Annotated in this window: 107 protein-coding genes (1 of these 107 only partly in view); 51 read left to right on the forward strand and 56 right to left on the reverse strand. The window is 62.6% G+C overall.

Annotation, left to right across the window (positions count from 1 at the left end):
- Positions 1 to 581 (reverse strand): type VI secretion system Vgr family protein (locus tag BTW07_RS06450; RefSeq protein WP_144076852.1); only part of this gene is annotated, 581 nt, incomplete at its 3' end.
- 293 nt (positions 582 to 874) lie between these two features.
- Positions 875 to 1357 (reverse strand): ureidoglycolate lyase, encoded by a 483-nt coding sequence (locus BTW07_RS06455; RefSeq protein WP_075569355.1) that lies wholly within the window; start codon positions 1355 to 1357, stop codon positions 875 to 877.
- Positions 1358 to 1556: 199 nt separating this feature from the next.
- Between BTW07_RS06455 and BTW07_RS06460 the strand changes: the two genes are divergently transcribed.
- From BTW07_RS06460 to BTW07_RS06485, 6 genes are all read left to right on the forward strand, one after another.
- Positions 1557 to 2117, forward strand: a complete 561-nt coding sequence (locus BTW07_RS06460) for a hypothetical protein (RefSeq protein WP_075569470.1) — start codon at positions 1557 to 1559, stop codon at positions 2115 to 2117.
- 496 nt (positions 2118 to 2613) lie between these two features.
- Positions 2614 to 4041, forward strand: a complete 1428-nt coding sequence (locus tag BTW07_RS06465) for an NCS1 family nucleobase:cation symporter-1 (protein WP_075569356.1) — start codon at positions 2614 to 2616, stop codon at positions 4039 to 4041.
- A gap of 249 nt (positions 4042 to 4290) precedes the next feature.
- Positions 4291 to 5247: a 4-hydroxyproline epimerase gene (locus tag BTW07_RS06470; protein WP_075569357.1), complete on the forward strand. Its 957-nt coding sequence runs from the start codon at positions 4291 to 4293 to the stop codon at positions 5245 to 5247.
- A 92-nt stretch (positions 5248 to 5339) separates the two neighbouring features.
- Positions 5340 to 6287: a dihydrodipicolinate synthase family protein gene (locus tag BTW07_RS06475; RefSeq protein WP_075569358.1), complete on the forward strand. Its 948-nt coding sequence runs from the start codon at positions 5340 to 5342 to the stop codon at positions 6285 to 6287.
- Positions 6288 to 6434: 147 nt separating this feature from the next.
- Positions 6435 to 7097, forward strand: coding sequence for a GntR family transcriptional regulator (locus BTW07_RS06480; RefSeq protein ID WP_075569359.1), 663 nt, complete (start codon positions 6435 to 6437; stop codon positions 7095 to 7097).
- Between the two features lie 40 nt (positions 7098 to 7137).
- Complete coding sequence (locus BTW07_RS06485; protein ID WP_075569360.1) at positions 7138 to 8451, forward strand: NAD(P)/FAD-dependent oxidoreductase; 1314 nt, start codon at positions 7138 to 7140, stop codon at positions 8449 to 8451.
- Between the two features lie 16 nt (positions 8452 to 8467).
- Here BTW07_RS06485 and BTW07_RS06490 read toward each other — a convergent pair whose 3' ends face one another.
- From BTW07_RS06490 to puuE, 7 genes are all read right to left on the reverse strand, one after another.
- Entirely contained in the window at positions 8468 to 9316 is an 849-nt protein-coding gene (locus tag BTW07_RS06490) for a bifunctional allantoicase/(S)-ureidoglycine aminohydrolase (RefSeq protein WP_075569361.1), read from the reverse strand.
- A gap of 80 nt (positions 9317 to 9396) precedes the next feature.
- Entirely contained in the window at positions 9397 to 10254 is an 858-nt protein-coding gene (locus tag BTW07_RS06495) for a MurR/RpiR family transcriptional regulator (protein ID WP_244158318.1), read from the reverse strand.
- A gap of 13 nt (positions 10255 to 10267) precedes the next feature.
- The gene (locus BTW07_RS06500) at positions 10268 to 10996 is read right to left on the reverse strand and encodes an amino acid ABC transporter ATP-binding protein (protein WP_075569363.1); all 729 of its coding nucleotides are present in this window, start codon (positions 10994 to 10996) and stop codon (positions 10268 to 10270) included.
- Positions 10977 to 11633, reverse strand: a complete 657-nt coding sequence (locus BTW07_RS06505) for an amino acid ABC transporter permease (RefSeq protein WP_075569364.1) — start codon at positions 11631 to 11633, stop codon at positions 10977 to 10979. The genes BTW07_RS06500 and BTW07_RS06505 overlap by 20 nt, the downstream gene beginning before the upstream one ends.
- Complete coding sequence (locus BTW07_RS06510) at positions 11630 to 12313, reverse strand: amino acid ABC transporter permease (RefSeq protein ID WP_075569365.1); 684 nt, start codon at positions 12311 to 12313, stop codon at positions 11630 to 11632. The genes BTW07_RS06505 and BTW07_RS06510 overlap by 4 nt, the downstream gene beginning before the upstream one ends.
- A 14-nt stretch (positions 12314 to 12327) precedes the next feature.
- Entirely contained in the window at positions 12328 to 13143 is an 816-nt protein-coding gene (locus BTW07_RS06515; protein WP_075569366.1) for a transporter substrate-binding domain-containing protein, read from the reverse strand.
- 303 nt (positions 13144 to 13446) lie between these two features.
- Positions 13447 to 14370, reverse strand: a complete 924-nt coding sequence (gene puuE, locus BTW07_RS06520; protein ID WP_075569471.1) for an allantoinase PuuE — start codon at positions 14368 to 14370, stop codon at positions 13447 to 13449.
- A gap of 180 nt (positions 14371 to 14550) precedes the next feature.
- On the opposite strand from puuE, the gene BTW07_RS06525 reads away from it, so the two are divergent.
- The gene (locus tag BTW07_RS06525; RefSeq protein ID WP_075569367.1) at positions 14551 to 15282 is read left to right on the forward strand and encodes an aspartate/glutamate racemase family protein; all 732 of its coding nucleotides are present in this window, start codon (positions 14551 to 14553) and stop codon (positions 15280 to 15282) included.
- 18 nt (positions 15283 to 15300) lie between these two features.
- Here BTW07_RS06525 and BTW07_RS06530 read toward each other — a convergent pair whose 3' ends face one another.
- The 3 genes from BTW07_RS06530 to uraH form a co-directional block, all read right to left on the reverse strand.
- The gene (locus tag BTW07_RS06530) at positions 15301 to 16020 is read right to left on the reverse strand and encodes a GntR family transcriptional regulator (protein WP_075569368.1); all 720 of its coding nucleotides are present in this window, start codon (positions 16018 to 16020) and stop codon (positions 15301 to 15303) included.
- A gap of 128 nt (positions 16021 to 16148) precedes the next feature.
- Positions 16149 to 17516, reverse strand: coding sequence for an 8-oxoguanine deaminase (locus BTW07_RS06535; RefSeq protein WP_075569369.1), 1368 nt, complete (start codon positions 17514 to 17516; stop codon positions 16149 to 16151).
- Positions 17516 to 17902 (reverse strand): hydroxyisourate hydrolase, encoded by a 387-nt coding sequence (gene uraH, locus BTW07_RS06540; protein WP_075569472.1) that lies wholly within the window; start codon positions 17900 to 17902, stop codon positions 17516 to 17518. The genes BTW07_RS06535 and uraH overlap by 1 nt, the downstream gene beginning before the upstream one ends.
- 113 nt (positions 17903 to 18015) lie before the next feature.
- Between uraH and uraD the strand changes: the two genes are divergently transcribed.
- Positions 18016 to 18555 carry a 2-oxo-4-hydroxy-4-carboxy-5-ureidoimidazoline decarboxylase gene (gene uraD, locus BTW07_RS06545; protein ID WP_075569370.1) on the forward strand — a complete coding sequence of 180 codons (540 nt, stop codon included), beginning with the start codon at positions 18016 to 18018 and terminating at the stop codon, positions 18553 to 18555.
- 69 nt (positions 18556 to 18624) lie between these two features.
- Entirely contained in the window at positions 18625 to 19506 is an 882-nt protein-coding gene (locus BTW07_RS06550) for an IclR family transcriptional regulator (protein ID WP_075569371.1), read from the forward strand.
- Positions 19507 to 19557: 51 nt separating this feature from the next.
- On the opposite strand, the gene BTW07_RS06555 is transcribed toward BTW07_RS06550, so the two are convergent.
- On the reverse strand, positions 19558 to 20412 hold the full coding sequence (locus BTW07_RS06555; RefSeq protein ID WP_075569372.1) for an SDR family oxidoreductase: 855 nt from the start codon (positions 20410 to 20412) through the stop codon (positions 19558 to 19560).
- 399 nt (positions 20413 to 20811) lie between these two features.
- On the opposite strand from BTW07_RS06555, the gene pyrB reads away from it, so the two are divergent.
- Positions 20812 to 21843 carry an aspartate carbamoyltransferase gene (gene pyrB / locus BTW07_RS06560; protein ID WP_075569373.1) on the forward strand — a complete coding sequence of 344 codons (1032 nt, stop codon included), beginning with the start codon at positions 20812 to 20814 and terminating at the stop codon, positions 21841 to 21843.
- 144 nt (positions 21844 to 21987) lie between these two features.
- Here the strand turns inward: pyrB and BTW07_RS06565 are convergent, their stop codons facing one another.
- Positions 21988 to 22809: a helix-turn-helix transcriptional regulator gene (locus BTW07_RS06565; protein WP_208605376.1), complete on the reverse strand. Its 822-nt coding sequence runs from the start codon at positions 22807 to 22809 to the stop codon at positions 21988 to 21990.
- Between the two features lie 155 nt (positions 22810 to 22964).
- Here BTW07_RS06565 and BTW07_RS06570 point away from each other — a divergent pair, with 155 nt between their 5' ends.
- Both BTW07_RS06570 and BTW07_RS06575 read left to right on the forward strand, forming a co-directional pair.
- Positions 22965 to 23777: a carbon-nitrogen hydrolase family protein gene (locus BTW07_RS06570; protein WP_075569374.1), complete on the forward strand. Its 813-nt coding sequence runs from the start codon at positions 22965 to 22967 to the stop codon at positions 23775 to 23777.
- Between the two features lie 89 nt (positions 23778 to 23866).
- On the forward strand, positions 23867 to 25186 hold the full coding sequence (locus BTW07_RS06575) for an APC family permease (protein WP_075569375.1): 1320 nt from the start codon (positions 23867 to 23869) through the stop codon (positions 25184 to 25186).
- A 24-nt stretch (positions 25187 to 25210) separates the two neighbouring features.
- On the opposite strand, the gene ruvX is transcribed toward BTW07_RS06575, so the two are convergent.
- From ruvX to gshB, 3 genes are all read right to left on the reverse strand, one after another.
- Positions 25211 to 25654, reverse strand: coding sequence for a Holliday junction resolvase RuvX (ruvX, locus tag BTW07_RS06580; protein WP_075569376.1), 444 nt, complete (start codon positions 25652 to 25654; stop codon positions 25211 to 25213).
- Positions 25654 to 26211 (reverse strand): YqgE/AlgH family protein, encoded by a 558-nt coding sequence (locus tag BTW07_RS06585; protein WP_075569474.1) that lies wholly within the window; start codon positions 26209 to 26211, stop codon positions 25654 to 25656. The genes ruvX and BTW07_RS06585 overlap by 1 nt, the downstream gene beginning before the upstream one ends.
- Positions 26212 to 26363: 152 nt before the next feature.
- Positions 26364 to 27359: a glutathione synthase gene (gene gshB, locus BTW07_RS06590; protein ID WP_075569377.1), complete on the reverse strand. Its 996-nt coding sequence runs from the start codon at positions 27357 to 27359 to the stop codon at positions 26364 to 26366.
- A 423-nt stretch (positions 27360 to 27782) separates the two neighbouring features.
- On the opposite strand from gshB, the gene BTW07_RS06595 reads away from it, so the two are divergent.
- The 4 genes from BTW07_RS06595 (at position 27783) to BTW07_RS06610 (ending at position 31765) form a co-directional block, all read left to right on the forward strand.
- A complete protein-coding gene (locus tag BTW07_RS06595) occupies positions 27783 to 28790 on the forward strand; it encodes a TRAP transporter substrate-binding protein (protein WP_075569378.1) in 1008 nt (335 codons plus the stop codon).
- 197 nt (positions 28791 to 28987) lie between these two features.
- Complete coding sequence (locus tag BTW07_RS06600) at positions 28988 to 29539, forward strand: TRAP transporter small permease (RefSeq protein ID WP_158025865.1); 552 nt, start codon at positions 28988 to 28990, stop codon at positions 29537 to 29539.
- Positions 29536 to 30816 carry a TRAP transporter large permease subunit gene (locus BTW07_RS06605; protein WP_075569379.1) on the forward strand — a complete coding sequence of 427 codons (1281 nt, stop codon included), beginning with the start codon at positions 29536 to 29538 and terminating at the stop codon, positions 30814 to 30816. Before BTW07_RS06600 ends, BTW07_RS06605 begins: the two co-directional genes overlap by 4 nt.
- Positions 30817 to 30826: 10 nt before the next feature.
- On the forward strand, positions 30827 to 31765 hold the full coding sequence (locus BTW07_RS06610) for an amidohydrolase family protein (protein ID WP_075569380.1): 939 nt from the start codon (positions 30827 to 30829) through the stop codon (positions 31763 to 31765).
- A 33-nt stretch (positions 31766 to 31798) separates the two neighbouring features.
- Here the strand turns inward: BTW07_RS06610 and BTW07_RS06615 are convergent, their stop codons facing one another.
- Complete coding sequence (locus BTW07_RS06615) at positions 31799 to 34054, reverse strand: prolyl oligopeptidase family serine peptidase (RefSeq protein ID WP_083941600.1); 2256 nt, start codon at positions 34052 to 34054, stop codon at positions 31799 to 31801.
- Between the two features lie 195 nt (positions 34055 to 34249).
- Here BTW07_RS06615 and BTW07_RS06620 point away from each other — a divergent pair, with 195 nt between their 5' ends.
- From BTW07_RS06620 to BTW07_RS06630, 3 genes are all read left to right on the forward strand, one after another.
- Positions 34250 to 35629 carry a GntP family permease gene (locus BTW07_RS06620; protein WP_075569381.1) on the forward strand — a complete coding sequence of 460 codons (1380 nt, stop codon included), beginning with the start codon at positions 34250 to 34252 and terminating at the stop codon, positions 35627 to 35629.
- Between the two features lie 25 nt (positions 35630 to 35654).
- The gene (locus tag BTW07_RS06625) at positions 35655 to 36422 is read left to right on the forward strand and encodes a glucose 1-dehydrogenase (protein WP_075569382.1); all 768 of its coding nucleotides are present in this window, start codon (positions 35655 to 35657) and stop codon (positions 36420 to 36422) included.
- Between the two features lie 212 nt (positions 36423 to 36634).
- Positions 36635 to 37768, forward strand: a complete 1134-nt coding sequence (locus BTW07_RS06630) for an alkene reductase (RefSeq protein WP_075569383.1) — start codon at positions 36635 to 36637, stop codon at positions 37766 to 37768.
- A gap of 108 nt (positions 37769 to 37876) precedes the next feature.
- Here the strand turns inward: BTW07_RS06630 and BTW07_RS06635 are convergent, their stop codons facing one another.
- Positions 37877 to 38293, reverse strand: a complete 417-nt coding sequence (locus BTW07_RS06635; protein ID WP_075569384.1) for a RidA family protein — start codon at positions 38291 to 38293, stop codon at positions 37877 to 37879.
- A 181-nt stretch (positions 38294 to 38474) separates the two neighbouring features.
- Between BTW07_RS06635 and BTW07_RS06640 the strand changes: the two genes are divergently transcribed.
- Entirely contained in the window at positions 38475 to 39068 is a 594-nt protein-coding gene (locus BTW07_RS06640) for a TetR/AcrR family transcriptional regulator (protein WP_075569385.1), read from the forward strand.
- 15 nt (positions 39069 to 39083) lie between these two features.
- On the opposite strand, the gene rph is transcribed toward BTW07_RS06640, so the two are convergent.
- Positions 39084 to 39806 carry a ribonuclease PH gene (gene rph, locus BTW07_RS06645; RefSeq protein ID WP_075569386.1) on the reverse strand — a complete coding sequence of 241 codons (723 nt, stop codon included), beginning with the start codon at positions 39804 to 39806 and terminating at the stop codon, positions 39084 to 39086.
- Between the two features lie 174 nt (positions 39807 to 39980).
- On the opposite strand from rph, the gene BTW07_RS06650 reads away from it, so the two are divergent.
- Together BTW07_RS06650 and BTW07_RS06655 are read left to right on the forward strand one after the other, a co-directional pair.
- Positions 39981 to 40844 (forward strand): YicC/YloC family endoribonuclease, encoded by an 864-nt coding sequence (locus BTW07_RS06650; protein ID WP_075569387.1) that lies wholly within the window; start codon positions 39981 to 39983, stop codon positions 40842 to 40844.
- Positions 40845 to 40984: 140 nt separating this feature from the next.
- Entirely contained in the window at positions 40985 to 41668 is a 684-nt protein-coding gene (locus BTW07_RS06655; RefSeq protein WP_075569388.1) for a GntR family transcriptional regulator, read from the forward strand.
- Between the two features lie 56 nt (positions 41669 to 41724).
- Here the strand turns inward: BTW07_RS06655 and BTW07_RS06660 are convergent, their stop codons facing one another.
- The 3 genes from BTW07_RS06660 to BTW07_RS06670 all read right to left on the reverse strand — a co-directional run bounded on the left by BTW07_RS06660 (position 41725) and on the right by BTW07_RS06670 (position 44758).
- Entirely contained in the window at positions 41725 to 43266 is a 1542-nt protein-coding gene (locus BTW07_RS06660; protein WP_075569389.1) for a tripartite tricarboxylate transporter permease, read from the reverse strand.
- A 3-nt stretch (positions 43267 to 43269) separates the two neighbouring features.
- Complete coding sequence (locus BTW07_RS06665) at positions 43270 to 43734, reverse strand: tripartite tricarboxylate transporter TctB family protein (protein WP_158025867.1); 465 nt, start codon at positions 43732 to 43734, stop codon at positions 43270 to 43272.
- Positions 43735 to 43798: 64 nt separating this feature from the next.
- Positions 43799 to 44758, reverse strand: a complete 960-nt coding sequence (locus BTW07_RS06670) for a tripartite tricarboxylate transporter substrate binding protein (protein ID WP_075569391.1) — start codon at positions 44756 to 44758, stop codon at positions 43799 to 43801.
- Between the two features lie 372 nt (positions 44759 to 45130).
- On the opposite strand from BTW07_RS06670, the gene BTW07_RS06675 reads away from it, so the two are divergent.
- The 4 genes from BTW07_RS06675 to BTW07_RS06690 all read left to right on the forward strand — a co-directional run bounded on the left by BTW07_RS06675 (position 45131) and on the right by BTW07_RS06690 (position 49661).
- A complete protein-coding gene (locus BTW07_RS06675; RefSeq protein ID WP_075569392.1) occupies positions 45131 to 45769 on the forward strand; it encodes a 4-carboxy-4-hydroxy-2-oxoadipate aldolase/oxaloacetate decarboxylase in 639 nt (212 codons plus the stop codon).
- 103 nt (positions 45770 to 45872) lie between these two features.
- A complete protein-coding gene (locus BTW07_RS06680; RefSeq protein WP_110661647.1) occupies positions 45873 to 47204 on the forward strand; it encodes an alpha-hydroxy acid oxidase in 1332 nt (443 codons plus the stop codon).
- Entirely contained in the window at positions 47201 to 48307 is a 1107-nt protein-coding gene (locus BTW07_RS06685) for a hydroxyacid dehydrogenase (RefSeq protein ID WP_244158319.1), read from the forward strand. Before BTW07_RS06680 ends, BTW07_RS06685 begins: the two co-directional genes overlap by 4 nt.
- A 448-nt stretch (positions 48308 to 48755) precedes the next feature.
- The gene (locus tag BTW07_RS06690; RefSeq protein ID WP_075569395.1) at positions 48756 to 49661 is read left to right on the forward strand and encodes a LysR family transcriptional regulator; all 906 of its coding nucleotides are present in this window, start codon (positions 48756 to 48758) and stop codon (positions 49659 to 49661) included.
- A 23-nt stretch (positions 49662 to 49684) separates the two neighbouring features.
- Here BTW07_RS06690 and BTW07_RS06695 read toward each other — a convergent pair whose 3' ends face one another.
- The 5 genes from BTW07_RS06695 to BTW07_RS06715 all read right to left on the reverse strand — a co-directional run bounded on the left by BTW07_RS06695 (position 49685) and on the right by BTW07_RS06715 (position 55201).
- Positions 49685 to 50938 carry a dicarboxylate/amino acid:cation symporter gene (locus BTW07_RS06695; protein WP_075569396.1) on the reverse strand — a complete coding sequence of 418 codons (1254 nt, stop codon included), beginning with the start codon at positions 50936 to 50938 and terminating at the stop codon, positions 49685 to 49687.
- Between the two features lie 60 nt (positions 50939 to 50998).
- Positions 50999 to 52204, reverse strand: coding sequence for a pyridoxal phosphate-dependent aminotransferase (locus BTW07_RS06700; RefSeq protein WP_075569397.1), 1206 nt, complete (start codon positions 52202 to 52204; stop codon positions 50999 to 51001).
- Positions 52201 to 52884 (reverse strand): RraA family protein, encoded by a 684-nt coding sequence (locus tag BTW07_RS06705; protein WP_075569398.1) that lies wholly within the window; start codon positions 52882 to 52884, stop codon positions 52201 to 52203. Before BTW07_RS06705 ends, BTW07_RS06700 begins: the two co-directional genes overlap by 4 nt.
- Before the next feature lie 112 nt (positions 52885 to 52996).
- Complete coding sequence (gltS, locus tag BTW07_RS06710) at positions 52997 to 54178, reverse strand: sodium/glutamate symporter (RefSeq protein ID WP_075569399.1); 1182 nt, start codon at positions 54176 to 54178, stop codon at positions 52997 to 52999.
- Between the two features lie 621 nt (positions 54179 to 54799).
- Complete coding sequence (locus tag BTW07_RS06715; protein ID WP_075569400.1) at positions 54800 to 55201, reverse strand: (R)-mandelonitrile lyase; 402 nt, start codon at positions 55199 to 55201, stop codon at positions 54800 to 54802.
- 110 nt (positions 55202 to 55311) lie between these two features.
- Here BTW07_RS06715 and BTW07_RS06720 point away from each other — a divergent pair, with 110 nt between their 5' ends.
- The 4 genes from BTW07_RS06720 to BTW07_RS06735 all read left to right on the forward strand — a co-directional run bounded on the left by BTW07_RS06720 (position 55312) and on the right by BTW07_RS06735 (position 58262).
- Complete coding sequence (locus BTW07_RS06720; protein WP_075569401.1) at positions 55312 to 56202, forward strand: LysR family transcriptional regulator; 891 nt, start codon at positions 55312 to 55314, stop codon at positions 56200 to 56202.
- Between the two features lie 272 nt (positions 56203 to 56474).
- Positions 56475 to 56942, forward strand: a complete 468-nt coding sequence (locus BTW07_RS06725) for a (R)-mandelonitrile lyase (protein ID WP_075569402.1) — start codon at positions 56475 to 56477, stop codon at positions 56940 to 56942.
- A gap of 100 nt (positions 56943 to 57042) precedes the next feature.
- Positions 57043 to 57837, forward strand: coding sequence for a carboxymuconolactone decarboxylase family protein (locus BTW07_RS06730; RefSeq protein WP_075569403.1), 795 nt, complete (start codon positions 57043 to 57045; stop codon positions 57835 to 57837).
- 104 nt (positions 57838 to 57941) lie between these two features.
- Positions 57942 to 58262 carry a hypothetical protein gene (locus BTW07_RS06735; RefSeq protein ID WP_075569404.1) on the forward strand — a complete coding sequence of 107 codons (321 nt, stop codon included), beginning with the start codon at positions 57942 to 57944 and terminating at the stop codon, positions 58260 to 58262.
- Between the two features lie 328 nt (positions 58263 to 58590).
- On the opposite strand, the gene BTW07_RS06740 is transcribed toward BTW07_RS06735, so the two are convergent.
- The 5 genes from BTW07_RS06740 to BTW07_RS19595 all read right to left on the reverse strand — a co-directional run bounded on the left by BTW07_RS06740 (position 58591) and on the right by BTW07_RS19595 (position 63831).
- Entirely contained in the window at positions 58591 to 59337 is a 747-nt protein-coding gene (locus BTW07_RS06740) for an SDR family oxidoreductase (protein WP_075569405.1), read from the reverse strand.
- A 465-nt stretch (positions 59338 to 59802) separates the two neighbouring features.
- Positions 59803 to 60963, reverse strand: a complete 1161-nt coding sequence (locus BTW07_RS06745) for an MFS transporter (protein ID WP_075569406.1) — start codon at positions 60961 to 60963, stop codon at positions 59803 to 59805.
- 190 nt (positions 60964 to 61153) lie between these two features.
- Complete coding sequence (locus tag BTW07_RS06750; protein ID WP_208605378.1) at positions 61154 to 61675, reverse strand: cyclophilin-like fold protein; 522 nt, start codon at positions 61673 to 61675, stop codon at positions 61154 to 61156.
- 137 nt (positions 61676 to 61812) lie between these two features.
- The gene (locus tag BTW07_RS19590) at positions 61813 to 62577 is read right to left on the reverse strand and encodes a glucose 1-dehydrogenase (protein WP_075569407.1); all 765 of its coding nucleotides are present in this window, start codon (positions 62575 to 62577) and stop codon (positions 61813 to 61815) included.
- Between the two features lie 132 nt (positions 62578 to 62709).
- Positions 62710 to 63831, reverse strand: a complete 1122-nt coding sequence (locus BTW07_RS19595; RefSeq protein WP_208605379.1) for an MFS transporter — start codon at positions 63829 to 63831, stop codon at positions 62710 to 62712.
- A 415-nt stretch (positions 63832 to 64246) separates the two neighbouring features.
- Here BTW07_RS19595 and BTW07_RS06765 point away from each other — a divergent pair, with 415 nt between their 5' ends.
- A complete protein-coding gene (locus BTW07_RS06765; RefSeq protein ID WP_244158320.1) occupies positions 64247 to 65149 on the forward strand; it encodes a LysR family transcriptional regulator in 903 nt (300 codons plus the stop codon).
- Between the two features lie 73 nt (positions 65150 to 65222).
- Here BTW07_RS06765 and paoC read toward each other — a convergent pair whose 3' ends face one another.
- From paoC to BTW07_RS06810, 9 genes are all read right to left on the reverse strand, one after another.
- Positions 65223 to 67403 carry an aldehyde oxidoreductase molybdenum-binding subunit PaoC gene (paoC, locus tag BTW07_RS06770; protein WP_075569410.1) on the reverse strand — a complete coding sequence of 727 codons (2181 nt, stop codon included), beginning with the start codon at positions 67401 to 67403 and terminating at the stop codon, positions 65223 to 65225.
- 3 nt (positions 67404 to 67406) lie between these two features.
- Positions 67407 to 68357: an FAD binding domain-containing protein gene (locus BTW07_RS06775; protein WP_075569411.1), complete on the reverse strand. Its 951-nt coding sequence runs from the start codon at positions 68355 to 68357 to the stop codon at positions 67407 to 67409.
- Positions 68354 to 68989, reverse strand: coding sequence for an aldehyde dehydrogenase iron-sulfur subunit PaoA (paoA, locus tag BTW07_RS06780; protein ID WP_075569412.1), 636 nt, complete (start codon positions 68987 to 68989; stop codon positions 68354 to 68356). Before paoA ends, BTW07_RS06775 begins: the two co-directional genes overlap by 4 nt.
- 743 nt (positions 68990 to 69732) lie before the next feature.
- On the reverse strand, positions 69733 to 70863 hold the full coding sequence (locus BTW07_RS06785) for an ABC transporter ATP-binding protein (RefSeq protein ID WP_075569413.1): 1131 nt from the start codon (positions 70861 to 70863) through the stop codon (positions 69733 to 69735).
- A 41-nt stretch (positions 70864 to 70904) separates the two neighbouring features.
- Positions 70905 to 71669, reverse strand: a complete 765-nt coding sequence (locus BTW07_RS06790; protein WP_075569414.1) for an SDR family oxidoreductase — start codon at positions 71667 to 71669, stop codon at positions 70905 to 70907.
- Between the two features lie 46 nt (positions 71670 to 71715).
- Positions 71716 to 72546, reverse strand: coding sequence for a carbohydrate ABC transporter permease (locus BTW07_RS06795; RefSeq protein ID WP_075569415.1), 831 nt, complete (start codon positions 72544 to 72546; stop codon positions 71716 to 71718).
- Positions 72543 to 73439, reverse strand: a complete 897-nt coding sequence (locus tag BTW07_RS06800; protein WP_244158321.1) for a carbohydrate ABC transporter permease — start codon at positions 73437 to 73439, stop codon at positions 72543 to 72545. Before BTW07_RS06800 ends, BTW07_RS06795 begins: the two co-directional genes overlap by 4 nt.
- A 3-nt stretch (positions 73440 to 73442) precedes the next feature.
- Positions 73443 to 74876: an ABC transporter substrate-binding protein gene (locus tag BTW07_RS06805; protein ID WP_075569416.1), complete on the reverse strand. Its 1434-nt coding sequence runs from the start codon at positions 74874 to 74876 to the stop codon at positions 73443 to 73445.
- Between the two features lie 54 nt (positions 74877 to 74930).
- Positions 74931 to 75977: an NAD(P)-dependent alcohol dehydrogenase gene (locus tag BTW07_RS06810; RefSeq protein WP_075569417.1), complete on the reverse strand. Its 1047-nt coding sequence runs from the start codon at positions 75975 to 75977 to the stop codon at positions 74931 to 74933.
- A gap of 339 nt (positions 75978 to 76316) precedes the next feature.
- On the opposite strand from BTW07_RS06810, the gene BTW07_RS06815 reads away from it, so the two are divergent.
- Positions 76317 to 77240, forward strand: coding sequence for a helix-turn-helix domain-containing protein (locus BTW07_RS06815; RefSeq protein WP_075569418.1), 924 nt, complete (start codon positions 76317 to 76319; stop codon positions 77238 to 77240).
- A 193-nt stretch (positions 77241 to 77433) separates the two neighbouring features.
- Positions 77434 to 78690: a CynX/NimT family MFS transporter gene (locus BTW07_RS06820; RefSeq protein ID WP_075569419.1), complete on the forward strand. Its 1257-nt coding sequence runs from the start codon at positions 77434 to 77436 to the stop codon at positions 78688 to 78690.
- Positions 78691 to 78696: 6 nt separating this feature from the next.
- Here BTW07_RS06820 and BTW07_RS06825 read toward each other — a convergent pair whose 3' ends face one another.
- Genes BTW07_RS06825 through BTW07_RS06845 form a run of 5 tightly spaced genes read right to left on the reverse strand, consistent with a single transcriptional unit; the run spans position 78697 to position 84119 of the window.
- On the reverse strand, positions 78697 to 79695 hold the full coding sequence (locus tag BTW07_RS06825) for a Csu type fimbrial protein (protein ID WP_075569420.1): 999 nt from the start codon (positions 79693 to 79695) through the stop codon (positions 78697 to 78699).
- On the reverse strand, positions 79692 to 82202 hold the full coding sequence (locus tag BTW07_RS06830; protein ID WP_075569421.1) for a fimbria/pilus outer membrane usher protein: 2511 nt from the start codon (positions 82200 to 82202) through the stop codon (positions 79692 to 79694). The genes BTW07_RS06825 and BTW07_RS06830 overlap by 4 nt, the downstream gene beginning before the upstream one ends.
- 17 nt (positions 82203 to 82219) lie before the next feature.
- Positions 82220 to 83044 (reverse strand): fimbrial biogenesis chaperone, encoded by an 825-nt coding sequence (locus tag BTW07_RS06835; protein WP_075569422.1) that lies wholly within the window; start codon positions 83042 to 83044, stop codon positions 82220 to 82222.
- Between the two features lie 2 nt (positions 83045 to 83046).
- A complete protein-coding gene (locus tag BTW07_RS06840; RefSeq protein WP_075569423.1) occupies positions 83047 to 83574 on the reverse strand; it encodes a Csu type fimbrial protein in 528 nt (175 codons plus the stop codon).
- Complete coding sequence (locus BTW07_RS06845; RefSeq protein WP_075569424.1) at positions 83574 to 84119, reverse strand: Csu type fimbrial protein; 546 nt, start codon at positions 84117 to 84119, stop codon at positions 83574 to 83576. Before BTW07_RS06845 ends, BTW07_RS06840 begins: the two co-directional genes overlap by 1 nt.
- A 599-nt stretch (positions 84120 to 84718) precedes the next feature.
- Between BTW07_RS06845 and BTW07_RS06850 the strand changes: the two genes are divergently transcribed.
- Positions 84719 to 85558: an inositol monophosphatase family protein gene (locus BTW07_RS06850; protein WP_075569425.1), complete on the forward strand. Its 840-nt coding sequence runs from the start codon at positions 84719 to 84721 to the stop codon at positions 85556 to 85558.
- Between the two features lie 232 nt (positions 85559 to 85790).
- Here BTW07_RS06850 and BTW07_RS06855 read toward each other — a convergent pair whose 3' ends face one another.
- Positions 85791 to 86864 (reverse strand): SDR family oxidoreductase, encoded by a 1074-nt coding sequence (locus BTW07_RS06855; RefSeq protein ID WP_075569426.1) that lies wholly within the window; start codon positions 86862 to 86864, stop codon positions 85791 to 85793.
- A gap of 186 nt (positions 86865 to 87050) precedes the next feature.
- Here BTW07_RS06855 and BTW07_RS06860 point away from each other — a divergent pair, with 186 nt between their 5' ends.
- The 7 genes from BTW07_RS06860 to BTW07_RS06890 all read left to right on the forward strand — a co-directional run bounded on the left by BTW07_RS06860 (position 87051) and on the right by BTW07_RS06890 (position 94628).
- Positions 87051 to 88013, forward strand: a complete 963-nt coding sequence (locus BTW07_RS06860) for a LysR family transcriptional regulator (RefSeq protein WP_075569479.1) — start codon at positions 87051 to 87053, stop codon at positions 88011 to 88013.
- A gap of 36 nt (positions 88014 to 88049) precedes the next feature.
- Positions 88050 to 88499, forward strand: coding sequence for a MarR family winged helix-turn-helix transcriptional regulator (locus BTW07_RS06865; RefSeq protein WP_075569427.1), 450 nt, complete (start codon positions 88050 to 88052; stop codon positions 88497 to 88499).
- 104 nt (positions 88500 to 88603) lie between these two features.
- Entirely contained in the window at positions 88604 to 89032 is a 429-nt protein-coding gene (locus BTW07_RS06870) for an organic hydroperoxide resistance protein (protein ID WP_075569428.1), read from the forward strand.
- A gap of 257 nt (positions 89033 to 89289) precedes the next feature.
- On the forward strand, positions 89290 to 90681 hold the full coding sequence (dcuC, locus tag BTW07_RS06875) for a C4-dicarboxylate transporter DcuC (protein WP_075569429.1): 1392 nt from the start codon (positions 89290 to 89292) through the stop codon (positions 90679 to 90681).
- 76 nt (positions 90682 to 90757) lie between these two features.
- Positions 90758 to 92140 carry a lyase family protein gene (locus BTW07_RS06880; RefSeq protein ID WP_075569430.1) on the forward strand — a complete coding sequence of 461 codons (1383 nt, stop codon included), beginning with the start codon at positions 90758 to 90760 and terminating at the stop codon, positions 92138 to 92140.
- Positions 92131 to 93111 carry an alpha/beta hydrolase family protein gene (locus BTW07_RS06885; RefSeq protein WP_144076856.1) on the forward strand — a complete coding sequence of 327 codons (981 nt, stop codon included), beginning with the start codon at positions 92131 to 92133 and terminating at the stop codon, positions 93109 to 93111. Before BTW07_RS06880 ends, BTW07_RS06885 begins: the two co-directional genes overlap by 10 nt.
- A 305-nt stretch (positions 93112 to 93416) precedes the next feature.
- Positions 93417 to 94628 carry an OprD family porin gene (locus BTW07_RS06890; protein WP_208605380.1) on the forward strand — a complete coding sequence of 404 codons (1212 nt, stop codon included), beginning with the start codon at positions 93417 to 93419 and terminating at the stop codon, positions 94626 to 94628.
- A 22-nt stretch (positions 94629 to 94650) separates the two neighbouring features.
- Here the strand turns inward: BTW07_RS06890 and BTW07_RS06895 are convergent, their stop codons facing one another.
- Both BTW07_RS06895 and BTW07_RS06900 read right to left on the reverse strand, forming a co-directional pair.
- Complete coding sequence (locus BTW07_RS06895) at positions 94651 to 95598, reverse strand: LysR family transcriptional regulator (RefSeq protein WP_075569431.1); 948 nt, start codon at positions 95596 to 95598, stop codon at positions 94651 to 94653.
- Positions 95599 to 95753: 155 nt separating this feature from the next.
- A complete protein-coding gene (locus tag BTW07_RS06900) occupies positions 95754 to 96137 on the reverse strand; it encodes an RcnB family protein (RefSeq protein ID WP_075569432.1) in 384 nt (127 codons plus the stop codon).
- Between the two features lie 242 nt (positions 96138 to 96379).
- Here BTW07_RS06900 and BTW07_RS06905 point away from each other — a divergent pair, with 242 nt between their 5' ends.
- The 3 genes from BTW07_RS06905 to BTW07_RS06915 all read left to right on the forward strand — a co-directional run bounded on the left by BTW07_RS06905 (position 96380) and on the right by BTW07_RS06915 (position 98543).
- Positions 96380 to 97609, forward strand: coding sequence for an MFS transporter (locus BTW07_RS06905; RefSeq protein ID WP_144076858.1), 1230 nt, complete (start codon positions 96380 to 96382; stop codon positions 97607 to 97609).
- 5 nt (positions 97610 to 97614) lie between these two features.
- On the forward strand, positions 97615 to 98169 hold the full coding sequence (locus BTW07_RS06910; protein ID WP_075569483.1) for a DUF924 family protein: 555 nt from the start codon (positions 97615 to 97617) through the stop codon (positions 98167 to 98169).
- A gap of 80 nt (positions 98170 to 98249) precedes the next feature.
- Positions 98250 to 98543, forward strand: coding sequence for a nitroreductase family protein (locus BTW07_RS06915; protein ID WP_075569433.1), 294 nt, complete (start codon positions 98250 to 98252; stop codon positions 98541 to 98543).
- 13 nt (positions 98544 to 98556) lie between these two features.
- Here BTW07_RS06915 and BTW07_RS06920 read toward each other — a convergent pair whose 3' ends face one another.
- Both BTW07_RS06920 and BTW07_RS06925 read right to left on the reverse strand, forming a co-directional pair.
- Positions 98557 to 99156 (reverse strand): LysE family translocator, encoded by a 600-nt coding sequence (locus BTW07_RS06920; protein WP_075569434.1) that lies wholly within the window; start codon positions 99154 to 99156, stop codon positions 98557 to 98559.
- The gene (locus BTW07_RS06925) at positions 99156 to 99932 is read right to left on the reverse strand and encodes an alanyl-tRNA editing protein (RefSeq protein ID WP_075569435.1); all 777 of its coding nucleotides are present in this window, start codon (positions 99930 to 99932) and stop codon (positions 99156 to 99158) included. The genes BTW07_RS06920 and BTW07_RS06925 overlap by 1 nt, the downstream gene beginning before the upstream one ends.
- 145 nt (positions 99933 to 100077) lie before the next feature.
- Between BTW07_RS06925 and BTW07_RS06930 the strand changes: the two genes are divergently transcribed.
- On the forward strand, positions 100078 to 101475 hold the full coding sequence (locus BTW07_RS06930) for an aminotransferase-like domain-containing protein (protein WP_075569436.1): 1398 nt from the start codon (positions 100078 to 100080) through the stop codon (positions 101473 to 101475).
- A 1-nt stretch (position 101476) separates the two neighbouring features.
- On the opposite strand, the gene BTW07_RS06935 is transcribed toward BTW07_RS06930, so the two are convergent.
- Positions 101477 to 102466, reverse strand: a complete 990-nt coding sequence (locus BTW07_RS06935) for a D-2-hydroxyacid dehydrogenase (protein ID WP_075569437.1) — start codon at positions 102464 to 102466, stop codon at positions 101477 to 101479.
- A 172-nt stretch (positions 102467 to 102638) separates the two neighbouring features.
- Here BTW07_RS06935 and BTW07_RS06940 point away from each other — a divergent pair, with 172 nt between their 5' ends.
- The 3 genes from BTW07_RS06940 (at position 102639) to BTW07_RS06950 (ending at position 106662) form a co-directional block, all read left to right on the forward strand.
- The gene (locus BTW07_RS06940) at positions 102639 to 103208 is read left to right on the forward strand and encodes a histidine phosphatase family protein (protein ID WP_075569438.1); all 570 of its coding nucleotides are present in this window, start codon (positions 102639 to 102641) and stop codon (positions 103206 to 103208) included.
- 197 nt (positions 103209 to 103405) lie between these two features.
- On the forward strand, positions 103406 to 104494 hold the full coding sequence (locus BTW07_RS06945) for an ABC transporter substrate-binding protein (protein WP_075569439.1): 1089 nt from the start codon (positions 103406 to 103408) through the stop codon (positions 104492 to 104494).
- A 74-nt stretch (positions 104495 to 104568) separates the two neighbouring features.
- Positions 104569 to 106662, forward strand: a complete 2094-nt coding sequence (locus BTW07_RS06950; protein ID WP_075569440.1) for a TonB-dependent siderophore receptor — start codon at positions 104569 to 104571, stop codon at positions 106660 to 106662.
- On the opposite strand, the gene BTW07_RS06955 is transcribed toward BTW07_RS06950, so the two are convergent.
- The 3 genes from BTW07_RS06955 to BTW07_RS06965 all read right to left on the reverse strand — a co-directional run bounded on the left by BTW07_RS06955 (position 106659) and on the right by BTW07_RS06965 (position 109739).
- Positions 106659 to 107414 carry a carbon-nitrogen hydrolase family protein gene (locus BTW07_RS06955; RefSeq protein WP_075569441.1) on the reverse strand — a complete coding sequence of 252 codons (756 nt, stop codon included), beginning with the start codon at positions 107412 to 107414 and terminating at the stop codon, positions 106659 to 106661. The genes BTW07_RS06950 and BTW07_RS06955 overlap by 4 nt on opposite strands.
- On the reverse strand, positions 107411 to 108463 hold the full coding sequence (gene pyrC / locus BTW07_RS06960; RefSeq protein WP_075569442.1) for a dihydroorotase: 1053 nt from the start codon (positions 108461 to 108463) through the stop codon (positions 107411 to 107413). The genes BTW07_RS06955 and pyrC overlap by 4 nt, the downstream gene beginning before the upstream one ends.
- Before the next feature lie 67 nt (positions 108464 to 108530).
- On the reverse strand, positions 108531 to 109739 hold the full coding sequence (locus tag BTW07_RS06965; protein WP_075569443.1) for an MFS transporter: 1209 nt from the start codon (positions 109737 to 109739) through the stop codon (positions 108531 to 108533).
- 198 nt (positions 109740 to 109937) lie between these two features.
- Here BTW07_RS06965 and gmk point away from each other — a divergent pair, with 198 nt between their 5' ends.
- From gmk to BTW07_RS06980, 3 genes are all read left to right on the forward strand, one after another.
- Positions 109938 to 110603: a guanylate kinase gene (gene gmk / locus BTW07_RS06970; protein WP_075569444.1), complete on the forward strand. Its 666-nt coding sequence runs from the start codon at positions 109938 to 109940 to the stop codon at positions 110601 to 110603.
- Positions 110604 to 110715: 112 nt separating this feature from the next.
- Positions 110716 to 110973, forward strand: a complete 258-nt coding sequence (rpoZ, locus tag BTW07_RS06975) for a DNA-directed RNA polymerase subunit omega (protein WP_071230451.1) — start codon at positions 110716 to 110718, stop codon at positions 110971 to 110973.
- A gap of 121 nt (positions 110974 to 111094) precedes the next feature.
- Positions 111095 to 112782 carry the 5' portion of a RelA/SpoT family protein gene (locus BTW07_RS06980; protein ID WP_075569445.1) on the forward strand. It continues 469 nt past the right edge of the window, so 1688 of the gene's 2157 nt are visible here — the first part of the coding sequence; it begins with the start codon at positions 111095 to 111097; its stop codon lies beyond the right edge, outside the window.

Here is a 112782-nt window from a genome sequence, read left to right on the forward strand (position 1 = left end):
CGATGGCCATCGAACTCATCGTCGTCGCCCGCAAACTCTGCATAGTAAAAGAGGCCTTCTTCTTCGCAGAGCCGACTGACGAAGTTGAAGTCGCTCTCTCGGTACTGCACGCAGTAGCTGCGGGCGGGATAGTCGCGACGCAGGTCGAAGCGGTAGCGGCCCTTGGCCAGTTCATGGCCGTCGAACACGGCGGTGAGGACATCGGCGACGCTGCGATCCTGGAAGATCCGGCTGTCGCGGCCGAGCTTCAGCATGGTGAGCCACGGCACCAGGGTGAGCTGGTAGTAGGTGACGCCGCCATCCTCGCCCAGCAATGCGGCCTCGCTGACCAGCCCGTGCAGCGGGCGGTAGCTGCCGTCGGCCTGCAGAATCGAGAGCCGGGCCGGCTGGGCCATCAGCGTCTTGAGCTCGATGTCGCCCTGCTGGGAGATGCAGTCGAGGGTGTAGGTGAACGGCTCGCTCACCCGCTCCTCGCCCACCAGCCGATGGGGCAGCAACGAAGCCCCGGCGATCTCCAGCGTCAGCAGCCGCTGGGACTGCGACAGCCCGATATCGAAGGTGTCGAGAAGGTCGTTGAGCATACGGCTTTCCTGATCGCGGTGGCCAAGCCGGGCGACGATGGTCAGAGGAAATGTGCAGAGGGATCAGGATAAAGAATCATGCGAGAAATGTTTGTCAGCGGTAAGCAACAAAACGTGTGAGAGATGGGCCAAAAAAACGATGCAATAACGCAAACTTCGGCCAAAAGAAGGGTTATGGAAGAATACCGATAATGCGATAGGCGAATATCCGTCGAGGTTCGCCCATCGCAGCTGTGATCCCAAACGCGAGCGAGGCGTAATCGGGCCTAGCTGGGCCTGAGAAGTATCACGCGTCAGACCACCACCCGGATCGTCATCGGTCGCTCGTCGAGATTGTCCGAGCCGCCGCGGTCGACGACCAGAAACTCGCCTTCATGCTCCAGCACCGAATGGATCGCATGCCAGGTACCGGCGCGATAGTTGACGCCCTGGCGACCGTCGGTGACGAAGGCACAGATCCTCATCGGATCGATCTCGTCTCCCGGCGGCGCCACCACGACGATGAAGCGCTCCTCGTGCAGCGGCATGAACGCCTGGCTGCCCAGCGGATGGCGCTCCAGCAGCTCGATCTCCAGCGGCAACGAGACCGGCTGGCTCACGAACACGCTGATCAGCGCTCGTGATGGCGCGTCCAGAATCTCCACCCGAGCCAGATCGTGATGTCGCTGGGTGCGCCCGTTGTTGATCGGGAAAGCGGCGCTGGTGCGCGCATCGATCACGTCCCCGAACGGCGCGAACGCCTCTGCCGTCAGGGGCCGCGCGGTCAATTCCATCATTCCGATTTCTCTCGTCGTTGTTGCCGTGGCGTTGCGGTTTTCACTCGGTTCGAGCCCATGCCGCCATTGTCTCGGGTCCAGCGCGACTCGTGCCTCCTCTTACAAGATTGGAGTCGCGACAATGATCCAAGAGGGCCATTCTATCCACAGGCATCGCGTTGTGATCCGATTGTCGAAAGGCCGTCGCCCGGGAGGCATCGTGAGCAATTTTCCCATCATCGCTACCATGCTTTCCATGGTGCTGGGGCTTTCCGTTACGCGCCTTCTTCTGGGCGCCGTCACGGTATTCCGTATTCGCCGTACCGCGAAGTTGGATTGGGTACCCATTGTGTGGGCCGTCATACTGTTCTCGATTCAGCTGGAGTTTTGGTGGGCGATCAATTCGCTCCCTGAAGTCAAAACGACGTTCTCGTTCCCGGCGTTTTTACTGCTCGTCCTGCTGACACTGTCGCTATTCGTGGCATCGGCCTTACTACTGCCGAATCGGAGCGAAGACGAGCTATGTGGGCTTCGCATCTACTTTGAGCAGGATGGTCGCTACGCGCTGCTTTCCCTCTCGACGTATCTCTTCCTCGGGTTTGTCGTCAATATCGCGTTCCTGCAAACGTCTCCCCTTGCTCTTTGGGGCGCCCTGGATCTCCTCATGATCGCGCTTCCCATCGGCGCTTTCTTTGCCAGATCGCGCAAGGTCTATTCCGCCATAGCACTGCTCTACATACCGATCAGTGTTATCGATGTCGTCATTTCACTGGCGAGCTGACGCGAAACCGAAGCCCGTGCCAATACCAGTACCAGTACCAATGCCAATGCCAATGCCAATGCCGGGGCAGGAAAATCTCAGGATCAATCGAATCGCGGTCGGCCGTTCGTCGACCTCGTAGACACTCTAAATAGCATTCTTAGTATACAAAATTTCACTTTCAGCGCAGGCATCACGACGGCTCGCGTTCCGTCCCGCGGATACTGGGTTCAACCATGCCCCCCAACCGTGCGAGCGTCGTCAATCTGCCCGCCCATCGTGCAATTCCCGCCCTCATGAGAGATCGAAAACGAGTTTCGGCGACACGCGATCGATCCTGGTTTTCACCGGCCCTCGCGATCCAGACGCTTGATGAATGCCCTAATTATCCACGCGCGACGGATTCCAGTACCACAACGACGACCTTCTACCATTCGTGGATGGCAGACATGGCACGCATCTTGTATACAAAAAATGGAATCACAATCACAAGACGGCCCCGCGGAGGGCACACGCCATGTCGCAGCATCCTCCCGGCTACAGCGATCGGCTCTACAACGCCGACCTGGCGCCAACCACGCAGAACTGGAACTGGTACAACATCCTCGCTTTCTGGCTCTCCGACGTCCACAGCGTCGGCGGCTACGTGGTCGCCGCCAGCCTGTTCGCGCTCGGCCTGGCGGGCTGGCAGGTGCTGATTTCGCTACTGGTGGGTATCTGCATCGTGCAGATCTTCGCCAACCTGATGGCCAGACCGAGTCAGAAAGCCGCAGTGCCGTTCCCGGTGATCTGTCGGCTCTCGTTCGGTGTACTGGGCGCCAACATTCCGGCGATGATTCGCGGCCTGATCGCGGTGGTGTGGTACGGCATTCAGACGTTTCTCGCCTCCAACGCCCTGACCATCGTGATCCTGCGGCTGTTCCCCGGCATGGAATCGCTGGCCGGACCCAGCTTCCTGGGGCTCTCCTACCTGGGCTGGATCAGCTTCATGCTGCTGTGGTGTCTGCAGGCGATCGTATTCTGGCGCGGCATGGATTCGATCCGGCGCTTCATCGACTGGAGCGGCCCGGCGGTCTATCTGGTGATGTTCGCGCTGGCGGCCTGGCTGGTGTGGCAGGCGGGCTGGGCCAACATCAGCTTCACCCTGAGCGATATCCAGCTCTCCCCCGGCGAACAGCTGTGGCAGATGGTGATCGCCGCCGCCATCGTCGCCGGCTACTTCGCCGGCCCGACGCTCAACTTCGGCGACTTCACCCGCTACGCGCGCACCTTCGACGACGTCAAGCGCGGCAACTTCTGGGGCCTGCCGGTCAACTTCCTGGTGTTCTCGGCGACCACGGTGATGATGGTCTCGGCGACGCTTCCGGTCTTCGGCGAAATGATCGACGACCCCATCGAGACCGTCTCGCGCCTCGACAACACCTTTATCGCCGTCCTGGGCGCCGCCACCTTCGTGACGACGACGATCGGCATCAACATCGTCGCCAACTTCGTCGCCCCGGCGTTCGACTTCTCCAACATGGCGCCGAGCAGGATCAGCTTTCGCACCGGCGGCTTCATCGCCGCCGTCGGCTCGATCTTCCTGACCCCGTGGAACCTGTTCAGCAATCCGGAGATCATCCACTACACCGTCGATCTTCTCGCGGCGGCCATCGGCCCGCTCTACGGCATCCTGATCATGGACTACTACCGCATCCGCCGCGGGCATATCGATGTCGATGCCCTGTTCAGCGTCGATCCCGACGGCCCCTACTGGTATCGCAACGGCTTCAATCCGGCGGCGGTGAAGGCGGTGGTCGCCGCATCGCTGATCGGCATCGTGATCAACTTCCTGCCGCTGGGCGATCTCGGCCACTTCTCGGTCTTCATCGGCGGCGCGCTCGGCGCGACCTTCTACTCGATGGCGATGCGCCGCGCCACCGCCGCAGCGGCCGTGGCGTCTTGATTCCAAGACCATGCTCTCCGTGAACGCTTCACGAGCTCGTCAAGCGCTTCATGGCCTCATTGAATATCTCGACGTTCTCTCCCTCTTGCCGGCGCCTTCGACGCCGGCTTTTTTCCTTTTTCCGTTGCCGCACGGTATGGCTTCACATTGCGCCACGAAGATTGTATAAAATCTACAATATTGGAAGATTCACACGTTCGACGCCCGCCGGACGTTTCGCAGGTTCGCTCAGATCAGGGGACAATCAGCATGAAGCGCATCCACGTCATCGATTCCCACACCGGTGGAGAGCCGACGCGCCTGGTCATGGACGGCTTTCCGACCTTGCCGGGAGACACCCTGGTCGAGAAGCGCGACGCGCTGCGGGGCACTCACGATCACTGGCGGCGCGCCTGCCTGCTGGAGCCACGCGGCAATGACGTACTGGTCGGCGCGCTCTACTGCGCACCGGTTACGCCAGGCGCGACCTGCGGCGTGATCTTCTTCAACAACTCGGGCTATCTGGGCATGTGCGGCCACGGCACGATCGGCCTGGTCGCATCGCTGCATCATCTCGGGATGATCCAGCCCGGCGAACACAAGATCGACACCACCGTCGGTCCGGTCAGCGCCACGCTGCACCAGGACGGCACGGTGACGGTGCGCAACGTACCCGCCTATCGCTATCGCCAGCGCGTGCCGGTGGAGGTGCCGGGCTACGGCGTGGTGCATGGCGATATCGCCTGGGGCGGCAACTGGTTCTTTCTGGTCGGCGAGCATGATCAGACGGTGACCCTGGCCAACGAGGAGGCGCTGACGGCCTTTACCTGGGCGAGCCGCCAGGCCCTGGACACACAGGCGATCACCGGTGAAAACGGCGGCCACATCGATCATGTCGAGCTGTTCGCCGACGACGCTGGCACGGAAAACCCGGCCGATAGCCGCAACTTCGTGCTCTGCCCCGGCAAGGCCTACGACCGCTCCCCCTGTGGCACCGGCACCAGCGCCAAGCTGGCCTGTCTCGCCGCCGACGGCAAGCTGGCGCCCGGCGAAACCTGGGTCCAGGCCAGCATCACCGGCAGCCGCTTCGAGGGACGCTATGCATGGGAAGACCAGGCGCAGGGCAGGGTGCGCCCGTTCATTACCGGCAGCGCCTGCATGACCGCCGATACCACCTTGCTGATCGATGAAAGCGATCCGTTTGCCTGGGGCATCACCGCGTCATAGCCGTTCGATAAGTCATTTCCGAAAGTTCATTTCCGAAAGTTCATTCCCGAAAAGCCATTCCGAAAGACATTCACGGATTCCAGAGGACAACCATGAACGACTCCATCTTTACCGGCTGCATTCCCGCCCTGATGACCCCCTGCACCGCCGACCGCACGCCCGACTACGACGCGCTGGTCGCCAAGGGTCGCGAGCTGGTCGATCTCGGCATGCGCGCGGTGGTCTACTGCGGTTCGATGGGCGACTGGCCCTTGCTGAGCGAGGCCGAGCGCCAGGAAGGCGTGGCGCGACTTGTCGCCGCCGGCGTGCCGGTAATCGTCGGTACCGGCGCGGTCAACTCGAAGGAAGCCGTCTCCCACGCCGCGCATGCGGCCAGGGTCGGCGCCCAGGGGCTGATGGTCATTCCTCGCGTGCTCTCCCGCGGTACCGCGCCCGCGGCGCAGAAGGCGCACTTCTCGGCGATTCTGAAAGCCGCCCCCGAGCTGCCGGCGGTGATCTACAACAGCCCCTATTACGGCTTTGCCACCCGCGCCGAGCTGTTCTTCGCGCTGCGTCGCGAGCACCCGAACCTGATCGGGTTCAAGGAGTTCGGCGGTGCAGACGACCTGCGCTACGCGGCCGAGCACATCACTTCTCAGGATGACGGGGTCAGCCTGATGGTGGGTGTCGATACCCAGGTGTTCCACGGTTTCGTCAACTGCAACGCCACCGGCGCCATCACCGGGGTCGGCAATGCGCTGCCGCGGGAGGTGCTGCAGCTGGTCGCGCTGAGCCAGAAAGCCGCCAAGGGCGATCCCCAAGCCCGGCGCCTGGCCCAGGAGCTGGAGTCCGCGCTGGCGGTGCTTTCCTCCTTCGATGAAGGCGTGGATCTGGTGCTCTACTACAAGCAGCTGATGGTGCTCAACGGCGACAGCGCCTACGAACGCCACTTCAACGAGAGCGACGTCCTGAGCGATGCGCAGCGCCGCTACGTCGACACCCAGTACGCGCTGTTCCGAGAGTGGTACGCGCAGTGGTCGGCGCAGCTCGACGCGGCGTGAGCCGGTCTTTCCACACCGGTCTTGCCATACCGATCTTGCAACGCTGATCTTGCAGAGCTGATCTCGAAGAAAGCACGGGCCTGAAAAGTCGGCGGGAGCCATAGGGATTGCATACAATATCCAGATTCTGCGACACGACGAGACTTCATGGCGACTTTCAAGACCCGAGCCCAGTACGTAGCGGACGATCTGCGCGAACGCATTCTCGGCGGCGAGTTCAAGGGCGGCTCACAGCTGCGTCAGGATGCGCTGGCCAAGGATTACGAGGTCAGCAGAATCCCCGTCCGTGAGGCACTGCTGACCCTGGAATCCGAGGGACTGGTGGAATTTCACGCCCATCGTGGCGCTTTCACCACCGAGCTCTCGGTGGCGGCGATTCGCGAGCTTTTCGATCTGCGCGTACTGCTCGAGACCTACGTGCTGCGCCACGCGATCCCCAATCTGACAGCGGCGGATCTCGATCACGCCGCGAGCATTCTCCGTCAGTATGATGCGGCGCTCGATTCCGGCAGCCAGATCGACAACTGGAGCGACTACAACTTCGCGTTTCATCACGCCCTGTACGCGCCCTCCGGGCTGCCCGAGACGCTGGCCATGATCGGTCAGTTGAATACCAAGTCCGGGCGTTATATCCGCATGCAGCTGGTCTACACCCGCGAGATCGAGAAGGCGGAAGTCGAGCATCGCCAGCTTCTGGAGCTGGCCCGCCAGGGCGATGTCGACAGAACCTGCCAGTTGCTGGAAACCCACATCAAGGACGCCGCGGAAGGTATCGCGGCGGTGCTGGAAAAGAGTCTGCGCAGCGCGTGAGCGCTGCCCGCCCCCCATCGATCTGGTCGTGAGGTAGCGCATGTCGGACCCATCTCATCCTGTTCCGCCCGAGACAGAGAGCAATGCCGACATCATCATTGTCGGGGCCGGTCTCGTCGGTGTCACCAGCGCCCTGGCACTGGCGCGCCGGGGCCACCGCGTGCTGGTGCTGGACAAACAGGAGCCGGGACGTGGCGCTTCCTACGGTAACGCCGGACACATGGCAACGGAGCAGGTCTTCCCGATCGCCGATGCCTCGATTCTCCGGTCTCTGCCCGGCATGCTGATGGATCCGATGGGCCCGCTGCGGCTGGACTGGAAATACCTGCCCCGCGCGCTGCCGTGGCTGACCCGGCTGGTGCTGAACCTGCGCCCGACGCCTTTCCGCCAAAGCGTTGCCGGTATCCGCGCCCTCAACGAGCGCAGTCTGGCGGCGTGGCAACGCCTGCTGGCATCGGTCGACAGCAGCCACCTGCTGAAGGCCGACGGCTCGCTGCTGGTCTACGAGAAGCCGGAGTCGCACTCGAAGCTCGAAGCGCTCGAGTCGCGCATGCGAGAACAACAGGTGCCGGTCGAGCTTTGGGATAGGGAAGCGATCCAACGCGCGGCGCCGCAGCTCTCGGACGCGCTGCTGGGCGGGCTGTTCTTTCCCGCCACGGGCCACGTGCTGGATCCGTGGCGGGTGGTCACGACGCTGGTGGAAGCCGCCCGGCACGAAGGCGTTCGTTTCGAGCAGGAAACCGTGCAGTCGACTCGGTTGACCGCGAAAGGCGCCGCCGTGACGACCCATGCCGGCGAACGCGAGGCCGGGCAGATGCTCGTCGCCTGTGGCGCCCATTCGGCAGATCTGACCGCCCAGCTCACCGGCAAGCGCGTGCCGCTGGATACCGAGCGCGGCTATCACCTGATGCTGCCCCGCGAGTCCGACCGCCTGCCCTTCGCGGTCACATCATTGGAGCGCCGCTTCATCATGACGCCGATGGAAACCGGCCTGAGGCTCGCTGGCACCGTGGAGTTCGCGGGACTGGAGGCACCGCCCAACATGGGGCGAGCGTGGCAGTTGCATCGCCTGAGCCGGGGCCTGTTCAAGGCCGATCTCGATGCCGAGGGGGCGACGCCGTGGATGGGCTTTCGCCCGTCGCTGCCGGACTCGCTGCCGATCATCGATCGCGTGTGCGACGGCCGCGTGCTGCTGGCGTTCGGCCACCACCACCTGGGGCTGACCCAGTCGGCGATCACCGCCGAGCTGATCGCCGAGCTGGCCGGCCCAGGCGAACACGCCGCGACCGTCACGCCGCCCTACCGCGACGACCTGCCGTCGCTTGAGCCCTATCGGCTTTCCCGCTTTGGCTGAACAGCGTTGATCGCCGTCAGGTCAGGCTGAGCTTCATGTGCCGGTTGACGTCCTTGTAGAGCAGATAGCGGAACGGCGTCGAACCGGCGGCATAGCAGGACTGCGGGCAGAAGGCACGCAGCCACATGTAGTCGCCGGCCTCCACCTCTACCCAATCCTGGTTGAGATGATAGACCGCACGGCCCTCGAGCACGTAGAGGCCGTGCTCCATCACGTGGGTCTCGTCGAACGGGATCACGCCGCCCGGCTGGAAGGTGACGATGGTCACGTGCATGTCGTGGCGCAGGTCTGCGGGATCGACGAAGCGCGTGGTCGCCCAGCGCCCGTCGGTATCCGGCATGGGCGTCGGTGCGATCGTCTGCTCGTTGGTCACGAACGCCTTCGGCACCTCCAGCCCACCGACGAATTCGTACGCCTTGCGAATCCAGTGGAAGCGCACCGGCGCCTCGCTCGCGTTGCGAAGTTGCCAATCGCAGCCCGGCGGCAGATAGGCGTAGCCGCCCGGTGCCATCTCGTGCGTTTCGCCCGCAAGGGTCAGCGTCATCTCGCCCTCGACCACGAACAGCACGCCCTCGGCGCCCGCATCCGGCTCCGGGCGCTCACTGCCGCCACCGGGCGAAACTTCCATGATGTACTGCGAAAACGTCTCGGCGAAGCCGGAGAGCGGTCGCGACAGCACCCATAGCCGGGTCTTTTCCCAATGCGGCAGGAAACTGGTGACGATGTCGCTCATCACGCCCTTGGGGATCACCGCATAGGCCTCGGTGAAGACCGCCCGGCCATGAATCAGCTGACTCTGAGGCGGCAGACCGCCGTGGGGGGCGTAGTAGGTTCTGTCGGGCGTGTCGTGGCTGCGCTGCGGCATGCTCTCTCCTTGTTCGGGGGCAACCCTCTTCCGTCCTCTCCAGCGGAGCATTGACGGGAAGGTCTCCAGGCCTTGTAACGCTAAGGGGCCAGTTCGTCCAGCGCCTCATACAGCTCGGCCACTTCGCCGATCCTGGACCTCCCCTGGGCCAGTCTTCGATGCAGCATGGCGTTGGCGAGCAGACTGACCAGGCTCATGGCGCTGGCATAGCTGTCGAACGCCGAGATCGTTTCCAGGGCGCACTCCAGCCGCCAGGTGACCCGATCCGCATACTTGGCCGTGGTCGGGTCGCCGATCAGCAGCACCCGCTGTTCACGAGCGGCCAGCGCTTCCACCAGCGTCTCGAACAGCCTGGGGCGACGGCGAAAGCCGATCAGCACGACCAGCGCGCCGGGCTCGAGCTCGACCAGTTCCTCGGCCAGCGACTGATTGGGCGCCGGCAGCAGACGCACATTGGCGCGCGCCTGCAGCAACTGCTGGCGCAGGTGCAGAGCCACCGGATAGCTGTTGCGATAGCCTATCACGGCAACGGCGGGTGCCTTGTCGAGCGCGCGGACGACCTCGTCGAACAGCACCGGCGTCAGCCCGTCGAGACACTGACGCAGATTCTCCTGCTCGCGCTCGGCGTGCCGGCGGAAGCGTTCGACGCCGTCGTCCAGGGCATCGGAGCGGGACGCCAGCGGCACACCGTAATGGCGCAGTTGCCGCGCATGCGCCTTGACCGCCTTGAAGTCGTCATAGCCCAGGCGCCTGAAAAGACGGGTCACGGTTGCCTTCGATACCCCGCTCAGCCGCGACAGATCGGTCGCGCTGTAGACTGCCAGATCCTCGAGATGGGCCAGAATGAAATCCGCCACCCGACGCTCCTGCGGCCCCAGATCCGGGAAATGGTGCTGCAGACGACGACCGATATGCGTCTGTGGGCTCGTTTCCGACATGATCATGGTCACTCTAGAGTACGGAGGCGATGAACTGGCTCAGTTCCGGCGTTTCGGGACGCGTGAACAGCGTCTGCGGATCGCCCGACTCGTGAATCCGCCCCTGGTGCATGAAGACCACCCGGTGACTGACGTCACGGGCAAACTTCATCTCGTGGGTGACCAGAATCAGCGTCATCCCCTCCCGGGCCAGATCCTCGAGCACCCGCAGCACCTCACCGACCAGCTCGGGATCGAGTGCCGAGGTCACCTCGTCGCACAGCAGCACCTTGGGGTTCATCGCCAGCGCACGGGCAATCGCCACGCGCTGCTGCTGGCCACCGGAGAGCTGAGCCGGATAGGCGTCGATCTTTTCCAGCATCCCCACCTTGTCGAGCACCTGCTCGGCGATCCGGCGTGCCTCGTCTCGCGGTGTCTGCTTGACCACCAGCGGTGCCAGCATCACGTTCTCGATCACCGTCTTGTGCGGGAACAGGTTGAAGCTCTGGAACACCATGCCGACGTTCTGGCTCAGCTCGCCTGGCGACATTGCCCCGCCGTCGAGGCGCTGATCGGCCAGATGAATCGTGCCCCAGTCGTGACGCTCGAGCTGGTTGAGGCAGCGCAAAAGCGTGCTCTTGCCCGAGCCGCTGCGACCGATGATCGACACCACCTCGCCGGCCTCGATCTCCAGATCGATGCCCTTGAGCACCTCCAGCTCACCGAAGGATTTATGCAGGTCTTTAACGGATACCAGCGCCATAGAGCTTTTTCTCCAGGTGACGGGCGTAGCGCGACAGCGGATAGCAGAGGATGAAGTATCCGAGCGCCACCAGCGCGAAGATGGTGAAGGGGGCAAACGCCGCATTGTTGAGCATGGTGCCGGCCTTGGTCAGTTCGACGAAGCCGATCACCGAGGCCAGCGCGGTGCCCTTGATGACCTGGACCGAGAAACCCACGGTCGGCGGCACCGCGAGTCGAAGCGCCTGGGGCAGGATGACGTGGCGCATCGACTGCAGGTAGTTCAGCCCGAGCACACGGGACGCCTGCCACTGGCCGCTGGGGACGGCTTCCACGCAGCCCCGCCAGATGTCGCAGAGGAAGGCGCTGGTGAACAGCGTCAGCGCCACGCTGGCCGCGGTCCAGGCGGAAACATCGAAGCCCAGCACGGCGGCGCCGAAATAGGCCAAAAACAGCTGCATCAGCAGCGGCGTGCCCTGGAACACATCGACATAGAGCCGAATCAGCCAGCGAATCGGCGTCAACCCGCCCATCCGCAGCAGGGTCAGTAGCAGCCCGACGATCGCGCCTCCGGTAAAGGCGATCAGCGACAGCACCACGGTCCAGCGCCCGGCCAGCAGCAGGTTGCGAACGATGTCCCACAGCGTGAAATCGGTCATGACGACCCTCCCTGGCGAAACGCGAACAGTCGTCGCCCGACGAATTCGAACGCCAGCCGCAGACCCACGGCCAGCAGCAGATAGATCAGCGTCACCACCAGATAGACTTCGAAGCCACGGAAGTTGCGGGACTGGATGAAGTTGGCGGCGTAGGTCAGATCGAACACCGAAATCTGGGACACCACCGCCGAGCCCAGCATGACGATGATGCACTGGCTGATCAGCGACGGATAAACCCGCGAGAACGCCGGCACCAGCACCACGTGGCGAAAGCTCTGCCGGCGCGAAAGCCCCAGTGCGCGGGCGGCTTCATGCTGGCCTTTCAGCGTCGAATCGATACCTGCGCGCAGAATTTCGGCGGTGTAGGCGCCAAGATTCAGAATCATCGCCAGCAGCGCCGCGGCCGTCGCGCTGATCGGCACGCCCAGCGCCGGCAGACCGAAATAGAGAAAGAACAGCTGCACGATGAACGGCGTGTTGCGGACGATTTCAACGTAGCCGCCCAGCAGGCGACTGATGACCGCTCTGGTACCGGTCGGCGAACCATCGCGGACATAGGCGACGAGAATCGCCAGCGCAATCCCGGCGGCGGTGGTGACGACGGTGAGCCACAGCGTCGTCACCAGGCCTTCGAGGATCACGTCCGTGTATGGCAGCAGCGTGGAGAAATCCAGCGTCATGGACGATCACCCGCTCAGGAGGAAAGGTCGTCGGGCAGCGCGGTGTGGAACCACTTCTGCGACATCGATTCCAGCGTGCCATCCTGCTTGGCCTGCTCGATCAGCGCATTGACGCGATCCTTCAACGCACCGTTGTCCTGCGCCAGACCGATATAGCAGGGCGAGTTCTTGATCTGGAAGACCATGGTCGGCGCCCGCTCGGCGTTACGCTCGGCGATCTGGGCCGCGACCACGTTACCGGTGGCGATATAGGAGACCTGGCCGGAAAGAAACGCGGAGATCGTGGTCGCGTTGTCCTCGAAACGCTGGATGGTGGTATCGCTCGGCGCCAGATCGGAAAGCTCCATGTCCTCGACCGAACCACGGGTCACGCCGATGGTCTTGCCGGAGAGACCCGAGGCATCGTCGATCGCCTCCGCTTCTGGCGTACCGAACACGCCGAGGAAGAACGGCGCGTAGGCGTCGGTGAAGTCGATCACCGCGGCACGCTCAGGGTTCCTGCCCAGGCTCGAGATCACCAGATCGACCTTGTCGGTCTGCAGGAACGGGATGCGATTCGCACTGGTGACGGTCACCAGTTTCAGGTCGACATCCATCTGGTCGGCCAGGTAATGCGCCATGTCGATGTCGTAGCCCTGTGGCTGCAGATCGGTGCCGACCGAGCCGAACGGCGGGAAGTCCTGCGGCACCGCGACACGCAGCGTGCCGCGCTGCTCGATGGTTTCCAGATCGCTGGCCTGTGCCGACAGGGCGGCAAGGCCGGCGGCCACGGTGCAGCAGAGTGCCAGCACGAGCTGGCGCGAGAATCGATTCTTGGCGAAAGCGAACATGCCATACCTCCTGAAGGGAGCTTTGTACGTCGTTGTGCCGGCAAAGAAACGATTGGCGACTTCTCTGCCGGGTGAGAAACGTTTGTTTCACACTGCTACGTAGCAAGCTTGGCGCCAACCTGGGTTTCAGCGTCGACGATTCAGGGGGTTAGCCAACGATCGAGGGGCCCAGTGCCTCTTCTCGACGACTCGGGCAGAGGGGACGATGATCGAACCAGAGGCACGAATCCTCTCGTTCGCACCATGAAGAAGCACGATTGGCGCCAGATTCGGTCTCTGGATTGGCGCGAAGCGATCGATCCGCTATGCGGCCGGGTGCACCGTCGCCCAGTGGCGGGCGATATCCACACGCCGGGTTATCCACACCCGGTCATGGGCTTCGAGATGATCGAGAAAGCGCTGCAACGCCCGGAAGCGCCCGGGACGCCCGATCAGCCGACAGTGCAGCCCGATCGACAGCATCTTCGGCGTCTCCGCGCCTTCTTCGTAAAGCACGTCGAAGGCATCGCGCAGGTACTGGAAAAACGGTTCGCCGTGATCGAAACCGGTCGGCGAGGCGAAGCGCATGTCATTGGTATCCAGCGTGTAGGGGACGACAAGATGCTGATGCGTCTGGCCCTGACTGTCCTCGGCCGACATCCAGAACGGCAGGTCGTCGCCGTAGTAGTCGCTGTCGTAGAGGAAACCGCCCTGGTCGAGCAGCAGACGCCGGGTGTTGGGACTGTCGCGACCGGTGTACCAGCCCAGCGGCAGCTCGCCAAAGAGTGACCGAAAGATCGCCAGCGCGCGCTCGAGATGTTCGCGCTCGACCGCTTCGGGCACGTTCTGATAATGGATCCAGCGATAGCCGTGACAGGCGATCTCGTGGCCAAGCGCCTTGAACGCCTGGGCCACCTCCGGGTTGCGCTGCAGCGCCATCGCCACGCCGAAGATCGTCAGCGGCAGGCCGCGGCGCTCGAATTCGCGCAATACCCGCCACACCCCGGCCCGGGAGCCATATTCGTAGATCGACTCCATGCTCAGGTGGCGGTCGGGATAGGCGTCGGCGCCGGCGATTTCGGACAGAAACTGTTCGGAATGGCTATCGCCATGCAGAACGCTGTTCTCGCCGCCCTCTTCGTAATTGAGCACGAACTGCACCGCCACGCGCGCCCCGCCCGGCCAGTTGGCGTGCGGTGGCGTACGGCCGTAGCCGATCAGGTCGCGAGGATAGTCTGGGGAGATCATGCGCAGCGCCTTTTTGTCTTTTGTCGAGATGGCCGTCGTCGCAAGGGTCGTCATCAAGCCTATCGCTACCGACGCCAATGACATCGATACCGGCGGCATCGATATTGTATTCAAACTCGGCTATTTTTGTGGACAAAATAACCCTATCGCGATTCGCTCGAATCGCCAAGGTGCCATGCCATGCAGATCCACGTCATCAATCCCAATACGACCGCCAGCATGACCGACAAGATCGGTGCCTGTGCCAACCACGTAGCCGCGGAGAGCACGCAGATCCACGTCAGCCAGCCGGATAGCGGCCCGGTGTCGATCGAAAGCCACTTCGACGAGGCGATCGGCGCGGTTGGCGTGCTCGAAGAAGTTCGCCGTGGCGAGGCGATGGGCATGGACGCCTATGTCATCGCCTGCTTCGGCGACCCCGGTCTGCTCGCCGCCCGTGAACTGACCCGTGCGCCGGTGATCGGTATCGCCGAAGCGGGCTTTCACCTGGCGACGCTGATCAGCACGCGTTTCTCGGTCGTCACCACACTCACGCGCACCGCGATCATCGCCGAGCATCTGCTCGACCAGTATGGGTTCCGCCATCATTGCCGCCGCGTACGAGCCACCGACCTGCCGGTGCTGGAGCTGGAAAACCCGGCGGGCAACGCTTATCAGGCGCTACTCGACGAGTGCCTGCGGGCCAAGGCGGAAGATGGCATCGGTGCCATCGTGCTCGGCTGCGGCGGCATGGCCGATCTCACCGAGCGGTTGACGCATGACCTCGGCATGCCGGTGATCGAAGGCGTCAGCGCCGCGGTGAAACTGGCGGAATCGCTGGTATCGCTGGGCCTGGGGACCAGCAAGCATGGCGATCTCGCCTTTCCACGGCCGAAGCCGTTCTTGGGCCGTTTCGCCGACTGGGGCGAGTAATCGAATCCAGCCGGAGCATTAACCGAAGATGGCTCTCAAGTCCGGCGCGTCATCGGTGCTTTCTTCAATCGACAGCGACGCCTCGATCGCCTTGAGGTGACGCTGCATGAAGGCGATCGCGCGCTCCTCCTTGCCGGTTTCCAGCAGCGTGATCAGCTCGTCGTGATCGTGGGATTCACAGCCCAGATGGCCGGAGGATCCATACACCGCCAGGATCAGCGAGGACCGCGAGCAGAGCCGTTCGATGAACTCCGCCAGCGGGGTGTTGCCGGAAAGCTCGGCCAGGCGTCGATGGAACTGGGCCGAGAGCTGGATCGCACGACTCTGTTCGCCGGTCCGCAAGGCCTGACGTTCGCTCGATGCCAGCTCGCGCAACGCCTTGGCGTCCGCCGGTTTGAGGCGCCGCGCCACCCATGGCATCAACTGGCACTCGACCAACTGGCGCGCGGCGAAGACGTCTCGCGCCTCCTCGATGCTGGGCCGGCTGACACTGGCACCACGCCGGGGGGTCAGCGTCACCAGGTATTCCAGTGCCAGGCGCTGAAGAATCTTGCGAACGCCGGTGCGACTGACATCGAACACGTCCGCCAGCGCATCCTCGCGCAGACGCGCCCCCGGCTTGAGGCGATGTTCGACGATCGCCTCACGAATCTGCTGATAGATCGTTTCGTGACGCTCGGCCCCGTCACCCGCTTTGCCGGCACCCCGGCTGCGTTTCGCCTTTGCGGGCTCTTCCATGTGATTCGCCGCGTTCGCGCTTCTTGCCATTGTCGTTCGCCCATCCAGCGCCGGTCACATCGATGATTCACGTCGTTAACGATTGTATACGCCCCGCCGTCGGATGACAGCCGCCCGGAGACAGGTGCTCAGCCCTCCACCAGCCGCCTGGCACTGGCGTTGTGTCTCGCCACCATGCGATCGAGATCGTGGCCGAGCAGTTGGCCGTGCTCGACGCGGCGTACGCCGTTAACGATCGACAGATCGACCTGCGGCGGCTGGCAGAACACCAGCGATGCCAGCGGGTCGTGCAGCGCGCCACCGGCCAGGGCCAGCGAGTCCAGCCGGAAGCCGATGATATCGGCGGCCTTGCCCACCGCGAGCTGGCCGATATCGTCACGCCCGAGCGTGGATGCGCCGCCGCGCGTGGCGAACCACAGCATCCGGCGCGCGGTGAATTCGCCCATATCACCCTGAAGTCGGCCCAGCAGCATCGCCTGGCGCGCCTCCGCCAGCAGGTGCGAGCCATCGTTGGAAGCGCTGCCATCGACGCCAAGACCGACACGCATGCCGGCCTGGTGCATCGCCATCACCGGCGCGATGCCGGAGCCGAGGCGCATGTTGGAGCTGGGGCAGTGCGCCGCGCCGCAGCAGTGGCCACCGAGGCGCGTGATCTCGTCGGCGTGCGGATGCACCATGTGGGCGAACCAGACATCACTGCCGACCCAGCCCACCTGCTCGGCGTACTCCACTGGTGTGCAGCCGAAGCGCTCGCGGCAATAGGCCTCCTCGTCGCGGGTCTCGGCCAAGTGCGTGTGCAGATGCACGCCGTAATGACGGGCCAGTTCGGCACTGGCGATCATCAGCTCGCGGGAGACCGAGAACGGCGAGCATGGCGCCACCACGATGCGGGTCATCGCCCGCTCGGCGGTGTCGTGATAGCGCTCGATGGCGCGCTGGGTGTCGGCGAGAATCGACGGCTCGGACTCGACCACGCTGTCCGGTGGCAGCCCGCCCTGGGACTCTCCCACCGACATCGAGCCCCGCGAGGCGTGAAAGCGCAGGCCGAGTTCGGAAACCGCCGCGATCTGATCGTCGATACGCGCCCCGTTGGGCCACAGGTAGGTGTGATCCGCCGCCGTGGTGCAGCCCGACAGCAGCAGTTCCGCCGCCGCGATCTGGCTGCTGGCGAACATCGACTCCGGATCGAGCCTTGCCCAGATCGGGTAATGGGTCACCAGCCAGTCGAACAGCTCGGCATTCTGCCCCGCCGGCAAGTTCCGCGTCAGCGTCTGATAGAAGTGGTGGTGCGTGTTCACCAGTCCCGGCAGGATGACCTGACCGCGCGCATCGATAACATTGTCGGCAGGACCGACGAGCCTGGCCGTGACGTCCGGCGTCGGACCGATCGCAACGATGTGATCGTCTCGGACGAGAATACTGGCATCGCGCAGCTCACGGGCGTCGTCGTCGAAGGTCGCGATCAGCTCGGCATCGCGGATCAGGGTCGTGGTCATCAGCTACCCCGGTACGTCGAATAACTGTAGGGAGAGAGAAGAAGCGGGACGTGATAGTGCTCAGCTGGCGCATCGACCGTGAACTGCAGCGGTATGCGGTCGAGGAAATGCCCCGCGCCCGACTGGCTGGCAGGTAAGCCGGATGTGTGGCCGGCCCGTAAATAGTCGCCGGCATGGAACAGCAACTCGTAGACGCCGGCGATGAAATCCTTGCCCTCCAGCAGCGGCGCCTCGCAGCGGCCATCGGCATTGGTGGTGACATCGGCCAGGCGAAGGCGAGTGCCGCCCTCCAACCGATAGAGTTCGATACGCAGATCGCTGGCGGGACGGCCAAGCGCCGTGTCCAGCACGTGCGTGGTCAGATAACCTCGAGGGGAATCGCTCATGATGGCCTCAATGGGATGATGGGCGCGAACGGCTCGAAACAGTGGATTGCCGAGCGCGCCAGGCGTTAGCCTCATTCAATTGCCTTCGTATACAAAGGTCAACCGGAGTCCTCATGACCCTAGCGCTTCTTTCCCCCAGACCCAGCCAGCTGGGCCGCGATGCATTCATCGAAAGTTACGGCGAAATCTACGAACATTCACCGTGGATCGCGGCGCAGAGCTGGGATCGCGGCCTCGGCGAGACGCAGGATACGCCCGCCGGGCTGGCCGAGCGGCTACGCCAGCAGGTGGATGCGGCCTCGGCCGATGCCCAACTGGCGCTGATCCGCGCCCACCCCGACCTGGCCGGCAAGGCGGCGGTCGCCGGCGAGCTGACCGACGACTCCCGTTCGGAACAGGCCGGAGCCGGGCTCGATCAATGCACGCCGGCCGAGTTCGCGCGCTTCGAACGGCTCAATCACGCTTACCGTGAACGTTTCGAATTCCCCTTCGTCATCGCCGTGCGCGGCCTTGATCGTCACGCGATCCTCGAGGCGTTCGAGACGCGACTGCACCACCGGCCGCAACAGGAGCGCCGTACCGCCATCGAGCAGATCCACCGGATCGCGCGGCTACGGCTGGAACAGCGAGCGGCCGAAAGTCGTAGCCGATAGCGCACAGACACCACCGGATCGAGCGGTTATCCTGAGCGCCTGATACGGGCGGACACGAGAGCGGCGCGAGTGACGGACAGAGAGCGGAACCGGACGACTGAACGGCAGCAGGATCAGCAAACAGAACCCAAGCGGCGATCCGTCGGTCGACCGGCGGGCGGCGCCAAGAGCAGCGGCGGGCACAGCCAGTCGCTGGTTCGGGGTCTGACCATTCTGGAGGGGCTGGCCGCGGCGCCGGATGGGCTGGCACTCTCCGATATCGCCGAAGACGTCGAGCTGGCGCCCTCGACCACCCACCGCCTGCTGCAGGCGTTGTTCCAGCAGGGCTTCATCACCCAGGACATCGAGAGCGGGCTGTGGAAGATCGACGTCAAGACCTTCCGCATCGGCAACAGCTTTCTCGAAGCGCGGGACTTCGTCGCCACCGCCCGCCCCTTCCTGCGTCGGCTGACCGCCACCAGCGGGGAAACGGCCAATCTCGGTATCCGCGACGACGGCATGGTGGTCTATCTCGCCCAGAGCGAATCCAAGCAGATGATGCGCATGATCACCCGACTCGGCTCGCGGGCACCGCTGCATGCCTCCGGCGTCGGCAAGGCGTTGCTGGCGTGGATGCCGCCACAGGAGTTCGAGCAGATCGTCGCCGGACGCACGCTGGAAGGCGAGACACCCAACACCCTGACCGACGTCGACAGGCTACGCGAGCAGCTGGTCGAGATTCGCCGCCAGGGCTACGCCGTCGATCGCGAAGAGCACGCCATCGGGCTCAACTGCGTCGCCGCCACACTGCACGACGAAAGCGGCCTGCCGCTGGCGGCGATCTCGGTCTCCGGCCCGGTGGCCCGGATCGACGATTCCCGCCTGCCCGAACTCGCCGCCCTGGTCGCGGAGACCGCCCGCGAGATCACCGCCAAGATCGGCGGCAAGACCCCCACCGAACCGCCAGCGTAGGCGTTGGGCCCGAAAACCCGCCGAACGCAGGCGCTTTTCGCCCGGAAACCATCAGGTATTCAGGATCACGCCGCCGTTGAGGTGGATCGTCTGACCGGTCATATAGGAAGACTCCTGACTGGCCAGATAGACGTAGGCCGGGCCCATCTCGCTGGGCTGGCCGGCCCGCTTCATCGGCACCTGGCCACCGAAGCCCTCGACCTTCTCGTCATCGAAGCTGGCCGGAATCAACGGCGTCCACACCGGTCCCGGCGCCACCGCATTGACACGAATATCGCGATCCACCAGCGACTGTGCCAGCGAGCGCACCAGCCCTTGAATCGCACCCTTGGTCGATGAGTAATCGATCAGCGTGGCGTTGCCCTTGAAGGCGTTGACCGACGAGGTCGCGATGATGGTGTCGCCAGCGCCCATGTGAGGCAGCGCTTCACGCACGAAATAGAAGTGGCTGAAGATGTTGGTGGCGAAGGTGCGCTGCAGCTGCTCGTCGGTGATCTGTGTCACGTCGTCCCAGTCATGCTGCTCGGCCGCGTTGTTGACCAGAATGTTGAGCCCACCCAGTTCGCTGCGCGTGCGCTCGACGGCTTCCCGGCAAAAAGTGGAGTCGACCACGTCGCCCTTGAGCAGCAGACAACGCTGGCCTTCGGCTTCGACCAAGGCTTTGGTGTCTTCCGCATCGCGGTCTTCATCGAGGTAGACCACGGCGCAGTCGGCCCCTTCTCGGGCGTAGTGCACTGCCACGGCGCGGCCGATGCCGCTGTCGCCGCCGGTAATCAGCGCCACCTTGCCCTTGAGCTTGTCGGTGCCGCGATAGTCGTCACGAATGAACTCCGGCTCGGGCTGCATGCTGTGCTCGTCGCCCGGCTGATGGGTCTGGTGCTGCGGGGGAAAATGCGATTCTGACATTCCGGCTCCCTCCTGAATGGAATCGAATGAAACGGTGCCTGTGAAACCAGATGCGCGATCGACAGGCCGGCTCGTCGCGGCCTCCTCCAATGGATTGCCACGACGCCTCCTGAGCATAGAGAGCCTGACCGGAATCATTCAAATCTCGATGGCGAACGTTAAGCCAGGTTAACGATAGCGCTGACGCCGCGGAAAATGCGCCAGAAAGGTGGTGGATATGAAAAAGTCGTTGATACGGACAGATTGGGACAGACAGATGCAGAGGTGTATGGCCGGTCGTCAGGGCGATGTCGCCGCCACGCGTGAAGCCGGTGACGCACGGCGCTACACTATCGCCCGACCGAGGTCGCCAGACTCGGCCAGTTCGCTTTCGCCACCTGCCGCCAACGAGGTTTCCCGATGCCCGCGCACCTGCTCTCCGTCGACTCTCTCTGCCGTGATGACGTCGATCATCTGATCCGCATCGCCGAACGCATGGAGCCGATCGCCCAGCGTCGCAAGGTGACCCGCGTGCTCGAAGGCGCCGTGCTCGGCAATCTGTTCTTCGAAGCCAGCACCCGAACCCGGATCAGCTTCAACGCCGCCTTCTGCCGCCTCGGCGGCAGCGTCTGCGATACCACCGGCTTCACCTTTTCATCGATGGCCAAGGGCGAATCGCTCTACGACACCAGCCGGGTGATGGGCGGCTACGTCGACGCCATCGTCATGCGCCACCCCGAGCAGGGCTCGGTGGCGGAGTTTGCCGAAGCGACCCAGGTGCCGGTGATCAACGGTGGTGACGGCCCCGGCGAGCACCCGAGCCAGGCGCTGCTGGACGTCTACACCATCACCAAGGAGTTCGCCCGGCTGGGCAAGCCGCTGGCGGGCGCGCATCTGCTGCTGACCGGGGATCTCAAGTACGGCCGCACGGTGCACTCGCTGATCAAGCTGCTGTCGCTCTACGAACCGCTGCGGATCACGCTGGTCTCGCCGCCGGGGCTGGAGATGCCCCCGCATCTGGTCGACCTGGTGGCGTCGCGGGGACATCGCATCGAGACACGACCCAATCTGGCGGAGTCGTTCGACGACGTGGACGTGATCTACGCCACCCGCATCCAGCGCGAGCGCTTCACCGCGGAGATGTCGGAAAGCTTTGCCGAACTGACCTCGGATTTCGTCGTCGATCGTGACTTTCTCGACCGCCGCTGCTCGCCGACGACCCTCGTCATGCACCCGCTGCCGCGGGACAGCCGCCCCGGCGCCAACGATCTCAGCACCGACCTCAACGGCGATCCGCGCCTGGCGATCTTCCGCCAGACCGACAACGGCATCCCGATGCGCATGGCGATCTTCGCCCATTTGCTGCAGGTGGAGGATCTGATCGAGAAGGATCTGCGCGACGTGGGTTGGTTCGTGCCGCCCAGCTTCGGTGTCGACGACGCCAGCTTCTAGGGCTTAGGCTGCGCCTGAAAAGTTGTCGAGCGATGGCCAGGCAAGGCGAAAATGAGCGAGAAGGCGGAGTTTACGGGGTGTAAATGAGTACTTTGAGCTCATTTTTAACGCCGCATGGACGAGCGCAGCACTTTTGAGGCAAGCCTAACGGCGCGCCTGCCAGAACAGCGAAAACAACTCCGACTGGGAATTGACTCCCAGCTTGGCGTAGAGATGCTTCTTGTGGGCGCGCACCGTTTCGACCGAGATCGCCAGTCGGCGGGCAATCTCCTTGGTCGAGCTGCCTCCCAGCATCAGTTGACTCACTTCGCGCTCGCGTTCGGTCAGCGCATAGCGGGAATCGAATTCAAGTACTCTGTCCGGCAGCGGATGCCAGGGATGGGGGCCAGCCTCTCCGTCGTCTTGCGGTTCGAAATGCATGCGCAAGCGCATCAGCGCCAGCAACCACGGCTGCATCAACGTAAGGCTGCCCAATGCCTGACGGGAAAAGGAACGGGTCGAGCCCAGCGACAGGCACAGGGTTCGGCCCGCATCCAGCGTCTGATTGAAGTGAATCTCGTCGGCGACGATGTTGCGTCGAAAATAGCGCTGATAGTACTCGGTGCGGGTGAAGTGTTGCGGCGCCACTTCCGCCAGTGTGAATAGCCCGCAGCGATCGCGCTCGCAGGCATCGATATAGAACGGATCGAGCAGATACAGGCCGCGCTGATAGTCCTGAAACAGCGCGTCGTCGGCGCCATCGTCTTCGTCGCTCTCGGCGAGAATACGGGGCGGCTGCTGGCGGTCGAAGACCAGCGCCACCCAGGTATCGAAATGCACTTCCCCCGCCAATCGCCGAACCAGCGCCAGCCAGAAGCCGGCACGATCGACGTTTTCCGCCAACTGGCCGAAGGCGCGATGCCACTCCAGGCTCTCCAGCGGCGTCATGTCATCGGTACTTGTCTTCAGCCGGGGTCGATGGGTCATCGTTTTTCTCTTTCAAGCCACACCTTATCGAAGCCACCGTCGAGCTTTTGCGTCCCCCGATCGGGTTACCCCGCTCGCGGGATAGGCAGTGGCGCGGGATTGGGGATACTGGAGGTCAGCGGCTTCCGTCCCAATCACAACTCCCGGAGTGTTCCATGCAGCTTGTCCTGGCACAACTCGCCAGCCGCGAAGGCGACGTCGCGCATAACCTCGGTCGCGCGCTCGAGGTCGTGCATGCCGCCGACGACGGCACTGCGCTGATCGTCTTCCCCGAAACGCATCTGAGCGGCTTTGCCGAACCTGAGCATGTGCTCGACCGCGCCCTGACGCTCGACGGACCGGAACTCGAGGCATTGATCGAGGCCAGTCGCGAGCGCGATCTGGCGATCGCCATCGGTCTGTTGGAGCGGGATGGCGAGATCGTGTTCAACACCACCGTGCTGATCACGCCCGAAAGCGGGATCGCGCTGCGCTACCGCAAGACCCACTTGTGGCCGGACGAACGCACGCTGGTTGAGCCCGGCGATGCGCTTCACTGCCTCGAATGGCGCGGCCGATGCATCGGGCTGCTGATCTGCTACGACCTGGAGTTCCCCGAACCGGCGCGCGCGCTGGCTGCCATGGGTGCCGATCTGCTGGTGGTGACCAACGGCAACATGGACCCCTACGGCCCCATACACGCTCGCGCCGCCCAGGTCAGAGCCCAGGAAAATCAGTGTTTTCTGGCCATGAGCAACCGGGTCGGTCAGGGCGCCGGGCTCATCTTCGCCGGCGAGAGCGCGCTGATCGGCCCCGACGGCGAGGCGCTGTTTCGGGCCGGTCGCGAGGAGACGATCCAGCCGCTGCATCTCGATCCGGCGCGCCTGTCCAGCGCCAGGCAGGACTACGACTACCACGGAGATCGCCGTCTGAGTCTGCAGGGTCAGCTCGAAACCCAGGGCTCGCAGCGCAGTTGGCATTTCGGCTGAACACGGTAACGGCTTCCCGTGTTCATCACGACGACCGCTGTTAGCCGCAAAAAACACGATTCACACAATAACCACAACAGGAAACGACGATGTCGGAAATGAAGAAGACCCTTACCCTCTCCCAGGTCGTGCTGTTCGGCCTGGCCTACATGACCCCGATCATCGTGCTCGGCACTTTCGGAGTACTGGCGGTGGTCACCCAGGGCGCGGTGGCGGGTGCGTATCTCGCCGCGCTGGTAGCGATGCTGTTCACCGCCCACAGCTATGGCCGCATGGCCGCGGCCTACCCCGTCGCCGGCTCCGCCTATGCCTACGTTCGTCACGCCATCGACGATCGGCTGGGCTTTCTCGCCGGTTGGGCCATTCTGCTCGACTATCTGTTCCTGCCGATGGTGATCTGGCTGATCGGGGCGGCCTATCTGAACTCAGCCTTCCCGAGCATTCCAACGGCGCTGTGGCTGCTGGCGTTCATTGGTGTCACCACGATGATCAACGTGCTCGGCCTGAAGCTGGCCAGCCTGATCAACAGTGCCATGATGCTGATCCAGATGCTGGTTCTGGTGGCCTTCGTGGGTCTCAGCGTGCACTACATTCTCGGCGATCCCACTCAGCCACTGTTCAGCCTGGCGCCGTTTCTGGGTACCGACAACGGTTCACTGCCGGTGCTGATGGCTGGTGCCGCCGTCGCCTGCTATTCGTTTCTCGGCTTCGATGCTGTGACCACGCTGACGGAGGAGACTCGCGACCCGCAGCGCACGCTGCCGCGGGCGATCCTGCTGATCACGCTGCTGGGCGGGCTGATCTTCATCGTCGTCTCCTACTGCGTACAGCTCGCGGCGCCGGGCTTCGACTTCGCCAACCCGGACGCCGCCGCCTACACCATCGCCCGTAACATCGGCGGCGATCTTTTCGTCTCGATCTTTCTGATCGGATTGGTCGTGGGCCAGTTCGCCTCAGGTATTGCCGCCCAGGCCAGCGGCGCTCGACTGATCTACGCGATGGGCCGGGACGACGTGCTGCCGCGACGCTGGCTGGGGACGCTGGGTCGCTATGGAACACCGCTGGGGGGACTGATTCTGAGCGCCCTGGTGGCGCTGCTGGCACTGACGATGGACGTGCTGTCAGCGGCCTCGTTCATCAACTTCGGCGCGTTTCTGGCCTTTGCCCTGGTCAACCTGGCGGTGGTCTTCCACTACTATCTCAAGGAGGGCCGCCGTGGCCCGGGCGATACCCTGCGCTTTCTGGTATGCCCGGCGATCGGGCTCGGCGCGATCGTGTGGCTGCTGTTCAGCCTCGATCACAGAGCGATCATGCTTGGCTCGATATGGCTACTGGCGGGATTGGGCTGGCTGGTGTGGCTGACTCGTGGCTTCCGCCGTCCGACGCCGGAACTGCATATCGACGCTTGAGAAGGCGTATTCGGGAAGGCGGGGTCAGCCATCGCGGTTGAACCAGCCTTCCAGGATCAGTTGGGCGGCGATGCCGTCGACCCCGCGGTCACGGTAGTTGCCCTTGTGCCCCTGACCCTGGGCGATCAGCTTGGCGGCGCGGGTGGTGCCGCGCTCGTCGACCATCTCCACCGGCTTGCCGAAGCGCCCGTGGAGACGGTTACCGAACTTGCGCGCGCGCACGCTCATGTCGGATTCGCTGCCGTCATCGTGAATCGGCAGTCCGACCACCAGCAGATCCGGCTGCCACTCCTTCAGCAGCTTTTCGACGGCGACCCAATCGGGGATCCCGTCTCGCGCGATCAACGGCTCCAGGCCACTGGCGGAGCGCAACATCTCGTTGCCCACCGAGACACCGATGCGTCGCGTGCCGTAGTCGAACGCCATGACCAGGCGCTGACCAGTTCTGTCGACCGTTGCCGACGCCATCAGGCGTGCCCGACGTGGCGGGTCATCAGGTTGAGATCGACCCCGAGGATGCCGGCAGCCGCGCTCAGGCGCTGCTCCGGGGGGCGATCGAACAGAATGCCGGCGTCGCCCTCGGAGATCAGCCAGGAGTTCTCCTTGAGCTCATCCTCGAGCTGCCCGGACTTCCATCCGGCGCAGCCCAGCATCACCAGAAACTGTTCAGGGCCGCGGCGCTGGGCGATCGCCTGCAGGATATCCACCGACGTGGTCAGCGCCAGGCCGTCTGCGACCTGAATACTGGAATCCCACGCATCCGCGTTGCCGCGATGAAGGATGAAGCCGCGATCGCGATAGGTCGGTCCGCCGTTGTAGACCAGCACGTCGTTGTGCGGCCCCGACTCGGATTCGATATCGAGCTGCTCGAACAGTCCGTCCAGGGTCAGATCGGAAGGACGATTGACGATGACCCCCAGGGTGCCGTCATCGTCGTGATCGCACAGATACGTCAGCGTACCCGCGAAGTTGGGATCTTCCAGGTGCGGCATCGCCATCAGGAAATAGTGCTTGAGGCTCTGCATCGGCGTCGGCATGGATGTTGGCCTGATCGTTGACATAGGACTCCATCGGGCTTCGCGCGACGGCCCGGCGATCTTGCCGGGAGCCGTCAGTCGTAGAGGAAATGGGCCATTGTACCACCTCTGCCGAATCCCCTCTGTCGGGCGCGGTCGGATCAGCCCCGTTTTGCCAGCCGCTGGGCGATCGCCGTCATCAGCTGGGCGGCAATATCGGTGCCGCGCTGATCGTCGATCTCGCGCACGCAGGTCGGGCTGGTGACGTTGATCGCGGTGATGTAGTCGCCGATCACGTCGAGACCGACGAACAGCAGCCCCTTCTCGCGAATCATCGGCTGCACCTGTTCGACCAGCCAGTAGTCGCGGTCGGTCAGCTCGCGGGAGACGCCGCGGCCGCCGGCGGCCAGATTGCCACGCGTCTCGCCGGCGCTGGGAATGCGCGCCAGACCGTAGGGCACCGGTTCACCGTCGATCAGCAGAATCCGGGTATCGCCATCCTTGATCTCCGGCAGGTAGCGCTGGGCCATGATCTGGCGCTGACCGCGCTCGGTGAGCTGCTCGATCACCGCGCCGAGATTGCGGCCCTCGGGGCCGATATGGAAGATGCCGGTACCGCCCATGCCGTCCAGCGGCTTGAAGATGGTATCGCCATGTTCGGCCTGGAAGGCGCGCAGCACGGCATCGCGGCAGGAGACCACCGTCGGCGGAATGCAGTGGGCGAACTGCTGCGCGAATAGTTTCTCGTTGCACTCGAACAGCGCTCGGGTCGGGTTGACCACCAGCGTGCCTTCCCGCTCGGCGAACGCCAGCAGGTGCACCGCGTTGAGAAAGTGGCTGTCCACCGGCGGATCCTTGCGCATCAGGATCACGTCGAGCTCGGCAAGCGCCATGGACTCGCGCTCGCCCAGTTCAAACCAGTGCTGCGGATCGCGATACACCTTGAGCGGACGCACGCTGCCCATCGCCCGCCCTTCGTAGAGGTAGAGGTCTTCCTGCTCGAGATAGTGGAGCGACCAGCCCAGCGCCTCCGCCGCCCACAACAGGGCCAGGGTGGTGTCCTTCTTGTAGGTGATGTCGGCGATGGGATCCATCACCACGCCGAGTTTTACCGTGTCGGATTTCAACGCGCTCGATGTCGACGTGCCTTGGCTCATTGATCGGATTCCCCAAAAGACTTGAATGGGCCGCAGTATGACGCAGCTCACCTATCATCTACAGGGGGATTGCAGGGGTGATCGAGGTGGGCGATCGAGGCGACCGATCTCCTCGATCCGCCATCGCACTCTTGCGGGACTCATGGCCAGCAGGAAAAAGGCACCGAAACGACCAACGTATAATGTATACATTGACTGTTTGAGCGCAATCTCCGTAATGAAGAGTATCGGACGATGGACGGAAAAGGATCGCTTCGTCTCTCTGCCTCGGCGCCGTCGCTAACCCTGGGTCGCCGTTTTCCGACGGCGCTTGAGGATTCGGCGCCGGTCTCTTCAACAGGCACTGCACCTGACGCCAGTGTCTCGGCGCATCGCTCAGCGAAGTGATGCGCCAACGGATGCCCCTACTCGGAGATCGCCCGCATGACTGCCCAGAGCTCGACGTCGCACCCCCTTCTCACCAGCCTGCTGACGGCGGTACTCATTGTGCCCTCCGCCAATGCCCTGGCCGCCACCACGCTCAATTTCGCCCACACTCATCCGGTGGAAGACGCTCAGCATCTCGCAGCGGAGCACTTCGCCGAACTCGTCGACGAGCGCAGCGGCGGTGAGCTGCAGATTCGCGTCTTTCCCAGCGGCCAACTGGGCAGCGATAACGCCCTGGTCGCCAGTGCCCGCGGCGGCCAGGTCGATATCGTGCTGACCGGCAATCCTTACTACACCGGGCTGGTCGGTGAACTGAACGTTCTCGATCTGCCGTTTCTGTTCGACAACTACGCGCAAGCGTATGCCGTACTGGATGGCGAGATCGGTCAATCGCTGCTGGCCAAGCTGGGGGATCACGACCTCAAGGGCCTGGCGTTCTGGGAGATCGGCTTTCGCAACCTGACCAACTCCCGGCATCCGGTCAAGACTGCCGCCGATATCCAGGGGCTGAAGCTGCGTACCACGCCCAATCCCGCGCATATCGCCGCATTCGAAGCGCTGGGGGCCAACCCGACGCCGATGCCGTTCACCGAACTGTTCACGGCGCTGGAAACGCGCACCGTGGACGGTCAGGAAAACCCGGTCAGCCTGATCCGCTCGGCCAACCTCTATGAAGTTCAGGACTACCTGTCGCTGACGGCTCATGCCTATACCGCGGCGCCACTGGTGATGAACAAGGCCAAGTTCGAGGGCCTGAGTCCGGAATATCAAAAGCTTCTGGTGCAGGCGTCCATCGATTCCGCGACGTTCGAGCGTGAGGAACTGGCCAAGCGCCTGACCGGAGATCTGGAATTTCTCAAGCAGCAGGGCATGCAGATCGTCGAGGATCCTGATCGTGCCTCGATGCGCGACATCGTCGAAGGCCCGGTGGAGGCCAGCTTCACGGAAAAATACGGCCCCGAGTTGATCGAGGCGATCAAGGCCGCGCGCCCTGCTGGCGAATAGGGCGACGCTGCCCGGTCGACCCGGTTGCAGCGCCAACTGGCCATCGATGTCACGAGGCCGAGAAAGCCTCGATCGATGCGCGAGCGCCTGTGGCCGGTCGTCGACGACCCAGTCCTGCGGTCAGCCAATGTCAGTCGGATGCCTTCGAATCCCCGCAGGCCAAAGACATCGTTTTCGTCTCCCCGGAGAGAATGTTCATGTCCAGAACGCCGAAAATCACGGCTCAACCGGGCTCGGGCTCGCTCCAGACGACGCTGATTCGTCTGTCGCGTGTTACCGAGTGGATGCTCAATCTGCTCATGGTGGTGGCGCTGGTCGCGATGATTGCGCTGGTGTTCACCAATGTCGTGCTGCGCTACGGCTTCAACAGCGGCATTTCGATCAGTGTCGAGCTATCCCGGTTTCTGTTCGTGTGGGTCATCTTTCTCGGCACGGTCGTGGGCCTGATGCGCCATGAGCATCTCAGCGTGACGACGTTCTCCGATCGCCTGCCGCAGAAGGTTCAGGGTGTACTGCGGCGTCTGGTGACACTGGCGATGCTGGGTTGCTGCCTGATGCTGGTCAAGGGCAGCTATGCGCAGACGCTGCTCAACTGGAGCGATCGGTCGCCGATCAGCGGTATCCCGGTCGGCGTCTTCTATCTTGCCGCGCTGATCGCCGGCGTGCTGATGTCGCTGATCCTGATATTCCGGTTGCTGACGCCGAGGCACCTGCAGTCGCTGCCGAAAAACACGGAGATGGCGCCATGACGATCGGACTGTTCCTCGCCTCGCTATTGGCATCGATCGGCCTCAGCCTGCCGATCGCGTTCGCCCTGCTGGTCAGCGCCATCGTGCTGATGCTGCATCTGGGGCTGTTCGATTCGCAGATTCTGGCTCAGAACCTGGTCAACGGCGCCGACAGCTACACGCTGCTGGCGATTCCCTTCTTCCTGGTGGCCGGCGAGGTCATGGCGCAGGGTGGGCTGTCGAAGCGCATCGTGCTGCTGGCGATGAGCATGGTCGGGCATCGCAAGGGCGGGCTCGGCTTCGTTGCCATCTTCGCTGCCATCGTCATGGCCAGCCTGTCCGGTTCGGCCGTCGCCGATACCGCGGCGCTGGGTTCCATGCTGCTGCCGATGATGCGTCAGGCGGGTTATCCCCAAGGCCGCTCGGCCGGGCTGATGGCGGCTGGCGGGATCATCGCGCCGATCATCCCGCCGTCGATTCCGCTGATCATCATCGGGGTGGCCGGCAGCATCTCGATCAGCAAGCTGTTCCTGGCCGGTATCGTGCCAGGGCTGATCATGGGGGTGACCCTGGTATTGATGTGGATGTTCATCACCCGCAAGGAGGATCTGGTGGTGGCGAAGAAGGCCACCGGTGCCGAGCGGTTGACCGCGCTGCGCCAGAGCTTCTGGGCCATATTGCTGCCGGTGATCATCATCGGCGGCATCAAGACCGGCATTTTCACCCCCACCGAGGCCGGTGTCGTGGCGGCGGTCTACGCCATGCTGGTGTCCACCCTGATCTATCGGGAACTCGATCTCGGCGGGCTGTACCAGGTGCTGGTGCAGGCCGCGCGCAACACGGCCGTGGTGATGTTCCTGGTGGCGGCGGCCAGCGTCGCCTCGTGGCTGATCAGCATTGCCCAACTGCCGATGATGGTGGCGGATCTGCTGGCGCCGCTGGCCGACAGTCCACGCCTTTTGATGCTGGCCATCATGGCCATCGTGCTGATCGTCGGCATGGTGATGGACCTGACCCCGACCATTCTGGTGCTGACCCCGATCCTGATGCCGATCGTCAAGATCGCCGGCATCGACCCGGTCTACTTCGGCATCATGTTCGTGCTCAATTGCGCCATCGGCCTGATCACGCCGCCGGTGGGCAACGTGCTCAACGTCATCACCAGCGTGGGGCAGCTCAAGTTCGAGAAGGCCGTGATGGGCGTGCTGCCCTTCGTCATGGCCTATGTCGTGCTGTTGCTGCTGTTCGTGGCGTTCCCGCAAATCATCACCGTGCCGCTGTACTGGCTGGCAAACTGAGGCCCCTCCCATGAGCGAACAGCTCCTGATCGACAGCCATCACCACTTCTGGGCGCTGGATGGCAGCGTGCACTATCCGTGGCTCGAGGATGAGATCGACGATCACTTCTTCCTCGGCGATTACGCCCCGATCCGCCGGCCGTTCCTGCCGGCGGACCTCCGGGCGCTGGTTCCGCCCGGCTATCGCCTGGCGGGCACCGTGCACTGCGAGGCCGAAGCCGCGCGCCGCGAGCCGGAAGTGGAAACCCGCTGGCTGACGCAGCTGGCCGAGCAACAGGGGCTGCCGGTGGCACTGGTCGGCTGGGCCGCCTTTGCCGACCCGGGCTGTGAAACGCAGCTCGATCGCCAGAGGGAGTCGCCGCTGTTTCGTGGCGTGCGCGCCAAGCCGGTGACGGCGGCGAGACCGGATCAGTACGCCGCCACGCTTGGCGCGCCGGGCTCGCTGCAGGATTCGGGCTGGACCCGCGGGCTGCGTCTGCTGGAGGACCGCGAGCTGTCCTGGGATCTGCGGGTGCCGGCCTGGCACCTTGCGGATGCCGCCAGGGCGCTGGAAGAGACCCCCAGCCTGCGCGTGATTCTCAACCATACCGGCCTGCCCTGGGACCGCAGTGAAGCAGGGCTGGAACACTGGCGCGAGGGAATGCGGGCGCTGGCCGCCAACCCCAATGTCGCGGTCAAGCTTTCGGAGCTGGGAAGCCCCATGGCCGCTTGGGACGAGCAGCGAAATATTGCACTGCTCGCCGAGACCATCGACATCTTCGGCCCCGAGCGCTGCCTCTTTGCCAGCAACTTCCCGGTCACCGGACTCAACGTCAGCTACGCGACCTGGCTCGCCATGGTCGAGCAGGCCATCGCCGACGCCGATGCCGGCCCCGGCGCCCGCCAGGCGGTCCTGCACGACAGCGCCGTCCACTGGTATCGGCTTCCCGACCCGCGGATCACGGGCTAGGACTCGCGCTACAGACCCGCGCTACAGACCCGCTTAGCGAACGCTCGGGCTGTCGCTCAGCCGGTCCCATAGAAAGCGCCACGCCAATGCGCTCAGCTTCGCCCGCTGGGCGTTGTCCGCCGCGCCGCCGTGGCCGCCTTCGGTATTCTCGAAATAGTGGACGTCGTTCGCACCCATCGCCGCCATTTTCGCCATCATCTTGCGGGCATGGCCGGGATGGACGCGATCGTCGCGGGTCGAGGTGGTGAACAGCACCGCCGGGTAGTCCACGCCTTCGCGCAGGTTGTGGTAGGGCGAAGACTCCTTGAGGAAGTCGTCCCAGTCGGCGCTGTCCGGGTCGCCGTATTCCGCCATCCACGAGGCACCCGCCAGCAGCTGGTGATAGCGCTGCATGTCCAGCAGCGGCACTTCGCAGACTGCGGCTGCGAACAGATCCGGATAGCGGGTGATCATGTTGCCCACCAGCAGCCCGCCGTTGGAGCCGCCCTGAATGCCGAGCTGTGCCGGGGTGGTGATGCCAGTGGCGACAAGATCCTGGGCGACGGCGGCGAAATCCTCGAACGCCTTGTGGCGTTCGCCCTGGAGCGCGGCACGATGCCAGCGCGGGCCATACTCGCCGCCGCCGCGAATGTTGGCGACCACGTAGGCGCCGCCACGCGAAAGCCAACTGCGCCCGGCCCCGGCAATGTAGTGCGGTGTCAGTGATATCTCGAAGCCGCCGTAGCCGTAGAGCAGCGTCGGCATAGGCGCCGCCGGCCCATCATTGCCGTTCGTCGAGCCTTCACCGCCGGCCGGCAATACCAGAAAGTAGGGAATCGACGTGCCGTCCAGGCTGGTGGCGAAACGCTGCGTCACCTGCATGCCGTCGGTCTCGAAGAAGCCCGGCGCCCGCTTGATCGTTTCCGCGGCGCGCGCTTTGCCCGTCGATTGGGTCTGTGCCAGATCCATCTTCAATAGCGATGTCGGCGTGAGATAGTCGGTGACGATCAGGAAAACCTCGTCGCTCTCTTCATCGTCCACCGCCGCAATCCCGATCTCGCCGGTGGCGGGCAAGCCGTCCAGCGGACGCGGCGACCAGTCGGCGCCCTGCCCCGGCGTCAGCACCTGCAGCCGGTGTTTGACGTCCTCGAGGATATCCAGCACCAGGTAATGGCGCGTCCACTCGAACCCTTCCAGCGAGCGGTGCGCATCCGGCGTGAACAGCGTGGTGAAATCACGGCCACCGCGCTTGAAACTCTCGTAGTCGATCGCCAGCAGCGCGCCGCTTTGGAAATTCAGGTCGTTTTCCTCGATCCGCCAGTCGTCGCGCAGATGGACCAGCAGCCATTCACGATGCACCACCGCCTGCGCCGACAGCGGTACCTCGATGGGGAACGCCTCGCCGTCCGGCATCAGCTCGATCAGTCGCTGCTCGTAGAATGCCAGCGCATGGTGAATGAAGTCGCGCTCGAAACCGCGAGTGCTGTCGTGGAACGCCAGCGCCATCAGGTCCTGTTCGGCGGCCTCGAAGATCGTCTCCGCCGCAGCCATCGGCTCGCCCCGGCGCCAGCGCTTGACCAGGCGGGGGTAGCCAGAACTGGTCAAAGCGCTTTCACCCGAGCTCGATGTACCGAAATCGGTGTAGACGAACACCGTGTCGCGGTCGATCCAACTCATGCCGCCCTTGGCCTCCGGGCGCTCGAAACCGGCCTCTCCATGGTCGTCACGCCCGATCCAGCGCCTCCTGATCAGATCGAACTCGCGGGTCACATCGGCATCCGCGCCGCCGCGGGAGAGCGAGACCAGCGCGCGCTCCCACGGTCCACCCGGCTGCTCCGGCTCCAGACAACTGGCACCGTGCCAGACCCAGTTCTCGCCCTCGGCGGTGTTGAGCGCATCGACGTCGATCAGCACGTCCCACTCCGGCCGCGGCTGGCGGTAGGATTCCCAGGTGGTGCGACGCCACAGCCCGCGCGGATGTTCGGCGTCCTGCCAGAAGTTGTAGTAATGCTCGCCGCGCTTGACCACGAACGGGATCCGATCGTCGGCGTCGAGAATCTCCCGCAGGCCGCTCTCCAGCGACTCGAACTCGGCGTTTTCGAAGCGCTCGAGCGTCCGGCGGTTCTGCGTCTCGACCCAGGCCAGCGCCTCGGCGCTGTCGACCGCTTCCAGCCAGCGATGAGGGTCGCTGTCTGTATGATCGACGCCTGTATGATCGACGCCTGAGTGGTCGATGCCTGTGCGACCGTCGCCGGTTTCACCGGAGGCGGAATCGGCGGATTGATAAAGATGGAGAGGAAAATGAAACATGCGATGCCTCGATGACAGGGTAACTGCCATCGAGGTTAGCACGCGCGTCCTCGAACGGCGGAAAGGCCGAGGCTGCTCGACATCTTTGTCGAACATTTCCAACGCTTGGTCCGACATGCAAACCAACGTCGTATTTTTCATGACAGCCGTTCGTGCAACCGTGGGAGCGCACCACTCACTCCCGGAGAAAGCCTCATGGACGACTGGACGCAGACCCTGACGGCAGCACCGCTGCTGGGCATTGCCGCGGCGGCGATCGCGCTGCTGCTGATCTTGATCATCCGCTTTCATCTACACGCCTTTCCGACGCTGGTCCTGGTCAGCCTGCTGACCGCATTCGCCACCGGCATTCCCGCCGGCGCCATCGTCGATACCATGACCGACAGTTTCGCCGGCACGCTGGGCTCGGTGGCGCTGCTGGTCGGTTTCGGTGCGATGCTGGGCAAGCTGGTGGAGCACTCCGGCGGCGCTCAGGTACTGTCCGAGAAGATGGTGTCGCTGTTCGGCGAGGCCCGGGCACCGTTCGCGCTGGGCATCGCGTCGCTGATCATGGGTTTCCCGATCTTCTTCGATGCCGGCCTGATCGTGATGCTGCCGATCATCTTCGCCGTGGCCAAGCGCCTGGGCGGCCCGGTGCTGCTCTATGCGCTGCCGGCGGCAGCGGCGTTCTCGGTGATGCACGTGTTCGTGCCGCCGCACCCCGGCCCGGTCACCGCCACCGAGCTCTACGGCGCCAATCTGGGTCTGGTGCTGCTGGTGGGGATCATCATCGCCTTTCCGATGTGGTATCTCTCCGGCTATCTGTGGGGGCGCTTCGCCGCCAGCCGCTTCGACTTCAAGCTGGAAGTGAGCCTGTTCGGCGGCCAGGACGACGACGAAATGGAGAATCCGCCCAGCGTGGGCACGGTCATCGGGCTGCTGCTGCTGCCGCTGGCACTGATCTTCCTCAATACCGGGCTCGACTTCGCCCGCGCCGCTGGCGTGGCTGACAGCGACGCCACCTGGTTCCAGTTTCTCTCCTCGCTGGGCGAGACCCCGATCGCACTGCTGATCTCGGTGCTGGTGGCGATCTACGTGCTGGGCAGCCGTCGCGGCGAAGGCGGCAGCGCGCTGGAGAAGATCGTCGACTCCTCGCTGGGGCCGATCTGCTCGGTGATCCTGATCACCGGCGCCGGCGGCATGTTCGGCGGCGTGCTGCAGGCGTCAGGGATCGGCGATGCGCTGTCGGATTCGATGAGCGACCTGGGCCTGCCGGTGATCGGCGCTGCGTATCTCGTCGCGGTGGTCATGCGACTGGCGCAGGGCTCCGCCACCGTGGCACTGGTCACCGCCGCCGGGCTGATGGCACCGGCCGTTTCCGGCGGCGATTTTTCCGCCATGCAGATCGTCGCGATCACGCTGGCCACCGCCGCCGGCTCGGTATTCGCCGGCCACGTCAACGATTCCGGCTTCTGGCTGGTGGGTCGCCTGCTGGGCATGGACGTCAAGACCACGCTGATGACCTGGACCGTGCAGCAGGCGCTGGAATCGGTGATCGGGTTCATATTGGCCTGCGCGGTCTATCTGATCTTCTAGAGCACTCACCGATACGAGGACAACGATGACCAATCTATTCGATATTCAAGGTCGCCTGGCGCTGGTCACCGGCTCCACCCGCGGGCTCGGCAACGCGCTGGCCCGCGGGTTGGCCGAACGGGGCGCCCGGGTGATTCTTCACGGGCGACAGCAGCATGCGGCCGAGGAAGCGGCCCGCAAACTGGCGTCAGAAACCGGCGCCGAGGTCGAGGCCGTGGCCTTCGACGTCACCGACGCCGATGCCGTGAAAGCCGCCGTCGATCCGTTGATCGAACGTCTCGGCGTGCCGGACATTCTGGTCAACAACGCCGGGCTGCAGAAACGCGCGCCGTTCAACGACTTCGACCCCGCCGACTGGGATGCGGTGATCGCCACCAATCTCTCCAGCGCCTTCTACGTTGCCAAGGCGCTGAGCCCGGCGATGTCCGAGCGCGGCAGCGGCAAGATCGTCAATATCGGCTCGGTGCAGTCGAAGCTCGCCCGGGAAACCATCGTGCCCTATGCGGCTTCCAAGGGCGGCGTGGCGCTGCTGACCCAGGGCATGGCAGCGGATCTGGCGCGCTACGGGATCCAGGTCAACTGCCTCTCCCCCGGCTACTTCCAGACCGACATGAACCAGGCGCTATGGCAGGACGCCGACTTCAACGCCTGGATCGAAAAGCGCACGCCGGCGCAGCGCTGGGGCCAGGTCGAGGAACTGGTCGGCACGCTGATCTATCTCTGCGCCGACGCCTCGAACTTCGTCTCCGGGCAGAACATTTTCGTCGACGGCGGCATGACCTCGGTGGTCTGAATACATTCGCCACAGCGCCACAGCGCCACAGCGCCACAGCGGGGTTTCACGGCGGGTTCCGGCAGGCGATAGCTTTCCTGCATCGATACAGTCGTCAGGATTCATTGTTGGCTGGCTAATCATTTCCTAGACTTTGGTCTATCTCTTTAGCCACCTCTGGCCGAAGCAGGCCAAGTCAGGCAAGCAAGCCAAGTCAGAAAGGAATCCACGATATGGCAGCACTGTTCGAACCGTTCGATCTCGCCGGCACCCGCTTGAACAATCGCATCGTCATGGCGCCAATGACCCGTGCCCGCGCCAAGGGCGACGTGCCCGACGAAATGGGCGCGCTCTATTATCGCCAGCGTGCCAGCGCCGGGCTGATCATCTCCGAAGGCAGCCCGATCTCTCGTGAGGGGCAGGGCTACCTGTTCAATCCGGGCATCTACGGTCCGGATCAGATCGCCGGGTGGAAGAAAGCGACCCAGGCCGTGCACGAGCGCGGAGGCGTGATCTTCTGCCAGACCTGGCACGTCGGCCGTGTCTCGCACACTTCGATCCAGCAGAATGGCGCCGCGCCGATCAGCAGCGCCGCCAAGCAGGGTGGCATGGCGTTCGGCTACAACGAAGACGGCCAGCCCGACATGATGGCTGCGACCACGCCGCGCGCTGCCACCACCGAAGAGTGCCGCCGGCTCGTCAACGATTTCGCCCAGGCGGCGCTGAATGCGCGTAACGCCGGTTTCGACGGCGTCGAGCTGCACGGCGCCAACGGCTACCTGCTGGAGCAGTTCATCAACGCCGGCCTCAACGATCGCACCGACGAGTACGGCGGCTCGCGCGAGAATCGCTGCCGGCTGCTGCTCGAAGCGATCGACGCCTCCATCGCGCTGATCGGCGCGCATCGCGTCGGTGTGCGACTGACGCCGTATGGCACGCTGTTCGACATGCCGATCTACGACGATATCGAAGGCACCTATCTCTATCTCGCCGCCGAGCTGAGCAAGCGCGATCTGGCCTACGTCCACCTGATGGATCAGGGTGCTCAGGGGCAGGACGGTCTGCCGCGCGAGTTCCTGCGTCGGTTCCGCGATGCCTATCACGGTACGCTGCTGTTCGCCGGCAATCTCGACAAGGCGGAAGCGCACAAGCTGGTCGACGACGGCGTCATCGATCTGCCGGTATTCGGTCGCCCGTTCACCTCTAACCCGGACCTGGTCGAGCGCCTGCAGAACGACTGGCCGCTGGCCGAGTTCGATCCGGACACTTTCTATGGCGGAGATGCCCGCGGCTACGTCGACTTCCCCACCTACGAGGAAGAGCAGGCGCGTCTGGCGCGGGAAAAGATGCTCGCAGAGAAGTCCTGATCGCCCGATGTGGTCAGACACGCCGACAGTGCGCTGTCCGTTTCGTGTCGGTCAGATGACGAAGGCCCCGCAATCGCGGGGCCTTCTTCGTTGAGAGGCGATCCGGCATCAACCGCCGTTCGGAATTCGCGCCACCACCTTGATCTCGAAATCGAACCCGGCCAGCCAGGTCACGCCCACGGCCGTCCAGTTGGGATAGGGCGGCGCCGGGAAGTGACGCGACTTGACCGCCAGGATCGTCTCGAACTGAGTTTCCGGGTCGGTGTGGAAGGTGGTGACATCGACGAGATCCGCCAGCCCGCAGCCGGCGGCGGCCAGCACCGCCTTGAGATTGTCGAAGGCGAGCGCGACCTGGCGTTCGAAATCGGGCTCCGGCGAACCGTCCTCGCGGCTTCCGACCTGGCCGGAGACGAACAGCAGATCACCGGAGCGAATCGCGGCCGAATAGCCGTGCTTCTCGTAAAGGGCGCTGCGGCTGGCGGGAAAGACCGGCTGCGGCGACTGGGCAGATTGAGCTTGCAACATGGAATGACTCCTCGCGAGGGCGCGACGCATGAAAGCGTCGGGAAGTTGACATACGACACGTATATTAATTGCTCATACGTCGTGTATGTCAAATTAATATACGCTTCGTATGCCAATGTCCGCCGTCTCGCGATACTCTTCCGGCGGCGTGGAGGAAGCTATCTTGAACACAGGAGGGATCATGACCCGACGCAGTCGCGCCGAAATGCTGGAAGAGACGCGCGCCAAGCTGATCGATGCCGCGCGAGCGGCCTTTGCCGAGAAGGGCTACGCCGGTGCCTCAATGGACGAGCTCACTGCCCGCGCCGGCCTGACCCGTGGCGCGCTATATCATCATTTCGGTGACAAGCGCGGCCTGCTCGCCGCCGTGGTCGATCGACTCGACAGCGAGATGGCCGCTCGCGCCCACGAGATCGGGCAGCGCCATACGAACGCCTGGGAGGGGTTGCTGGCAGAGGGTGGCGCCTACATCGAGCTGGCGCGCGATCCTGAGATCCAGCGCATCGTGCTGCTGGATGGCCCGGCGGTACTGGGAGATCCCTCCCAGTGGCCGAGCCAGAACCGCTGCCTGCTGGCGACGATGACGACGCTGGAGGCGTTGACCAAGGCGGGAATCGTCAAACCGGTCGACGTGGAAGCCGCCGCCCGGCTGATCAATGGCGCGGCACTCAACGCCGCGCTCTGGGTTGCCGCCAGCGACGACCCAGACGTGATGGACAGAGCCACCGACGCCTTCCGCCAGCTGGCGTCCGGGCTATTGGTGACGCGCGACTGACGGCAGGCCTGGCGCCTAGCGACGAATGCCCAGCGCTTCGTGCTGCTTGGCGAACAGGGTCTGACAGCCGCTCTCGGCCAGATCGAGCATGGTGTTGAGCTCGGCGCGGGAGAACGCCTGGGTTTCCGCCGTGCCCTGCACCTCGATCAGCTTGCCGTCTTCGGTCATCACCACGTTCATGTCGGTGCCGGCGGCGCTGTCTTCCGGGTAATCCAGATCGAGCACCGGGGTGCCCTTGTAGACGCCCACCGAGATCGAGCTGACCAGCTGACGGAACGGATCGGTCTTGATCATCTTCTTGCGCTGCATGTACTGCAGCGCCTCGATCAGCGCCACGCAGGCCCCGGTGATCGACGCCGTGCGGGTGCCGCCATCGGCCTGCAGCACGTCGCAGTCGACGGTGATGGTGTATTCGCCGAGCTTCTTCAGATCCACCGCCGCGCGCAGGCTGCGGCCGATCAGACGCTGGATTTCCAGCGTGCGCCCGCCCTGCTTGCCTCGCGTCGCTTCACGGCCGCCGCGGGTGTGGGTCGCGCGCGGCAGCATGCCGTACTCCGCCGTCACCCAACCCTGGTTCTTGCCGCGCAGCCAGCGCGGCACGCCGGCCTCGACGCTGGCGTTGCACAGCACCTGGGTATCCCCGAAGCTCACCAGCACCGAGCCTTCGGCGTGACGGGTAAAACCGCGGGTCAGCGTGACCTCACGGGGCTGATCGGGTTGTCGTCCACTCGGGCGCATGAAAGCCTCTCGATCCAAAACATCAATGACAGAAGCGCCACACTTTCGGCGCTCCACAGCAGGCCGGCCATTCTACACGGGTCAGCCATACATTCACGGCCAACGGGCGGCGGCCAACGCCGTCACGGATGGGTTACACTCGACCGATCAGCTCGACGATTCAAGGAATTCCCCATGCCCCATAGCATGACCGCGTTCTCCCGCCAGACCCGTGATGCCGACTGGGGCAGCCTGCAGCTCGAACTGCGCTCGGTGAACCAGCGCTACCTGGAGCCCCACTTCCGCCTGCCCGACGCCCTGCGCGATCTCGAACCGCATTTCCGCGAAGCGATGCGCCAGCGTCTCGCTCGCGGCAAGGTGGAGTGCTCGCTGCGCTTCGACCCGGCCGAAGGCAACGCCGCGCCCGGGATCAACGCCGATCAGCTCACCGCGCTTTCCCGGGCGCTGGAGCAGGTCCGCGCCCAGCTGCCGGAAGCGCCGATGCCCAACGCCCTGGAGCTGCTCGCCCATCCCGGCGTGATGGCCACCCAGCGCCTGGATATCGATCGGGTCAAAGCCGCAGGCCTCGAACTGTTCGACGCCGCGCTGAAGGATCTGGAAACCGGCCGCGCCCGCGAAGGCGAGCGCCTGGCGGAACTGATTCGCGAGCGCCTGAGCGGGATTCGCCAACAGGTCAACCTGGTGCGCGAGCACCTGCCATTGATTCTCGAGCGCCAGCGCGCGCAGCTACTGGAACGTCTCGAAACCGCCAAGACCGAACTCGACCCGCAGCGCCTGGAAGCGGAAATGGTGATGATGGCGCACAAGGCCGACGTCGCCGAAGAACTCGACCGGCTCGAAACCCACGTCACCGAAGTGGAGCGTCAGTTGAAGCAAAAGGGCCCGATCGGCCGGCGCCTCGACTTCCTGATGCAGGAACTCAACCGCGAAGCCAACACCCTCTCCTCCAAGGCCATCGTCGCCGACACCACCCGCTGCGCGGTGGAGCTGAAGGTGCTGATCGAGCAGATGCGGGAGCAGATCCAGAATCTGGAGTGAGGTGTCTTTCCAGCGGATGACGATCAATCATAGCCACCACATGACACTACCTATCACCAATGCGATGCTGGCACGGTATCGACATCAGCCCAGGGTTCCGGACGACCGCCATGACGGTCTAGCGTGATCGTATTCAAGCCATGACAAAGCTCACAGATCGGGTCTACACGACACTCAGAAGAAAAATCATGTCGGGAGAGTTGTCTTCGGACATGCAGATCAAGGAAGCCCATCTGGCCGAGACGCTTTCGGTGAGCCGGACGCCAGTTCGAGCGGCCATTCAGCGTCTCGCGGACGACGGCCTGATCTATCACGAGAAAGGCCGCGGCTCATTCGTTTCGCCCTGGCAGCAAGACGATATCGTCGACATCTACGAGCTACGCATCCTGTTGGAATCACGCGCGGCCAGGCTGGCCGCCAGCCGTGCGACGGCGGAGCAGATCGCGCAATTGCATCGTCATGCCGACGTGATCGAAGGGCTCTATCGGGACCAGCCCGATAAATACCTGTTCAGCATCCAGGCGGAAAATCAGAAATTCCATCAGATCCTGATGACGGCATCGGGCTCTGCGCAGCTCAAGCAGATGGTCAGGATGCTGGTCGATTCACCGATCACGGTGGGCTCTTATTACCTCTACTCCGACGCAGAGATGCAGCGCTCGATGCAGCAACACAGGGACATCATCGATGCGATCGAGAAGCGGGAGGAGAGCTACGCCGAAGACCTCATGCGCGTGCACCTGCGCATGGCCTATTGCGTTTTCATGGCCAGGCAATCGGCCCAGTCGAAAGGGGAGCCTTGGGACAGGACGGATAAGCCATAGCGCGCCTCGAGTTCACCAGAGGCGCTCTGGACTGTCCTATCCCGGATCACTGACGCTCAAGGCTCGAACCGTTGACGGGCCCGCTCAGGGTCGCTCGCCATCGCCAGTTTCGACGGCCGCCCCCGGTAGTGGGTGAGCAGGCGCCGAATGATCGGTACCAGTATGGTCAGCACGATGATCGTCACCATCACGATGGCGATGGTACTGGAGAAGAGATAGCTCACCTCGTGCCGGCCGATGAGCATCGCCCGACGCAGGCTCGACTCCGCCACCGGCCCCAGAATGACGGCCAGCACCGCAGGCGCCAGCGGAATTTTCAGCCGCTCCATGCCCCACCCCATGACCCCGAACGCCAGCATGAGCCACACATCGAACAGGCTGTTGTTAATGGCGTAGACGCCGATGGTGGTCAGGGCAATGATGATCGGCGCCAGAAGCAGTGGCGGCATGTACATCACATTGATGAACAGCCTCGCGCCGAGTCGGCCGATCACGAACAGCATGATCGAGGTCACCAGCATGGCCAGAATAAAACCGTAGGTGACGGGAGCGGAACGCGTAAACAGGTCCGGGCCTGGGAGCATGCCGTGGACCAGCAAGCCGCCCAGGATGACCGCAGAAACGCTGCTGCCCGGAATCCCCAGGGTCAGCGCGGGAATCAGGGAAGCCGCGTTGTCAGCGTTGTTGGCGCACTCCGCCGCCGCCACGCCTTCGGGCGCTCCCTTGCCGAACCGCGATTTGTCCTTCGCCACACGTCGCGCCTCGTTCCATGAAAGCATGGCTGCGATATTTCCCCCTGTGCCGGGAATGATGCCTACGATCACGCCGATGACCGATGCCCGGCACCAGGTCGGCACCAGTCGTCTCCAACCGATGCCGCTCCGCGTCTTGCCGCCACTGCCGATGCTGGTCTTGCTCAGCAGCATGGCTTCTTGCGCCAGCGTCAGAGCCGGCGGGATGGCGTAGAGCCCGGTGAGCAGCACCAAAATATCGATACCCCCCATGAGATCCATGACGTTGAACGTGAAGCGCTCGTTACCTGTCATCGAGTCGATGCCAACCATGCCGATGACGAGACCGAGGCAGGCGCTGATGAGCCCCTTGATGGGCGCATCGCTCAACAACACGGAGATGGCCGCCAGCCCGAAGATCGCCAGCCAGAAAATCTCCACCGGGCCGAACTTCAGCGCCACTGCGGCCAGAGGCGGACTCAGGAAAAGCAACGCCAGCGCACTGACCGAACCGCCGATCGCCGAAGATGTCAACGCGATCTTCATCGCCTCTAGCCCCTGACCCTTTTGCGCCATGGGATGGCCGTCGAAGACCGTGGCGATACCGGCAGGCGTACCCGGAATACGCAAGAGAATGGCGGGAATTGCGCCGCCGTACATGGCGCCATTGTAGATACCCGCCATCATGCCGAGCGCAACCAACGGGTCCATGGTGAACGTCAGCGGGATCAGTACGGCGATGCCCATCGTCGCCGAAAGCCCAGGCAGCGCGCCAATGAGCACGCCGATGGTCGTACCACCGGCCATGGCAAGCAGGACAGCGGGCGAAAATAGCAACGGCAGGGCGGAAAGAATGGAATCCCACATGAGTTATATCCCCGTGAAAAAACGCAGCGCCATTTCGGGAGGTAGCGGTCTGTCGAGCACCACCTGAAAAATCAGATAGATCAGCAGCGAGAAAGTGATTGCCGTTACCACCAACCACTTGCCTTTGCGATAGCCGAGGAGCATTCCACTCAGAGGCACGAACAACAGGAACGTAGTGGCGAATCCCAGCCTGGGGGCAGCGACGATCATGACGATGGAGGTCGCCAGTAGGATGAAAAATCTTTTGACGTGACCTGGTGCGGGTCGTATTGAATCGCCACCGTCGTGACGTAGGGTAAGCGCAGATCTCACGCCCCATATCACCAGCAGGAGGGTCAGAAGTCCCATCACGGCGACGGGCAAATAGGCGGAATCTCGTGTGAAACCCAGCGCATGGATAAGCCCGAAGACGCTGATTACCGTGCCAGCGAGTGCCACTCCCGTCTCTACCACTGCCTGACGCATCATCGCGCTCCTCTCAAATGCGACGGAAAAAGCGGCGAGCCAGCCAGCGACCGGCTCGCTCGTCCTATCACTCACTCCAGGGAGATTCATCCCAAAGCGCCTGAAAACGTGCCTGCAGGTCCTGAAGTGTTTGCTGGTAGATGGTCGGATCCTGATAGTCGAGTGGTAACGACTGCTGCGCGGCCGCCTTCTGGAAGTCTTCGTTGTTCATGGCCGCTTCGACGGCACTGGAGAGCTTCTGAACGATCGCATCCGGGACCCCGGCAGGAACGGCGATGCCACGGTTTGAGCCAATAGTCAGCTCGTAACCGGCTTCGGCGGTCGTCGGCACGTCGGGCAACTCCTTCGAACGCTGACTTGCGGCCTGCGCTAGCATCTTGATTCGCCCGGCTTTCACATCCGCCGCCGCTTCACCAATGTTGAATATCCCCATGTCGATGTGCCCGCCCATCAATGCCTGACGTACGTCGGCAGCACCGGGAAAGGGCACGTGGGTCATCTCGATTCCCGCCAGGCGCTGCAGCGCCAGCGCGGCCAGGTGATCGTCCGAGCCGACCCCGGTCGTGCCGTAGGTGATCTCGCCGGGGTGCTCCTTCGCGTAGGCGACCAGATCCTTGAGCGAGGCGAACTCGCTATCCGGCCCCACGTTGAAGCCATCGGGGTCGTCGACGACGCTGGCCACCGGCTGGAAATCAGAAAGTTCGTAACGCGTGTCGCGTTCGATCGGAATGGTCAGCACGTTGGGCGTATTGATGAAGCCGATGGTGTAACCGTCAGGCTCGGCATTGGCAAGTGCCGTGAAGCCGACCTCACCACCGGCGCCGGGACGGTTGATGACGGTGATATCGGTGCCCAATTCCTTCTCGATATAGGGGACCAGTGTTCGCGCTGCGATATCCGTACCGCCTCCAGCGGAATAGCCGATGATCATCTGCACGGCGCGCTCGGGATAATCGGCCATGGCCGACAACGGCATCAACATGATGGCGGCCATCGCAACGGTTCTTGTCTTCATGCCAGGCTTCATGGACCTCTCCTTTCTCGCCGCCATCGCCTCGACGGACGTATTGGCTTGGCGACCTGTACTCAGATGGATGTCGAAAACGACTGATATCGCTCGACTCTCAATTATTGTTCTAATAAAAAACAAAATCATCGAATCATAGGTGCCTCATTGGCTCAAGCAGCGATTTCCATCATTGCTGCCGTAGATCGATAAAAACAACCAAATCCTTGATTAATAAATAATTTATTTTAACTTATACTTTTGTCTCGCATGAGAAAAGCGAAGATTTGATAGACACGCGATTAATATTGTTTTTTTATTGTTCGCGATGCTTTTCTGCGCCGGCCAGACCTTACGCATCGGACGATCTCCTCATTAGAGAAGGAACAAAGAATGACCTCACAGACCGTCATGGACACGCTGAAGATCTTGGGCAGTGCAACGATTCACGAAGCTCAGGGCCAGCGTGGCGCCATGGATTCCGGCATCAAGCCGCTGGATCCAACGCTGAGAATGGCCGGCAGGGCACTGACCGTGGACTGCTCGCCCGGCGACAATCTGCTGATTCACTACGCCATCTCCAAGGCAAGACCGGGTGACGTGCTGGTCGTCGATGCCAAGGGCTTCACCGAAGGAGGGCCATGGGGGGATATTCTGACGCTAGCGGCTACGCTGGCGGGCATCCGCGGCCTGATCATCGACGGCATGGTGCGTGACACCGACACCATCATCGAATCCCAGTTCCCGGTGTTCTGCCGCGGGCTCTCGATCAAGGGAACGCACAAGCATCAATCGGGCAGGGTCAACGAAACGATCCAGTGCGGCGGCGTGGCGATACGTGCCGGCGACATCGTGGTCGGCGATCGGGATGGCGTAGTGGTAGTGGCGGCCGAGGAGCTCGATGACGTCATCAGGGCCTCCCAGGCGCGCGAAGAGAAGGAAGAGGCATTTCGCCGCGAACTGGAGCAGGGGGCCAGCACGCTCGATCTACTGAATCTACGCGGCACCCTCGATCGCCTGGGTTTGAAGTAGAGCCTGGCGAGTCAATGACCGGCGCGTCGCGGGATGAGGGTATCGCGCGAAGACCCAATCCCCTTGATCGCCGGCCCCGCGAGACTGACTGATGGAACGCTCGATGCCGATCTCAATCCGCACCCTTCTCGCTGACGCCCGATCGGCGGTAACCCGTCGCCGGCTGGCCCGTATTCACAATTTGCACGACTTTGAGGCGGCGGCTCGTCGATACCTGCCCCACTCCGTTTTTTCCTACATCGCCAATGCCGCAGAAGATGGTCAATCGTCCAGAGCCAACCGGCATGCCTTTGGCGATTATGGCTTCATGCCACGCGTGCTGGTGGATGTCTCCCAAGTGAGCCAGGCCACGATCCTCTTCGACCTGCCGGTGTCCTCACCATTCGGTATCGCGCCGATGGGACTCGGCGCACTGTGGGCCTACCGGGCCGATATCGTCCTCGCTGATGCCTCAGCATCGGCGGGCATCCCGATGATCATGAGCGGCTCATCGCTGATTCGCATGGAAACCCTCGCCGACCGGGGAGACGCGACCTGGTTCCAGGCCTATCTACCGGCCGGGCGCGAGGCCATTCGGTCGCTGGTGGCGCGCGTCCAGGCAGCGGGGTTCACCACGCTGGTGATTACCCTGGACACGCCGGTTGCCACGAACCCGGACAACAACCGCCGAGCCGGTTTCTCCTCCCCCATGAAGCCGTCGGTCAGACTTGCCTGGGATGGCATTTCACATCCCGGATGGCTGTTCAACACGTTCCTGAGAACGCTCCATCACCACGGGATGCCGCACTTCGAGAACAACTACGCTTCCCGCGGAGCCCCCATTTTCTCCCCCCACGTCAACCGAGACATTTCCGACCGTGGCCATTTGAACTGGGACGACCTGGCATTCATTCGCGACATCTGGCCGGGCCGGCTGGTGCTCAAGAGTGTCCTGCATCCCACCGATGCGAAAAGAGCCCAGGCGCTCGGGGTCGACGCGCTCATCGTTTCCAACCACGGCGGTCGCCAGCTGGATGGCGCGGTCTCGCCGTTGTATGCGCTGGCCGACATCATCGCGGCAGTGGGAGACCTGCCGGTCATGATCGATAGCGGATTCCGTCGCGGCACGGACGTGCTGAAAGCCCTGGCTCTCGGGGCGCGCTTCGTGTTTATCGGGCGACCGTTCGCCTATGCCGCCGCCGTCGGCGGCGAGCCGGGCGTCGCGCACGCCATCGAGCTCATGACAGCCGAGATCCGGCGAGACATGGCACTACTGGGCATCACCCGACTAGATCAGTTGCGCCGGGATCACCTGGTCGCGCTGACCTCGATGGCGGAGCGCTGCTTGTCGAATGACAGCGACCCAGGTCGTCACGACAGCCTGGAGCATCCGTTATGTCGAGATCATCACACCGACCGAGAGAATCATCGTCAGGAAGCGAGGACCGAAAATTGAATCATCAACACAGTGCGTCGACACCGCTAGAGACAACGTCGCGGCAACGGTCTCTCAACAAGTCGGTCTTCCGACTCGATGTCTGGTACGACGAATCGATGCAGGCTATTTACAAGACCCGACCCGATATCACGCTGACCACGCTTCCCGTCACCAGCCGCCTCGACGACTGTGCAGAGGTGCTGCAGGCGGCACACGCCTACCAGATATCTTCGGCCAAGGATGAAACGCCTCCGATCTGGTTCGCCAACGAGGCCCTGCTCGCCAGAGCGCCCAATCTTCTTTGCGTCTCCACGTCGGGGTCCGGCTATGACACGGTCGATATCGAGGCCTGCACCCGTGCCGGCGTCCTTGTGATGAATCAAGCCGGCGCCAACGCCCAATCGGTGGCCGAACATACCTTGGGCATGATGCTGGGAGTCAACAAGCGACTCGCGGAGAATGACCACCGCCTGAGGCAGGGCGGCACGTTCTCCCGCGAGGATCTCATGGGACGCGAGCTCCAAGGCAAGACAGTCGGATTAGTGGGCATCGGCCATATCGGAAAGCGCGTCGCCGCGCTGGCCAAAGCGTTCGGCATGGACGTGATCGCCTATGATCCGCTCCTGGATGCGGACACGGTTCGAGAGAGAGGAGCTCGGCCGGTGGCCCTATCGGCGCTGCTGGCCGAGTCGGATATCGTATCGCTGCACTGCCCGAGGAAGACCGACACGCTTGGGATGTTTGACGCTTCCGCCTTCGCTGCCATGAAACCTGGCGCTCTCTTCGTTACCACGGCACGCGGCGGAATTCACTCGGAAGCGGCGCTGGCCGACGCACTTCGTAGCGGGCACCTCGGTGGGGCAGGTATCGATGTCTGGGACGTTGAACCCCCACCCCTGGATCATCCATTGCTGGCCATGCCCAACGTGATGGCGACGTATCACACCGCCGGCGTCACGCACGAGGCACGGCGCAATATTGCGACCTGGGCAACACGGCAACTGATCGAAACGCTGGATGGTGAATTCCTGCCACGCTTGCTCAATCCCGAAGCCTGGCCAATTTATGCTGGGCGTTACTATGCGATCTTCGGAAAATATCCAACAAAGGCTTCTCGATAAAGCACGAAAGCCTTGGCTTCTTTTCAAGACCGCCGGCCTAGCATGTTCGTGCAATCGAGAGACCAAATCGATTGGTATCGCATCCTGGTGGTTTGATTTCGAGCGCTGGACTTGGAAATGATGACACGCCTTGACCCGGCCAGCGCCGGACTGACGCTATCCGAGTGCTATCGCCGACCGCCTGCTGGCGACGGGCGACTCGTGTCGCAGCCAGGTCAAGCGACTCTCGGCGCAGACCTTGCCTCACCCGCTGCAGCCGCTGTTGTATCAACTAACGAGGCAGCAATAACAGATTGCGTATCGTTGCGGGGAGCATCGAATTTCTTGGGTCGCATCTAAGCTTGGCTTCATTCAATGAGGCATATAAAGTCTATTTAGTGATGCTTTATCTACGATAAGAATTCTTTTTTAGAATAAAGCCTTCAGCCCTAGATCCAAGGATTCCCGCATGATCACCTTCAAGCAGCTCGACGCGATCTACTGGGTCAATGAGTTGGGCAGTTTCGAGGCGGCAGCCAACAAGCTGCACACCACGCAGTCGGCGATTTCCAAGCGCATCCAAGAGCTCGAGGATGCGTTCGGCGTGGCGCTGTTCGACCGCAGCCGGCGGTCCGCGCGCCTGACCGACAAGGGTCTTGAACTATTGACGCTGGGTAGAGATTTGCTGGAGCGGCGCGATCATCTGCTCGAGCGGATCAGCGATGAGTCGGTGATCCAAAGCCACTTTCGCATCGGCGTGACCGAACTCACCGGTCTGACCTGGTTGCCACAGCTGATCGAAAGCATTCGCAAGCGCTTTCCCCGGCTCAATATCGAACCGTCGATCGGCCTTAGCAGTGACCTGTTCGGAAAGCTGGAGCAGGACAAACTGGATATGGTGGTCGTCCCTGACGTGTTCTCGGATACGCGATTCGTCTCTCAGCCGCTGCAAAACGTGGAGAACGTCTGGATGGCGGCTCACGGAACAGTCGCTGAGGGTCGCGAATTGACGCTTCAGGAGATCGGCGAATTTACGGTGCTCACTCAAGGCAGCCACTCCGGCACCGGTTTGATCTACGAGCGCTGGTTCTCGCAACATGGCACGCGAATGCGCAATTCTTTGGTGAGCGATTACCTGTTGGCTCAGGTTGGCCTGACGCTGGCAGGGGTAGGTATCAGCTACCTACCCCGTCAATGCCTTCAGTTTCTGGTAAACCGGCGGTTGCTACAGGTACTGAATACCACGCCCGGGTTGCCCCGCGTTCAATACTGCGCGCTTTACCGCAGCGATCGTCAGTCAGGTTTGAGCGCGTCGATCTGTGAGCTAGCAAAGGAGACTTGCCAATTCAGCCAACTCTATTTCGATCGCCACTGACCCCGCCATGTCGATCGGAAATCTCAAGTCTTGCTATCGATGGGTGAAGGAGCCGGCGCCGATGCCTGGATCGTATCCAGCAGGCGCTCACTCTTCGCCACCAACAATGCGCCAATCACATCCCCGGAGACGTTGAGCGTGGTATGTCCCATGTCGACGATGCGATAGATGCCGGCAATCACGCCGACGAGTTCGAACGGCAGGTTCATCAGCTGCAGTATCAGCGTGCCCATGACGATACCGCCACCGGGAATGCCCGGCGCCGCCATCGAGAGGATGGTGCCGATGAAAATCACGTTCACCATCTGCGACAGGCTCAACGGCAGGTCGTAGAAGCCCGCGGCGAACACCACCAACACCGAGAGATAAGCAGCGGCCCCCATCAAATTGATCGTGGCCCCCAGCGGCAGCATGAACGAGCACAGCCATTTCGGTACGCCAAGATCCTGATTGGTGACCTTCATCGTCACCGGCAGCGTGGCGTTGCTGCTGGTGGTCGACAGGGTCATTAGCCAGATCGGCACCATCTTGCGGACGAAGCGCGAGTAGGAGATTCGTGTGAACAGCACCAGCAGGATCGATGCCAGGGTCCAGATCGCCAGCAAAGAAGCGTAGTCCGCCAGCACGAACTTGCCGATCTGACCGAAGATATCGATGCCGTAGTTGGCGACCGCGTACGCCATCAGCGCGAAGATACCGAGCGGAGAGACGGCCATGACCATGTCGAGGATACGAAACGAGACCGCCGCACCCTCGTCGAATAGCTCACGCAGCCTGGCGGCACGCTCGCCCAGCATGACCATGGCGACACCAACCAGAATGGTGAACACGATCAACTGGATGACATTGCCACTGGCCATGGCCTCGACGGGATTGCTGGGAATCATCTGAAGCAGAAACTGGCCGATATCCAAACCGTTCGCCGCTGCATTCACTGGCGCACTAGCGTCGAGATCGAGCCCCTGTCCGGGCTGAATGATGGAAGCCACGGTCAGTCCGATCATCCCGGCAATGACTGTCATCACCGTGTAGACCAACAGCGTCTTGCCACCCACTCGCTTGAGCTGCTGGACATCGCCCATGTTGGCGATGCCGCCGGCCACCGAGAAGAAGATGATTGGCACGATGAGCATCTTGATGCCACTGATGAAGGCATCACCCAGCGGCTTGATCGCCAAGGAGAAATTCTGAAAAAGTAAACCGCAGGCAATACCCAGCACGAAGCCGATGAAAATTCGCACGGGCAAGCCCCGAGCGCCTCGGATAGTGATCGTCATGAGAACCTCGTTGTCGTCATTGTGAATTGTTAGATGGTTGCCATCAGGGTGCCGCCCGTATCAGCGCAACGCACGGCATGCTTCGCCGAGCCGTCGACACCCCTCTTGAATCGCGGCCTCACCGATAGCGAAGGAGAGCCGGACATAGGGGGACAGCCCGTAGGCCTTGCCGCTGACCCCCGCCACCCCGACCGATTCGAGCCAATAGAGCACCACGTCATCGTCACTCCGGAGTCGCTGCCCGGTCGGCGTCTCGCGACCGATCAGACCACCGACATCGAGATAGACGTAGAAGGCGCCATCCGGGGCGAAACTACTCACACCGATCACCGACTGAAGCCCCTCCAACATCAGCCGTCGACGCTCGGTATAACGAGCGGCCATCTCGCGCACCGGTGCCTGGTCACCAGAGAAGGCCGCCACCGCGGCAGCCTGGCTGAGTGAACTCGGGCAGGTCGTCGTCTGCGAGATCAGCTTGACGATCCCCCGCACCAGATCGCTCGGCCCGGCACCGAAACCGATGCGCCATCCCGTCATGGCATAGCCCTTGGAGGCGCCATTGACGATCAGCGTGCGCGCCTTGAGGTCCGGTGCGACGTTGATCAGGGAAAGATGGCAGGCCGGCGCATAGACGAAGTGCTCGTAGATCTCGTCGGAGATCACGCCCACATGGGGGTTCTCGCGAAGCACAGCCGCCAGGGCATCGAGTTCAGCCGCGGTATAGACCGCACCGGTGGGATTGGACGGCGTATTGAGCACCAGCCAACGTGTCTTGCGGGTAATCGCGCAGGCCAAGGCCTTCGCCGTAAGTTTGAAACCACAGGTGGCATCGCAGATGACGATGCGCGGCACGCCCTCATTGAGCGCGACGAGGTCGGGATAGGAGACCCAATACGGCGCCGGCACGATCACCTCGTCGCCGGGATTCAGCGTTGCCGCCAAAGCGTGATAGAGGATTGGCTTGCCACCGGCACCGATTACGATCTCGTCGCGGGTGTAGTCGAGCCCGTTGTCACGTGCGAGCTTGTCGGCGACTGCCTGGCGAAGCGTCGGCGTGCCCGCTGACGGCGTATAGTGGGTATCGCCCGCTTTCAGTGCCGCGATCGCCGCCTCGGCAATATGCGCCGGCGTATCGAAATCGGGCTCACCGATGGTGAAGTTGATGATATCCCTGCCCTGGGCGCGCAGTTCGGTGACGCGGGCATTGGCTTCGACGCTGGGTGACGGCTGAATGCGCGCAAGGCGATCGGCAAACGGTTGGCTCATGCGGACTCCCTGCCGTACTCGAGCCCCTGCGCCGACAGCACTGCATCGAGCCAGCTTTGATGATGCGCACCAGTGGCGATTTCCTCCATGATGCCAGCTTCCTTCTGATCGCTGGCATGGGCCGCAGCGATCAGCGACTCAGCCTCCGACTGAGGGAAGGTGACCAGCCCATCCGCGTCGCCGACGACGATGTCGCCCGGATTGACCACCTGACCGCCAACCGAAACCGGCACGTTGAGCGCGCCGGGGCCGTGCTTGTAAGGGCCGCGATGCACGGAACCCCGGGCGTAACACGGCAGGCTGTCGCCCGCGAACGCCTCGACGTCGCGAATGGCGCCGTCCACCACGAAACCCGCGCAACCGCGCTGCTGGGCATATTGCTTGATCAGATCACCGATCAAGGCATTGTCGAGGTGCCCCCCACCTTCTAGCACCAGGACATGCCCGGGGCGGATCAGCGTCAGTGCCTGGTAGATATAGAGATTATCGCCGGGGCGGCACTTGACCGTGAACGCGGTGCCGACCAGTTTGGTGCCATCGTGGTAGGGCGTTAGCCCCCGGATGCCGCTCAACCGATCGAGGTTGTCACTGAGATGCGGCGTGACGATGCTCTGAAGCGCCTCGATAAGCTCAGGATCGGCCAGCGTGGGAACGGTAGGAACGTGGGGGGAAAGACTCATGTCGGACTCCGGGCTTGCGGTTTCGATCACGGTAAGCGACGGCTATAAACTCAAAAAAGCGATATTTTTGTATCTTTAGACATTCTTTTTAAGAATCTTTTGCCGTGCGCTATCACGCAAACAGATTGATGAACAGCGTGATGACCAGCGGGTTGAAGATGTTGATGAACACCACGGTGATGATCGGTAGCACGAACCACGCCCGAGGCGCAGGCCCCCGGTCCTCGATGACCGCGGACATGTTCGCCAAGGCGTTGGGCGTCTGGCCCAGCCCCACGCCACAATGCCCAGCCGCCATCACGGCCGCGTCGTAGTCTCTCCCCATGCACCGAAAGGTAACGACATAGGCATAAAGCGCCATGACCGTCATCTGCGCCAGGAGAATGAGCACCATGGGCAGCGCCAGCCCAATCAGCGCCGCGATGTTGAGACTCATGAGCGTGATCGAGAGAAAGAGATTGAGCGAAATGTCCCCTATCACATCGATCTCGGGCATGCGCAGCGAGAACCGGCCTGCATCGGCAAGATTACGCACCAGCGCGCCGCCAAACAGGCAGCCGACGTAATAGGGGAATTGGATTCCCGTCAGGTTGAGCAGCCAGGAGATCACGGTACCGATGGCGGCGGCGATCAGAATGACCAGGGTCGACCGGAACAACCCGCTACCGGTCAACGGAGTCGACGCTTCTGTCGACTGAACGTCATGACTCTCTTTTCCCGCCGGCCGCAGGCCATGCCGATCGATCAGGCGTTTGGCAACGGGGCCACCGATGAGACTGCCCATCAGTAACCCGAAGGTGGCCGCCGCGATGCCGATCGTCGTCGCGCCAGCTGCGCCAGCCGCTTCCAGTGTCGGCCCGAATGCTGCGCCCGAACCGACGCCACCGGACATCGAGATGGAACCCATGGCGATGCCCAGCAACTCATTGATGCCCAGCAATCGGCTCAAGCCCACGCCGACGAGGTTCTGAATCACCAGAAAAGCCACCGCGATGACAGCAAGCAGCGCACCCTGCCGGCCACTGGAGCGAATCAACGCGGCGCTGACCGTGAAACCGACACAAGTAAAGAACAGGTTCATGAAGAAGTTCTGCAGGATCTTGTCGAAGTGCACCTCGACCCCGAATCCCTGGGATGTCCCGAACAAAAGCAGGCTGACGACGAGCCCGCCGATGACCGGTGCCGGAATGAAAAAGCGTCGAAGCACCGCCACCCGATGCTTGATCGACATACCAAAGAAATAGACCACCGCCGCGATACCCGCGGTCTGGATAATATCCAACGAGACCACCATTGCCGCCCTCCTCTCGATTTGCCATCAACACGGCGACAGGGAGCAAGCCGTGCAATCGGGCGCATTATCAGAGAAGGCGCGATACAGCGATATTGAACTTAGGTATTTGTTTTTAAAGCATTTATTAAATTACCAACCTGTCAGGTTACTGCAATTGTCCCGTCCTTACCGGGACTTATATTCGTGTAAATAGATGCCCTTAATCGATGATCGACGCGTCTACTTAATCGAACTATGTGATGACGACCGCCACTTACCTCATTCATCTTTCGGTACGGAATTATTCTGTTCGCCTTAGGGCGCCAAGCAAATGAGCAGCGCAAGCGGAGTCATCTTATGAGGTTGTCCAATGCAGTGAGTGCTTCACCACCAAATGCCGTAGCCAGAGGGGTAACAACTCGAGGGCAGTCACTCAAAACTCACCCAAATACAATCACATCACTTTGATATTTATGGATTTTATTTCCCATCCTGTACTTAGATTCAGGGCTTGGAGTAGCGTCCAGCGAAACGCAGGGAACTAAAAGTGAGGGAGAGCCGTGCATGGCAGCTCTCCCTCGCTTTTAATGATATGACTTTTGGTCACATCGGCTTACTGACTTGCTAACTATCCGGCCAAACTCAAACCTTACCCTCATACTGCGCGTCTTCTACCTTCTCCATCCAGGTCACTGGAGAACCATCAATCGACTCTTGGATGGCGATGTGCGTCATCGCGACTTCGGGTGCAGCACCGTGCCAGTGCTTTTCGCCAGCCGGAAACCAGACGGTGTCCCCCGGACGAATCTCCTCGATCGGCCCACCTTCTCGCTGGACTCGCCCAAATCCAGCCGTCACGATCAGCGTCTGACCGGCTGGATGAGTGTGCCAAGCGGTCCGTGCACCGGGCTCAAAAGTCACCGCGGCGCCGCTGGTACGGCCTGGCTCTTCCGCCGTAAAGAGCGGGTCGATTCGAACCGTACCGGTGAAGTAATCTTCAGGGCCCGGGGTTGAAGCTTGGCTACCAACTCGATTGATCTTCATCAAAAGCTCCTGATTTCTAGGTAACAGTGGAATAACTTCTGACATCTTAGCAGTTCACCCAGCGGTCATGATGACGTACACGAGGCAGGAGATATGAAAAGGAATCATAAATGCTCAAGAAAAACATGACGGGGCTCGTCGCTTTTGCCACTGTCGCGAAAGCGGGGACGTTCACCAAAGCAGCAGCTCAGCTTGGCGTATCACAATCCGCGCTGAGTCACACCGTCAAAGACCTCGAGGAAAGGCTGGGAGTGAAGGTCCTGGCCCGCACCACTCGACAGGTCGCTCCTACACCGGAAGGGCAACGATTGCTGGACCGGATTGGGCCAATGCTGGAGGAAATCGAGCACGAGTTGTGGTCCATGGTGGACACCCAGAGCAATCCCACCGGAGACTTCCGCATTACCGCTGCCGACCACTCGGCGGAGTCTCTGCTATGGCCAAAACTCCGCCCGATGCTCAAGCAATATCCCAACATCCGCGTCGAGATCCATACGGATTACCAACTCATCGATATCGTAAAGTCCCAGTTCGATGCCGGGGTCAGATTGGGCGAGCAGGTGAGCGAGGGCATGATTGCGGTGAAAATCGGGCCAGATTTTTCGATGAGAGCAGTCGCCTCCCCAGCGTACCTAAGCAGAAAAGGATGTCCCGAAACACCCCAAGAACTGACTCGACACGACTGTATCAATCTACGCTTTCCGACCCACGGCGGCCTCTACGCCTGGGAGTTCGAGAAGGATGGGCGAGAAATCAAGGTAAAAGTTTCGGGACAGCTTACCTTCAACAGCATCAATCCGATCATTCAGGCTGCTATTGACGGGCATGGCATTGGCTACGTTCCCGAGGATACGGTTACGAAAGCGATCGCCAATGGCGAACTCGTGTCCATATTGGAAGAATGGTCTCCTCCCTTCCCGGGATACTATCTCTACTACCCTCATCGACGCTTGAGCTCCCCCGCCTTTTCCATTCTGGTAAACGCCTTGAGTATCGAATAGCTGCCATATCGTGGTGCTCGTCATCACGCTATCGACCTTCCTTATTGTCATTTTTGATGCGATGAAATTAGCCGTCTCGGAGGTGGCTAGTCGAACCCGGCGTCGAATTCATGATTTAAACTCATGATTGTTATTTTAAGCTTTTCATGGTTGTACTTCGCAACCTATGCAAGAGTTCCTATGGCAGATTATTTTACCTAATTTCATTTTGATGTCTTTTTCAATACTCACTGGCCAGCTCCTTTAAAACCAACGACATAGAGGTCTAATCCATGAATGCCAAGCAACTATTAATTGCAACCGGTCTCTTACTGGTAGCCAGCGTTTCTCATGCGCAGAGCCTGGAGATTACCCATAGCGAAGATCGACCAACCGTATTAGGGAGCAGCACCGAATTCTTCACTGGAGAGTCCGTGATCAATCCGCTCTTCGACGCCACTGAACATACCCGTGCCACTGCGGCCGAGGTAACGTTTCTGCCCAAATCACGTTCGAACTGGCATACCCATCCCGCCGGGCAAATGCTAGTCGTGACATCCGGCAAGGGCTGGGTACAGGCGGAAGGCGAAGACAAGCAGGTCATGCAGGCGGGTGACGTCATATGGACACCACCCGGGGTCAAGCACTGGCACGGCGCAACATCCGACAAGTCGGTTTCTCACATCGCCATTCAGGAGCAGGTTGATGGTGCCAATGTGAACTGGATGGAGCCTGTCACAGATGAGCAGTACGACGACTAGCTGATGGACATTCGGTAAAGAACACTGGCAAGTGGCGTAAATCCCACGCGCCTAATTTTTCATTTTCCATTCATGATTGAATCGTTAAAGGAACTTGGGTATGCCTTCGAAGGGTCTTTTGATATTGCCACTCGTCAGTCTGCTTTCGGCGTGTAGCAGCCTTCAGGAATCAGAAAAAAAAGTAGATTATGCGCAGGCCCCTTCCGCCGCTGAGATGCAACGGGTTTCGCCCGCCTTCGCGCACTACACCAACGATGTTGTCATCGGCGACCTATGGCAACGTCCCGGCCTGACGCCGCGCGACCGCAGCCTGATAACGATCACGACTTTGATTACCCAGCAACAGGCGGTCGAACTGCCTTACCACTTCGGCCGTGCACTGGACAACGGCGTGACCCCGGAAGAGCTTTCGGAGATCATCACACACCTGGCGTTTTATACCGGCTGGGGCCATAGCACAGCCGCAGCGGCCATCTTGAGCGACGTATTCAAGGAGCGCGGCATCGACAACTCAGATCTACCTGCCGTGCCAGCCAATCCGTTGCCGATCGACAGGGAATCGGAGCGGAACCGAGAGCGGTTGGTCGAAGACAATTTCGGAGTGGTATCCCCCGGCGTCGTCGACTACACCACCAACGTACTTTTCCGCGATCTATGGATACGTCCGGGACTGGCACCGCGAGACCGCAGCCTGGTCACGGTCAGCGCGCTGGTGGCAGCGGGTCAAGCGGAACAGGTGACTTTCCATCTGAATCGCGCCATGGATAGCGGCCTGACCCAGGCAGAGGCTCAAGAAACACTGACGCAACTCGCCTTCTATGCAGGTTGGCCCCGAGTGTTCTCGGCGATGCCGGTGTTCAAATCCGTGTTCGAGTCCCGCGGACTTGAAAGCTGACAATCGTCTTGTGCTTGAAGCTGGAAACAGCCGTATCGTCGATGTTGTTTGCTCGTCGTCGGCTAGCATGACTACCTTATAACCCCCTTACGGCGGACCATTACATGAACAGCAAAGCACTTGGAATTCTAAGCCTGACGACCACGCTGGCATGTGGTTTCAGCGGCGTTGCAACCGCGCAGAGCGATGCGGAAGCCGAAGCTTATCAGAACATCTCAAAACCATTGTCGCCCGGCGATGGTGTCACTGCGGATGATGCCAGTGGCGAGGAATTCAGCGGTAGCAGCCAGGCCAGTGCTGAGTCATTGGGCAACGTAAAGAACGAAACCGACGAGCCCACCGAAGTCGAGAACTCGGAATCCCTCGACCAGCTAAGCGCGGACGGTCATAGCGATGCCGCAGCGGACGCTATTGAAAATCAGTGAGGTCATTGATCGATTTGAGGACGATACCCCGCTATCTAGCGGAGTATCGTATTTTTAACACGGTCATGGCCAGCACTAGACAGCGGGGGATGCAGCACACCGCAATTTTGCATGCAGCCATTAAAAATCTGTGCGGCTATCGAAAAAACTCAATCACCATTACGTCATGTCAAAACGATTCACAAGATAAGATAAAGCGCGATGTGAAAACAATAAAAGACAGAAATAAATGGAAAAAATGCTCTACGCCGCTTGCATCATAATTGTGAAAACTTCTGAAACCTATAAAAAGACGCCCCGCAAATGTACAGCAGGGGCGTCGATCGGGTTATAGCTGCTGAGCCGTAGGACGGAAAATGATCTCGTTGACATCGACATCTTCCGGCTGCTCGATGACAAACGCGGCCATTCGAGCGTAGCTGTCGGCGGGTATGCCGACTTGGCCGACATACTCCTGGTTGGCGGCCTGCACGTCCTTATCGGAAATGTGATCAAGCAACTCGGTTTTCACCGCCCCTGGTGAGAGAATGGTGGTGCGGATATTGTAGTCCTTGACCTCTTGACGGAAGCCCTCGCTGATAGCGATTACCGCGTGTTTGGTACCTGAATAGACGGCCGATGCGGGAAATATCAGATGACCGGCGACCGATGACGTATTGATGATATGACCGCTTTTCTGCGCTTTCATGTGCGGCAGGGCTGCCGCGATACCGTAGAGTACACCTTTGATATTGACGTCGATCATGGTGTCCCATTCGTCGATCTTGAGCTTCTCGATCGGTGAGAGCGGCATGACACCGGCATTGTTGATCAGAACGTCGATGCGCCCATGCGCTTCGATGGCGACGTTGACCAGTGCTTCCAGATCCTGGGCACGAGTCACATCGATTGCTTTTGCATGAGCCTCGCCGCCCGCATCTCTGATCTCACTGACCAGGGCTTCCAATCGATCGGCACGACGCGCGCCTAGTACGACCTTGGCACCCCTGCTTGCCAGATGACGTGCGGTAGCCTCGCCCATGCCGCTGGAGGCACCGGTAATGACAATGACTTTTCCTTCGATATTGCTAGCCATGAAGCTGTATCTCCGAGGTTATTGCGACTTACGCTCTGTCTGAAAAATGCCTGTGCTCGCCCATACGGCGTTAAAAATTGACTGGTGCGCCAGCCCGATCAAAATGCTCATTTGCACCTCGTAAACTCCGCTTTTTCGTCAATTTTTGCCTAGTCTGGCCATCGCTCGCCGATTTTTCAGACAGAGCTTAGATAGTTCGATTATCAACAATAGATGTAGTAGCAAAAATTAGTCACTACAATCTCCTGTTAGCTATCTTGAGGAAATCTCATATATACCCTAACGTTTTACCGGTATATTTCAGACACATTGTATTTGACCGCATTGATGACAGCGTTGCCTCACTCTCCTGGCGGCTCTAATGGCAATTCTACTCGCGCATACCATCTAGCATCGCGGTGGAAAACTTCGATGCCGCCGCAGCAGCATCTTCAGTTTAGAAGGATTTCTTACCGTGCCCCTCGTTCAGCCGGGAAAGGCCTGACGCCGGTTCAACCCCACGATACTGAATGACACCAGCAACATGAGCAGCGAGAAAATTTCCAATGCACCGACATTGCCAAGGCTAAGAAGCCCTCCGCCGATCGCACCGCCCGCAAAGATACCGAGGTTGTATATCGTCGTCAGCATGGCGGTCGCGAGTTCGGCGGACTTGCCGGATACCCGACCAACGGCCGACTGAAATACCGTGGGCATGGCGCCGAATGATGCCCCCCAAAGCAGCACGGCAACACTGGCGATAAGCCATTGCGGCCCCGTCATCAGCAACACCATCATGATGCCGCCGCATGTCAGGGCTGAAAGCGCGAGACGCCGCTGCCAAACGTCGACCAGCCTCCCCGCCAACAAGACACCCAATAGCGCTCCGCCTCCAAACAAGAGCAGCCCACGAGCGACCCCACCAGGCAGCTGCAGAGCTTCGGTCAGTGGCGCCATGTACGTGTAGAGTGTGTAGTGGGCGAGAATGGTGAACAGGGTTGCGCCAAGAATCGGTATTAAGCCGGGAAGGCGCAGTACCTCCATGACCGACCCCTGCTCACGTTTGGCATCGCCCTCGACCGGCGGGACGACGATCATGACCCATGCAATCAGTATCAGAGCCAGCACCGAAAGTATGCCGAAGGAAAAACGCCAGCCAAGGGCTTCTCCCAGTGCCGTGCCGATCGGTAGTCCAGCGACCATCGCCACGGTGCTGCCACCCAGCGTAATCGCCACGGCGCGTCCCATTTGGCCTGGGTCGACCAGTCGAATGGCATAGCCGCAGATGACAGGCCAGATAACCCCCGCAGCCAATCCGGCCAGTACGCGAGAGGCCATTGTCAGCCAATAAGAGGTCGAAAAAGCCGTGACCGCGTTGGCGGCAGCGAAAGACAGCACCAAGATGATATAGAGCATTCGCCGCGGCAATCGACGCGTCACGGCAACGATGGGAATGGCTGCAGCGGCAGAAGCCAGCGCATAGATCGAGACCAGCATCCCAACCTGCGCCGAGGAGACCCCTAGCGCTTCGGTCATCGGCGGCATGAGTGCCGCTGGCATGGTTTCGGTCAGTATGGTGAGAAACGCTGTCGTCGATAGCGCGATGAGGCCCATTATCGGAAGCGGGTTACGTGCGGCGCCGGACATCCATTCTCCTTGCTTTTCAGATAACACTAATCGACCGACCAGTGGAGGATATTCCCGCACCAGGAACTCAATGCGCCCACTGTCCTACCGGAACTTCTGGCCTGTCACACTTATCATTTCAAGGCTATTCGCAAATTATTTTCCGAGGCCGGGAATATAACGTAGCGCCAGATTCAATACGGACCAGAGTTCAAGGTTTCGGAAACTCGATCAGCACATCGCCACTACCCAACGCTTGGGCAAGTCCTTTCGCATCATCTACCTGTCCCAGTCGGGTGTAGGAATATGTAGAATCGAAAGTTTTATAGAAAACCACCAGCGTCTTCGATCCATAGAGCATGACATCTCCTTCGCGGATCGTGCCGGGGCGACTCGCATTCGTCGGCAAAGCGCGCGGCAGTTCGGCGTGCTTTTCATTTCGGTTCAAGTCACCCATCTCGATCGAGAGAGGAAGCATCTCTGCAAATTCCTTGGCCGCTGCCGTATCGGCCAGCGAGATCGAAAAACGTCGATCGTTGACTGTCATCTGCACGATAGAGCCCTCTTTTCGGTCTAATTTTGGCAAATCGGGAGTGATCCCCTCTGCGCGAACTGAACCCACAGAGCAGACAACCAGCATGAGTGCGGCGCAAAAGCCATAGATCGCGCCACTGGCGAGCCAAGGCAGCGATGGCGTGCTGCTGATGATCGACACTTTTCGACTACGATCCATGGAGTTCTCCTTGAGTGATATGCCCTGACATCAGGCGCGGGGCGTGAGCCCGGCGCCCGCCGAAAACGATCCAGCGTGATGACCAAGAGAAAATTCTTGCGCGAGACAAAATCGCCTCATGCTATCGTCATCATCAGTCAGGCCGTTTGGCCACCGTCCACGGTGAAAGCCGCGCCTACCGTGAATCCTGCCGACTCCGAGCACAGCCACAACACAGTCGCTGCGATCTCTTCTGGACGACCCAAGCGACCGATAGGCTCCTGGGAAACCGCCCCGGCATATCCTTCATCCGTTCCGCCCGTGACGCGGGCAATCATCGCCGTATCGATGATACCGGGGCATACCGCATTGATTCTCACGCCTTGGTCCGCATAATCGAGTGCTGCAGACTTGGTCAACCCGATGATCCCGAACTTGGATGCACAGTAGTCAGCGTGCGCCGGGAAACCGGTAACGCCCGCGCCGGAGGAGACATTGACGATGGCGCCGCTACCTTGCTTCAGCATGTGCGGTATCTGATGTTTCATGCAGTAAAAAATGCCGTGAAGATTGATCGCGACATTTTTCTCAAACGTCTCACTGGATAGTTCCAGCAGTGGCACACCAGTGGGTTCGACTCCCGCATTGTTGTAGGCGTAATCAAGCCGTCCAAAAGACTCGACGGTTTTCTCGACTGCCGCCTCGACTTGCTCTTCTTTCGAGACATCACAGAGGATCGCTAATGCCTTTCCCCCTGACTTCTCGATCATGGCCACGGTTTCCGCCGTATTGTCATGGGAGCGTCCAACCACCGCGACGCTGGCGCCAGCCTCAGCAAAGGCAAGGGCCGTGGCCCGACCAAGACCGTCGCCACCACCCGTGATGAAAGCGACCTTACCGGTGTAATCGAATTGCGGATTCATTGGCTTGCTCCTCCTTGAGTAAAACGCATTCCATGCATGAGTATCTCGTCTATTGGCTCTCTTGGTACCGCTTGAAGGGAGCCTAAAATACTTCCGATGACGCTTACGACGCCAAATTGATCGATCCCCACATTAAGCAGGCTTCAGCAACTTGCGTCCGGAGCCGATCAGAAGCAGGGCGATCGCAGAAAGCGCCGCACTGCCCACGAAAGTTCCCGTAATCCCCAGGTGATCCAGCAGCACGCCACCAAAGGCGGCACCGACCAGAATGGCGCCCTGGATGGCTGCGACGATCAGGCTGCCCGCCGCTTCCGGCGCGTCATCCATGTTCTGTGAAACCCAGGACATCCAGCCCACTGACATGGCCGTATTCATCGCTCCCCACACGCCAAGCAGCATGGCGACGATCAACACGATATGGCCGAATCCCAGCAGCGCCAGTGTCACCAATCCCATGACCGTGGGTAATATCTTCAGCAGAAGGATCACCCTTCCGTTGGCGAGCTTGCCGCCGAGCCACGTGCCCATGAAACCTGCACAACCCAAGACCAGAAACATCAGCGACAGCATGCCCACGTCAAGCGATGTGAAGGTCTCGAGAAAGGGTCGCAGATAGGTGAACATCGAAAACGCGCCGGCGAACGTGAAGATGACCGCCACGATCCCTCTGGCAAAGTAGGGACGTTTGAGAACCGAGAGCAAAGATTTGAGGGACTGGCGGCTTGATGAGGGCAGCGATGGCAACGCAAACCAGTGCCATAGGAGATTGATGGCAACGATGGGCACCAGTGCCCAGAACACGCCACGCCATCCGATGAGCCCCCCCAGGTAACTACCTATAGGTGCTGCGAATGCCGCAGCCGTCGCCTGCCCCGTATACATGACCGCCAACGCTTTCGAGACTTTTTCAGCCGGCACCAGTCGCATGATCACCGCTGTCGCAAGCGCCCAGAAACCGCCAATGCAGACACCCAGTAGCGCGCGGGCGGCCATGAGAACCGTGAAATTGGGCGCGGTCGCGATCAGCACGAGTGAAGCAAGCATGCACGCGGTCATCGCCATCAAGACCCATTTGCGGTTGAGCTTACCGACCAGCGTCGTGATGAGCAGACTCGCAGCGACGGCGAAGAAGCCGCTGACCGAAATCGCCTGACCGGTTTGCCCCGCCGTGGCATCCAGGCTTTCGGCAATCGGCGTCAACAGACTGACTGGCATAAATTCTGAAGCGATCAACATGGCAACGCTCAGCGTCATGGAGAGCACCGCTCCCCATGAGTTTGCTGTCGGCGAGCCATTTGCCGTGGAAGTTTTTTGAACCATGTTTATCACTGTCGAAGGTCGAGGCGGCACAGCTTTACGAAGGCCACGATTTATGAAGAACATCAATCAATCAGCTCACTAGCCAATCTGTAGAGCTGACGATAAGCTCGCCGTCATCTCGAGAGAATCCACCGGTCGAACATGAGTTAATCGAGAATTGGTGCGCTATGCGAGATACTTGAGGGATGGATTCTAGGTGATAGTCAGAGTTACGCAACGCGAAGCCAATGATACCTATCATGAGGTGTATTCATTGATTGCTCGCATTCCGAAAGCCTAAGGTTACACTGGCCTTTTATCAGGAAGTGTCGCTTCCGGGGGCATCATGCAGAGAGAAGAGCTGGGAGACATGGCAGTCTTCGTCACAGTTGCCGAAGAGATGAATTTCACGCGCGCCGCCGTTCGCTTGGGCGTATCCCAATCCGCTGTCAGCCACACCATACGCCGTCTCGAAGCGTCGGTAGGCTTCAAGCTACTTAATCGCACCTCACGGCGCGTTGGCCTGACCGATGCGGGAGAAAAACTGCTGGCTGCCCTGCGCCCTAGCCTGACTCAGATCGAAACGCGCATAGAAGAGTTGAGATTGATGGATGACTCGCCCAAGGGGCGAGTTCGTCTCACCGCCAGCAAGCCAGCCGCGCGGTGGATACTGATGCCAGTGCTATCCCCTCTGGTGCGTGACTATCCTGATATCGAAATCGAGATAAACCTCGATAGCCGACTCAATGATATCGACGAGGACCGCTTCGACGCCGGAATTCGCCTAGGAGAATTTGTCGCTCCGAACATGATTGCCGTTCCCGTCAGCCCTCCGCTAAGACTAGCGGCTGTCGCCACGCCGGCTTACTTGCAATCCCGGGGCACGCCGCAGCATCCTGACGATCTCGAGCAACATGACTGCCTGACTATCCGCTTCAGACCCGACGGCTCGGTCTACCACTGGGAATTCGAGAAAGACGGCCAGCAGCTGGTGAAACGGGTTACGGGCCCTTTTATTTTCAGCGAAAGCGATCTCGCCATCGAGGCTGCTCGGGCGGGGCACGGCATTGCCTTCGTCCTCGAGGCTGAGGTAGTGGAGCATCTCGCCAGGGGAGACTTGGTTCGCCTTCTCGCTGACTGGTGCCCCCCGTTTGATGGATATCACCTGTTTTATTCGGATCGCCGCCAAGTCAGCTCTGCGCTGCGTCTCATTATTGATCGCCTAAAATCTCATCGCGACACCATTACCCTCCCGCTGGACTCCGCCTCTTGAGAGAAGACTGAAAGGCGCCTGCCTTGGCAGGCGCCTTTGCACGTTGCCAAGCGTCCAAGGACATTGTCCCGAATCAAACTTCTGGCAATTGGTCGATCATACGGTCCAGCGTCAGCGGATACTGACGCACCCGTATGCCCGTGGCGTTATAGGCCGCGTTGGCGATCGCTGCCGCCACACCGCAAAGCCCCAACTCGCCAACGCCTTTCGACTTGAGCGGCGTGGCCACGTTGTCGAGCGTATCGAGGAAAATGACTTCCTGATGCGGTATGTCGGCATGGACCGCGACCTCGTAACTGGCCAGATCGTGATTGGCGAAGAAGCCGTGCTCTAGATCGACCGCAAGCTCTTCCGACAATGCACCACCCGTGCCCATCACCATGCCTCCGATCACCTGACTGCGCGCGGTGATCGGGTTGAGGATCCGCCCGGCATCGCAGACGGCGAGCATACGACGCACGCGCGTCTCGCCGGTGGCGACATGAACGCCAACCTCGACGAAGTGCGCGCCGAAGGTGGCCATCAGGTAATCCTTGGACTGGAACTCGCCGAAGTTCATCGAATCCTCGGCGCTGAACTCGCCGGCGATCTCGGAAAGCGGCGTCACCTCTCCGTTGCCGATTACGTTGCCATCGCGGAATTCGGGATTCTGCAAGCCAAGTCGCTCACCAATCTTTTCGCGCAGCGCGACGCAGGCGGCATACACGCCAGCCGTAGAACTGGAGGCACCGAACTGACCACCGGAGCCAGAGGAAACCGGCCAGGCGCTATTGCCCAACCGCACCTCGACTCGACCCATCGGCAAGCCCATCGTCTCCGCGGCGGTCTGCGTCAGGATGGTGTAAGAGCCGGTACCGATATCCGTCATATCCGTTTCGATCACCAGCCTGCCGTTGGAAAGCGTCGCCCTGGCGCCGGATTTCAAGTTCAAATGCCCGCGATAGGCGCCTGCCACGCCATGGCCAATCAACCACATACCTTCACGACGACCGCCCGGCGTGGTGTTGCGATCCGACCAGCCGAAGCGATTGGCGCCCTCGCGCAGACACTCGACATAGTGGCGCTCGGAAAACGGGATCGCCGGATCGCTGGGGTTGACCTGGGTATCGTTGCGGATGCGGAACTCGACAGGATCCATCCCGAGCTTCTCCGCCATCTCGTCCATCGCAATCTCCAGCGCCATCAGGCCGGAGGTCTCCCCTGGCGCCCGCATGTCGGAGGCCTCGGGCAAGTGCATCTCGACCAGGTGATGGATTACGCGGCGATTCGCAGCCGCATAGAAGAATGGCGTCTGCGCGGTGGCGTTTTCGCCGCGGCCGCCCGGCAGCGTGTGAGAGGCCGCTTCGTGATCGATGGCGGTGAGCTTGCCATCCGCATCGGCCGCCAGCCGGATTCGCTGAATGGTCGCGGATCGGTGCGTGGTGTTGTTGATCATGAACGGACGCGGCAGCGCCATCTTGACCGGTGCACCGACGGCGCGCGAACCGATCGCCGCCAGTACGGCATCAGCGCGTAGCCAGAGCTTGCCGCCGAAGCCACCACCGATGAAAGGGCTCTCGACGCGGATGCGATCCGGATCGATGCCGAAATTGGTCGCCAGCGCCTGGCGATTCCACTCGATCATCTGGCTCGAGGTCCAGACGGTCATCTGGTCACCGTCGGACCAGTCGACGATGGAGGCATGCGGTTCCATCATCGCGTGTGTATGAGACGGCGTATGGTATATCTCGTCGAGGGTAACGGCCGCACTCTGGAACGCCGCATCGACGTCACCCACCAGGGTCGACGGCTCGCCCGTGCCCCTGACTCGCTCCCATCCCGCCTCCAGATCGACATCGACCTTGTCACGGTCGTAACTGACCTCTAGCAGCGCAGCGGCGGCCCTCGCCTGCTCGAAACTCTCCGCGACAACGACAGCAATCGCCTGCTGATAGTGTTCGACAACGTCACCGCCGAACAAGCGAGCGACGTTATAGTCCCAGATACCGAGCGGTTCGATTTCCAGTGTAGTGACAACGCCGCGCACGCCCGGCGCACTGCGCGCTGCGCTTGCATCGATACCCGTGATCCGGCCCTTGGCGATCGCCGCGCCCACCGGATAGCCGTAAAGTTGTCCCGCCACGACATCATGTCGCTCGTAAGCGTAAGGCGCCTTTCCGGTCACCTTGAGCACACCGTCCACGCGGGCGTGAGGCTTGCCGACGACGGTGGCGCGATCGAAGAGGTTCTGATCTGCCGGTTGATTGAAGTCCATGGATTACCCCTCGGCCAGCATGGCGGCGAGCGTACGCTCGGCCAGTGTGATCTTGAACGCGTTCTCTTCCGTCGGGGTGGCGCCATCCAGCAGACGCGACATCACCGCGTTCGCCCCGTCGGGCAGCGCGGCTTCCGCCTGGGGTCGGCGCCACGGTTCCGGGGCGACACCGCCCAGCGCCACGCGTCCCGTGCCATCCTCACGCTCGATCAACGCCACGGACACCAGCGCGAAAGCATAGGAGGCCCGGTCGCGCACCTTGTGGTACGACTGGCGGCCGCCAATCGGCGGTGGCAAGGTCACCGCCGTGATGATCTCGCCCGGCATCAGGGCTGTCTCGATCTCGGGCGTGTCCCCCGGCAGCCGGTAGAATTCGTCCAGCGGGATCGTCCGGGAAGCCCCGGAAGGCGTCGTCGTTTCCACCTCGGCATCCAGCACGCGAAGGGCGACCGCCATGTCGGAGGGATGCGTCGCGATACAGGTATCCGAGGTGCCGATAATGCCGAGCTGACGCGAGAACGCGCCCTTGCCCAACGCGGCACAGCCCGCACCCGGCACGCGCTTGTTGCAGGGCATGGCGGTATCGTAGAAGTACGGACAGCGAGTGCGCTGCAACAGGTTCCCGGCGGTGGTCGCCTTGTTGCGTAACTGCCCCGAAGCACCGGCCATCAACGCGCGGGTCAGCACGCCGTAGTCGCGACGTACTGTCGCGTCGGCAGCCAGATCGGTGTTGGTCACCATCGCACCGATGCGCAATCCGCCGCCCGCGGTGGATGAAATCCGGTCAAGGCCGGTCGCGCTGACATCGATCAGGTGCACCGGCGTCTCGATCTCCAGCTTCATCAAGTCGAGCAGGTTGGTGCCGCCAGCGATAAACTTGGCGCCGGGAACTTCTGCAGCGCGGGCGGCGGCCTGAGCAGGCTCGCTTGCACGCTCGAAAGAAAACGCTCTCATACCTGTGCCCCCGACGCCTGATGGATCGCTTCGAGGATGTTGGCATAGGCACCGCAGCGGCAGATGTTGCCGGACATGCGCTCGCGTATCTCCTCGTCGGACGCCTCGATAGTCGCGGTCAGATCCCGGGTGACGTGACTTGGCACATTGTCTCGAATTTCCTGGAGCACCGCCTTGGCCGAGCAGATCTGCCCGGGCGTGCAGTAACCGCACTGGAAGCCGTCATGATCGACGAAAGCCTGCTGCATGGGGTCTAGCTGCTGAGGCGTGCCCAGGCCCTCGATAGTGGTCACCTCGTCCCCTTCGTGCATCACCGCAAGGCTCAGACAGGAATTGATGCGCTCACCGTTGACCGACACCGTACAGGCACCGCATTGACCGTGATCGCACCCTTTCTTCGTGCCGGTCAAATGCAGATGCTCGCGCAGCGCATCGAGGAGAGTCGTACGATTATCGATCGCCAATCCGCGCGCCTCGCCGTTGACGACGAGCGTAACGGTGGAATTGTCCGGCCCCACGAGAGACGTTGGTTGCGCGTTGGCACGCCAGGGGATATTGGCTGCGACGATGGCGCTGGCCGAACCAACCAGGAACGTTCGCCGACGCATTTCGAATCGGATGGGAGGGCTCATCAGGTAGTCCTCATCAGCATAAGGGTCACGGTCAAATACGTTAATATCTAATCTAGACTACTCCACTTTCAACAGGCATTAGCACCGACCTTCTCAATAGCTACCATGAGCATGATTCATCAATTAGGGGATTTATAAATCGAGACTTTATAATGAGGTGAGAGTTTCTTTATGATGAGCCTGCTATCGTATTTCATACACGACATCGGTCTCGCCGATTCGGGCATACTTTCTTCAGATCCTACTAAGCTCTGTCTGAAAAATCGGCGAGCGATGGCAAGACCGGGGCGCGTAGCTAAGGCAAAAATTGACGAAAAAAGGACCGGGCTGGCGCTCCAGTTTACGAGGTGTAAATGAGCATTTTGATCGGGCTGGCGCACCAGTCAATTTTTAACGCCGTATGGGCGAGCGCAGGCATTTTTCAGACAGAGCGTAGGATCAAGAACCGACAGCATTCATGGAGCTATGATCTGAGTGGCCGGAGCCGATAACGGCAGGCAACCAAGCGGACGCGATCATGACTCTTCGTTTGATATCGAACGAAGAGTTCGATCGTCAGGTTAGAGACATTATGAGTTGGCCTGCGTAATTAATTGGCATGCAAACCAACTCACATCTTCTGGTTGCGAGGCCGACCGGATCGACAATAAAGCGTTGTTGAATTGGCTTACCAAACCTTCCATGCCATTAAATAATCGTTCGCGTTGTTACCGCGAAACCGGCGCCGGCCCCTGAACGCAACGTCATATAGCGTTGACTCGACTACCCTCACATTCAACGCCGGCCAGCGGGTGGCGTTGCAGACGGTCCAGCGATTGCCCATTGCTCTTGAAAAGATGCGCGCAGGAGGGATCGAAGCTGAAGCGGACCCGCTCGTGCACGCGATGCACGATATTCCCGTCCGCGACCAGGATCCACTCTTTACCCAGATGATCGAGATACAGCGAGGTGACACCGCCCAGGCGCTCGGTGAGCACGATGTCTCCTTCCAGGGAGCCGTGGTCGTCCAGCTTGAGGTGTTCAGGCCGTATGCCCAGCGTCAGCGTATCGCCAACGTTGATGTCATCGCCCACCACCGGTATTCGGCAGGCGCCCCCGGGCAGCGCCAGATCGACCCCGGTCGGGCCGACGCCGTGCACTTCGACATCCAGGAAGTTCATCTTCGGCGAGCCGATGAATCCAGCCACGAAGCGGTTGCGTGGATGATGGTAAAGCTCCATCGGCGACCCAATCTGTTCTACCGAGCCGCCCTGCAGTACGACGATCTTATCGGCCATCGTCATGGCCTCGACCTGATCGTGGGTGACATAGATCATTGTCGCGTTGAGCTCATGGTGGAGTCGCGTCAGCTCTATTCGCATCTGTACACGCAGCGCCGCATCGAGATTGGACAGGGGCTCGTCGAACAGGAAAATACTCGGATTGCGCACGATGGCCCGACCGATCGCAACGCGTTGGCGCTGCCCCCCGGATAGCGCACGCGGCTTCCGGTCCAGCAATTCCTCGAGCTGCAGAATGCGCGCGGCGGCCCGGATCTTCTCACGACGCTCCGCTCTGGGCACTTTGGCCAGGCGCAGGCTAAACCCCATATTGTCCTCGACACTCATATGCGGGTAGAGCGCATAACTCTGGAACACCATCGCCAGCCCGCGCTCGGCAGGGCCGATCTCGTTGACCCGCTGGCCGTTGATCTTGATATCGCCGCTGGAGGCACTCTCCAGCCCGGCGATCGTGCGCAGCAGAGTCGACTTGCCGCAACCGGAAGGACCGACGAAGACGACGAACTCGCGGTCCTTGACCTCGAGATCGATGCCCTTGAGGACCCGAGTGCTACCGAAGTCCTTGATGATATTGTCGAGCTGTAGCGTTGCCATAAGCTTACTCACAGTTTGAGGTGGTGGCTTGTTAGAACGGGTCACCAGAGGGTATAGCCGCCATCCACCACGACGATGGAGCCGGTCATGAAGCTCGAGGCGTTGCTGGCCAGGTAGACAATGGTGGGGCCGAGGTCGGCGGGTGTGGCAGCACGCTGCATGGGCGCGTCGTCGATCCAGCGGGGCTTGAAGCGGGGATCGTCGACCGGCGCCATCGCGGTCTTGACGTAGCCGGGGGCCAGCGCGTTGACGCGGATGCCGTAGGGCGCCCACTCGGCGGCCAGCGACTTGGTCAGCTGGTGCACGGCGGCCTTGGAGGCGTTGTAGGCGGGCTGCATCTGCGGGCGGTTGACGATCATCGCCGAGATCGAGCCGATGTTGATGATCACGCCGCCACGCGACTGCATCCGCCCACCGGCGGCCTGGGCGCAGTACCACAGCCCGTGGACATTGATGTCGAAGATCTCGCGCCACTGCTCCGGCGTGACCGCCAGTGCCGGGGCGTGCTGGCAGGCCCCGGCGTTGTTGAGGAAGATATCGACCGGGCCGAGGCGGGCTTCAACCTCATCGAGCAGGGCGTCCGCCGCCTCGGGTTGGGTAATGTCGACCTCCACCGCCATGGCGCGGTGCCCGGCATCCTGCAGGGCCTTGACCACTTCCAGGCTGCGCTCATGCCCACGGGCGGCGATGGCGACCTTGGCTCCGGCCTCGGCCAGCGCGTGCGCAAACGCCTCGCCGAGCCCACCGTTGCCGCCGGTGACCACGGCGACCTTGCCACTCAGGTCAAACTGGGACATCACGTTCATGCGGGTCTCTTCCCTTTCCTGAAGTCTGAATACACCGCCCGGCACATCATTTGACTGCACCTAGGGTCAGCCCCTGAACCATCCAGCGCTTGACCAGCAGCCCGGCGATCGCCATCGGGCAGACCACGACAGTACCGATCGCCAACAGCTTGCCCCAGTCGATGCCGGTCTGGGTCAGCAGTTGAGCCGCGGCGATGGGGATGGTCTGGGTGCTGGGCCCCGAGAAGGTCTGGGCGAAGGCGTAATCGTTCCAGGCGAAGATGAAGCACAGGATGGCGGTGGTCACCAGCCCGGGGGTCATCAGCGGCAGCACCACGTAGCGGAACGCCTGGAACTTGGTGGCACCGTCGATCATCGCCGCCTCTTCCAGGTCGGGTGGCAGGTCGTCGAAGAATGCCGTCATCAGCCAGATGGCGAATGGCAGGTTGAAGCTTAGATAGGCGACGATCAGGCCGGCATAGGTGTCGAGCAGGTAGAGGTAGCGAAACAGCAGGTACATCGGGACGATGACCGCCGCGATCGGCGCCATACGGGTGCTGATGATCCAGAACGCCAGATGCTTCTTGCCTTTGAGTCGAATCCGGGAGAGCCCGAAACCCGCCATGCAGCCGAGCACAACGGCAATCAGCGTCGAGACCCCGGCGATCGACAAGCTGTTCATTAGATAGGGCCAAAGACTATTTCCGCCGCTGAACAGTGAGGCGTAATGCTCCAGGGTGGGGGTGAAGAAGATCCGGGGCGTGTTGGCCGTGATGACGCTGTTCGGCTTGAACGACGACAACACCATCCAGACGATCGGCACCAGCGTCCACAGTAACAGCAGCACCAGCAGGACGGTCTTGACGGTGAAAGGCAGCCAGCGTTTGGGAGCGGTCATGCGGTCTTCTCCTGGCGTTTGAGCATTTTCATGAACGCGTTGGCAACCAGGATCGAGAACACCAGCATGGTGATACCCACGGCGGCCGCGTAGCCCAAGTCGAAGAATCGGAAGGCGATGTCGTAAAGCCTGATGGGGATGATCTTGGTCGAGTCCGCCGGACCGCCGTTGGTGGTGATGAAGATGATCGCGAAGAAGCGAATCGCATCCATGGCACGAATCAGCAACGCCACCAGCAAGATGTTGGAGATCGACGGCAAGATGATGTAGAGCAGCTTCTGGACGTACTTGGCACCATCCATCTCGGCCGCTTCCAGAATATCGCCAGGGACCGAGGCGAGCCCGGCGAGCACGATCAGCGCCACCAGCGGTGCCCACTCCCACACGTCCATCAGGATGACCGCGATCAGGGCAGAGCCGACACTGCCCAGGATATTGCCATCGAACAAGCCACTTTCACTGAGCATCCACGCATACAGGCCATGGCTGGGGTCGAGCATGAAGCGCCCGAGCAGGCCGACGATGACCGGGGCGATGAACATCGGAATCAGCAGCAGCGAAATGACGATATTGCCACCCCTCACCAGACTGAAGACCAGCAGCGCCATCGCCGTGCCGATGATCATTTCCAGGCCCACCGTGGCCAGGAAGTAGACCAGGCTGATCAGCCAGCTGGAGCGGATGTCCGGGTCCGTGAACAACCGCTGCCAGTTATCGAGACCCGAGAACTCGAAGGTCAGCCCGCCCATCAGGCTGACGTCGTTGAAACTCATCCAGATGATCGAGAAGAACGGGATCAGCGTGATTAGCGCGAGCAGGAAAAGCGCCGGCGCCATCATCGCCAGCTCGAACCCCTGTCGTCGCGCCGCGGATTTTGCGGTCAACGGCGCCATGCGTCACGCCCCCACAATGCGGTCGATGCGCTGCTTGGCGCTTTGCATGGTTTCCTCGGGGGACATCTGGCCCGCCAGCATCTTGGAAAGCTCGGTGAAGATCACCGTGTCGACCTCGTTCCACTGGGGAATCTTGGGCCGCAGGCCGATGTAACTCTCTTGCCAGGCGGTCAGCATGGTGTCTGCGGTGAGCATGTTGGGCATGTCGGTGGGCGGGGTGCTCGCGGCCTTGACCTCGGGCATGTCATAGACGGACTGGCGCGTCGGGGTGCCACCGCCAACCGCGCTCTTCAGCCCCATCAACTGGGTCTGCGGTGATGTCGCCCAGACCAGGAACAGCCAGGCCGCCTTCTGCTTCTCGGCCGAGGCGTTGGCATTGATGCCGATACCGGTGCCGCCCCACAGGTTGGCACTCCTTGCCGGGCCCTTGGGCAGCGGAGCATAGCCGACCTTGCCCTTGAGGTCCGAACCTTCCAGCGAGCCGGCGAATTCGTGCCACTCCGGCATCATCGCAAACTCGCCGTTCTGGAAGGCGTTGGCGACGCCGGTCCAGTCCCAACTGGTGCTGCCGGGGTGGGCGACCTTGAGCAGTTTCTGGTAGAAACGCGCCGCTTCCAGCGAGGCATCGCTGGTCAACTGGCAGGTACCGGGCGAGTCGGTACCGAGCAGACCGACCTGCTCGCCGTTGGCGAAGTATTCACCCCCGTAGGCGAACAGCACGTTGGAGAAATCACACATCAAAGAGTCGTACTGCTGGGCCTGATGGCCGATGCCGTACTTGACCTCGCTGGCGTTGCCGTTACTGAACCACTCGGCGATCTGGTAGTAATGCTCCCAGGTCGTGCTGTCCGACGGCATGGGATCGAAGCCGAGATCCTGCTGCATCTGATCGCGGTATTTCTCGAACAGGTCGCGGCGATAGATCCAGATCATCGTCGGGCAGTCATAGGGTAAGGCGTATAGACTTTCCTGGTCCTGAAAGCGGCCGGCGGCGGCCAGCTGCGAGGGAATGAAGTCCTCGATGCCCTTGGGCACGACCGGCTGCTGGTCATCCTTGATGAACGTGTTGAGATCCACCAGGCCGCGATGGTAGGGCGCGAGCACCTGGTAGGGGTCGGCATAGATCACGTCGAACGAACTGCGCCCCGCCCCGAAGTCCAGGGCGACTTTCTGCACCAATGCGCCAAGCTGCATCTCGGTAATGTTGACGGTGATGCCGGTGAGCTCCTGGAACGACGCCAGGTTGGCGGCGATCGCCGTGGTCGGCGGGGTGTTCTCGGAGATGAACTGAATGGTGGTGCCGCTGGCCTGCTTCCAGGCCTCGTCGCTGGCCATGCCCTGGGCGAGAGCCGTACGCAGCGATCCCGCCCCCATCAACGACAGGCCGGCGAGCCCCCCTATTCCTTTCAGTATGTCGCGACGCTTGAACTGGGTCATTGTTGTTCACCTCTTGGTAGGTTCAGGTCCAGGGTGCTTCCTGGGCTGGCGAGGTCAGGCGTCAAGCGTGATCTGCAGCTTGACGTCATTGGGCCGTGCGCTCGCGGCGCGTTCGAACGCGGCGATGCTCTGCTCGAAATCGAAGGTCTCGCTGATCAGCGGCTTGAGATCCACCTTGCCCGAGGCGATGAGCTCGATCGCCCGGTCGTAGACGTTGGCGTAACGGAACACCGTCTCGATGCGCAGCTCCTTGGCCTGAGCCGAGACGATATCGAAGGTGACCTTCTCGATGGGCATTCCGACGAGCACGACCACGCCGGCGGGCCGCACACAGGCCAGCACCTCGTCGTAGACCCGGTGGCTGCCGCTGGCCTCGAATACCACGTCGGCGCCCCAGTCCTCGCCGCAGCGCCGATCGATGACCTCGCGTAGCGACTCCCGCGAGACATTGACGGGAATAATGCCGTCATAGCGGGCCGCAATCGCCAGCTTTTCCTCGACCAGGTCGGAGACCAACACCTCGCTGGCGCCGCCCGCCAACGCCGCCAGAGCCACCATCAGGCCGATCGGCCCGGCGCCGGTCACCACGCAGACGTCCCCTGGCTGCATTCGCGCCTTGATGACCGCCTGCATCCCTATCGCGAAGGGCTCAACCATCGCCCCTTCGGCGAAGGAGACTGAATCGGGGAGTGCGAAAGTGAAGGCTGCCGGATGGATGACCTCGGGCGTCAGACAGCCATGCACGGGTGGCGTGGCCCAGAAGCGCACACCGGGATCGACGTTGTAGACGCCTAGCCTGGCGGCACGCGAGGTGAGATCGGGGATGCCGGGTTCCATGCACACCCGCTCGCCTACCCGCAGGTGGCTGACGTTGCCGCCGACCTCGGTGACCACGCCGGACGCTTCATGGCCGAGCACCATCGGCTCGCGGACCACGAAGGGGCCGATCCGGCCATGGGTGTAGTAGTGCACGTCGCTGCCGCATATCCCGACGGTGTGTATGCGGACGCGAACATCGTCAGGTCCGAGCCTGTACGGCAAATCAATCTCGCGCAGCGACAACTCGCGTTGCTTTTCCAACACCAGAGCTCTGGATTTCATGACGCGTTTCCCGGTAGATATTGACGTGGGGCGAAAGCAGACCGAGGCGCGTCAAAGCTCTCGCTATCCATCTGGCATTGAACCTACGCGTCACGCTGGAAAAGCGGCTAGCGCGTAATTTTCGCGGGAATGATACTTTTTTGCAGGCGTCATGATGACGAGGACTAACGGATTGTTTTTTCGGTTATTTTTGCCATCCCCAGCGGAGCAGAATCACCAAGCCAATAGGCTTGTCAGGACCAAAGTCTAAATCGATACCAAAGTCTATAAGTGCAGCGTATCGCTCTCTATCAAGATAGATATTGCCTATGGCGCAATCGAAAGAGGCACTGACACCCGATGATCGCTGCGAAGCTCGACGATACCCATCTTGGTTCGCCTGTGTTCGAAAGCGTCAGCCAGGATCCAAAATTCAGCTTTTCCTGGCACTGCCATGATTTCCCCGCACCTATCGCGCGCTGGAACTATCACCCGGAATACGAACTGCATCTGATACGTCACTCGCAGGGTCGTTATTTCGTCGGCGATTTCATCGGCCGCTTCGGACCCGGTAACCTCGTACTGGTAGGGCCAAACATACCGCACAACTGGTTCAGCGAACCTGACGAGGCGCAACCGATCGTCAAGGGGCGCGATGTCGTGCTCCAGTTCAAGGGCGAATGGCTGGAGCACATGATGGCGCTCTGCCCGGAGCTCAACTGTCTATCGACATTGATCGAGGATTCGGCACTAGGGCTGGAGTTTGAAGGGGAACAGGCCATCCGTTGCGGCGAGTTGCTGGTCGTGATGGGCGAGCAGGACCATGCCGGCAGACTCCTGACCATGCTCAACATTCTGCGCGGCCTCTCGCAATGCAAGTATCGCATTCTGGCCGATCGGGAGTACGACCGAGAAGCCAAGAGCACCTCCTCCGAGCAGGTCGATGCCGTACTGCGCTATATTCACGATCACTTCCATGAAGAACTGCGCATGTCGACGCTGGCCGAGCGGTACGGCATGACGCCTTCCACCTTTTCGCGTTTTTTCAAACACGCCACCGGCGATACCTTCGTGGCTTTCCTCAGGCGCATTCGCATAAGAGACGCGTGCCGGCTACTGCTAGAGGGTGAACACTCCGTTGCCGATATCTGCTTCCAGGTCGGCTACAACAATCTCTCCAATTTCAATCGCCACTTTCGCGAGCAGAAGGGCATGACGCCACGCCAATACCAACAGCAGACTGCCGATCTGGAACGGCATGTCACGATCTATCCCCTACCGTGAAAACGGGGAAACTCGGTCCATGGAGGGGAAAAGCTCTCCTTGCCGAGGCGTCTTTGAGCTCCCCCGCTCTTGAAGTCGAAATCACTACCCACCCTCGACTATCGGCGTAGAACCATCCCCGTTGTCGCCGTGATCGGCTACCCTTGCGTCCCTGGCTTTGCCGCCGTGAAGCAATATCTTTCGATCTCCAAGGATGGCTCTCTTGTCGACTTCCGCGATGCCCCGCCGGGGCGTTCTGACTCTCGTCGCGCTGCTGCTGGTGGCGCTCAACCTACGCCCGGCGCTGACCAGCGTGTCGCCGGTGCTCGGCAGCATCGCCGAGGCGCTGGCGCTCTCCCCCAGCTGGCAGGGCATCCTGACCACGCTGCCGGTGCTGTTTCTGGGTCTGGCGGCACCGCTGGCGCCGCGGCTGGTGCGGCGCATCGGCCCGGAACGCAGCGTGTTTGCCGCTCTCGTGGTGTTGGCATTGGCGCTCCTCGCGCGGCCCTATGTTGTTACAACGGTCGGCACGGCGGGGCTGTTTCTGGGCACGGCAGTCGCCGGTGGCTGTATCGGGGTCATCGGGGTGTTGCTGCCGGGCATCGTCAAGCGGGACTTCCCCCGTCGCGTCAGCATCATGACCGGCCTTTATACCGTGGCGCTCAATCTCGGCGCTTCCGCTGCCGCGGGCACCACCGAGCCGCTGCGTCAGGCGTTGGGCGGGCTGTGGCAAAACGCTTCCCAGGGGGCTTCAACCGGCCCTTGGCAAGGTGCGCTGGCGTTCTGGCTACTGCCGGCGGTGATCGCTGCCCTGTTCTGGCTGCCGCAGCTCAGGGGCACCAAACCCGTTCGGGTGCCCGTCCGTCGCGGCGCGCGCCTGCGTCACGATCCGCTGGCGTGGCAGGTGTCGCTGTTCATGGGGTTGCAGTCGTCGCTGGCGTACATCGTGTTCGGCTGGCTACCGACGATCCTGCAGGATCGCGGGCTGGCGGCGGTTACCGCGGGGCTGGCGCTGTCGGTGTCGATTCTGCTGCAGGTGATCACGGCGATTCTGGCACCGTGGATCGGCAGCCGCATGCGCGATCAGCGGGCGGTGCTGATCGGGGTGATGACGCTCACCCTGATCGGGCTGCTGGGCTGTCTCTATGCCCCGATCGCAAGCATATGGCTATGGATCGTGGTGCTGGGACTGGGCCAGGGCGGCACCTTCAGCATGGCGTTGACGCTGCTGGCCCTGCGCGCGCCGGATGCCACCACCGCGGCCAGCCTCTCGGCGATGGCCCAGGGCATCGGCTACACCCTGGCGGCGATGGGGCCGCTGCTGGTCGGCGTGCTGCACGACTGGAGCGGCGGCTGGAACGTGGTGGGCCTTCTGGTCAGCGCGATTGCGCTGGGCGCGCTGGTGATGGCGCTGGGTGCGGGGCGGGATCGTCAGGTGGCCTCGACCTCTGGTGTGGACGGCGTGGACTGATTGACCTCAGAACGCCACGTCGACCACCAGCGTGTCGGTATAGGTCGCCGGCGGTGGGGTCGCCTGGTTGGGCAGGATCTCGGCGCGATAGGTGAAGCCTTGCCAGCTCAAGCCGTCGTAGTTGCCGGGCTGGATATCCGCCTGCCCCGAGCCGCGCCGGGCGCTGCCCTGATTCCCCCATCGCGCCTGGGAGCTGACCCCCTGATAGAGCTCATAGCGCAGGTAGTTGCCGCCGGCCTCCAGCCGGCGCTGGCCCCCCGAGGCGTGCATGCCGTCGCTGATGCCGACGGTGTAGTTGGCGCCCTTGGTACAGCGGATCGAAATAGTCTGGGTGACCGGATCGAACCCCTGGATCAGCGGTGCCGAGCCGAAATCGAGATTGGGCGCATTGATCGCACAGTCCGGCGAAACCGTCAGGGAGAGCGAAATAACGCTGGTGCCATTACCGGAATTACGCCCCAGGCAGAGGCTCCCGATACCGATACCTGTGCAGATACTCCAGTTCCACCGCACCGTCAGTGTGTCCGTGTAGGTTCCCGCCGATACGTTGGCTGCCGTACCCGGCTGAGTTCGGAAATACATGGGGATGTCCGCTGCCTGCCCGCTCAATAATCCCAGCAGACCGAGAATGTAGCTGTTGTAGTAGTTATAGGCGGTGCCGAGCGTCAAAGGCGCCTGCCCGGCGGCATCGGCAAAGATCGAATAGCCGATCGTGTCGCCAGCCTCGTTTCTCAATCTCCCACCATTGACGCTGGACAGCGTGGCGTTGACTCGATCACCGCTCACGATCAAGCCCAGCACGCTTCCCGGACAGCGCAGGCCGGCGCTGGGTAGCGCCTGAGTCTGCTGAGTCATGGTGCCCACGCCCAACGAACTGAGACTGCCGAAACTGGCTGTGGGCGTGGGGGCGTTCACCGAGCAAGCCATTCCCATCCGCGAAACGATAAGCCCGACGAGCAGACCGCTCCACAGCAAGAGCATCTTGAAGCGCCGAGCCGATCTCATGGTCGTACCTCCACCGCCGTACGCCAGTTCGACGGGGCAGGGGAACGAGAGGGTCCCGAGACGCTCAGCGTATCCGCCGTGGGAGGGAGAACGTCAGCCGGTTTCGTAGGCTCTTCATTACCGGCGTCCGAAGACACGGAGCTTGCGGTTATCGAGTAGCAGGTCACGGCTCCCGGCTGGTAGAGAACGTCTTTCTCTATCTCGACAGGAATCATCGCCCGACAGCGCCCGTCTTGCGGCAAGCGTGCGACGACCGCGGTCGCTGCGGTCAGGCTTTCGAAATAGGCCATACCGTCCCAACCGACAATGGAAGACCCACCGCCCGGAATGGATATCGGGGTTCCCACCGGCAGCGCCTCGCCGGACCCGTCGACGAGCTTGACGTGGGTCGCCGCATGGCGCTCGAGCGGAAAATTCAGCAGGTAGCCGCTTTGCGATTGCACCGCGACGCTCTGCTCGACGTCGGACGTGGCCATGTTGGGCGGCAGCGACAACGTGTTGATGGCGTATTTTCCCGGATACCAGGCGTTGCCCCAGGGCACCAGCAGATAGCCGTCGTCGTCGGTCGTGCCAACCCGTTGATTCTCGTATCGCACAGGGATGTTGCCGTGACCATCGGTGGAGACCACGACGAAAGCGTCGCGGATCTCGTTGGCGGCGAACAGTCGGCTCTCCATCAGCGCTACCGAGCCGCCGACGCCAGCGAAGTAGTAGGCGCTGTCGTCGAATTCGTAGTAGCCGCCGCGCAGCGTCGCGAGTCGATGGCGATACTGAATTTCCGCCTGACCATCGAGACGGCTGCCTCCGCCCTGATCGTCACCGCGCTCGACGCCGAGATTCCAGCCCCAGCCGCCGTCCAGCGGTGCGGAGCGTGCGTAGCGGGCTTGCTCGCGGACCTCGCCGGTGGCATCGCGATACGTGCCCACCGAGGCCACGCCGCCGGTGCCCGGCAGCGAGAAGGTCAATTGCGCGAGGCCCGCCCAGGATTCGCCGGGCTCGCGGCTCGCCGTCAGTGCCAGCTGCGCCCCGGCGCCCAGCGACCGCTGGTAGGAGAGATTGAGCAGACGCGAGGTATAGTCGTCACCACGAATGTCGAAATAGCCCGCCGCGACGCTACCCCACTCCCCCAGCGAAGCGCTGGCGGTCACTTGACCGCGCTGTTCGGCGCCATCGTGAAAATCGTCCGCCGCCAGCCTGGATAGATCGCTGAACCCGGATTCGCGTTCTTCCCAGCGCGCGCCGACGCTGAAGGTGGAGCCGCGATATTCGTACCCGGCGCTCCAGGCGTTGCCGCTGCGCCGGGCGTCGCTGTGCTGCAGGGCGAGTTCCAGCGTTCCCAGACGCCACAGCCGCAAGGTACTGCCGGCGCCGCCCAGGGCCAGCGACTCGGCGGTTTCGGCATGGGTGCCGAGCGTCAGCCAGTCGAGCACGCCATAGCGATAAGAGGCGTCTGCCGCCGCCTGCCCGTAGCCAAAATTGCGCTGCGCGTAGTCCTCGCGCAGTGCACCGGCGCCGATGCTATAGCTCGAAAGCCCCGGTCGCAGCAATTCGTTGGTGACGTAGAACGGCAGCGTGGTCACCACGCGCTGGCCCGAGGCATCGCGGGTGACGATCGTCGCCTCGCCCGCACCATTGAGCGTGGAGATATCGGCGAAGGTGAACGGGCCGGGGGCGATATCCTGACGGTCGATACGATTGCCATCGATCAGCAGGTCGACCGTCGTCGGCACCTCGGTGCTGCCGGCAAAGGCGGGTAACGGATAGGTGACGAGATCGGGTCGGATCGAGAAGTCTCGCGAGAGCTGCAACCCGCCGAGCCTGACTGCCCGGGTCCAGGCCAGCGGGCGAGTGATCACGTCGCCCACTTCCAGCGTACGCAGAGAATCCTGATCGAAGCTGCGCCAGGTCGTGTCGTAGCGGATGTAGCCGTCGTCGGACTCGCCGGACGGCGTATCCCACAGTTGATAGCGAAATCGACCGGTGCTGCTGAAGGCGCCGCCGATGCCGAAGACGCGCAGCTCGTGCCACAGCGAGGTGCGCGTGCGACCGGTGTCGACGCGGCTGGTATAGAGGTCATAGTTGATCAGCGCGCCCGGCGTGCTGCGCGCCGGCTCCACGCTCGGTGCCGGGCGCCCCGCCAGCATCTGCGGTGGCAGCCAGGCGCCGGGCACATCGAGATAGAGGCGCTGGTTGACGGCGTCGTAACGCAGCTTGGCCCGATCCAGCGCCGCAAGATCGACCTCGCTGGCATCGCCCAGGGCACTCGGTAGCGCCATGCCGCCGAGTGCCTCGCGTTCCACCCAGAAGTGCTCGCCCTGTTTGCGCACGGATACCACCCTCGCCGTCGAGCGTGTGTTGACGATCAGTTCGAGATAGAGACTTTCCGAGGTGTCGGTCTGCGTCGCCAGCGCCGTCGGGGGCGGCGGCAGCCCCTGGTCGGCCAGCGCCGCGGAGGGATCGGTAGCGACGCTCAGCAGCAGCAAACCGAGGCGGGGCGTCGAACACACGCCGGATCGACGCCCGCTCAAGACGCATCATCGGCCTGGTCGACGACCACCGCCGACTGCCCGTTGATGCGTGCGCGAAGCGACTCGATGGGCATGGAGGAAGGCAGCGGCCAGCGTTGGGCGCTGTGGGGCAGGACGTAGCCCAGCAGCCCGTCGGCGAGGGTCATCGAGCGGCCCTCGCCTTCGATAGTGACCTCGGTGAGCCGGGCATGGCGATCGCCACGATTGATCATCTCCAGCATCGCCTGGCCCTGCTGCCGGACGACGCGCCACTCGAGATGCGTATCGGCGGCACCGCCGTCGCCGTGTGACGAGACAGGCGTCAGCCCCTCACCGTAGCTGAACAGCGGTAACGAGTAACGCATCTGCAGATGGATGCCGGCGCGGGTCGGTCCACCGCTTGGCGTATCGCTGCGCTGGGGTATCTCGTCGAGGATCACGCGCCATGCCGCCTCGACGCCAGGCGGTGTCGGCGTCTGACGAATCAATCTGACCAGATGACGCTCGCCGGGGCCGATCTGCATCATCGGCGGACTGCCGATCACGTCCTGCTGCTGGCGATAGCGGTTGCCGCCGTTGGCCTGCTCCCAGCCGAACACGCGTACCTGGATCCAGGTCGGCGACTCTCCCCGGTTCTCGACCCAGAGTGCCGCCGCCGACTCGCCGGGCTCGAACACCGGCTGAACCGGCCAGAGCAGCAGCGTCGCAGCCATCGCCGAGTACGGCATCGCCAGCCATCCAGCCAGCATCGTCATGGTCAACAGCACTGCCGTCGCAAGGGATGCGCCACGGGATGTCGCCTGCGTCCGTGCACGCGAGTCGCGCTGTCGTGTTCTAATCATTGCTACCACTCCAGCGTCACCGTCAATCGATCCGTATAGCTTCCCGCCGCCGCGTTCCCCGGCAGTGCCAGGCGCCCGTAGATCGGCAGCGCTACCGTCGTCGCCCCCTCGGCGAGGTCGAAAGAGACCGGTTCGTCGATACCGATCGGCTGCTGCAGGCCGGCATCGGCAAACAGTGTGTAGGTCAGCGACGCGCCGCCACCGGTGCGGGCAAGCTGGCGCGTGCCGCCAGACGCATGCAGGCCACCGTCGACGCGCAGGGTCAGCGCGATACCTGGTGTGCAGTCGAGCACGACACCGCCGGTCTGGACGAAGGTTGCCACCTGGACCGCCTCGGAGAGCGCCGACGCCGTGCCAAAATCCAGCTGGCCCAATTCGCCGACGTTGCCAACACTCTGTCCGGTACCGTTGACCAGACATCCCTCGGTGATCGTGGCGGAGACCTGAAAACTGCTTTGCGGCAGTGACTGCGCCATCGCCGTGCCAAGGCTCAACCACACCGACACCGCCCCGATCAGGGCGGTTCTCATCAGAACGTCAGCACGACGTTCAAGGTGTCGGCGTAGTCACCCGCGGTCAGGCCCTCCTGGCCGAAGGCGCGGCCATAAAGCTCCAGGGTCTGCGGGTTGATGCCATCGGGTTCACCGGCCAAGGTGGTCGGCGTATTGAGACCCAGCTCGTTGGTACGAGCGGCGTCGGTATAGAGCGAGTAAGGGATGAAGCTGGTGCCGTTGGTCATCGCGTGGGTGCCCGCGGCACCGCCGGCCCCATCATTGGCGCCACCAGTAATGGCGACGGCGGGCTCGGTGCCCGGAGAGCAGAGGACTTCAATCGCCCCGCCGCCGCTTTCCACTTCGCTGTCAGCCTGGTCGAACAGCGTGGTCTGAGTGCCGAAGTCCAGTGCACCGAAGTCCAGTCCTTCGGTATCCGTTGAGCCGTTGATGCTGCAGGCCTCGGTCAACGTCATCGTCACGTCGATGGTGCCCGTCACTTCTTGCGCCTGAACTTGTAGCGACGTGAGGCCAACCAGCGCTACGGTCGCCGACGCCATCTGGACCCGATTTCTAGTGAGCATGGTATGACTCCTCCCTGCGGGATAATTGCTCGACACCCTAATCTGCCTATCGACACTCGTTGAATGGCCGTCCGTTACCGGACTAGCCTCTGTTACTGCCTTTTGAAGAACCACTGACAGACGGTTTACCCGCTGATTTTGTGGATAATAAACTGACCACTTACATTACGGCCCCGTTTGAAAGATACGGCCGTTGGGGGGCACTGAAGCTGATAGGCCTGATATTCAGCGGCGTGCGACGAGCATGAGAAACCTAATACTTGCCAGCATAGCATCGACTTTTACAATAAAGTAAACCCTGAATGAAACTTAGGATTTATTTTGCAAAAGAACCAAAACATTTAAATCACTATTTAATTCAACGAGCGATAACTCAGGTCTTTAGACAAACCACATGTCATTAACGTCAATCAACATTCTGGAGACGTTTTGTTATCAGTTTTGATCCGCGGCCAGACTCGATATCTCAGGCCTGTTAGAGAAACCGGTGGAGAACCTCGGGAAAGGAAAGTGTTGTTAACCCCTGAACTGGCGATAACCCAGACCGTCAAGATCGGATACCCTGAACTCCCCACCCAGCCAGAAGAGAGGAGATTCGCATGCCAGCCAGAGCCATCAGCCTCGAGCAACAGCAGCGCCTGATCGAGATTGTGCGCGATGCCGCCAGGACCGAGATCCTGCCGCGCTTTCGCAATCTCTCCGAGGACGCGATCCGTTCGAAGAGCGCGCCGGACGATCTGGTGACCGACGCCGACCAGGGCGCAGAGCGGATGATGACGGCGGCGATCCGCGAGCTAATGCCGGAGGCGACGGTGATCGGCGAGGAAGCGGTGGCCGACGGCAGCGCCAATCTCGACGACATCGCCGGCGCCGAGCTGGCGCTGATCATCGACCCGGTCGATGGCACCTGGAACTTCGCCCGCGGGCTCAATCAGTTCGGGGTGATTCTGGCGGCGACCAGCTTCGGCGAGACGATCTTCGGCCTGCTCTACGATCCGCTGGCGGACGACTGGATCGTCGCCCGTCACGGCGAAGGCGCCTGGTTCGGCCGCCCCGATGGCACCCAGCGCCAGCTGCAGGTGTCGGCCACCGACAAGTTCGACGAGATGGTCGGTTCCACCTCGATCCGGCTGTTCGCCAAGCCGCAGCAGTACCAGCTGGCGGCGACCTTCCCCGACTTCCAGCGCATGATGGCGTTCGGCTGCGCCTGCCACGAATATCGCACCATGGCGTTCGGCTTCGTCGACTTCATGCTCACCGGCAAGCTGATGCCGTGGGATCATGCCGCGGGGCTGATGATCCACGCCGAAGCCGGCGGCCATTCGGCGCTGCTGGACGGCACACCCTACCAGCCGACGATCCACCAGGGCACGGTGCTGGCCGCCAGCTCGCGGGCGCACTGGGAGCAGCTGCGCGAGAAGTTCAGCTTTCTGGGCTAAAAAGTGCCTGCGCTCGCCCATGCGGCGTTAAAAATTGGTTCAAAATGCTCATTTACACCCCGTAAACTCCGCGTTTTCGCCAATTTTTGCCTTGCCTGGCCTTCGCTCGTCGACTTTTTACGCAGGGCACTGGCCATCATCATTGACCACCAAGACGACGAAAACCGGCGCCGAGAAGGCGCCGGTTTTCTTTTCTGTAGCCGATCGGGACGAACCGCTCAGACAGACCGAATCAGGGAATGATCTTCTCGGCGCGCAGGCGATCGAACAGATCGAAGAACGCCGCTCGCGTTTCGCGGAAGTGATCGAAGCCGAAGTCGCGAGACTTGGTGGTGTCGTTGACGCACTCCTGATCGCGGCCGAGATCCGCATCGGTGTGCCACCAGGAGGCCAGCTTGGCGACATCCGGCTCGACCAGATCGTGCTTTTCGGCAATCTCGCGCCAGGTCGATTCGGCACCGGCCATCTGCGTTTCCAACGGCTGCATCGACTCCGGGTCGTCCGAGGCTTCGGGCCCCTGACTTTCTAGACCAAAGTACTCACCGATCTCGCGCCACATCCGGCGCCAGCGGAACACATCGCCATTGACGGTGTTGAAGGCCTGATTGGCAGCGCCCGGCGTGGTGGCGGCCCACTCCATCTGTCGCGCCAGCACCAGTGCGTCGGTCATGTCGGTGAGCGCATTCCACTGCGTCTGCGAACCGGGATAGACGAACGGCTGGCCGGTCGCCTGGCAGATCGAGGCGTAGACCGCGATCGTCGTGCCCATGTTCATGGCATTGCCGCGGGCGTAGCCGATCACGGTATGCGGGCGATGCACGTTCCAGGCGAAGCCGTGGCGCTCGGCGGCTTCGAACAGCACGTCTTCCAGTGCGTAGTAGAAGTTGTCGCCCGGCACGCGCGGCTCGGATTCGCGAAACGGCGTCTCGATCCGGCCGCTACCGTAGGCCTCGAACGAACCCAGATACTGCTTGGTACCGGTCACCAGCGAGGCGTGATCCAGCTTGTCGCTGTCGAGCGCGTCGAACAGGTTGCGCATCATCTGGCTATTGGCCTCGACGTTGGCCTTCTCGTTGTCGCGCCGAATCCAGGTGCAGTAGAAGACGTGGGTGATCGGCAGGCCGGCCAGCGCCTGCTCGGTGGCGGGCTTGTCCAGCAGATCGGCGGCAACGGGAATCACGCCGCTCTGTTCGGTGGCGCGACGAGAAAGGCCGTAGACGGTCCAGCCGCTGGCCACCAGGTAAGATGCCAGATTGCCGCCGGTGATGCCGGTGGCGCCGACGACGAGTGCAGTCCCTTTACGCATGGTCGATGACCTCCTTTCGAGTCAGGGAGTCGAGTCAGGAAGATCCGGTATCTTGCCGGATCGATGAACGCAGTCTGGTAGGCTCCGATCGTTGCTACAATCGAAAGTGTCGCAAATCTTTATTGCGCCAGACGCAACCTTAGACATTTCAAAGCACTGGATTTCAACGTCGTGAATCTCAATTCGCTGGATCTCAACGCCCTGCGCGTGTTCGAAAGGGTCGCGGCGACCGGCAGTTTCACCGCGGCCGCGCATCACTTCCACCGTGCGGTCTCCTCGGTATCCCGCCAGATTCGCGGGCTGGAAGAGGCGGTCGGGCAACCGCTGCTGTATCGACATACCCGTGCGGTCACCCTGACCGAGGCGGGAGAGCGCTACTACGAGGAAGTGCGCGAGATTCTGGAGCGACTCGATCTTGCCACCGAAGCGCTGACCTATCCCGACCCCGAGCCGAGCGGCGTGCTACGGATCAATGCGCCGGTCGCCTTCGGCCAGCGCCAGATCGTGCCGCTGCTGCATCGGTTCCAGCGTCAGCATGCCGGTATCACCGCCGAACTGCAGCTGAGCGATCACGTCGTCGATCCGGTGCGCGAGGGTCACGACATCACCTTTCGCGTTGGCGATCTGGCCGACTCCTCGCTGGTCGCACGGCGTCTGGCGCCGATGAATTACGTGGTGGCCGCGGCACCGAGCTATCTGGCCGCGAACGGCGAGCCGCGGACGCCCGAGGCACTGAGCGATCACAACTGCCTGCTCTATCAGGGTGAGATGGGCCGCCAGCGCTGGTATTTCCAGGCGCGGGATCAGCGCGGTTCGACTCCGTTCGAGGTCGCCGGCAACCTCTATAGCAACGATGCCGAGAGCCTGCTGCGCGCCGCGCTGCTGGGCCAGGGTCTGGTGCTGTTCCCCACCTGGCTGATCGGCGATGCGCTCTCGCGGGGGGAACTGGTGCCGCTGCTCGAAGCGTGGCGTGGCGAGGTCATGCCCGGCCGCCGCGACATTCACGTGCTGACCACCGAACGTCGCCTACGAACGCGCAAGGTGCGCGCGTTTCTCGACTATCTACGGGAATCGCTGGCGCCACGTCCGTCCTGGGACCGGTGGCGTGAACACATAGGCGGCCTCTCGAGCGACCATAGACAAACCTAATTAGCGATTGAATCGTGCGCGATATAGATTGACCGCATGACGACACGCAATAACACCGACGACGCGTTGGCCCTCGAATCGCAGCTCTGCTTCGCGCTCTATTCGACCCAGCTGGCGATGAACAAGCTCTACCGCAGTCTGCTGCGCGAGCTGGAGCTGACCTATCCGCAGTATCTGGCGATGATGGTGCTGTGGCAGCGGGACCGGCAGACGGTATCGGAGATCGGCGAGCAGCTCACTCTGGATTCGGCCACGCTGACCCCGCTGCTGAAACGCCTGGAAGCGGCCGGCCTGGTAACGCGGCAGCGCTCGCGGCAGGACGAGCGGCAGGTGGAGGTCGCCCTGACCGATCAGGGGCGAGCGCTGCGCGACAGGGCAGAATCGATTCCCGAGTCGGTGGGCTGTGCCAGTCAATGCACCCCCGAGGAGGCGGCCGGACTGCGCGATGCGTTGCATGGGTTGCGTCGGCGTCTCGACACCCCGTAAAGCGTTGGCGCGTTCGATGGAAGACGATTTTCGACCAACTTTTTACCCAACTAGATCGTACACGATTAAATCGGCCACGATCTTGACTCACAAGGAGATTCACCATGTCACTCGAAAAAGTGCTTTATCGTGCCCAGGCTACCGCCACCGGCGGCCGCGACGGTCGCGCCACCTCTTCCGACAAGGCGCTGGACGTCAAGCTGACCACGCCCAAGGAGCTCGGCGGTAATGGTGCCGACGGCACCAACCCGGAGCAGCTGTTCGCGGCCGGCTACTCCGCCTGCTTTCTCGGCGCGCTGAAGCTGGTGGCATCAAAAGAGAAAGCCAAGCTGCCCGACGACACGCAGATCCAGGGTGAAGTGGGCATCGGCCCGATCGCTCACGGCTTCGGCATCGAAGTGGCGCTGACGGTCAGCCTGCCGAGCATGGATCGGGAGCAGGCCGAAGCCCTGGTCGAGAAGGCCCATCAGGTCTGCCCCTACTCGAACGCCACCCGCGGCAACATCGACGTGACGCTCAACGTCGAGGTGTGAGTATCCGTAGGTGATCATCGCATCGCGCCCATTTCGGACGCGATCTCGACGGCCCGAACCATCGAAAGGTGGCTCGGGCCGTTACATCTTTGGTCGCAGCACGGTCCAGAGTGAGACTTTTATCTGATATTTATCGATTTAATTTCAATGATTTATCGTGACATGCAAAAACACGATGCGGGCATAGCGATAACGCAATAGTCTCGCGCCGCCGACGCTGCCTACCGTGTCGACTCCAACAACCAAGGGATTCGATCATGGTCGCGTTTCTCATTGCCATGGCGGTGACGGCGTTCGCCGGTACGCTGGTCATCAAGAAATACCAGCCGCAGACCGTACTGCTGCTCGCCGGGCTGGCGCTGTTCGTCGCCACGGCGCTGTTCTTCCCCGCCCAGTCGATCCTGTTCAAGGAGACCGAAACCAGCGGCTGGGCCGGTTTCGATATCTTCGAGTTCATCCATCAGATCATGTCCTACCGCCTGGCCGGGCTGGGGCTGATCATCATGGCCGCCGGTGCCTTCGCCAAGTACATGGACCACATCGGCGCCACCCAGGCGATGGTCAATATCGGCACCCGCCCGCTGGCGCGGATGCGCGCGCCCTATCTGGTACTGGCGCTCGGCTACGCGGTGGGCCAGGTACTCAATATCTTCATCCCCAGCGCGGCGGGGCTCGCCATGCTGCTGCTGGTCACGCTCTACCCTACGCTGGTACGCCTGGGCGTCAGCAAGGCGTCCGCCGCCGCGATGATCGGGATGACCTCGGTGCTCGATCTGGGGCCGGCCTCCGGCACCGCCAACCTGGCCGCGCATACCGCCAACATGGACGTGGCGATCTACTTCGCCCAGTACCAGATTCCGGCGTCGCTGTTCATCGTCCCGGTCATCTGCGTGCTGACCTACTTCAGCGCCAAGTATTTCGATCGCCGCAGCGGCCATATTGTCGACCCCGACCCCACTGCCCATGCCATCGCCGATGGCGAGACGGAGGCCCCGCGCGTCCCCGGCTTCTATGCGCTGCTGCCGATTCTGCCGCTGACGCTGATTCTGATCTTCAGCAAGCTGCTGATCCATCAGATCGAAATCGGCGTGGTGACGGCGATGATCATCGGCGCCGTGCTGGGCCTGTTCTGCGAGATGGTGCGCAAGCGCCGTGAGCTGCAAGCGGTATTCAAAGGCTTCATGACCTTCTTCCAGGGCATGGGGCAGATGTTCTCCTCGATCATCTCGCTGATCATCTGCGCCGAGTTCTTCGCCGCCGGCCTCACCGCCATCGGTGCCATCGACTTCATGATCGGCGCGGCCCAGGGCGCAGGCTTCGGTCTGTTCGGGATGACCCTGGTCACCTGTCTGCTGGTGGCGGTGACCGCGATTCTCACCGGCTCCGGCAACGCGGCGTTTTTCTCCTTCGCCGGGCTGGCACCCAACGTCGCCGCCGCCACGGCCGCCGGCCCGGTGGCCCTGCTGCTGCCGCTGCAGTTCACCGCCGGGATCGCGCGCTCGCTGTCGCCGGTTTCCGGGGTGATCATCGCCGTCAGCGAGGCCGCCGGCTGCTCGCCCATCGATATCGTCAAGCGCACCGCGATCCCGCTGATCGGCGGGCTGATCGTGCTGTTCGTCTATACCGCGCTGTTCGTGGGCGTGAAATGAGCCGCGATCTTCCGCGAACCGATGGTCTGAACCTGCAACGTCGAACGACTCTGCACACCTTTGGCGAGAACCGACCATGAATGTTGATCAGCTTCCCGATTCGACCGACCACCTCTTTTCTCGCGATGCCACCTGGCAGGCGTGGCTGGAGGTCGAACGTGCGCTGGCGCTGACCCAGGCCGAACGAGGCATGATTCCCGCTGCCGCCGCGGCGGAAATCGAGCGCTGCGCGACCCTCGATCAGCTCGATCGCGAGGCGCTGGCCACGGACATCGAACGCACCATGTCGCCGGTGATGTCGCTGGTGCGGGCGCTGGCCGCGCGCTGCGACGGCGACGCCGGCGGCTACGTCCACCTCGGCGCCACGACGCAGAACATCATCCTCAGCGGCAAGATGCTGCAGCTGAAGCGTTCGCATCGCTGGCTCAAGGCGCAGCTCGCCGCACAGCTCCAGTGTCTGGCGGATCTCGCCGAACGCGGCGCCGAATGGCCGTGCGTCTCGCGCACCAACCGTCGCCACGCCCTGCCGATCACCTTCGGCTACAAGGTCGCCGGCTGGATCGAGGAGCTGGAGCGCAACGTCGAGCGGCTGGAGGCGGTGGAATCCCGCGCCTTCGTGCTCACCTTCGGCGGCGCCAGCGGCGCCATGCACAGCTACGCCGACGAAGGCCAGCCGCTGGCGGAAGCGCTGGCGACGCGGCTGGGCCTCGGCGTGTCGCGCGTTCATTCCCGCGCCGCCATCGACGGCCTGGTCGAGTACATCACCACGCTGGGACTCTACGCCGCCGGCTGCGAGCGCCTCGGCCAGGAGCTCTACACGCTGATGGCCAACGAGTTCGAGGAAGTCAGCGAAAACCAGGGGAATGAAGTGGTCGGCAGCAGCACCATGCCGCACAAGTTCAACCCCAAGTACGCCGTCAACCTGCTGGCCGAGGCCGGCGAGCTGCGCGGCCTGGTGGCGCCGGCGCTGGAGACCGCCCGCCCCTCCCACGAGGGCGATGCGTCGTGCAACTTCCGCCTCTACAGGTTGCTCGATCAGGCCGGTGCGCTCGCCTATCGCGTCGCCACCACCCAGCGCACGCTGCTGACCCGGCTGGTGCCCCATCCCGAGCGGATGCGCGAGATCCTGATGGCCAACGCCGCGCCGCTGATGTCCGAGCACATCATGCTCGAACTGAGCGACGAGATCGGCCGCCAGCGCGCCCACGATCTCGTTCATGAGGCCATCGTCGCCAGTCGCGACGGGGCTCGCACCTTTGCCGAGGCGCTGTTCGACGACGACACCGTGCGCCGCCACTACGGCGACCGCGCCACGCTCGAGCAAGCTCTGCTCCCCGAGCACTACACCGGCCAGAGCCGCCAGATCGCCCTGGCGATGGCGGCCTCGGCCCGGCATCTCGCCACGCGTCTTGCACGCGCTTTCGAAGAAGAAAAAGAAAAGGAAGGATCATGCCAATAACACCAAGACGCTCTCTTCGCCTCATGCTGGCGCTGGGCAGCATCGCTCTGTCGCCGCTGGCGCACTCGCAGACGTCTCAGGTATCAAATACTTCGCAGACCCTGGCCACGGGCAGTCATGAATCGACCTTCACGCTGCCGGATAGCCAGCGCCGGATCGAGGTCGCAAGCTACGTGCCCGAGGGCGCCGACGCCAAGACGCCGATCGTGTTCGTGCTGACCGGCCTCAAGCGCAACGCCGAGGATTACCGCGACGCCTGGATCGATGCCGCCGACGAATACGGCTTCACCATCGTGGTGCCGCGCTTCTCCAAGCAGGACTATCCCGGCGTCGCCGGCTACAACCTGGGCAACCTGGTCAGTGCCGACGGCCAGCTCAATCCGCCCGAGGCGTGGTCCTACAACGTCATCGACGGCCTCTTCAGCGACTTCGAACGGTCCGGCCAGACCGAGCGCCAGCGCTACTACCTGTTCGGCCACAGTGCAGGCTGCCAGTTCGTGCACCGCATGCTGACCTTCTCGCCGCAGTCGCGGGTCCAGGCGGCGATCTGCTCGGCGGCGGGCTGGTGGACGCTGCCCGATACCGACAACGAGTGGCCCTACGGGCTCAAGGGTGCGCCGGTCGAGGTCGACCGTGACGCCCAGCGTCAGCTCGCCGGCCTGAATCTGCTGGTGACCGTCGGCGCCGAGGATACCGACCCCTGGCACAAGTACCTGCGCCGCAGCTACCAGGCGATGGCCCAGGGCAACAACCGGGTCGAGCGCGCCTGGATCTACTACAAGACCGCCGAGCAGAAGGCCAACCGCTACGGCTTCGACTTCCATTGGGCGTTCCAGACCGTGCCCGACGTCGGCCACGACAACGCCGGCATCGCCCCTTTCGCCGCCGAGCAGTTCGCCGCCTTCGAGCGCGACGGCGCCTTCGATGTCGTCACTCCGGTGACACCGCCGGATAGCACACCCCAGCGCTAGCGCTCGCCTTCGCATCGCATTGTCTATCACTGCCCCTCGTCCGCTCAGCGGGCGAGGCAGGAAACCTGCGTCCGCTCGATGGCCAGCGTCGAGCCGCGAGCGGCCGCGCCAGCAGCTCCCGACAATTTCCAGAAGCTCCCCACAACATGAAAAACGAACAGGAGTTCACCATGAACACGCCATGCCACCGCACTACGATCCGGCGGCCCCGACTCGCACGCGCGCTCCCGGCCCTTTCGACAACAACGCTTCTATCGACAACAACCCTTCTCTCGATAGCAACGCCTGTCGCGGGTACCTGCACTTTGGCATTGACTCTGGCGCTCGCCGCGCCAGCCCAGGCCGATTTCCTGGCGGACAGTACCGCTTCTCTGGAGCTCAAGAACTACTTCATCACCCGCGACTATCTCGAGGGCGACAGGGACGACAACAAGCGCGAGGAGTGGGCGCAGGGCTTCCTGTTCCGGGCGGACTCCGGCTTTACCGAAGGCCCGATCGGGTTCGGCGTCGATACCATCAGCATGCTGGGGGTGAAACTCGACTCGAGCCCATCCCGTTCCGGCACCGGCCTGCTCGAGATCGACGACGATGACCGCGCCGAGGACGATTACACCAAGTTCGGCGCCACCGCCAAGATCCGCGCCGGCGACAGCATACTGCGCTACGGCTACCTCGAACCGCGTCTGCCGTCGCTGCGACCGAATGCCAGCCGGCTGTTCACGCAGTCGTTTCTCGGCACCCAGATCACCTCGACCGACATCGACGGGCTGGAGCTGACCGCGGGCCAGCTCAACCGCACACGCCAGCGCGACGAGACCGACTACGAGCCGATGGCGCTGAATCGCAAGAGCGGCGCCTATGGCAAGGCCACCAGTACCCGCTTCCAGTTCGTCGGTGGGGAGTATCATCTCGGCAAGCGCGGGCGGCTCGGCTATCACTACGCGCAGCTGGAAGACATCTACCACCAGCATTACGTTGGAGTGAGCGACGGCATCAATCTCGGTTCGGGTCGGCTGGGCGCCGATATCCGTTATTTCGACGCCAGCGAACAGGGCGCTGCCGAGGCCGGCGAGGTGGACAACCGCGCCGTCACCACGCGGCTGCGCTATCGGCTGAACGGACACACCTTCAGTGGTGGCTATCAGTCCCAGTTCGGCGACACCCCTTTCACCTACCTGAGCGGTACCAACGTCTACCTGTTTTCCCAGTATCAGATCAGCAACTTCACCGAGACCGACGAGCGGGTCTGGCACGCCCGCTACGACTATGAGTTCTCACGATTCGGGCTGCCGGGACTGACCTTCATGGTTCGCTACGCCATGGGCGACCAGGCCAGCGTCAACGGCTTCGACGGCGAGGCGCGGGAGTGGGAACGGGATGTCGATATCGAGTACATCGTTCAGGGCGGCTGGCTCGAAGGGTTGTCACTGCGCTGGCGCAACGCCGCCCGGCGCGCCAATTTCACCCGCGACGTCAACGAGAATCGCGTCCTGCTCGGCTACACCTTGAAACTGTAGCCGAGAAACGCCTCGATCCGGCTCACGGCAGCAGCGTGACGCCGTCATGGAACGCGCGGTCCTGCTGGCCGCGTGCCTCGAGCGTTTCGCGCAGTGTATCGATGAAGCGCCGCGCGATGGGGCGCTGACCCGCCGGCGGCAGGATACAGGCGTAGGTCAGCTCGGTGGCGGGGGTGATCGGGCGCATCACGGTGCCGCCGCCCTCGTTGTCAGCTCCCGCAGTGGCACCGCAGCAGGCCAGATCGAGCAGCCCCAGCCCGAATCCCGCTTCGACGAAGCGCGGCACCAGTTGCGTCGAGCCGACCTCCAGCGCGATTCGGGGCTTGCGTCCGATCCCGTCGAACAGTCGATCCAGCCGCTGGCGCCAGATCTGCTGCGGCTTGAGCGTGACGAAGGGCGAATCGACCAGTGCCTCGACCGGCACGCGTTCGAGCGCCGCCAGCGGATGGGTCGCCGGCATCAGCACCTGGGTGGTCGCCTGCAGCAAAGGCTCCACTGCCAGCTCGACGATGGCGTTCTCCACCGGCAACGAGAGCAGGCCGACGTTGTAGCGCCGCGATCCGACCTGGCGCTCGACGTCGAAGCGACTGCCGATATCGATCTTGCAGTTGAGCTCGCGGCAGCTCTCGCGCAGCCGGACGATCGCCGCCGGCAGCAGCGTGGCGCCGATGGGCGCGGAAGTGATGATGCGCAGGCTCTCGACCGTCTGCTGGCGGATCTCGCCGGCGATGGTGGGGATCTCCTCGACGGCGTTGAGAATGTGCTCGGCTTCTCGATAGAAGCGCTCGCCTTCCAGGGTCAGCAGCAGTTTCTGATGGGTACGCTCGAACAGCGTCAGCTTGAGCTCCGCCTCCAGCGAGGCGATCAACCGGCTGGCGGCGGGCTGGCTCAGGTTGGCCGCCTGCGAGGCCGCCGACAGCGAACCGTGCAATACGGTCAACCGGAAAAGTCTGAGAGCCTTGAGATTCATGGGAGGTCAACGGCGCCAATGGAGCGAAGCGAAGAGCCTACCAGAAGCCGGGAGAGAGACACTGCCGCTTTGGTGGCAAGCGGCGTGACGCCGAGGCACGAAGCACGAAGCACGAAGCATCGTCTCCGATCAGCGCCCCAGCCCGATCGACGTGATCAACGATTCAGAATGATCGCCGTGATCACGCCGGTGGCAACAGCCGCCAACACGTAATCGCCGTCGATGTTCAGCCAGCGGTGTCCTCGCGGCGGCTCCCGCAGGTGGCGAGCGTGCCAGTCGCGGACCCAGTAGCGATCGTCCCGATAGTAGTGATCGGCAAGGTGGCCGCCCTTGTACCAGCCGCGATGATCGTCGCGATCACGGTCGCGACCGCCGCCATGTCGGTCATGGTGATGTCTATCATGATGACCGCGGTCGTGGTCGTTGCCACGACCATTGCCATGACCGTGTCCATTGCCATGGCCCGGATTGGCCTGGGCGATTCCGGCGGTGCCCAAGGCGGCAATCATGACGCCAATCGTCAGTGCACGATGTTTCATGGAAACCTCCTTATGTCGCCGTCCCCACGAAACGGAAAGAAACGAAACGAACAGCGAGTGAGTCAGAGAATGCACCAAGCTTGACGCGGCAATAAGAAAACAGCGTTCACAAATTGTGCAACTCGCGCCTGTCCCTCCCCGATGAGCGGTGTCCGCCGGAAAAGTCGGCCCATGGACCGCAGCGGCTCGCACTTAGCGTGCTAAGATCGTGAAACCCTCCTCCTCCGCCCGGACTTGCCGACGTGTCAGTGACCGCCCCTCGAGCCGCAGCACCCACGCCTTGGCCCACCATCGTGCTGCTGGCGATGACCGCGTTCTGCGCCGCCGCCACGCAACGAATTCTCGATCCGATGCTGCCGCGTCTCGCCGAGGTCTACACCACTACGCTGAGCGCCGCGTCCTGGGCGATCACCGCCTTCGCCATCGTCTACGGCTGTCTGCAGCTGGTGCTGGGGCCGAGCGGGGACCGCTACGGCAAGCTGCGCGTAATCTCGCTGTTTTCCCTGCTCGCCGCCGTGGCCAGTCTACTGTGTGCACTGTCGGGCAGCCTGGCGACCTTGATCGCGGCGCGCATGCTGGCCGGCGTGGGGTGCGCCGCGGTGATCCCGCTGGCGATGGCCTGGATCGGCGACAACGTGCCCTACGAGCAGCGCCAGGCAGTGCTGGCGCGCTTCCTGATCGGGCAGATCGGCGGCCTCGCCTGCGGCCAGACGTTCGGCGGACTGGCCGCGGAACAGGATTGGTGGCAGTGGCCGTTCCTGGCCTACACGCTGATGTTCGCCGCCGCCAGCGGGCTGCTGTGGTACCGCGCCGGCCGTCACGAACGGCCCCGGAAACGGGAACGGGAATCGCTCGGCGTAAGCCTGCGTTACGTGCTGCAGAAGCCGTGGCCGCGGGTGGTACTGATCACCGTATTCTTCGAAGGTGCGGCGGTCTTTTGCGGGTTCGCGTTCGTGGCCAGCCATCTGCACGTCGCCGGTGGGTTGCCGTTGACCGAAGCCGGGCTGATCCTGGCGGTGTTCGCTCTCGGGGGGTTGAGTTTCGCGCTGCTGGCGCGACGGCTGGTGCCGAAACTGGGCGAGAGCGGGCTGTGCCAATCGGGCTGCGTGCTGATCGCGATCGCGCTGGCCGCCATCTGCCTGAGGCCGACGCCCAACGTCGCTATCGTCGGCTGCTATCTGTTCGGGCTGGGATTCTACATGCTGCACAATACGCTGCAGACCACCGCCACCCAGATGGCGCCGGAGCGGCGTGGTGCGGCAGTGTCGCTGTTCGCCACCGCCTTCTTCACCGGGCAGTCGCTGGGCACCGCCATCGGCGGCGGTATCATTGCGCTGTCCGGCACTACACCGACCCTGGCGCTCGCCGCGGTCGCGGTGCTGCCGGTCGGCTTCGGCTTCGCCCGGCAGCTCCGTCGCCGTGACCGCGCGCTGACCGACTATGCTGCCTCTGCCGACCCGACGATCAGGTGACTGCCGTGACCGCGACTCTTGTTCATCCTCAACAGGTTCTCGACTTCTGGTTCGAGGAATTGACCCCCAAGGACTGGTTTCGCAAGGACGGCGAACTGGATCGCGCCATCGCCGCCCGATTCGGCGGCACCCTGGCCGCCGCCGCGCGTTGCGAATGCTGGCCGTGGCGCGAGACGCCTTCCGGCAGACTGGCGGAGATCCTGGTGCTCGACCAGTTTTCGCGCAACGTGCATCGCGATACCCCGCAAGCTTTCGCCCAGGACCCGCTGGCGCTCGCTCTGGCGCAGGAAGCGATCGCCGCCGGCGATGACGTCAGGCTGCCCACACGGCAGCGAATCTTCGTCTACATGCCATTCATGCACAGCGAATCATCGATCATTCACGACCGGGCGACCGTGCTGTTCGACCAGCCCGGCATGGAGGAGCAGATTCGTTTCGAGCGCCGCCACCGCGAGATCATCGAGCGCTTCGGGCGCTACCCGCATCGCAACGCGATCCTGGGTCGAGCGTCGACACCGGACGAGACCGAGTTTCTGAGCCAGCCGGGATCGGCCTTTTAACGGGCCTTGAGCAGGCGAACTTTCTTTTCGGTCTTTAAACGCGCGCTCATGCGGCCCTGCCATTCATCAGGCGCCAATCCATGACGCCGAAGTTCATGCTGCCGCTGTTCGGCTTCTGCGTCGGCTGGCCGGATGCCGAGCCCGATCTCAAACCGCGCATGCCGCAGGCGATGCTGGTCCACGAGAACCGCTACCAGCCGGTCGATCCCGCCGTACTGGCCGATTACGATGGTCAGATCACGCGCTACTACCAGCAGCGCGGCAGCCATCAGCGAGCCGAGATCTGGAGCGCGATGATCCAGCGCCTGATCATCAAGGAAACGCGGCCTTTCATTCTCGACTATCTGCACCAACAGGGCTGGGCGACGCGTTAGCCCCGGCCAGACGTCAACTCACGATGAAGCCCACGCAGGCGGCGGTCGCCAGCCCCATCACGCCATTGAAAATGCGCCACGCTCGGGGCGTCTTCAGCAGCTTGCCGATCGCCATGCCAAACCCGGCCCAGCACGAGATGCAGAAGAAGCCGACGATCTCCATGAACGCCGACAGTACCAGGGCGTTGGCGAGCAGCGAGCCGCTGGCAGGCATGAAACCGGCAATCAGCGCGATCCCCATCACCCACGCCTTGGGATTGACGAACTGGAACACCGCCGCCTGCCAGGCGGTCAGCGGGCGCGCCCCTTCCTTAGCGGTCAGGTCCGGCGGCGGTGCGATGGCGATCTTCCACGCCAGATAGAGCAGATAGACGGCGCCGATGATCTTGAGACCTTGCTGCAGCAGCGGGAAACGTTCGAACAGCACGCCCAGCCCCAGCGCCACGGCCATGAACAGCACGAAGCAACCCGCCATGATGCCGAAAATGTGCGGCAACGTGCGGCGATAGCCGTAGAGCGCACCGGAGGCGGTCAGCATCACATTGTTGGGGCCGGGCGTACCGCACATCGAGACCGAAAACAGCGCCACCGAGAACCACCAGCCAAGCGACATCACTGGCCACCTCCGGCATTTCCACCCGGCTTGAGCCTATCCGACGCCGCCCAGGTGAGCGTGAAGCGACGATTGCGCGCGCCCCGATTCTTGATGCTGGCGACCTGGATCGGGCCGATCTCGACGGTCGAGGCGACGTGGGTGCCGCCGCAGGGTTGATAGTCGATGTCGCCGATACGCACCATGCGAATCTCGCCGGCGCCGCGTGGAGGGGCCACCGACATCGTCTTAACCAGCTCGGGATGCGCGTCGAGCTCGGCTTCGCTGATCCACTCGCTGGTCACCGGATAGTCGGCTGCGATCAGCGCATTGAGCCGCTCGCTCAGCTCCTCCTTGTCGAAGCTGGCCTCGCCGAGATCGAAATCGAGCCGGCCACGATCGGCACCGATGCTGCCGCCGGTGACGCCATGGGGAACGATCACGGAGAGCAGATGCAGCGCGGTGTGCATGCGCATGTGGGCATGGCGATGCGCCCAGTCGATCTGCTGGGGGACGCTCTGCCCTGCCTCCAGCCCATGGTTCGGGTCGAGCAGGTGGTGGACCTGTCCATTGTCGCCCTTGCGCGTGTCATGAACCGTCAAGGTGCGGCCATCGGCGGTGATGAACACGCCCCGGTCCCCCGGCTGTCCGCCACCGTGGGGGTAGAACAGCGTGGCGTCGGTTACCACGACACCGTCATCCCCAATTGCCCCTGTCGTTGACCCTGTCGTTGACAGCACGGTCGCCAGGCTTTCCCGAGCGTAGGGCAGTTCGCGGAACGTCAGGACGGTAGACATCGGACACCTCTTCAGAGAATCAATCGATACCCGGGAATCATTTTTCATAAATCGTATGGGTACAATTTGTTGACTTTGTGGCTTTAAAGCCGAACAATTCGAGCATAATCGCCTTATTTCTTCGGTCAACTCGATTATTGTCACCATGACAATCTGGATCCCTCGGCTCCCCGGACATGGCCCCCGCTATCGCGAGCTGGCCGACGCCATTGCCGCCGCCGCTGCCAGCGGAGAACTGCCGGCGGGCGCCAAGCTGCCACCGCAACGACGCCTGGCAGACGCCCTCGGCGTCACCGTCGGTACGATCACCCGTGCCTACGCGCTCGCCGAACAGCGCGGCGTGGTCAGTGCACGCGTCGGCAGCGGTACCTACGTGCGCGACGCCGGTGCGCCCCACCAGGCGTTCGACCACGTCCGTCGCGTCGCGCCGGACAGCGGCATCGTCGATCTCAGCCTGTCGCTGCCGCCGCCCCACCCACAACGCGAGGCATCGCTGGCCAATGCGATGCGCTCGATTCAGCACGACCCCGAGCTGCTGAGGGCAGCCATCGATTATCAACCCGAAGCGGGCCAGCACTGGCAGCGAGAGGTGATCGCCGGCTGGCTCGCAACGCTGGGACGCGCCGTCCCGGCGGATGAGCTGTTGATCAATCAGGGCGGCATGCACGGTATCTACCTGAGTCTGAGCGCCCTGTTGTCGCCCGGCGAACGGCTGGCAGCCGAGCGCCTGACCTATCCGGGCCTGATCAGCGGCCTGCAGCAACTCTCGCTCAAGAGCGTGGCGGTCGCCCACGACGAGGAAGGCATCGATATCGACGCGTTGGCCCGCGCCTTCGAGCAGCAGCCGTTCCGCGCACTCTACGTCATGCCCGACTGCCACAATCCGACCACCGCGCGTCTTAGCGAGGCACGCCGGCGGGCGCTGGTGGCGCTGGCGCGGGAGCGTCAGTTCTGGCTGATCGAGGACGACATTCATCCTCAGCTCGATGCCGAGCCGGTGACACCGCTCTACCGGCTGGCGCCCGAATGCACGGTGACACTGTTCTCGGTCGCCAAGGTGCTTGGCGGGGGGCTGCGCGTCGGTGCCATGCGTGCGCCACTGGCGCTGCACGGACGGCTGACGGCGGCGTTGCGGGCCCAGAGCTGGATGCCGCCACCGCTGATGGCGTCACTGGTCTGTCGCTGGATCGAAAGCGGCGATGCCGAGACGCTGCTGCGCTGGCAGCGCGACGAGCTCGAGTGGCGTTTCGATCATGCCATGGAGAGGCTGGGGGAGTTCTCCCCGCGCGGTCGCCGCGGTGGGTTCTATCTATGGCTGCCGCTGCCGGGCGAGCTGCGCACCAGCCATGTGGTCGCTCAACTCCAGGCGCAGCAGGTCAACGTCAGCAGCGCCGAAAGCTTCTGCCTGGGCAGTGTTGCCGCGCCGCAGGCAATCCGCGTCTGTATCAGCGCCGCCGAAAGCCGCGAGGCGCTGATGCGAGCGCTGGAAACGATCGCCTCGACGTTGGGCGACCCGGATCCGATGCTATGGCAGACCGTGTAGATCAATAGCCCAAGCTCGTATCGACTCGATTCTCGAGCGGCCGGTCGTCGAGATAACGTTCGACGTTGGCGAAGAAGAAGCGCAGGCAGCGCGGTACGTAATCGGCGTCGTAGAGTCCGCTGTGCGGCGTGACGATCAGGTTGCGCGTGGTCCAGTAGGGCGAATCCGCCGCCAGCGGCTCCTCCGGGAACACGTCGAGCACCGCACCGCGCAGTTGACCCGCTTCCAGCCGTTTCGCCAGCGCGGCCACATCCAGCACCGGGCCTCGCCCGATATTGATCACCCCCGCGCGCGCCGGCATGGCCGCCAGTTCCGCCTCGCCGACGATATCGCGAGTATCGGCGGTCAACGGCAGCGTGATCAGCAGAAAATCGGCGCCCGCGAGCGCTTCCTTCAGCCGGCTTTGCGGCAGACTGACATCGGCGAGGGCGTGATCCCGGCCCGAACGGCTGATGCCGATCACTCTCAGGTTCAGCCGCTTTGCCGCCTCGGCCGCGGCGCTGCCCAGCGCACCCATGCCCAGGATCACCACCGTCTTGCCGTCGATGGGCTCGATCGCAGTCTGCGCCCAGTGTTTCTCGCGCTGTTGGGTCACGAAATCCGGCAGCCGGTTGTTGAGCATCAACAGTGCCGTCATCGAGAACTCCCGGGCCCGCACCTCGTGATTGCCCTTGGCGTTGGTCACCAGTACCTCGGCGGGCAGGCGGTCCAGGGGAATTCGATCGACCCCGGCACTGGTGATATGGATCCAGCGCAACCTGGGCGCCCGTGCCGCCACGTCGGCGATATCCAGCTTGCCCACCAGAATCAGCACCTCGGCATCGGCCAGCGCCGCATTCAGCGCAGTCTCGTCGTGGCTGAAACTTAGCGTGATACGCGATCCCAGACCCTCGAACTCGCCCAGAATGTCGAGTACGCGCTGATCGGCGAAGTCCTTCGACTGGCGAAAATCGGGATCGGTGTAGATATGGATATCGAGCGTGGTGGACATGGGCATTCCTTATGCGGTTCACGTCGGGTCGGGCATGGCATGACAATCAGGCAGATCGCCGGATCATCACCAAGGGTTACCGCAAAATCCCCTAGCCGGCAAATCGTCACTCGCCGAATCGATTAGAATCGGATCACTGCGTTCACGCCCGACTTCTTGCCAAGGACCTGCCATGCCTGCCCTGATCCGCCGCCCCTTCGTCTTCCTTCGTCACGGCCAGAGCACCCGCAACCTCGAACGCCGCATCGGCGGCCAGCATGACGTGGCGCTGACGCCGCAGGGCGAAGACGAAGCGAAGCGCGCAGGCGAGCTGCTGGGGGACATCGACTGGTCGCTGGCGGTGTCGAGCCCGCTGCAGCGGGCCTACCGCACCGCCGAACTGGCGCTGGGCCGCGCACCGGACCGGATCGTCGATGGGCTGATGGAACGCCACTGGGGGGACCTCGAAGGCCAGCCGATTCCCGAGACGATCCCGTATACGAGTACGCCGCCTGGTGGCGAATCCTGGCAGACATTCGTCGAGCGCATCGCCACCACGCTCAATGCGCTGCTCGACGAAGCCGAGACGCCGCTGATCGTCGGCCATTCGGGGCTGGTCCGCGCCGTGCGTGGCCTGACTCACGGCAGCCCGGCCGGACCGCGCTCGGCCAATGCGATCCCGCTGTGGATTGCACCGGAAGGCACAGAAAACTGGGTCATCCGCCCCTTCGAGCCGACCGACCGGTTATCGGCTTGCCGCTGACGGCCATTGGCATTGACCCCTGACTCGACACAAATGATAATGATTCGCTTTAATCAACTAGAAGAAAAGCGATCATGGGGTTATCACCGGGCCGCCGAAACGCGTGGGACACACTCAGGATCTGGCTCAGAATCTGGCTCGGAATCTGGCTCGGTACCGGCTGGCTGACAAGCACGGCCCGGGCGACAGAGTATCCGGTGACAGTGACCGATCTCGCCGGGCGCGAGGTGACCCTTGCCGCCGCCCCCGAGCGCCTCTTTCTCGATAATCCGCGCCACCTCTTTGCCCTCGCGGCACTGTTGCCCGATCCCGTATCACGCATGAGCGGCTGGCGCGGTTCGCTGGAGAGCTTCGACCCCGTGGCGCAGGCGCGCTTCGCGGCGGCCTTCCCCGCCCTGTCCGATTTGCCGACGCTGGGCAACAACGGCAATGCCATGCCCAGCGCCGAAGCGCTGATCACCCTCGATCCGGATCTGATCGTCGCCGATATCTCGCGCCATGCCGAGCTGCGCCAGACACCGCTGCTGGATCAACTGGCGGCGCTGCAGATTCCGATCCTGTTCATCGATTTCCGCGAGCATCCTCTCGACGACACGCAGCCCTCGCTCGAGCTGCTGGGCCAGGCGCTGGATGCAGAATCGCGCGCCTCCGCCCTGATCACGCGACTGCAATCGGCGACCGCCGCTGTCGACGACTGTCTCGATGCCGTCACCCGGCGGCCCAGCGTGCTGATCGATATCGCCCCGGGGCTCAAGGTCGACTGCTGTCGCAGCAACTTCGATTCGGGTCTCGCCGACCTGGTGGACCATGCCCGGGGCGACAACATCGCCGCCGGCATGAGCCCGGGCACCGAAAACGTACTCAACCCCGAGACCATCCTCGCGCGCGACCCCGACGTGATCATCGCCACCGCCGCCCAGTGGGCCAAAAGCGGCTCGATTCGGGCCGGCTTCGGTGTCGCGGAAAGCGATACCCAGAGCGACATGGCCGATGTCGTGGCCCGCCGACCGGGTTGGTCGGCGCTATCGGCGGTCAACGACGGCGGCTTCCACGCGATCTGGCATGGCTACCACCAGGGGCCGTTCTCGGTGGTCGCCCTGCAGGCCATCGCCGGCTGGCTGCATCCGCAACAGTGCGGCGCCCTCGATCCGGCAGCGACACGACGCGAACTCTATCGAGACTTCATGCCGATCACCGTCGACGGCACGTTCGAGACGACCTATCGCGCGGTTCCTTCATCACCACACTCATCGCCAAATTCATCGCCAAATTCATCGCCACATTGAACGCTCGCCTTCGTCGCGGGCCACGGCCAAAACGTCAGTCAGAAAACGACAATTCAAACCAGGGAACCCACGCCATGCCCCCACGCCGCCTCTCCAGCGCCGCCACCTTGGCGGTACTGCTGATAGCCGCCCGAGCCAGTAACGCGGATGACGCTCTTGCACCGATGGTGGTGACCGCCGCCACCGTCCCATCGCAAGCGGAAGGCTATCAAGCGACGCGCTCGAACCTGGTCAATGGCCGCCCAACCGACTTCCTGAGCCAGGCGCGAACGGTCGACCAGATCAGCTCGCAGATGCTCGAGGATATCGGCGCCGATTCGTTGACCGATGCCATGGCCTACATCAACGGCGTGACTCTGGGCAATACCATGGGTGGAACGGAAGCCGGGTTCATCAAACGCGGCTTCGGCAGTAACAGCGACGGCTCTATTCTGCGCGACGGCATCCGCCAGCCGCGCAATACGTTTGCCACCTTCACCACCGAGCGGGTCGAAGTGCTCAAGGGCCCGAGTTCGTTTCGCTACGGCATTCAGGAGCCTGGCGGGGTGATCAATCTCGTCAGCAAGAAGCCGCAGTACGAGTGGCAGCGCACCATCAGCGGCAAGGGCACCTCTTTCGGCGGCGGCAATGCCAGCGTCGACGTCACCGGGCCGCTGGGCGACAGCGGTGCGGCGTTTCGCTTCATCGTCGGGCAGCAGGACGAGGAGTACTGGCGCGACTTCGGCAGCCATCGTCAGACCGTGGTGGCGCCGTCGCTGAGCTGGGAAGACGACGATACCCGACTGTGGTTCGCCTATGAATATCGTGATTACGACCTGACCCTGGATCGGGGCACCGCCTTCGTCGATGGCAAGGCGGTCGACGTGCCACGCAAGCGCCGATTCGACGAGAACTGGTCGCGGGTGACCGGCCACGATCAGTCGTTCACGGCGCGCTGGGAGCAGGATCTGAACCCGGACTGGACCAGTCGCCTGACCTACGGCTGGAACCGACGCCAGTACGACGACGGCCAGCCGCGGGTGCTCAGCGTTGCCGAGGATGGCACTGCCACCCGGCGCGCCGATGCCAATCACGGCTTCGACCGGCGCGTGATCTATACCGCCGCCGAGCTGCTCGGCGACGTGACCCTGGCCGGCATTCGCCACGAAATGACCGTCGGCATCGATCATGAGCGACGCCGCGACTATCTGGCCGACCGCTATCGCGGCGCTACCGATACGATCTCGATCTACGACCCCGACGACGGCGACCTGACCCTGGACGGCGCCACCTATCTCGACAGCACCAGCCATCGTCTCGACGAGATCGACACCACCGGCGCCTATGTCGACGACAATCTGCACTTAGGCGAACGCTGGATTCTCGGCCTGGGTGGACGTTTTCAGCATACCGAGCAGTATGGCGGTCAGGGTCGGCCGTTCGTGGTCGAAACCGACACCCAGGATGACGTCTTCCTGCCCCACGCCAGCCTGCTCTACAAGCTGACGCCGCAGACCTCGCTCTACGCCAGTTACAGCGAATCGTTCGTTCCCAACCAGCCGGATGCCGACACCGGTCAGCGCTTCGATCCGGAAACGGGTCATGGCTGGGAAGCCGGGATCAAGCAACGTCTCCTCGGGGATCGGCTGCAGGCTTCACTGGCCTATTTCGAGATCACCAAGGAGAACGTCGTCGTCAGCGACAACGGCGTGTCGCGGGCGGTGGGCAAGAGCGGTTCGAAAGGGATCGAGCTCTCCGCTCAAGGGGAATTGACCGAGCGGCTATCGGTCCTCGCCAACTATGCCTACACCGATGCCGAAGTGCGCGACGATGCGGATGGCGGCACCGAAGGCAACGCGCTGCCCAACGTGGCGCGTCACACCGCGTCGCTGCTGCTATCGCAGGCGCTCGCGGTAAACCCCGATTACGGTCGTTGGCGAATCGGCGGCGGCGTGCGCTACGTCGGCAGCCGCGAGGGCGACAGCGACAACAGCTTCAGCCTCGACGACTACACCGTGGCGGACGCCTTCGTCGCCTGGGACAACCGCTGGCTGGGCGACAACACCCATCTCCAGCTCAACGTCCACAACCTGTTCGACACCACCTACTACCCCTCCAGCGGCGGCGATACCCGGGTGGTGGTCGGCGAACCGTTGGAGGTCGCGCTGCAGGCCAGCGTGTCGTTCTAATCGGCGAGGTCGAGCCGGTGGAGTTGCCCTCGCCACCCTTCAGGGCGGCGAGTGGCTATCACCAGCGCATCATCGCCCTCCGCCGCGATCAATTGACCTTCCGATGTCCAGAATCCGCTGCGTCCGATAGCAACCATGCCGCCGGACGCGGCGTTGTGGTTGGCCATGCCCACCAGCAGGTCATGACGCGCCGCCGTACGGCTGAGCTGCGCGGTATCGGCGGCATAGCCGCCCGCCGTGATCAACACACCGGCGAGATAGACCGTCGCACCCAGTGCCGCGCAATGCTCGGCGTGCTCGGGTGCATTGGTATCGGCACAGATGGCGATGGCAACTCGCTCTTCGCCGACATCCAGCAGGTAGTGCTTCTCGCCGGGTTCGAAAGTCGCCTCTTCCCCCGGATGCAGATGTCGCTTGGCGTAGGTCGAGACCTCGCCATTCGCAGAGACGACCAGCGCACCTACCTGGGGCAGCTCATGACTCACCAGCGGTAGACCGGCGACGACACAGAGTTCATGGCGCTTTGCCGCTTCGACAAGACGCGCTAACCGAGGATCTTTTGGTGACAGCGCCAGCTCCGCAGCGAGAGCGGGCTCATATCCCGTCAGCGAAAGCTCGGGGAAGATGAGCACCCCTACGCCAGCCGCGGCAGCCTCCTCGACCACGAGCAGATGACGTGCCATGTTGGCCTCGAAATCGCCGGCGACCGAGCTGATCTGCGCCAGGCCAAGGCTCAGCGGATCTCTCGTCATGCCTCCACCGCCACCGACCAGCTCAGAGATTCGCCAGCCTGGTAGGGGACGAAGGTATTGTCACCTTCGCCCACCGATTCGGCGACCGGTGTCGGCTGGCGCGTCAGGGTGACATGACTTTCGTTGAGCGGCAGGCCGTAGAAGCGCGGGCCGTTCTCGGAACAGAACGCTTCGAAGTGTTCGAGCGCGCCTTCCTGCTCAAAGACGTCGGCGTAGACCGAGAGCGCCGCTTCGGCGTTGAACACGCCGGCGCAACCACAGGAGGTCTCCTTGGCGGCGGTGACGTGGGGCGCGGAGTCGGTGCCGAGGAAGAAGCGCGGGTGACCGCTGGCGACAGCCTGGCGCAGTGCCTGCTGGTGCTCGCCGCGCTTGAGAATCGGCAGGCAGTAAAGATGCGGTCGGATGCCGCCGACCAGCATGTCGTTGCGGTTCTGGGCCAGATGCTGCGGAGTCAGCGTGGCGCCCAGGAACTCGTCGCCTTCCAGCACGAACTGGGCCGCTTCCCGGGTGGTAATGTGCTCAAACACGACCTTCAGCTCGGGGAACTGGCGGCGAATGTCGGTCATCACCTCGTCGATGAAATATTTCTCGCGATCGAAGATATCGATCTCGCCGCGCGTCACCTCGCCGTGAATCAGCAGCGGCATGCCGATCCGCTGCATCACTTCCAGCAGCGGATAGACGTCCTGAATCCGTTTGACGCCGTGCTGGGAGTTGGTGGTGGCGTTGGCCGGATAGAGCTTGGCCGCGGTGAACAGCCCATCGGCGTGGCCGCGCTCCAGCGTCTCGCGGTCGACGCTCTCGTTGAGATAGCAGGTCATCAGCGGGGTGAAATCGTGCCCGGCGGGAATCGCCGCCACGATGCGCCCGCGATAGGCGCTGGCCGCCTCGATCGTGGTCACCGGCGGCACCAGGTTGGGCATCACGATGGCGCGGGCAAACGTCCGGCTGGTATAGGGCAGCACCGTCTTCAGCACCTCGCCGTCACGCAGATGCAGGTGCCAGTCGTCGGGGCGGCGGATGCGAAACGTGTCGGGCGAAGCGGTCATCGGGAACTCCTGGCAGTCGGTGGGACGAATCGGCGCTCATGATACCAGAGCCTGTCGCTCAGTCTGATCAGGCGTCCGACGATTCACCCTGACGTGACGGCCGCAGCAGCATGGCCAGCGCCACGCAGCAGAGCAGTGCCACCAGCAGCGCGAACAGTAGCCCGGTCAGTTGCAGGCTGACGACGGAAGCCACCACGCCGATGCCGATCACCGGCAGCGAGATGGCGATGTAAGCCACCACGAAGAAGGTCGAGACCACCGATGCCTTGTGCTCCGCCGGGCTTGCCGCCGCGATGGCGCCCAACCCGGCACGGAAGGCGATGCCCTGGCCGATGCCGGCGACGGCAGGGCCGACGATGAACCCCGTCAACGTCTTCGCGCCGATGCCCCAGGCGATCAACAGCACGCCGATCAGCAAGACGCCGCAGCCGATCGGCAGACGCCGGGCCTCGGGGAGTCGCCCCTGAAGCATCTGGCCGACCGTGGAGGCGATGAACAGAAGCCCGGCCACGAAGCCGATCAGCGCCGGGTTGTGATGGCCAAGTTCCCTGCCGAGAAAGGCCGGCGTCACCGAGGTCGCGAAACCGCACACCATGAAGCCGGCAAAAGCGGCAATCGCCGCGGGAACGAAAACGCTGCGGACCCCTTCGGGCACGCCGAGCCGCTGCACGCTCAGCCGTATCCGCGCCGGTCGCTCCACCGTCTCGGGCGCCCGCCAGAGGCAGAGCACGGCCAGCAGGACCAGGGCGAGGTGGACGACGTAGGGAAGGATCAACGGCATCGGGAACGCCACCGCCAGCACCCCGGCGAGCATCGGCCCCAACCCCAGCCCGCCCATGTTGGCCGCGGTGGCAACCAGCGGGCCGACCCGCTTCCAGGCGTCGGGCACCAGCTCCATCACCGCGACGGTGGCGGTACCGGTGAAGATGCCGGCCGAGATACCGGACAGCACGCGGCCGGTCAGGATCATGCCGAGACCGCCGGCATGCCAGAACACCACGTCGCTCAACACCGAGGCGGCCAGACCGGCGAACAGCATCGGACGCCGTCCCAACTGATCCGACCAGCGCCCGGTCAGCAGCAGCGCGCCTATCACGCCGGCGGCGTAGACCGCGAAGATGATCGTGATCGTCAGCTGGGAGAAGCCGAACTGCTGCTGATAGATCGGATAGAGCGGCGTCGGCATGGTGGTGCCGATCATCGTCGCCGCGAAGGCCAGGGCAACACCCAGAAATGGGCCGGCGCGACGCTTCTGGGCAGTCTGGGAAGGGGTCATGAACATCCTTGTCGATCAGAACGACCTTCGAGGCAAGGCCGCATGGAACGAATGGCAACGCGCATTGTAGCCGATAGTCCGTCGCCGCCGGCCACGCAACGGCCACGCCGGTCGCGGTCCGGCGCGACGCCTAGCCGGGGCGTGGCATTTCCATGGCATAATAGGCCGCTTCACGTATTTCCGGACGGTCGTTCTGTCATGTCGCACGCTCTCTCGACGCCTCATCCTCATCCCGCTGCCAGCGCACTGGGTACGCTGTATATCGTCTCCGCGCCCTCCGGTGCCGGCAAGACCAGCCTGGTGCGCGCCCTGCTCCAGCGCAACGCGGGCATCGGCGTCTCGGTATCCCATACCACGCGGGCGATGCGTCCCGGCGAGCAGGATGGCGTCAATTATCACTTCGTCAGCCAGCCCGAATTCGAGGCAATGGTCGAACGTGGCGAGTTCTTCGAACACGCCTGGGTCTTCGACCGCCACTACGGCACCTCGCGGCTGGAAGTCGAGAAGCGCCTCGCCGTGGGCGAGGACGTGATTCTCGAGATCGACTGGCAGGGTGCCCGGCAGGTACGTGAGCAGTCTCCCGAGGCCGAATCGATCTTCATCCTGCCACCTTCGCGAGACGCGCTCCACCAGCGACTCTCCGGGCGCGGTACCGACGACGAGACCGTCATCGCCCGGCGCATGCGTGACGCGGTCGGCGAAATGTCGCACTACGACGAGTATGAACACGTGATCATCAACGACACGTTCGAGCACGCACTGACCGAGCTCGAGTGCATCGTGCATGCGCGCCGGTCGCGCCTCGACAAGATGCAGGCGCGCCACGCCACCCTGCTCGACGAGCTGCTGAACCCCGTCGATTGAACCGCCATCGGCGGGCTCTTGTCAGATTACGCGCGACTCCAGTAGACTGCTCGGTCCCGCAGACCCCGCATCAGGGGGCGCGTTCACCCATTTTGGCAGCAGGGCTCCCCCCATGGCACGAGTGACCGTCGAAGATTGTCTGGAACACATCGAGAACCGTTTCAAGCTGGTAATGATCTCGTCCCAGCGCGCCCGTCAGCTCGCACGCGGCTCCCGCGATGCGCTGCTGCCGTGGGAAAACGACAAGCCGACCGTGATGGCACTGCGCGAGATCGCCACCGGCCAGATCGGCGACAGCATTCTCGACGAGCCCGTCGAAGCCGCGCCGCCGCGCCCGCGCCCCGAGCCGACCCAGGAATACGACATCTGAACCCGGCTCCCGTCGCGACGCGCGGCCGTCAGTGCTGGCGCCACGATGTTCGAGGAACGGATTGCAGGACGAGTCGTCCATAACGGTTAGTCACACGGGTAGTCAAAAATAGGCGCGCCGCATGTTCACCATCGATGACCTGGCCGATCGTCTCGGCGGCTATCTCCCCGACGACGAGATTCAGCAGGTCAAGCGCGCCTTCTACTATGCCGAGCAGGCCCACGACGGTCAGCGGCGCCGCTCCGGCGAGCCCTACGTCACCCACCCGCTCGCCGTCGCCAATATTCTCGCCAACATGCACATGGATCATCAGAGCCTGATGGCCGCCATGCTGCACGATGTCATCGAAGATACCAGCGTCTCCCGGGAAGCCCTGGAAGCGCAGTTCGGCGAAGCCGTGGCGGAGCTGGTCGACGGCGTCTCGAAGCTGACCCAGATCACCTTCGAGGACAAGGCGGTCGCCCAGGCCGAGAACTTCCAGAAGATGGTCATGGCGATGTCCCGTGACATTCGGGTGATCATCGTCAAGCTCGCCGACCGCCTGCACAACATGCGCACGCTGGGTGCGCTGCGCCCGGACAAGAAACGCCGGATCGCCCGCGAAACCCTGGAAATCTATGCACGTATCGCCGGGCGCCTGGGGATCAACACCATTCGTGTCGAGCTCGAGGATCTGTCGTTCCAGGCGATCCATCCGATGCGTTCCGAGCGCATCAAGCGCGCGGTGGCCAGCGCCCGCGGCAATCGCCGTTCGACCATGCGCCAGATCCAGACCAGCCTGCAGCGCCGGCTCGACGAGGACGATCTGACCGGCAGCGTGGTCGGGCGCCAGAAGCATCTGCTGTCGATCTATCGCAAGATGCACGATCAGCGCAAACCGTTCGCCGAGATCATGGACGTGTTCGGTTTCCGCATCATCACCGACAGCGTCGACAACTGCTATCGCGTGCTGGGCGCGGTGCACAACCTCTACAAGCCGGTGCCGGGGCGCTTCAAGGATTACATCGCGATTCCCAAGGCCAACGGCTACCAGAGCCTGCATACCACGCTGTTCGGGCCCAGCGGGATGCCGATCGAAGTGCAGATCCGCACCCGCGAGATGGAAGCGATGGCCAACAACGGCATCGCCGCCCACTGGCTCTACAAGGCGGGTCAGACCGAGCGCCCGATCGCTGCCGGCAGTCACGCCCGCGCCCGCGAATGGGTTCGCGGCCTGCTCGAGATGCAGCGCCATGCCGGCGACTCGCTGGAGTTCATCGAACACGTCAAGAACGACTTGTTCCCGGACGATGTCTACATCTTCACCCCCAAGGGCGACATCATGGAGTTGCCTCAGGGAGCGACGGCGGTCGACTTCGCCTACAGCGTGCATACCGATATCGGCAACAGCTGCATCGCCTGTCGTATCGATCGTCATCTGGCACCGCTGTCGACGCCGCTGGAGAGCGGTCAGACGCTGGAGATCATCACTGCGCCGGGCGCGCGCCCCAACCTGGCCTGGCTCAACTTCGTGATCACCGCCAAGGCACGCTCGGCGATTCGCCATGCGCTGAAAAGTCAGCAGCGCAGCGAGGCGATCCACCTCGGACGGCGCCTGCTCAATCGCGCGCTGGGTGGCTTCGAGACCAGTCTCGAGAAACTGCCGACGGGCCGGCTCACGGCGCTGTTGAACGAGCTGGAACTCAAGACCGAGGACGATCTGCTCGAGACCATCGGCCTCGGCACCCGGCTGGCCCACACCACGGCACGACGCCTGGTCGCGAACGATCTGCCGCTCGAGGCCAACGCCGGCGAACGCAGCGCCGATCC

Origin of the sequence: Salinicola socius, from assembly GCF_001937195.1 — a bacterium.
Classification (GTDB): Bacteria; Pseudomonadota; Gammaproteobacteria; order Pseudomonadales; family Halomonadaceae; genus Salinicola; species Salinicola socius.

Excerpts from the sequence above, each read along its gene's own strand:
- BTW07_RS06490 (WP_075569361.1), bottom strand. The coding sequence starts at position 9,316 with ATGCCGCAGCGCAGCCACGACACGCCCGACAGAACCTACTACGCCCCC.
- BTW07_RS19595 (WP_208605379.1), bottom strand. The coding sequence starts at position 63,831 with ATGACGCTGAGCGTTGCCATGTTGATCGCTTCAGAATTTATGCCAGTC.
- gshB (WP_075569377.1), bottom strand. The coding sequence starts at position 27,359 with ATGAGCCAAGGCACGTCGACATCGAGCGCGTTGAAATCCGACACGGTA.
- uraH (WP_075569472.1), bottom strand. The coding sequence starts at position 17,902 with ATGAGCGATTCCCCTCGAGGTTATCTGACCACGCACGTGCTGGACACG.
- BTW07_RS06740 (WP_075569405.1), bottom strand. The coding sequence starts at position 59,337 with ATGGCTAGCAATATCGAAGGAAAAGTCATTGTCATTACCGGTGCCTCC.
- BTW07_RS06585 (WP_075569474.1), bottom strand. The coding sequence starts at position 26,211 with ATGCAGAGCCTCAAGCACTATTTCCTGATGGCGATGCCGCACCTGGAA.
- dcuC (WP_075569429.1), top strand. The coding sequence starts at position 89,290 with ATGGTCGCGTTTCTCATTGCCATGGCGGTGACGGCGTTCGCCGGTACG.
- BTW07_RS06965 (WP_075569443.1), bottom strand. The coding sequence starts at position 109,739 with ATGACCCCTTCCCAGACTGCCCAGAAGCGTCGCGCCGGCCCATTTCTG.
- BTW07_RS06885 (WP_144076856.1), top strand. The coding sequence starts at position 92,131 with ATGCCAATAACACCAAGACGCTCTCTTCGCCTCATGCTGGCGCTGGGC.
- rpoZ (WP_071230451.1), top strand. The coding sequence starts at position 110,716 with ATGGCACGAGTGACCGTCGAAGATTGTCTGGAACACATCGAGAACCGT.
- BTW07_RS06465 (WP_075569356.1), top strand. The coding sequence starts at position 2,614 with ATGTCGCAGCATCCTCCCGGCTACAGCGATCGGCTCTACAACGCCGAC.
- BTW07_RS06570 (WP_075569374.1), top strand. The coding sequence starts at position 22,965 with ATGCAGCTTGTCCTGGCACAACTCGCCAGCCGCGAAGGCGACGTCGCG.
- BTW07_RS06715 (WP_075569400.1), bottom strand. The coding sequence starts at position 55,201 with ATGAAGATCAATCGAGTTGGTAGCCAAGCTTCAACCCCGGGCCCTGAA.
- BTW07_RS06675 (WP_075569392.1), top strand. The coding sequence starts at position 45,131 with ATGACCTCACAGACCGTCATGGACACGCTGAAGATCTTGGGCAGTGCA.
- BTW07_RS06785 (WP_075569413.1), bottom strand. The coding sequence starts at position 70,863 with ATGGCAACGCTACAGCTCGACAATATCATCAAGGACTTCGGTAGCACT.
- BTW07_RS06555 (WP_075569372.1), bottom strand. The coding sequence starts at position 20,412 with ATGTCAGAATCGCATTTTCCCCCGCAGCACCAGACCCATCAGCCGGGC.
- gltS (WP_075569399.1), bottom strand. The coding sequence starts at position 54,178 with ATGGTGGTCTCGTTGGATATTATCCAGACCGCGGGTATCGCGGCGGTG.
- rph (WP_075569386.1), bottom strand. The coding sequence starts at position 39,806 with ATGCGCCCGAGTGGACGACAACCCGATCAGCCCCGTGAGGTCACGCTG.
- BTW07_RS06765 (WP_244158320.1), top strand. The coding sequence starts at position 64,247 with ATGGCAGTCTTCGTCACAGTTGCCGAAGAGATGAATTTCACGCGCGCC.
- BTW07_RS06925 (WP_075569435.1), bottom strand. The coding sequence starts at position 99,932 with ATGTCTACCGTCCTGACGTTCCGCGAACTGCCCTACGCTCGGGAAAGC.
- BTW07_RS06615 (WP_083941600.1), bottom strand. The coding sequence starts at position 34,054 with ATGTTTCATTTTCCTCTCCATCTTTATCAATCCGCCGATTCCGCCTCC.
- BTW07_RS06495 (WP_244158318.1), bottom strand. The coding sequence starts at position 10,254 with ATGTCGGAAACGAGCCCACAGACGCATATCGGTCGTCGTCTGCAGCAC.
- BTW07_RS06935 (WP_075569437.1), bottom strand. The coding sequence starts at position 102,466 with ATGTCCACCACGCTCGATATCCATATCTACACCGATCCCGATTTTCGC.
- BTW07_RS06950 (WP_075569440.1), top strand. The coding sequence starts at position 104,569 with ATGCCCCCACGCCGCCTCTCCAGCGCCGCCACCTTGGCGGTACTGCTG.
- BTW07_RS06920 (WP_075569434.1), bottom strand. The coding sequence starts at position 99,156 with ATGTCGCTTGGCTGGTGGTTCTCGGTGGCGCTGTTTTCGGTCTCGATG.
- BTW07_RS06535 (WP_075569369.1), bottom strand. The coding sequence starts at position 17,516 with ATGACCACGACCCTGATCCGCGATGCCGAGCTGATCGCGACCTTCGAC.
- BTW07_RS06870 (WP_075569428.1), top strand. The coding sequence starts at position 88,604 with ATGTCACTCGAAAAAGTGCTTTATCGTGCCCAGGCTACCGCCACCGGC.
- BTW07_RS06775 (WP_075569411.1), bottom strand. The coding sequence starts at position 68,357 with ATGAGAGCGTTTTCTTTCGAGCGTGCAAGCGAGCCTGCTCAGGCCGCC.
- BTW07_RS06865 (WP_075569427.1), top strand. The coding sequence starts at position 88,050 with ATGACGACACGCAATAACACCGACGACGCGTTGGCCCTCGAATCGCAG.
- BTW07_RS06530 (WP_075569368.1), bottom strand. The coding sequence starts at position 16,020 with ATGGAAGAGCCCGCAAAGGCGAAACGCAGCCGGGGTGCCGGCAAAGCG.
- BTW07_RS06845 (WP_075569424.1), bottom strand. The coding sequence starts at position 84,119 with ATGCTCACTAGAAATCGGGTCCAGATGGCGTCGGCGACCGTAGCGCTG.
- BTW07_RS06750 (WP_208605378.1), bottom strand. The coding sequence starts at position 61,675 with ATGGATCGTAGTCGAAAAGTGTCGATCATCAGCAGCACGCCATCGCTG.
- BTW07_RS06635 (WP_075569384.1), bottom strand. The coding sequence starts at position 38,293 with ATGTTGCAAGCTCAATCTGCCCAGTCGCCGCAGCCGGTCTTTCCCGCC.
- BTW07_RS06895 (WP_075569431.1), bottom strand. The coding sequence starts at position 95,598 with ATGAATCTCAAGGCTCTCAGACTTTTCCGGTTGACCGTATTGCACGGT.
- BTW07_RS06525 (WP_075569367.1), top strand. The coding sequence starts at position 14,551 with ATGCAGATCCACGTCATCAATCCCAATACGACCGCCAGCATGACCGAC.
- BTW07_RS06790 (WP_075569414.1), bottom strand. The coding sequence starts at position 71,669 with ATGAACGTGATGTCCCAGTTTGACCTGAGTGGCAAGGTCGCCGTGGTC.
- BTW07_RS06695 (WP_075569396.1), bottom strand. The coding sequence starts at position 50,938 with ATGACGATCACTATCCGAGGCGCTCGGGGCTTGCCCGTGCGAATTTTC.
- BTW07_RS06735 (WP_075569404.1), top strand. The coding sequence starts at position 57,942 with ATGAACAGCAAAGCACTTGGAATTCTAAGCCTGACGACCACGCTGGCA.
- gmk (WP_075569444.1), top strand. The coding sequence starts at position 109,938 with ATGTCGCACGCTCTCTCGACGCCTCATCCTCATCCCGCTGCCAGCGCA.
- BTW07_RS06480 (WP_075569359.1), top strand. The coding sequence starts at position 6,435 with ATGGCGACTTTCAAGACCCGAGCCCAGTACGTAGCGGACGATCTGCGC.
- BTW07_RS06620 (WP_075569381.1), top strand. The coding sequence starts at position 34,250 with ATGGACGACTGGACGCAGACCCTGACGGCAGCACCGCTGCTGGGCATT.
- BTW07_RS06795 (WP_075569415.1), bottom strand. The coding sequence starts at position 72,546 with ATGACCGCTCCCAAACGCTGGCTGCCTTTCACCGTCAAGACCGTCCTG.
- BTW07_RS06700 (WP_075569397.1), bottom strand. The coding sequence starts at position 52,204 with ATGAGCCAACCGTTTGCCGATCGCCTTGCGCGCATTCAGCCGTCACCC.
- BTW07_RS06485 (WP_075569360.1), top strand. The coding sequence starts at position 7,138 with ATGTCGGACCCATCTCATCCTGTTCCGCCCGAGACAGAGAGCAATGCC.
- BTW07_RS06605 (WP_075569379.1), top strand. The coding sequence starts at position 29,536 with ATGACGATCGGACTGTTCCTCGCCTCGCTATTGGCATCGATCGGCCTC.
- BTW07_RS06455 (WP_075569355.1), bottom strand. The coding sequence starts at position 1,357 with ATGATGGAATTGACCGCGCGGCCCCTGACGGCAGAGGCGTTCGCGCCG.
- BTW07_RS06915 (WP_075569433.1), top strand. The coding sequence starts at position 98,250 with ATGACGCCGAAGTTCATGCTGCCGCTGTTCGGCTTCTGCGTCGGCTGG.
- BTW07_RS06650 (WP_075569387.1), top strand. The coding sequence starts at position 39,981 with ATGCCCCATAGCATGACCGCGTTCTCCCGCCAGACCCGTGATGCCGAC.
- BTW07_RS06660 (WP_075569389.1), bottom strand. The coding sequence starts at position 43,266 with ATGTGGGATTCCATTCTTTCCGCCCTGCCGTTGCTATTTTCGCCCGCT.
- BTW07_RS06720 (WP_075569401.1), top strand. The coding sequence starts at position 55,312 with ATGCTCAAGAAAAACATGACGGGGCTCGTCGCTTTTGCCACTGTCGCG.
- BTW07_RS06690 (WP_075569395.1), top strand. The coding sequence starts at position 48,756 with ATGATCACCTTCAAGCAGCTCGACGCGATCTACTGGGTCAATGAGTTG.
- BTW07_RS06730 (WP_075569403.1), top strand. The coding sequence starts at position 57,043 with ATGCCTTCGAAGGGTCTTTTGATATTGCCACTCGTCAGTCTGCTTTCG.
- BTW07_RS06670 (WP_075569391.1), bottom strand. The coding sequence starts at position 44,758 with ATGAAGCCTGGCATGAAGACAAGAACCGTTGCGATGGCCGCCATCATG.
- BTW07_RS06640 (WP_075569385.1), top strand. The coding sequence starts at position 38,475 with ATGACCCGACGCAGTCGCGCCGAAATGCTGGAAGAGACGCGCGCCAAG.
- BTW07_RS06805 (WP_075569416.1), bottom strand. The coding sequence starts at position 74,876 with ATGACCCAGTTCAAGCGTCGCGACATACTGAAAGGAATAGGGGGGCTC.
- BTW07_RS06475 (WP_075569358.1), top strand. The coding sequence starts at position 5,340 with ATGAACGACTCCATCTTTACCGGCTGCATTCCCGCCCTGATGACCCCC.
- BTW07_RS06625 (WP_075569382.1), top strand. The coding sequence starts at position 35,655 with ATGACCAATCTATTCGATATTCAAGGTCGCCTGGCGCTGGTCACCGGC.
- BTW07_RS06610 (WP_075569380.1), top strand. The coding sequence starts at position 30,827 with ATGAGCGAACAGCTCCTGATCGACAGCCATCACCACTTCTGGGCGCTG.
- BTW07_RS06655 (WP_075569388.1), top strand. The coding sequence starts at position 40,985 with ATGACAAAGCTCACAGATCGGGTCTACACGACACTCAGAAGAAAAATC.
- BTW07_RS06745 (WP_075569406.1), bottom strand. The coding sequence starts at position 60,963 with ATGTCCGGCGCCGCACGTAACCCGCTTCCGATAATGGGCCTCATCGCG.
- paoC (WP_075569410.1), bottom strand. The coding sequence starts at position 67,403 with ATGGACTTCAATCAACCGGCAGATCAGAACCTCTTCGATCGCGCCACC.
- BTW07_RS06850 (WP_075569425.1), top strand. The coding sequence starts at position 84,719 with ATGCCAGCCAGAGCCATCAGCCTCGAGCAACAGCAGCGCCTGATCGAG.
- BTW07_RS06515 (WP_075569366.1), bottom strand. The coding sequence starts at position 13,143 with ATGTTCGCTTTCGCCAAGAATCGATTCTCGCGCCAGCTCGTGCTGGCA.
- BTW07_RS19590 (WP_075569407.1), bottom strand. The coding sequence starts at position 62,577 with ATGAATCCGCAATTCGATTACACCGGTAAGGTCGCTTTCATCACGGGT.
- BTW07_RS06855 (WP_075569426.1), bottom strand. The coding sequence starts at position 86,864 with ATGCGTAAAGGGACTGCACTCGTCGTCGGCGCCACCGGCATCACCGGC.
- BTW07_RS06575 (WP_075569375.1), top strand. The coding sequence starts at position 23,867 with ATGTCGGAAATGAAGAAGACCCTTACCCTCTCCCAGGTCGTGCTGTTC.
- BTW07_RS06510 (WP_075569365.1), bottom strand. The coding sequence starts at position 12,313 with ATGACGCTGGATTTCTCCACGCTGCTGCCATACACGGACGTGATCCTC.
- BTW07_RS06505 (WP_075569364.1), bottom strand. The coding sequence starts at position 11,633 with ATGACCGATTTCACGCTGTGGGACATCGTTCGCAACCTGCTGCTGGCC.
- BTW07_RS06665 (WP_158025867.1), bottom strand. The coding sequence starts at position 43,734 with ATGATGCGTCAGGCAGTGGTAGAGACGGGAGTGGCACTCGCTGGCACG.
- BTW07_RS06705 (WP_075569398.1), bottom strand. The coding sequence starts at position 52,884 with ATGAGTCTTTCCCCCCACGTTCCTACCGTTCCCACGCTGGCCGATCCT.
- BTW07_RS06810 (WP_075569417.1), bottom strand. The coding sequence starts at position 75,977 with ATGAAATCCAGAGCTCTGGTGTTGGAAAAGCAACGCGAGTTGTCGCTG.
- BTW07_RS06600 (WP_158025865.1), top strand. The coding sequence starts at position 28,988 with ATGTCCAGAACGCCGAAAATCACGGCTCAACCGGGCTCGGGCTCGCTC.
- BTW07_RS06725 (WP_075569402.1), top strand. The coding sequence starts at position 56,475 with ATGAATGCCAAGCAACTATTAATTGCAACCGGTCTCTTACTGGTAGCC.
- BTW07_RS06500 (WP_075569363.1), bottom strand. The coding sequence starts at position 10,996 with ATGGCGCTGGTATCCGTTAAAGACCTGCATAAATCCTTCGGTGAGCTG.
- ruvX (WP_075569376.1), bottom strand. The coding sequence starts at position 25,654 with ATGGCGTCGGCAACGGTCGACAGAACTGGTCAGCGCCTGGTCATGGCG.
- pyrC (WP_075569442.1), bottom strand. The coding sequence starts at position 108,463 with ATGACCGCTTCGCCCGACACGTTTCGCATCCGCCGCCCCGACGACTGG.
- BTW07_RS06630 (WP_075569383.1), top strand. The coding sequence starts at position 36,635 with ATGGCAGCACTGTTCGAACCGTTCGATCTCGCCGGCACCCGCTTGAAC.
- BTW07_RS06940 (WP_075569438.1), top strand. The coding sequence starts at position 102,639 with ATGCCTGCCCTGATCCGCCGCCCCTTCGTCTTCCTTCGTCACGGCCAG.
- paoA (WP_075569412.1), bottom strand. The coding sequence starts at position 68,989 with ATGAGCCCTCCCATCCGATTCGAAATGCGTCGGCGAACGTTCCTGGTT.
- BTW07_RS06800 (WP_244158321.1), bottom strand. The coding sequence starts at position 73,439 with ATGGCGCCGTTGACCGCAAAATCCGCGGCGCGACGACAGGGGTTCGAG.
- BTW07_RS06565 (WP_208605376.1), bottom strand. The coding sequence starts at position 22,809 with ATGACCCATCGACCCCGGCTGAAGACAAGTACCGATGACATGACGCCG.
- BTW07_RS06880 (WP_075569430.1), top strand. The coding sequence starts at position 90,758 with ATGAATGTTGATCAGCTTCCCGATTCGACCGACCACCTCTTTTCTCGC.
- uraD (WP_075569370.1), top strand. The coding sequence starts at position 18,016 with ATGACCCTAGCGCTTCTTTCCCCCAGACCCAGCCAGCTGGGCCGCGAT.
- BTW07_RS06820 (WP_075569419.1), top strand. The coding sequence starts at position 77,434 with ATGGCTCTCTTGTCGACTTCCGCGATGCCCCGCCGGGGCGTTCTGACT.
- pyrB (WP_075569373.1), top strand. The coding sequence starts at position 20,812 with ATGCCCGCGCACCTGCTCTCCGTCGACTCTCTCTGCCGTGATGACGTC.
- BTW07_RS06835 (WP_075569422.1), bottom strand. The coding sequence starts at position 83,044 with ATGATTAGAACACGACAGCGCGACTCGCGTGCACGGACGCAGGCGACA.
- BTW07_RS06470 (WP_075569357.1), top strand. The coding sequence starts at position 4,291 with ATGAAGCGCATCCACGTCATCGATTCCCACACCGGTGGAGAGCCGACG.
- BTW07_RS06595 (WP_075569378.1), top strand. The coding sequence starts at position 27,783 with ATGACTGCCCAGAGCTCGACGTCGCACCCCCTTCTCACCAGCCTGCTG.
- BTW07_RS06815 (WP_075569418.1), top strand. The coding sequence starts at position 76,317 with ATGATCGCTGCGAAGCTCGACGATACCCATCTTGGTTCGCCTGTGTTC.
- BTW07_RS06840 (WP_075569423.1), bottom strand. The coding sequence starts at position 83,574 with ATGAGAACCGCCCTGATCGGGGCGGTGTCGGTGTGGTTGAGCCTTGGC.
- BTW07_RS06955 (WP_075569441.1), bottom strand. The coding sequence starts at position 107,414 with ATGACGAGAGATCCGCTGAGCCTTGGCCTGGCGCAGATCAGCTCGGTC.
- BTW07_RS06930 (WP_075569436.1), top strand. The coding sequence starts at position 100,078 with ATGACAATCTGGATCCCTCGGCTCCCCGGACATGGCCCCCGCTATCGC.
- BTW07_RS06680 (WP_110661647.1), top strand. The coding sequence starts at position 45,873 with ATGCCGATCTCAATCCGCACCCTTCTCGCTGACGCCCGATCGGCGGTA.
- puuE (WP_075569471.1), bottom strand. The coding sequence starts at position 14,370 with ATGATCTCCCCAGACTATCCTCGCGACCTGATCGGCTACGGCCGTACG.
- BTW07_RS06825 (WP_075569420.1), bottom strand. The coding sequence starts at position 79,695 with ATGAGATCGGCTCGGCGCTTCAAGATGCTCTTGCTGTGGAGCGGTCTG.
- BTW07_RS06900 (WP_075569432.1), bottom strand. The coding sequence starts at position 96,137 with ATGAAACATCGTGCACTGACGATTGGCGTCATGATTGCCGCCTTGGGC.